Source organism: Erythrobacter longus (assembly GCF_000715015.1).
Lineage (GTDB): Bacteria > Pseudomonadota > Alphaproteobacteria > Sphingomonadales > Sphingomonadaceae > Erythrobacter > Erythrobacter longus.
Window position 1 is genome coordinate 686,752 of sequence record NZ_JMIW01000001.1, and the last position, 112,824, is coordinate 799,575.

At 57.0% G+C, this 112,824-nt stretch carries 117 protein-coding genes, 1 tRNA gene and 2 pseudogenes (2 of these 120 cut by a window edge); 48 read left to right on the top strand and 72 right to left on the bottom strand.

Annotated elements, in window-relative coordinates; translation table 11 throughout:
• Both EH31_RS03320 and EH31_RS03325 read left to right on the top strand, forming a co-directional pair.
• Positions 1-270, top strand: the 3' portion of a protein-coding gene (locus EH31_RS03320) for an FAD-binding oxidoreductase (protein WP_051698896.1). 1,191 nt of this gene lie to the left of the window's left edge; 270 of the gene's 1,461 nt are visible here — the last part of the coding sequence; its start codon lies beyond the left edge, outside the window; it ends in the stop codon at positions 268-270.
• A gap of 129 nt (positions 271-399) precedes the next feature.
• Complete coding sequence (locus EH31_RS03325) at positions 400-1,185, top strand: SapC family protein (RefSeq protein ID WP_034958066.1); 786 nt, start codon at positions 400-402, stop codon at positions 1,183-1,185.
• 315 nt (positions 1,186-1,500) lie between these two features.
• Here the strand turns inward: EH31_RS03325 and EH31_RS03330 are convergent, their stop codons facing one another.
• Complete coding sequence (locus EH31_RS03330; RefSeq protein WP_081853192.1) at positions 1,501-2,547, bottom strand: N-formylglutamate amidohydrolase; 1,047 nt, start codon at positions 2,545-2,547, stop codon at positions 1,501-1,503.
• A gap of 226 nt (positions 2,548-2,773) precedes the next feature.
• Here EH31_RS03330 and cpdR point away from each other — a divergent pair, with 226 nt between their 5' ends.
• The 5 genes and pseudogenes from cpdR to EH31_RS03355 all read left to right on the top strand — a co-directional run bounded on the left by cpdR (position 2,774) and on the right by EH31_RS03355 (position 7,335).
• A complete protein-coding gene (gene cpdR, locus EH31_RS03335) occupies positions 2,774-3,166 on the top strand; it encodes a cell cycle two-component system response regulator CpdR (RefSeq protein ID WP_034958068.1) in 393 nt (130 codons plus the stop codon).
• Positions 3,167-3,264: 98 nt separating this feature from the next.
• Positions 3,265-3,339: transfer RNA gene (locus EH31_RS03340), tRNA-Val, on the top strand.
• Between the two features lie 130 nt (positions 3,340-3,469).
• Positions 3,470-4,030 carry a DUF924 family protein gene (locus tag EH31_RS03345; RefSeq protein ID WP_034958070.1) on the top strand — a complete coding sequence of 187 codons (561 nt, stop codon included), beginning with the start codon at positions 3,470-3,472 and terminating at the stop codon, positions 4,028-4,030.
• A gap of 161 nt (positions 4,031-4,191) precedes the next feature.
• Positions 4,192-5,412 (top strand): NADP-dependent isocitrate dehydrogenase, encoded by a 1,221-nt coding sequence (locus EH31_RS03350; RefSeq protein WP_034958071.1) that lies wholly within the window; start codon positions 4,192-4,194, stop codon positions 5,410-5,412.
• Between the two features lie 157 nt (positions 5,413-5,569).
• A pseudogene (locus EH31_RS03355) lies at positions 5,570-7,335 on the top strand (cation:proton antiporter domain-containing protein).
• Here EH31_RS03355 and EH31_RS03360 read toward each other — a convergent pair.
• The 7 genes from EH31_RS03360 to smpB all read right to left on the bottom strand — a co-directional run bounded on the left by EH31_RS03360 (position 7,336) and on the right by smpB (position 16,684).
• Positions 7,336-7,902 (bottom strand): hypothetical protein, encoded by a 567-nt coding sequence (locus EH31_RS03360; protein WP_152553439.1) that lies wholly within the window; start codon positions 7,900-7,902, stop codon positions 7,336-7,338.
• Positions 7,880-8,398: a hypothetical protein gene (locus EH31_RS03365; protein ID WP_034958073.1), complete on the bottom strand. Its 519-nt coding sequence runs from the start codon at positions 8,396-8,398 to the stop codon at positions 7,880-7,882. Before EH31_RS03365 ends, EH31_RS03360 begins: the two co-directional genes overlap by 23 nt.
• A gap of 95 nt (positions 8,399-8,493) precedes the next feature.
• Positions 8,494-11,154: an alanine--tRNA ligase gene (gene alaS, locus EH31_RS03370; protein WP_034958074.1), complete on the bottom strand. Its 2,661-nt coding sequence runs from the start codon at positions 11,152-11,154 to the stop codon at positions 8,494-8,496.
• 308 nt (positions 11,155-11,462) lie between these two features.
• Complete coding sequence (recA, locus tag EH31_RS03375; RefSeq protein WP_034958075.1) at positions 11,463-12,518, bottom strand: recombinase RecA; 1,056 nt, start codon at positions 12,516-12,518, stop codon at positions 11,463-11,465.
• A 175-nt stretch (positions 12,519-12,693) separates the two neighbouring features.
• The gene (locus EH31_RS03380) at positions 12,694-15,291 is read right to left on the bottom strand and encodes a response regulator (RefSeq protein ID WP_422110910.1); all 2,598 of its coding nucleotides are present in this window, start codon (positions 15,289-15,291) and stop codon (positions 12,694-12,696) included.
• A 103-nt stretch (positions 15,292-15,394) separates the two neighbouring features.
• Positions 15,395-16,018 (bottom strand): DUF2062 domain-containing protein, encoded by a 624-nt coding sequence (locus tag EH31_RS03385; protein ID WP_422110911.1) that lies wholly within the window; start codon positions 16,016-16,018, stop codon positions 15,395-15,397.
• A 183-nt stretch (positions 16,019-16,201) separates the two neighbouring features.
• A complete protein-coding gene (gene smpB / locus EH31_RS03390; RefSeq protein ID WP_034958903.1) occupies positions 16,202-16,684 on the bottom strand; it encodes an SsrA-binding protein SmpB in 483 nt (160 codons plus the stop codon).
• 100 nt (positions 16,685-16,784) lie between these two features.
• Between smpB and EH31_RS03395 the strand changes: the two genes are divergently transcribed.
• Positions 16,785-17,840, top strand: a complete 1,056-nt coding sequence (locus EH31_RS03395) for a succinylglutamate desuccinylase/aspartoacylase family protein (RefSeq protein ID WP_241765813.1) — start codon at positions 16,785-16,787, stop codon at positions 17,838-17,840.
• Here EH31_RS03395 and dapA read toward each other — a convergent pair.
• Positions 17,837-18,718 (bottom strand): 4-hydroxy-tetrahydrodipicolinate synthase, encoded by an 882-nt coding sequence (gene dapA, locus EH31_RS03400; protein WP_034958077.1) that lies wholly within the window; start codon positions 18,716-18,718, stop codon positions 17,837-17,839. The two genes, EH31_RS03395 and dapA, sit on opposite strands and share 4 nt — an antisense overlap.
• 150 nt (positions 18,719-18,868) lie before the next feature.
• Here dapA and EH31_RS17915 point away from each other — a divergent pair, with 150 nt between their 5' ends.
• From EH31_RS17915 to EH31_RS03440, 9 genes are all read left to right on the top strand, one after another.
• Positions 18,869-19,837, top strand: coding sequence for a hypothetical protein (locus EH31_RS17915; protein ID WP_241765814.1), 969 nt, complete (start codon positions 18,869-18,871; stop codon positions 19,835-19,837).
• On the top strand, positions 19,830-20,792 hold the full coding sequence (locus EH31_RS17920) for a lytic transglycosylase domain-containing protein (RefSeq protein ID WP_241765815.1): 963 nt from the start codon (positions 19,830-19,832) through the stop codon (positions 20,790-20,792). Before EH31_RS17915 ends, EH31_RS17920 begins: the two co-directional genes overlap by 8 nt.
• Positions 20,793-20,803: 11 nt before the next feature.
• On the top strand, positions 20,804-21,286 hold the full coding sequence (locus EH31_RS03410) for a GreA/GreB family elongation factor (RefSeq protein ID WP_034958078.1): 483 nt from the start codon (positions 20,804-20,806) through the stop codon (positions 21,284-21,286).
• Entirely contained in the window at positions 21,279-21,776 is a 498-nt protein-coding gene (locus EH31_RS03415) for an invasion associated locus B family protein (protein ID WP_034958079.1), read from the top strand. Before EH31_RS03410 ends, EH31_RS03415 begins: the two co-directional genes overlap by 8 nt.
• Positions 21,777-21,819: 43 nt before the next feature.
• Positions 21,820-23,073 carry a dual-specificity RNA methyltransferase RlmN gene (gene rlmN / locus EH31_RS03420; protein ID WP_034958082.1) on the top strand — a complete coding sequence of 418 codons (1,254 nt, stop codon included), beginning with the start codon at positions 21,820-21,822 and terminating at the stop codon, positions 23,071-23,073.
• Between the two features lie 41 nt (positions 23,074-23,114).
• Positions 23,115-24,008: a hypothetical protein gene (locus EH31_RS03425; RefSeq protein ID WP_152553441.1), complete on the top strand. Its 894-nt coding sequence runs from the start codon at positions 23,115-23,117 to the stop codon at positions 24,006-24,008.
• 9 nt (positions 24,009-24,017) lie between these two features.
• Entirely contained in the window at positions 24,018-24,626 is a 609-nt protein-coding gene (locus tag EH31_RS03430) for a class I SAM-dependent methyltransferase (RefSeq protein WP_034958085.1), read from the top strand.
• On the top strand, positions 24,623-25,285 hold the full coding sequence (locus EH31_RS03435) for an MOSC domain-containing protein (RefSeq protein ID WP_034958086.1): 663 nt from the start codon (positions 24,623-24,625) through the stop codon (positions 25,283-25,285). The genes EH31_RS03430 and EH31_RS03435 overlap by 4 nt, the downstream gene beginning before the upstream one ends.
• 142 nt (positions 25,286-25,427) lie before the next feature.
• Entirely contained in the window at positions 25,428-25,877 is a 450-nt protein-coding gene (locus EH31_RS03440; RefSeq protein ID WP_034958087.1) for a glycine zipper 2TM domain-containing protein, read from the top strand.
• Between the two features lie 49 nt (positions 25,878-25,926).
• Here the strand turns inward: EH31_RS03440 and EH31_RS03445 are convergent, their stop codons facing one another.
• The gene (locus EH31_RS03445) at positions 25,927-26,766 is read right to left on the bottom strand and encodes a PhzF family phenazine biosynthesis protein (protein WP_034958905.1); all 840 of its coding nucleotides are present in this window, start codon (positions 26,764-26,766) and stop codon (positions 25,927-25,929) included.
• A gap of 74 nt (positions 26,767-26,840) precedes the next feature.
• Between EH31_RS03445 and EH31_RS03450 the strand changes: the two genes are divergently transcribed.
• The 3 genes from EH31_RS03450 to EH31_RS03460 are packed head-to-tail and all read left to right on the top strand — an operon-like array spanning position 26,841 to position 29,027.
• Entirely contained in the window at positions 26,841-27,611 is a 771-nt protein-coding gene (locus EH31_RS03450) for an SDR family oxidoreductase (protein WP_034958090.1), read from the top strand.
• Complete coding sequence (locus EH31_RS03455) at positions 27,608-28,285, top strand: cytochrome b/b6 domain-containing protein (RefSeq protein WP_034958092.1); 678 nt, start codon at positions 27,608-27,610, stop codon at positions 28,283-28,285. Before EH31_RS03450 ends, EH31_RS03455 begins: the two co-directional genes overlap by 4 nt.
• Entirely contained in the window at positions 28,278-29,027 is a 750-nt protein-coding gene (locus EH31_RS03460; protein ID WP_034958094.1) for a molybdopterin-dependent oxidoreductase, read from the top strand. The genes EH31_RS03455 and EH31_RS03460 overlap by 8 nt, the downstream gene beginning before the upstream one ends.
• A gap of 6 nt (positions 29,028-29,033) precedes the next feature.
• Here the strand turns inward: EH31_RS03460 and EH31_RS03465 are convergent, their stop codons facing one another.
• Positions 29,034-29,471, bottom strand: coding sequence for a DUF1801 domain-containing protein (locus EH31_RS03465; RefSeq protein ID WP_034958096.1), 438 nt, complete (start codon positions 29,469-29,471; stop codon positions 29,034-29,036).
• A gap of 96 nt (positions 29,472-29,567) precedes the next feature.
• Here EH31_RS03465 and EH31_RS03470 point away from each other — a divergent pair, with 96 nt between their 5' ends.
• A complete protein-coding gene (locus EH31_RS03470) occupies positions 29,568-30,902 on the top strand; it encodes an SAM-dependent methyltransferase (RefSeq protein ID WP_034958098.1) in 1,335 nt (444 codons plus the stop codon).
• 112 nt (positions 30,903-31,014) lie between these two features.
• The gene (locus tag EH31_RS03475) at positions 31,015-32,262 is read left to right on the top strand and encodes an SAM-dependent methyltransferase (RefSeq protein WP_034958100.1); all 1,248 of its coding nucleotides are present in this window, start codon (positions 31,015-31,017) and stop codon (positions 32,260-32,262) included.
• Between the two features lie 234 nt (positions 32,263-32,496).
• Here EH31_RS03475 and EH31_RS03480 read toward each other — a convergent pair whose 3' ends face one another.
• Entirely contained in the window at positions 32,497-33,825 is a 1,329-nt protein-coding gene (locus EH31_RS03480) for an acyltransferase family protein (RefSeq protein WP_206742005.1), read from the bottom strand.
• Between the two features lie 211 nt (positions 33,826-34,036).
• Here EH31_RS03480 and EH31_RS03485 point away from each other — a divergent pair, with 211 nt between their 5' ends.
• On the top strand, positions 34,037-35,251 hold the full coding sequence (locus tag EH31_RS03485) for an argininosuccinate synthase (RefSeq protein ID WP_034958907.1): 1,215 nt from the start codon (positions 34,037-34,039) through the stop codon (positions 35,249-35,251).
• A gap of 1,176 nt (positions 35,252-36,427) precedes the next feature.
• A complete protein-coding gene (locus tag EH31_RS03490; protein ID WP_338390469.1) occupies positions 36,428-36,967 on the top strand; it encodes a septal ring lytic transglycosylase RlpA family protein in 540 nt (179 codons plus the stop codon).
• Between the two features lie 28 nt (positions 36,968-36,995).
• On the opposite strand, the gene EH31_RS03495 is transcribed toward EH31_RS03490, so the two are convergent.
• Positions 36,996-37,382, bottom strand: a complete 387-nt coding sequence (locus EH31_RS03495; protein ID WP_034958103.1) for a hypothetical protein — start codon at positions 37,380-37,382, stop codon at positions 36,996-36,998.
• A gap of 168 nt (positions 37,383-37,550) precedes the next feature.
• Between EH31_RS03495 and EH31_RS16690 the strand changes: the two genes are divergently transcribed.
• Positions 37,551-38,192 carry a hypothetical protein gene (locus EH31_RS16690; protein ID WP_152553442.1) on the top strand — a complete coding sequence of 214 codons (642 nt, stop codon included), beginning with the start codon at positions 37,551-37,553 and terminating at the stop codon, positions 38,190-38,192.
• 88 nt (positions 38,193-38,280) lie between these two features.
• Here EH31_RS16690 and EH31_RS03505 read toward each other — a convergent pair whose 3' ends face one another.
• From EH31_RS03505 to EH31_RS03520, 4 genes are all read right to left on the bottom strand, one after another.
• Positions 38,281-38,883, bottom strand: coding sequence for a hypothetical protein (locus EH31_RS03505; RefSeq protein ID WP_152553443.1), 603 nt, complete (start codon positions 38,881-38,883; stop codon positions 38,281-38,283).
• Positions 38,884-39,388: 505 nt separating this feature from the next.
• Positions 39,389-40,468, bottom strand: coding sequence for a hypothetical protein (locus EH31_RS03510; RefSeq protein ID WP_034958104.1), 1,080 nt, complete (start codon positions 40,466-40,468; stop codon positions 39,389-39,391).
• 239 nt (positions 40,469-40,707) lie between these two features.
• Positions 40,708-43,635, bottom strand: a complete 2,928-nt coding sequence (uvrA, locus tag EH31_RS03515; protein ID WP_034958105.1) for an excinuclease ABC subunit UvrA — start codon at positions 43,633-43,635, stop codon at positions 40,708-40,710.
• A 206-nt stretch (positions 43,636-43,841) separates the two neighbouring features.
• The gene (locus EH31_RS03520; protein ID WP_152553444.1) at positions 43,842-46,178 is read right to left on the bottom strand and encodes a winged helix-turn-helix domain-containing protein; all 2,337 of its coding nucleotides are present in this window, start codon (positions 46,176-46,178) and stop codon (positions 43,842-43,844) included.
• 319 nt (positions 46,179-46,497) lie between these two features.
• Between EH31_RS03520 and EH31_RS03525 the strand changes: the two genes are divergently transcribed.
• On the top strand, positions 46,498-46,842 hold the full coding sequence (locus EH31_RS03525; protein ID WP_034958107.1) for a UrcA family protein: 345 nt from the start codon (positions 46,498-46,500) through the stop codon (positions 46,840-46,842).
• 231 nt (positions 46,843-47,073) lie between these two features.
• Here the strand turns inward: EH31_RS03525 and EH31_RS03530 are convergent, their stop codons facing one another.
• Positions 47,074-49,029: a toll/interleukin-1 receptor domain-containing protein gene (locus tag EH31_RS03530; protein ID WP_034958108.1), complete on the bottom strand. Its 1,956-nt coding sequence runs from the start codon at positions 49,027-49,029 to the stop codon at positions 47,074-47,076.
• 695 nt (positions 49,030-49,724) lie between these two features.
• On the opposite strand from EH31_RS03530, the gene EH31_RS16695 reads away from it, so the two are divergent.
• From EH31_RS16695 to EH31_RS03615, 17 genes are all read left to right on the top strand, one after another.
• Positions 49,725-50,966 carry a cell wall hydrolase gene (locus EH31_RS16695; RefSeq protein ID WP_051698902.1) on the top strand — a complete coding sequence of 414 codons (1,242 nt, stop codon included), beginning with the start codon at positions 49,725-49,727 and terminating at the stop codon, positions 50,964-50,966.
• A 242-nt stretch (positions 50,967-51,208) separates the two neighbouring features.
• Positions 51,209-51,565, top strand: a complete 357-nt coding sequence (locus tag EH31_RS03540; protein WP_051698903.1) for a hypothetical protein — start codon at positions 51,209-51,211, stop codon at positions 51,563-51,565.
• A 92-nt stretch (positions 51,566-51,657) separates the two neighbouring features.
• Positions 51,658-52,599 (top strand): Coq4 family protein, encoded by a 942-nt coding sequence (locus EH31_RS03545; protein WP_051698904.1) that lies wholly within the window; start codon positions 51,658-51,660, stop codon positions 52,597-52,599.
• Between the two features lie 234 nt (positions 52,600-52,833).
• Complete coding sequence (locus EH31_RS03550; RefSeq protein WP_241765816.1) at positions 52,834-54,675, top strand: putative bifunctional diguanylate cyclase/phosphodiesterase; 1,842 nt, start codon at positions 52,834-52,836, stop codon at positions 54,673-54,675.
• Between the two features lie 242 nt (positions 54,676-54,917).
• Entirely contained in the window at positions 54,918-55,880 is a 963-nt protein-coding gene (gene mdh, locus EH31_RS03555) for a malate dehydrogenase (protein ID WP_034958110.1), read from the top strand.
• The gene (locus EH31_RS03560; protein ID WP_034958113.1) at positions 55,880-56,461 is read left to right on the top strand and encodes a hypothetical protein; all 582 of its coding nucleotides are present in this window, start codon (positions 55,880-55,882) and stop codon (positions 56,459-56,461) included. The genes mdh and EH31_RS03560 overlap by 1 nt, the downstream gene beginning before the upstream one ends.
• A 3-nt stretch (positions 56,462-56,464) precedes the next feature.
• On the top strand, positions 56,465-57,355 hold the full coding sequence (sucD, locus tag EH31_RS03565) for a succinate--CoA ligase subunit alpha (protein WP_034958115.1): 891 nt from the start codon (positions 56,465-56,467) through the stop codon (positions 57,353-57,355).
• 63 nt (positions 57,356-57,418) lie between these two features.
• Positions 57,419-60,244, top strand: a complete 2,826-nt coding sequence (locus EH31_RS03570) for a 2-oxoglutarate dehydrogenase E1 component (protein ID WP_034958116.1) — start codon at positions 57,419-57,421, stop codon at positions 60,242-60,244.
• Between the two features lie 33 nt (positions 60,245-60,277).
• Positions 60,278-61,492: a 2-oxoglutarate dehydrogenase complex dihydrolipoyllysine-residue succinyltransferase gene (gene odhB / locus EH31_RS03575; protein WP_034958118.1), complete on the top strand. Its 1,215-nt coding sequence runs from the start codon at positions 60,278-60,280 to the stop codon at positions 61,490-61,492.
• A gap of 31 nt (positions 61,493-61,523) precedes the next feature.
• Complete coding sequence (locus tag EH31_RS03580; RefSeq protein ID WP_034958119.1) at positions 61,524-61,847, top strand: hypothetical protein; 324 nt, start codon at positions 61,524-61,526, stop codon at positions 61,845-61,847.
• A 24-nt stretch (positions 61,848-61,871) separates the two neighbouring features.
• A complete protein-coding gene (locus tag EH31_RS03585) occupies positions 61,872-62,624 on the top strand; it encodes a class I SAM-dependent methyltransferase (RefSeq protein WP_034958120.1) in 753 nt (250 codons plus the stop codon).
• A gap of 99 nt (positions 62,625-62,723) precedes the next feature.
• Positions 62,724-64,142 (top strand): dihydrolipoyl dehydrogenase, encoded by a 1,419-nt coding sequence (gene lpdA, locus EH31_RS03590; RefSeq protein ID WP_034958121.1) that lies wholly within the window; start codon positions 62,724-62,726, stop codon positions 64,140-64,142.
• Between the two features lie 11 nt (positions 64,143-64,153).
• On the top strand, positions 64,154-64,981 hold the full coding sequence (locus tag EH31_RS03595; protein ID WP_034958122.1) for a hypothetical protein: 828 nt from the start codon (positions 64,154-64,156) through the stop codon (positions 64,979-64,981).
• 4 nt (positions 64,982-64,985) lie between these two features.
• Positions 64,986-65,918, top strand: coding sequence for a Rossmann-fold NAD(P)-binding domain-containing protein (locus EH31_RS03600; RefSeq protein ID WP_081853196.1), 933 nt, complete (start codon positions 64,986-64,988; stop codon positions 65,916-65,918).
• Between the two features lie 155 nt (positions 65,919-66,073).
• Positions 66,074-67,147 carry a serine hydrolase domain-containing protein gene (locus EH31_RS03605; RefSeq protein ID WP_051698906.1) on the top strand — a complete coding sequence of 358 codons (1,074 nt, stop codon included), beginning with the start codon at positions 66,074-66,076 and terminating at the stop codon, positions 67,145-67,147.
• A 99-nt stretch (positions 67,148-67,246) separates the two neighbouring features.
• Positions 67,247-68,635: an amidase family protein gene (locus tag EH31_RS03610; RefSeq protein ID WP_051698907.1), complete on the top strand. Its 1,389-nt coding sequence runs from the start codon at positions 67,247-67,249 to the stop codon at positions 68,633-68,635.
• A 26-nt stretch (positions 68,636-68,661) separates the two neighbouring features.
• Positions 68,662-69,426: a trimeric intracellular cation channel family protein gene (locus tag EH31_RS03615; RefSeq protein ID WP_051698908.1), complete on the top strand. Its 765-nt coding sequence runs from the start codon at positions 68,662-68,664 to the stop codon at positions 69,424-69,426.
• On the opposite strand, the gene EH31_RS16700 is transcribed toward EH31_RS03615, so the two are convergent.
• The 13 genes from EH31_RS16700 to EH31_RS03680 all read right to left on the bottom strand — a co-directional run bounded on the left by EH31_RS16700 (position 69,384) and on the right by EH31_RS03680 (position 79,944).
• Complete coding sequence (locus EH31_RS16700) at positions 69,384-70,271, bottom strand: hypothetical protein (protein WP_051698909.1); 888 nt, start codon at positions 70,269-70,271, stop codon at positions 69,384-69,386. The two genes, EH31_RS03615 and EH31_RS16700, sit on opposite strands and share 43 nt — an antisense overlap.
• A gap of 136 nt (positions 70,272-70,407) precedes the next feature.
• Complete coding sequence (locus EH31_RS03625; RefSeq protein WP_034958922.1) at positions 70,408-70,959, bottom strand: hypothetical protein; 552 nt, start codon at positions 70,957-70,959, stop codon at positions 70,408-70,410.
• Between the two features lie 142 nt (positions 70,960-71,101).
• Entirely contained in the window at positions 71,102-72,493 is a 1,392-nt protein-coding gene (locus EH31_RS03630) for a serine hydrolase domain-containing protein (protein ID WP_034958123.1), read from the bottom strand.
• 87 nt (positions 72,494-72,580) lie between these two features.
• The gene (gene rplQ, locus EH31_RS03635; protein ID WP_034958124.1) at positions 72,581-73,009 is read right to left on the bottom strand and encodes a 50S ribosomal protein L17; all 429 of its coding nucleotides are present in this window, start codon (positions 73,007-73,009) and stop codon (positions 72,581-72,583) included.
• A gap of 192 nt (positions 73,010-73,201) precedes the next feature.
• On the bottom strand, positions 73,202-74,257 hold the full coding sequence (locus EH31_RS03640; protein WP_034958125.1) for a DNA-directed RNA polymerase subunit alpha: 1,056 nt from the start codon (positions 74,255-74,257) through the stop codon (positions 73,202-73,204).
• A 138-nt stretch (positions 74,258-74,395) separates the two neighbouring features.
• Positions 74,396-74,785 (bottom strand): 30S ribosomal protein S11, encoded by a 390-nt coding sequence (rpsK, locus tag EH31_RS03645; RefSeq protein ID WP_034958127.1) that lies wholly within the window; start codon positions 74,783-74,785, stop codon positions 74,396-74,398.
• A 55-nt stretch (positions 74,786-74,840) separates the two neighbouring features.
• Complete coding sequence (gene rpsM / locus EH31_RS03650; RefSeq protein WP_034958128.1) at positions 74,841-75,209, bottom strand: 30S ribosomal protein S13; 369 nt, start codon at positions 75,207-75,209, stop codon at positions 74,841-74,843.
• A 299-nt stretch (positions 75,210-75,508) separates the two neighbouring features.
• Positions 75,509-76,309 (bottom strand): SRPBCC family protein, encoded by an 801-nt coding sequence (locus EH31_RS03655; RefSeq protein WP_241765817.1) that lies wholly within the window; start codon positions 76,307-76,309, stop codon positions 75,509-75,511.
• 79 nt (positions 76,310-76,388) lie between these two features.
• Positions 76,389-77,036 carry an adenylate kinase gene (locus EH31_RS03660; RefSeq protein WP_034958130.1) on the bottom strand — a complete coding sequence of 216 codons (648 nt, stop codon included), beginning with the start codon at positions 77,034-77,036 and terminating at the stop codon, positions 76,389-76,391.
• An 82-nt stretch (positions 77,037-77,118) separates the two neighbouring features.
• Positions 77,119-78,483, bottom strand: coding sequence for a preprotein translocase subunit SecY (secY, locus tag EH31_RS03665; RefSeq protein WP_034958131.1), 1,365 nt, complete (start codon positions 78,481-78,483; stop codon positions 77,119-77,121).
• Between the two features lie 171 nt (positions 78,484-78,654).
• Positions 78,655-79,140, bottom strand: coding sequence for a 50S ribosomal protein L15 (rplO, locus tag EH31_RS03670; RefSeq protein WP_034958132.1), 486 nt, complete (start codon positions 79,138-79,140; stop codon positions 78,655-78,657).
• A gap of 245 nt (positions 79,141-79,385) precedes the next feature.
• The gene (locus EH31_RS03675; protein ID WP_051698910.1) at positions 79,386-79,640 is read right to left on the bottom strand and encodes a hypothetical protein; all 255 of its coding nucleotides are present in this window, start codon (positions 79,638-79,640) and stop codon (positions 79,386-79,388) included.
• A gap of 91 nt (positions 79,641-79,731) precedes the next feature.
• Positions 79,732-79,944, bottom strand: a complete 213-nt coding sequence (locus EH31_RS03680; protein WP_034958133.1) for a cold-shock protein — start codon at positions 79,942-79,944, stop codon at positions 79,732-79,734.
• 272 nt (positions 79,945-80,216) lie between these two features.
• Between EH31_RS03680 and EH31_RS18120 the strand changes: the two are divergent.
• Positions 80,217-80,363 (top strand): annotated as a pseudogene (locus EH31_RS18120) (type II toxin-antitoxin system RelE/ParE family toxin); the annotation flags it as partial.
• Positions 80,364-80,396: 33 nt separating this feature from the next.
• Here EH31_RS18120 and EH31_RS03685 read toward each other — a convergent pair.
• The 27 genes from EH31_RS03685 to EH31_RS03815 all read right to left on the bottom strand — a co-directional run bounded on the left by EH31_RS03685 (position 80,397) and on the right by EH31_RS03815 (position 98,348).
• A complete protein-coding gene (locus EH31_RS03685; protein ID WP_034958136.1) occupies positions 80,397-81,173 on the bottom strand; it encodes an AbiJ-NTD4 domain-containing protein in 777 nt (258 codons plus the stop codon).
• A gap of 107 nt (positions 81,174-81,280) precedes the next feature.
• Positions 81,281-81,733 carry a hypothetical protein gene (locus tag EH31_RS16705; protein WP_152553446.1) on the bottom strand — a complete coding sequence of 151 codons (453 nt, stop codon included), beginning with the start codon at positions 81,731-81,733 and terminating at the stop codon, positions 81,281-81,283.
• Positions 81,734-81,977: 244 nt separating this feature from the next.
• Positions 81,978-82,154 (bottom strand): 50S ribosomal protein L30, encoded by a 177-nt coding sequence (gene rpmD / locus EH31_RS03695; RefSeq protein ID WP_034958138.1) that lies wholly within the window; start codon positions 82,152-82,154, stop codon positions 81,978-81,980.
• 6 nt (positions 82,155-82,160) lie between these two features.
• Positions 82,161-82,970, bottom strand: coding sequence for a 30S ribosomal protein S5 (gene rpsE, locus EH31_RS03700; protein WP_081853199.1), 810 nt, complete (start codon positions 82,968-82,970; stop codon positions 82,161-82,163).
• Positions 82,970-83,314: a 50S ribosomal protein L18 gene (gene rplR, locus EH31_RS03705; RefSeq protein WP_034958139.1), complete on the bottom strand. Its 345-nt coding sequence runs from the start codon at positions 83,312-83,314 to the stop codon at positions 82,970-82,972. Before rplR ends, rpsE begins: the two co-directional genes overlap by 1 nt.
• A 1-nt stretch (position 83,315) precedes the next feature.
• On the bottom strand, positions 83,316-83,849 hold the full coding sequence (gene rplF, locus EH31_RS03710) for a 50S ribosomal protein L6 (protein ID WP_034958142.1): 534 nt from the start codon (positions 83,847-83,849) through the stop codon (positions 83,316-83,318).
• On the bottom strand, positions 83,849-84,244 hold the full coding sequence (gene rpsH, locus EH31_RS03715) for a 30S ribosomal protein S8 (RefSeq protein ID WP_034958145.1): 396 nt from the start codon (positions 84,242-84,244) through the stop codon (positions 83,849-83,851). The genes rplF and rpsH overlap by 1 nt, the downstream gene beginning before the upstream one ends.
• 11 nt (positions 84,245-84,255) lie before the next feature.
• Positions 84,256-84,561 carry a 30S ribosomal protein S14 gene (rpsN, locus tag EH31_RS03720; protein WP_034958148.1) on the bottom strand — a complete coding sequence of 102 codons (306 nt, stop codon included), beginning with the start codon at positions 84,559-84,561 and terminating at the stop codon, positions 84,256-84,258.
• Positions 84,562-84,605: 44 nt separating this feature from the next.
• Positions 84,606-85,184, bottom strand: a complete 579-nt coding sequence (gene rplE / locus EH31_RS03725; protein ID WP_034958151.1) for a 50S ribosomal protein L5 — start codon at positions 85,182-85,184, stop codon at positions 84,606-84,608.
• Entirely contained in the window at positions 85,177-85,497 is a 321-nt protein-coding gene (rplX, locus tag EH31_RS03730) for a 50S ribosomal protein L24 (RefSeq protein ID WP_034958152.1), read from the bottom strand. The genes rplE and rplX overlap by 8 nt, the downstream gene beginning before the upstream one ends.
• A 1-nt stretch (position 85,498) precedes the next feature.
• Positions 85,499-85,867: a 50S ribosomal protein L14 gene (gene rplN / locus EH31_RS03735; protein ID WP_034958154.1), complete on the bottom strand. Its 369-nt coding sequence runs from the start codon at positions 85,865-85,867 to the stop codon at positions 85,499-85,501.
• A 101-nt stretch (positions 85,868-85,968) separates the two neighbouring features.
• Positions 85,969-86,259 carry a 30S ribosomal protein S17 gene (rpsQ, locus tag EH31_RS03740; protein WP_034958155.1) on the bottom strand — a complete coding sequence of 97 codons (291 nt, stop codon included), beginning with the start codon at positions 86,257-86,259 and terminating at the stop codon, positions 85,969-85,971.
• Between the two features lie 10 nt (positions 86,260-86,269).
• Positions 86,270-86,497, bottom strand: coding sequence for a 50S ribosomal protein L29 (rpmC, locus tag EH31_RS03745; protein WP_034958157.1), 228 nt, complete (start codon positions 86,495-86,497; stop codon positions 86,270-86,272).
• Entirely contained in the window at positions 86,497-86,934 is a 438-nt protein-coding gene (gene rplP / locus EH31_RS03750; protein WP_034958159.1) for a 50S ribosomal protein L16, read from the bottom strand. Before rplP ends, rpmC begins: the two co-directional genes overlap by 1 nt.
• A 12-nt stretch (positions 86,935-86,946) precedes the next feature.
• The gene (gene rpsC, locus EH31_RS03755; protein WP_034958161.1) at positions 86,947-87,642 is read right to left on the bottom strand and encodes a 30S ribosomal protein S3; all 696 of its coding nucleotides are present in this window, start codon (positions 87,640-87,642) and stop codon (positions 86,947-86,949) included.
• 3 nt (positions 87,643-87,645) lie between these two features.
• Positions 87,646-88,023, bottom strand: a complete 378-nt coding sequence (gene rplV / locus EH31_RS03760) for a 50S ribosomal protein L22 (protein WP_034958163.1) — start codon at positions 88,021-88,023, stop codon at positions 87,646-87,648.
• Positions 88,023-88,298, bottom strand: coding sequence for a 30S ribosomal protein S19 (rpsS, locus tag EH31_RS03765; protein ID WP_034958165.1), 276 nt, complete (start codon positions 88,296-88,298; stop codon positions 88,023-88,025). The genes rplV and rpsS overlap by 1 nt, the downstream gene beginning before the upstream one ends.
• 6 nt (positions 88,299-88,304) lie before the next feature.
• Positions 88,305-89,141: a 50S ribosomal protein L2 gene (gene rplB, locus EH31_RS03770; protein ID WP_034958166.1), complete on the bottom strand. Its 837-nt coding sequence runs from the start codon at positions 89,139-89,141 to the stop codon at positions 88,305-88,307.
• Positions 89,141-89,452: a 50S ribosomal protein L23 gene (locus EH31_RS03775; RefSeq protein WP_034958167.1), complete on the bottom strand. Its 312-nt coding sequence runs from the start codon at positions 89,450-89,452 to the stop codon at positions 89,141-89,143. Before EH31_RS03775 ends, rplB begins: the two co-directional genes overlap by 1 nt.
• On the bottom strand, positions 89,445-90,068 hold the full coding sequence (rplD, locus tag EH31_RS03780) for a 50S ribosomal protein L4 (protein ID WP_034958168.1): 624 nt from the start codon (positions 90,066-90,068) through the stop codon (positions 89,445-89,447). The genes EH31_RS03775 and rplD overlap by 8 nt, the downstream gene beginning before the upstream one ends.
• Before the next feature lie 3 nt (positions 90,069-90,071).
• Positions 90,072-90,842: a 50S ribosomal protein L3 gene (rplC, locus tag EH31_RS03785; protein ID WP_034958170.1), complete on the bottom strand. Its 771-nt coding sequence runs from the start codon at positions 90,840-90,842 to the stop codon at positions 90,072-90,074.
• 248 nt (positions 90,843-91,090) lie between these two features.
• Complete coding sequence (rpsJ, locus tag EH31_RS03790) at positions 91,091-91,402, bottom strand: 30S ribosomal protein S10 (protein WP_006831877.1); 312 nt, start codon at positions 91,400-91,402, stop codon at positions 91,091-91,093.
• Between the two features lie 348 nt (positions 91,403-91,750).
• On the bottom strand, positions 91,751-92,926 hold the full coding sequence (gene tuf / locus EH31_RS03795; RefSeq protein ID WP_034958172.1) for an elongation factor Tu: 1,176 nt from the start codon (positions 92,924-92,926) through the stop codon (positions 91,751-91,753).
• A 93-nt stretch (positions 92,927-93,019) separates the two neighbouring features.
• Positions 93,020-95,149, bottom strand: a complete 2,130-nt coding sequence (fusA, locus tag EH31_RS03800) for an elongation factor G (protein WP_034958175.1) — start codon at positions 95,147-95,149, stop codon at positions 93,020-93,022.
• A gap of 118 nt (positions 95,150-95,267) precedes the next feature.
• Positions 95,268-95,738, bottom strand: a complete 471-nt coding sequence (rpsG, locus tag EH31_RS03805; RefSeq protein ID WP_034958177.1) for a 30S ribosomal protein S7 — start codon at positions 95,736-95,738, stop codon at positions 95,268-95,270.
• Positions 95,739-95,873: 135 nt separating this feature from the next.
• On the bottom strand, positions 95,874-96,245 hold the full coding sequence (rpsL, locus tag EH31_RS03810) for a 30S ribosomal protein S12 (protein WP_034954477.1): 372 nt from the start codon (positions 96,243-96,245) through the stop codon (positions 95,874-95,876).
• Between the two features lie 357 nt (positions 96,246-96,602).
• The gene (locus tag EH31_RS03815; RefSeq protein WP_051698912.1) at positions 96,603-98,348 is read right to left on the bottom strand and encodes an AAA family ATPase; all 1,746 of its coding nucleotides are present in this window, start codon (positions 98,346-98,348) and stop codon (positions 96,603-96,605) included.
• Between the two features lie 722 nt (positions 98,349-99,070).
• On the opposite strand from EH31_RS03815, the gene EH31_RS16710 reads away from it, so the two are divergent.
• The gene (locus EH31_RS16710) at positions 99,071-99,760 is read left to right on the top strand and encodes a hypothetical protein (protein WP_051698913.1); all 690 of its coding nucleotides are present in this window, start codon (positions 99,071-99,073) and stop codon (positions 99,758-99,760) included.
• 34 nt (positions 99,761-99,794) lie between these two features.
• On the opposite strand, the gene EH31_RS03825 is transcribed toward EH31_RS16710, so the two are convergent.
• From EH31_RS03825 to apaG, 4 genes are read right to left on the bottom strand one after another with little or no spacing between them, the layout of a single operon-like run.
• A complete protein-coding gene (locus EH31_RS03825; RefSeq protein WP_051698914.1) occupies positions 99,795-100,262 on the bottom strand; it encodes an acyltransferase in 468 nt (155 codons plus the stop codon).
• A 28-nt stretch (positions 100,263-100,290) separates the two neighbouring features.
• Complete coding sequence (locus EH31_RS03830; RefSeq protein WP_241765818.1) at positions 100,291-100,830, bottom strand: GNAT family N-acetyltransferase; 540 nt, start codon at positions 100,828-100,830, stop codon at positions 100,291-100,293.
• Positions 100,823-101,614 (bottom strand): LysR family transcriptional regulator, encoded by a 792-nt coding sequence (locus EH31_RS03835; protein WP_034958179.1) that lies wholly within the window; start codon positions 101,612-101,614, stop codon positions 100,823-100,825. The genes EH31_RS03830 and EH31_RS03835 overlap by 8 nt, the downstream gene beginning before the upstream one ends.
• Before the next feature lie 52 nt (positions 101,615-101,666).
• A complete protein-coding gene (apaG, locus tag EH31_RS03840) occupies positions 101,667-102,071 on the bottom strand; it encodes a Co2+/Mg2+ efflux protein ApaG (RefSeq protein WP_034958181.1) in 405 nt (134 codons plus the stop codon).
• 91 nt (positions 102,072-102,162) lie between these two features.
• Here apaG and EH31_RS03845 point away from each other — a divergent pair, with 91 nt between their 5' ends.
• Positions 102,163-102,564, top strand: a complete 402-nt coding sequence (locus tag EH31_RS03845) for an ATPase, T2SS/T4P/T4SS family (protein WP_051698915.1) — start codon at positions 102,163-102,165, stop codon at positions 102,562-102,564.
• A gap of 11 nt (positions 102,565-102,575) precedes the next feature.
• Positions 102,576-102,950: a TrbC/VirB2 family protein gene (locus EH31_RS16715; protein WP_161782119.1), complete on the top strand. Its 375-nt coding sequence runs from the start codon at positions 102,576-102,578 to the stop codon at positions 102,948-102,950.
• Positions 102,951-103,356: 406 nt separating this feature from the next.
• Here EH31_RS16715 and EH31_RS17840 read toward each other — a convergent pair whose 3' ends face one another.
• The 8 genes from EH31_RS17840 to EH31_RS03890 form a co-directional block, all read right to left on the bottom strand.
• Complete coding sequence (locus EH31_RS17840) at positions 103,357-103,563, bottom strand: hypothetical protein (RefSeq protein ID WP_206742006.1); 207 nt, start codon at positions 103,561-103,563, stop codon at positions 103,357-103,359.
• A 131-nt stretch (positions 103,564-103,694) separates the two neighbouring features.
• Positions 103,695-104,372 carry an RHS repeat-associated core domain-containing protein gene (locus EH31_RS17780; RefSeq protein ID WP_081853201.1) on the bottom strand — a complete coding sequence of 226 codons (678 nt, stop codon included), beginning with the start codon at positions 104,370-104,372 and terminating at the stop codon, positions 103,695-103,697.
• 344 nt (positions 104,373-104,716) lie between these two features.
• Positions 104,717-105,337, bottom strand: a complete 621-nt coding sequence (locus EH31_RS03865) for a 2-hydroxychromene-2-carboxylate isomerase (protein WP_034958187.1) — start codon at positions 105,335-105,337, stop codon at positions 104,717-104,719.
• 28 nt (positions 105,338-105,365) lie between these two features.
• A complete protein-coding gene (locus tag EH31_RS03870; protein ID WP_152553447.1) occupies positions 105,366-106,448 on the bottom strand; it encodes an FkbM family methyltransferase in 1,083 nt (360 codons plus the stop codon).
• Between the two features lie 411 nt (positions 106,449-106,859).
• A complete protein-coding gene (locus tag EH31_RS03875; RefSeq protein WP_034958190.1) occupies positions 106,860-108,374 on the bottom strand; it encodes a SulP family inorganic anion transporter in 1,515 nt (504 codons plus the stop codon).
• A gap of 184 nt (positions 108,375-108,558) precedes the next feature.
• Positions 108,559-109,107 carry a hypothetical protein gene (locus tag EH31_RS03880; RefSeq protein ID WP_152553448.1) on the bottom strand — a complete coding sequence of 183 codons (549 nt, stop codon included), beginning with the start codon at positions 109,105-109,107 and terminating at the stop codon, positions 108,559-108,561.
• Positions 109,104-109,604, bottom strand: a complete 501-nt coding sequence (locus tag EH31_RS03885; protein ID WP_034958191.1) for a hypothetical protein — start codon at positions 109,602-109,604, stop codon at positions 109,104-109,106. Before EH31_RS03885 ends, EH31_RS03880 begins: the two co-directional genes overlap by 4 nt.
• Before the next feature lie 56 nt (positions 109,605-109,660).
• Positions 109,661-110,188, bottom strand: coding sequence for a hypothetical protein (locus EH31_RS03890; RefSeq protein WP_034958192.1), 528 nt, complete (start codon positions 110,186-110,188; stop codon positions 109,661-109,663).
• 100 nt (positions 110,189-110,288) lie between these two features.
• On the opposite strand from EH31_RS03890, the gene EH31_RS03895 reads away from it, so the two are divergent.
• Entirely contained in the window at positions 110,289-111,128 is an 840-nt protein-coding gene (locus tag EH31_RS03895) for a LysR family transcriptional regulator (RefSeq protein ID WP_034958195.1), read from the top strand.
• A gap of 46 nt (positions 111,129-111,174) precedes the next feature.
• Here EH31_RS03895 and EH31_RS03900 read toward each other — a convergent pair whose 3' ends face one another.
• A complete protein-coding gene (locus EH31_RS03900) occupies positions 111,175-112,392 on the bottom strand; it encodes a trans-sulfuration enzyme family protein (RefSeq protein WP_034958196.1) in 1,218 nt (405 codons plus the stop codon).
• Positions 112,393-112,404: 12 nt separating this feature from the next.
• A protein-coding gene (locus EH31_RS03905; protein ID WP_034958197.1) for a TetR/AcrR family transcriptional regulator crosses the window boundary here: on the bottom strand, positions 112,405-112,824 show its 3' portion. It continues 138 nt past the right edge of the window; only the last 420 of its 558 coding nucleotides appear in the window; the start codon falls outside the window, past its right edge — the gene reads right to left on this strand; it ends in the stop codon at positions 112,405-112,407.

A 112,824-nucleotide genomic window follows, 5' to 3' on the forward strand; every position in this document is an offset into this window, starting at 1 on the left:
GTGCACTTCCATATCCTTGCCCCCAAAGGCGCAGTGCCGGGTGAATGGGAAGAAGGGCAAGGCAAGCAAGTGAGCGCGCGGGTATATGATCTGGTGACCCAATGGGGCGGTTCGATCAGCGCCGAACACGGCATCGGTCAGATGAAAGTGGGCGAGCTTGGCCGCCTCGGCGACCCGGTTGCTTTGGCAATCATGCGCGCTGTTAAACAGGCGCTTGACCCGCAAGGATTACTCAATCCGGGTAAGCTTGTGCCAATGGCTGTTGAATAGCGTTGCGTTGCGTGCTTGCCCTTGGGTCGCTGAACGCCTAAAGCGCCCCACAATTATTGCGCGGGGACATTGCTGATGGCACGCGCCGCCCAAAAACAACATTCACTTAAGGGATCTAGGAGACTATCCATGGCGACCGCGCCGCAGCCGCAACTACCGCTTTTTTACAAAGACTTGCTCCCGCTCAACAGCAAAGATCACGCTGACTGGTCAGTAAGCAGCTTTGATGATGCATCCTTCATGGCCGACACGCACGCCATTCCGCTTACGGTTGACGAGTTTGTCGATGCACAGCGCCACTACCCAATCGTTTTCACCGCGAACGATGCACCGCTGCCGATTGCTCTTATGGGCCTTAACGAGGGTGTGAACACTTTCATCGAGGAAAACGGCAAGCTTGAAGCGGGCGTTTATGTCCCCGCCTATATCCGCCGCTATCCCTTCATCCTCGCCAAACTGAACCAGGGCAGCGAAGAAATGTCGCTTTGCTTCGATCCAGAATCCGGCGTCGTTGGCAAAGACAATGAAGGCAACACCTTGTTCGAAGCCGATGGTGATGAGCGCAAGCCAACCCAATACACCAACGACGTGCTCGAATTCTGCCGCCGTTTTGAAACATCGGGGCAGCGCACTAAAGCGTTTCTTGAACAGCTCATCGCTCTTGACCTGATGATGGACGGCGAAATTGCGATCACCCGCAATGACATGCCTGAAAAGCCATTCGTTTATCGCGGCTTCCGCATGGTGAACGAAGAGAAACTGCGTGAGCTTCCTGCTGAAAAAGTTGAGGAACTTAACAAGAGCGGCATGTTGATGCTGATCCACGCGCACCTGTTCTCAATGAACCTGATGCGGATCATTTTTGAGCGTCAAAGCGCGCAAGGCAAGCTGCCTATGCCTGAGAACAAAGCCTAAATTCAAGGCTTTCGAGTTTAAGATTAGCGGACGCGCTTTGCGTCCATAATCGATGTAATTGGGGCGGCCCGCAGCTTGAAAGCGGGTCGCCCCTTTATTATTTGGGTTTTTGGAGCGGTGACCCCCTCATGAGCCGCTCCGGAATGCGCCATCATTGGCGTGATCCTCCCTGAACTTGGCCACCTCGTGCTCCCCCCTTTCGCGCGAGGTGGCATTTTTTTGCTGCCCGTGTGAAAATCCGGGTTTGTTTTGGGTCAGGAAGCCAGTGTGTTTCAACGAAAGGGTTTCACAGAAGGTTCGCTTGATGAGAAGGCCTTACTCGGCGGCCTGGGGAAGCTGACCGCCAGACCCAAGGCCAGCGGTTTCCGCACCCAATACGCGCACCAAACCTGTAAGCATTTGCGCCAGAACCCCAGCGTTTTCGCCGGTTTGGGAAAGGGCACTATCAAGATAAGTGGTGCGACAGACTTCAACCTGGATAGCGTGGATCCCGCGTGCAGGGTTCGCATGGCGATCTAACACATACCCCCCTGAATAGGGTCGATTATGCGCCGTTACACAACCATGGTGCTCAAGATATCTGAAAGCGTGATTGGCAATCGTGCTATCGCATGAAACGCCGAAACGGTCGCCCAGCACAATTTTTGCCGCCAGCCCTTCACCTTCACGCCTGCGCAAGGGTGGCATGGAATGCAGGTCGATCAACAAGGCCGCCCCCCAGGCATCGCGGATGCGGACAAGTTCGCGCGCGAGAAAATCATGATAGGGGCGATGGATTTGCTCCACCCTGCGCGTCATCTCATCGACAGTAATTTTTGAGCGCCATATCTCCCCAAAACCGGGCAATCGCCGGGGCACAAGGCCCAAACCACTGCGAGATCGGGCATTGCCGGAACCAACCGGGCGTCCAGCCCCAATCAGCGTGTCAACCAAAGCGTCCTTATTAAATCCCTTGGGCTTTGTGACCATGCCCCAGTCGATATCATCGGCCGCCCTGTTCAGATCAATCATCGCGCGCGGTGCATGGGCGACCAGAAGGCCCGTTCCCGTTGCCCGGGCAATCTCAACCCCTACAGTGTCGATAAGCCTATCTTCAAGCCGCAATTGGCTGTGTTCAGGATCGCGCATTTGTGCATTTATTTCAGCCGGATAAACCCGGCCAGCATGGGGCACGGCGATGAGTACAGGAAGCGGCATATGACGCGGGGCAACATGGACAAATGCATGCCCCCCCTCGCCCAGCGATACGCCCGCGACAGAGCCGCCCTTGCTGGTCACAAGGTCCTTGTGCACAGCGTTAGACCGGCTGCGCGAAGCGATTTTTGACTGAGACGATGCCCGAGAAGGGGTCAGTGAAGACATGTTATCTCAGTGCTGCCCGGTTTGCTGTTGCGAGTCAAAGACGGAATCACCCGTATTGTTCCACATTTTGGCATGATTTTAGGTACGACAACGTCTGTTCAATCCGACATGATAGGACAAGGTTAATCCGCTTCGGATGCGAAAACGCGCGATTGACCGTTTCAAAGCAGGTCACCCGTGTGAAAGGCATAAGATTTATTAAGCGATTGGTTGTAACACGATGCCCATGACAACACCGCCAAACCCGCGAATCCTTCTTGCCGAAGATGAAGAAGCCATGCGCGCTTATCTTGAGCGCGCTCTTACCAAAGCTGGCTTTGACGTGGTTAGCGTCGACCGCGGAACAGAGGCTGTGCCGCTGCTTGAGCAAGAGAGCTTTGATCTGCTTTTGTCAGATATTGTGATGCCTGAAATGGACGGGATCGAACTGGCCCAGCGCTGCGCCGAGGTTAGCCCGCGTACAAAAGTCATGTTCATCACCGGCTTTGCCGCAGTTTCCTTGCGCGCAAGCCGCGAGCAACCCCATGCAAAGGTTCTGTCAAAGCCATTCCATCTGCGTGACCTTGTGCTTGAGGTGGAACGCGTGTTCGAAGAACAGCAAGAAGCGCGCAGTCAATAAAACTTGCACGCGGCCATCGCGAATCGCTTGCACTTGGCCAAGAGCTTCGCTAACTCGCCGCTTCTCGCAGCCGTAGGTTGTGGGTTTGATGATGGTGCGGGCGTATAGCTCAGGGGTAGAGCACTATGTTGACATCGTAGGGGTCCCAAGTTCAAATCTTGGTACGCCCACCATCATCCAAAACGAGCCTCTCGATCGGACGTCCAAATTGGATCGCCGCTTAAAAGGCGTCGCAGTTGCGGCGCTCTTTGCGTTTGAGAGCCCTTTTTGCGTTTGGCGAGGCGGTGCCCTACCTTTGCAAAAATGAATGCCGCGCAAGATTCTGACTGGGTTGAAGACGTCCTCCACTTTTGGTTTGAGGAATTGGAGGCTAGGGACTGGTTTTCCAAGAACGCAGCCGTCGATGCTGAGATCGAAAAGCGTTTTGGCGCATTGCATGAATATCACTCCGACAAAGATGCTGCAGACTTTCTAGGTTCTTTCAAAGAAGCGTTGGCCGCAATCATCCTGTTTGACCAGTTTTCGCGCAATTTGTTCAGAGGTAACCCACTTAGCTTTGCAAGTGATCCGCTTGGTCTCGCCCTTGCCCGCGCAATGGTAGCCAAAGGCTGGGATGACGACTTGGCGCCAGAGCAGCGAATCTTTGCCTATCTCCCATTAGAGCACAGCGAAGATTTGGCCGACCAGAATACAGCCGTTGGGCTGATCGCGGCGCTGGGTAATGCAGAGTTTACCCGCTATGCGAAGGCTCACCGAAACGTGATTGCCCGGTTTGGCCGTTTCCCGCATAGGAATGAAGTTTTGGGCCGCATATCGACACCCGAAGAACAAGCCTATTTGAGAAAGCCTGGAAGCGGGTTTTAATGCCAGTTGGCCTAGGGAATATGGCCTGATTTAGCCCCTGACCTGCGCCCTCTCTTGCGCAACGCCACTCCTCTGCTAAAGCCGCGTCACAGGGATGGGATCAACATCCGCAAAAGCAAATTTATGACTGTCCCCTGGACGGAAGGAACAGGCGTACGCCCATGCAAAAAATTCAGGTTAAGAACCCCGTTGTCGAACTCGATGGCGATGAGATGACAAAAATCATCTGGCAGTGGATCCGCGAGCGGCTGATCCTGCCATATCTCGATATTGATCTGAAGTATTACGATCTCTCTGTCGAAAAACGTGACGAGACAGACGACCAGATCACAATCGACGCAGCCAATGCTATCAAAGAGCACGGCGTTGGCGTTAAATGCGCAACCATCACCCCTGATGAAGCGCGCGTTGAAGAATTCAACCTCAAGAAAATGTGGAAGTCGCCAAACGGCACTATCCGCAACATCCTTGGCGGTGTGGTTTTCCGTGAGCCTATCGTGATCGATAACGTGCCGCGACTGGTGCCTGGCTGGACCCACCCGATCGTGGTTGGCCGTCATGCTTTTGGTGACCAATACCGCGCGACGGACACGCTGATCCCAGGCCCAGGCAAACTGCGCATGGTCTATCACGGCGATGACGGAACTGAGATTGACCTCAACGTCTTCGACTTCCCAAGCGCTGGCATTGCGATGTCGATGTACAACCTCGACGATTCGATCCGCGATTTCGCGCGCGCTTCGATGAATTATGGCCTCGACCGCGGTTGGCCAGTGTATCTTTCGACCAAGAACACCATCATGAAGGCCTATGACGGGCGCTTCAAAGATCTGTTCCAGGAAGTGTTCGACGCCGAATTTGCGGATAAGTTCAAAGAAGCCGGCATCACTTATGAGCACCGCTTGATCGACGACATGGTCGCATCTGCGCTCAAATGGTCGGGCAAGTTTGTTTGGGCTTGTAAAAACTATGACGGCGACGTTCAGTCTGACACCGTTGCGCAAGGGTTTGGCTCGCTGGGCCTTATGACTTCCGTTTTGATGACGCCCGATGGCAAAACCATCGAAGCAGAAGCCGCCCACGGCACCGTCACCCGCCACTTCCGCCAGCACGAGCAAGGCAAGGCGACATCGACCAACCCGATCGCTTCGATCTTCGCGTGGACGCGCGGGCTGATGTATCGCGGCAAGTTCGACGACACACCTGACGTGGTTCGCTTTGCTGAAACGCTTGAGCGGGTTTGCATTGAGACGGTCGAAAAAGGTCAAATGACCAAGGATTTGGCGCTTCTGATCGGTCCATCGCAAAACTGGCTCACCACTGAGCAGTTCTTCGAAGCGATTGTGCAGAACCTCGAACAAGAAATGAAAAGCTGGGCCTAACCCACCAAGCATATTCAGAATTTGCTGGGGGCGGCTGGTTGGAACAAGCAGTCGCCCTTAGTCGTTTTAACAAGAGTAATCTTCCACACAACGCCGAAGATCGCATCAACGCGGGTGGAAAAAGCCGGCACATTAGGGACACAACACAGAACAAATCATGGCAGGCGAACTAACTCTCTCTCCCGTGATGCAAGACGCCCTTGTGATCCTTGGATCAGCGGGCATTGTTATCCCTGTGTTCGCGCGGTTTCGCATCACGCCGATCATCGGTTTCATCCTTATTGGAGTGGCGGTCGGGCCCTTTGGCCTTGGCGCGCTCGTCAATGAAGTTCCATGGCTGCAATATGTCACCATATCAGAACCGGAACGATTAACCCCCTTTGCCGATTTCGGCATAATTCTGCTGCTGTTTGCAATCGGGTTGGAGTTATCCTTCAACCGTCTGTGGCAATTACGAAAGCTGGTGTTTGGCCTTGGTAGCCTAGAACTGCTCATTATCGGCAGCATATCGGCGGCCTTCTTTGGCCAATATTCAGGCCTCGACACAACCGCAGCGCTCGCCCTTGGTTTTGCCCTCGCCTTTTCCTCCACTGCGATCGTGCTTCCAATATCGGGCACAAAAAGCCCCGTTGGACGCGCCGCGCTCTCGATGCTTTTGTTCGAAGATATCATGATCGTCCCGATCATCTTCATCCTCGGTGCGCTTGCCCCCAATGCCGCAGGAGGCGGTGTTGAGGGGATGACAAACACGCTCATCTACGGCGGGCTCGTTATTCTGGTCCTTCTGGTGGCGGGCCGTTTTCTGCTTCCGAGCCTGTTCAGTCAGGCAGCGCGCACCAAAAGTCCTGAGCTCTTTTTGGCCGCCACTATGTTGGTGGTCATCGGGGCCAGCCTTGCCACTTCTGCAACCGGCCTGTCCCCGATCGTTGGTGCATTGATCGCCGGACTCTTGATCGCCGAGACCGAGTATCACAGCGAAGTTGAAACCATCATGGAGCCTTTCAAGGGCCTCGCGCTGGGTATTTTTCTCATCACCATCGGCATGTCGGTCAATCTCCTTGAGATATGGGCCAATGTGGGCGAAATCGCCGCGGCAGTGGTCGGCGTTCTGGTTTTCAAAGCAATTGTCACAGGCACTCTTTTGAAAATGATGGGCGCACGCCGCAGCACGGCTGCTGAAACCGGCGTCCTCATGGCGAGCCCGTCACAGAAACCAGCCTGATCGTGCTTGCTGCTGCGACAAGCGCTTTGGTCATTGATGCTGAAACCGCCCAATTCTGGCAGATTGTGACCGCAATCGGGCTAACGGTGACACCGCTTCTTGCACGGCTTGGCCGGGTTATCGCTCGCCGGATTGAGGCAACGCCAGAGCTTCCAGAAGATGATGAGGGTGAGGCACGCACAATCATCATCGGTGGTGGGCGGGTTGGACGCCTGATTGCCGATATGCTAACGGAGCATAAACAGCCCTATGTGATCCTAGATTCCGATCCCGACCTGATTGCGGGTGTCAAACGCGCAGGGTACCGTGCGACCTTTGGTGATGCGGTGCGTGGGGATGCGCTCACAAGGCTGGGCATAGAAACTGCGCCTTCGGTCGTACTCACGATGGACGAACCTGTTCTGGCGCAAAGGTTGGTTGCGAAGCTTCGCGCTGAGTACCCTGACCTCTTGATCGTCGCCCGTGCCCGCGATACCGATCACGCAGCCCAGCTTTACCGCGCAGGCGCAAGCCATGCCGTACCCGAAAACCTTGAAAGCTCGCTGCAGCTATCCGAAGCGGTGCTGGTTGATATTGGTGTTCCCATGGGCCCAGTTATCGCCTCCATCCATGAAAAGCGCGACCAGTTCCGCGAGAAGCTGGAGATTGACGGCGGACTTAAAGAGCGCCCGAAGCTGCGTACCTCTCGGCTCGAGAGCTGATTATTCGGGCCATTTGCGCCGAGTCAGTTCAACCTCGAAATCTGAGCTTCCAGCAAAGGTCTTGGTCTCGCCTTCTGCGATTTCAACAGGGAGATTGAGCCACACCATCTCGCTGCGCATCTCTTCGCAGTCGGGCAAACGGTATTTCCAATATGCCTTCAATCGGAACCGGTAACCCTCGACAAGGTCGACCGGCGCGAGGGTCAAAACGAGTGCGCTGTTGCGAGACGATATCCGCCGCTGGTCAAAGCCGCAGGCGGGATTAACGTCTTGAAGATCGGTTTCGAGGCGAGCGCCATTGTATTCAGCAAGGTAGAGCTCGCCGGACCAAAGCACGCGACCACCGCCCTTAACCGACACGAAGAACGCAAAGTCTTGCTGCGCGGTATCGCGCCGCGGCGTATCGGTCAGGACGTGGTAATTGGGTATGGCGCGGGGCTGATCACGGTCGCGTGGAGGCTGTGCGTTCGCGCCTGCATAGGCGGGAACTGCGATCAACAGAGCACAAGCAAGCCCCCGCAAAGGAAAGCTTTGCAGCACCTTCTTATCGGCGCGTAAGCTCGACACGAAGGCCCCCGTCCCCTTCGATCACGCGGGTTTCGCCTTTGTCCAGTTCCACCTGGACCTCAAAGCCAGTGGCGAGCGATCCTTGCTCTGCGCACGATGCGGTTGGCCGCGTCCAATTGGTTTCAACGGTGTATCTCGCGCTATTCCGGCCATACCCCCGGCGAACCTGAAATTCGACCGCATTGCGCCGTTCAGCAAAGCGATCATTCTCTACTGGGCATCCTATGTCGCTGTCCTGCACATCGATACGCACCTGCGCCCGGTTTGATGCCGACATTGCAAGATCGCCTGCCCACAATTCGCGGTTCTGTCCCAAAATGCGGACAGACATGGTGAAAGGCTCAGCTCGCTGTTGGGCCTCAACTACAGGCGCCTCATCAGGTATTTCCAATACACGTGGCGGGGAGATCGGATCTTGCGCCGCTACGGGCCCTGCCAAAGTAAAGCAACACGCCCCCACAAATGCCGATGCATACTTGCGCGTCTTAGTCTTCATCTGGCCCGATCCTTCACTTGCATTGAAACGATTTCAAAGAAGTCGGACAGAAAAGTTGAAAAATCTTGAAATATCGGAGCTTTGTTTAGCCGAGCCTAGGCAATAACGGCTTTTACGGCGGCTATTGCATCCGCCGCTTTTGTGACATCTGGACCACCTCCTTGCGCCATGTCGGGGCGGCCGCCACCACCTTTACCACCAAGCGCCTCAACGCCTGCGCGAACCAGATCGACCGCGCTAAACCGGTCGGTAAGGTCGTCAGTCACTGCCGCTGCGATACTTGCTTTGCCGTCATTTACCGCAACGATTGCGGCGACACCGGAGCCAAGCCGCTGCTTGGTCTCGTCGAGCAATGGCCGCAGCTCTTTGGGATCAAGGCCTTCTAAGACCTGTCCGCTGAAGGCGACGCCACTGATCTCTTCGTCTGCTGGACCAGGGGTCTCGAGCCCTGCTCCACCACCACCGCCCAGCGCTAATGCTTTTTTGGCCTCGGCGAGCTCTTTCTCAAGGCGCTTTCGCTCCTCCATCAAGGCCGTAATCCGACCCGGCACTTCCTCAGGGGTTGCGCGAATCACACTGGCCGCAGACTTCAGCGCTTCTTCGCGCGCGACCAGCCATTTGCGTGCTGCTTCACCCGTGAGCGCTTCAATCCGGCGCACACCAGAAGAAACCGCGCTTTCAGAAATAATGCGAAACAGGCCGATATCGCCGGTCGCTTTCACATGGGTTCCGCCGCACAGTTCAACTGAATAGTTGCGACCTGAACCACCCGTGCGGCCCATCGATAGCACCCGAACTTCATCGCCATACTTCTCGCCAAACAGGGCCAAGGCGCCAGCCTCAACCGCATCATCGGGGCTCATCAACCTCGTGCTGACATCCTCATTGGCGAGAATTTCCGCGTTCACCTCGGCCTCGATTGAGGCGATTTCTTCCGCTGAAAGAGCCTTGGGATGCGAGAAATCAAAGCGCAGGCGATCATCGGCGACCAGTGACCCTTTTTGCGTGACATGATCACCCAGTTGGCCGCGCAATGCGGCATGAACAAGGTGCGTGGCAGAGTGGTTGGCGCGGACCTGATTGCGGCGCGTGATATCCACTTCAAGCTGCACATTGTCACCAACTTTGACCTCTCCTGAGTTCACCTTTGCGTGGTGCGCGTGAAGGCGACCCAACGGTTTGCTCGTATCGGTAACTTGCGCGGTCAGGCCTTCAGGCGTGCTGATAGTGCCGGTATCACCGGTTTGACCGCCGCTTTCACCATAGAAAGGCGTCTGGTTGGTCAGGATGACCACCTCATCGCCTGCCGATGCGCTTTGCACTTCTGCGCCATCCTTGACGATTGCAACTACACTGCCCTCGCCCGAGGTCGCCGTGTAGCCGGTGAATTCGCTAGCCCCTTCGCGATCGGCAATGTCGAACCAGATTTCGTCTGATGCCGCATCGCCTGACCCCTTCCACGCTGCGCGCGCTGCTTCTTTCTGGCGGGTCATTGCCGCGTCAAAGCCTTCCCGGTCAACCGAAATGCCGCGTGCGCGCAGGGCATCTTCGGTAAGGTCATATGGAAAGCCGTACGTGTCGTAGAGCTTGAACGCGGTCTCGCCATCAAGCCGACCGCCCTCGCCCATATCGCCGGTTTCCTCGTCGAGGAGTTTCAAGCCCTTATCGAGCGTCCTGCGGAACTGTGTTTCTTCGCGAAGAAGCACCTCCTCAATCAACGCCTGTCCGCGTCCCAGCTCAGGGTAAGCCTGACCCATTTCGGTGACGAGCGAAGGCACAAGGCGGTGCATCAAAGGCTCGCCCGCACCCAGCAAATGCGCATGACGCATAGCGCGGCGCATAATCCGGCGCAGGACATAGCCGCGCCCTTCGTTAGACGGCAGCACTCCATCCGCCATCAGGAAGGAGGTAGAGCGCAAATGGTCTGCGATGACACGGTGGGATGCTGTTGTGTCGCTAGTGGCTGCAACGCCAGTCAAACCTTCAGATGCAGCGATAAGAGCCTTGAATGTGTCGGTGTCGTAATTGTCGTGAACACCTTGCATAACGGCTGCGATCCGTTCGAGGCCCATGCCGGTGTCAATCGACGGGCGCGGCAATTCCTTTCGCATGCCGTCGGCCGCTTGATCGAATTGCATGAACACGAGGTTCCAGATTTCAATAAAGCGGTCGCCGTCTTCATCAGGGCTACCCGGAGGGCCACCCGGAATGTGATCGCCGTGATCGTAGAAAATCTCTGAACACGGGCCGCATGGTCCCGTCTCGCCCATGGACCAGAAATTGTCATTGGTTGCGATGCGGATGATGCGATCTTCGGGAAGGCCTGCAATCTTGCGCCACAAATCGAAGGCTTCGTCGTCTGTGTGATAGACCGTGACCAACAGTTTCTCGGCCGGAATGCCCCATTCGCGGGTCAAAAGAGTCCAAGCGTGCTGAATTGCCTGCTCTTTGAAATAGTCGCCAAACGAGAAATTGCCGAGCATCTCAAAGAAGGTGTGGTGGCGCGCGGTATAGCCGACATTGTCGAGATCATTGTGCTTACCGCCAGCACGCACACATTTTTGTGAAGATGTTGCACGTGGTCCTGGAGGCGTCTCCAAACCCGTAAACACGTTCTTGAATGGCACCATCCCCGCATTCACGAACATAAGCGTGGGATCATTATAAGGAACGAGCGGCGCACTTGGCACAGCAAGGTGGCCTTCACCTGCAAAGAAGTCGAGAAAGGAGCGACGGATATCGTTTGTTGAAGTCATGCCTATAGCCGAACCACTGAATGTTGTTGGGCGTGCAGGTAAGCCATGCACTCCGCAGCGACAAGGGAAAGCTCACCTGTGATTTGCGATCAGCGTAGCCATGTTGCAGCATGGCACGGTCCTTAAGCGCTGCATGACCCCATAGGCAAGCAACGAAAGACCGGCGCAAACCCTAATTCCGCCAATAAAGGAGGAAGCGATCTGCGCCGGTATTCCATGTTTCCGGGCAGCGACACACTAGGTCTCGCTCTTGTACTGCTCCAAGCCAATCCGAGGCATCAGGAGCGCCCGCTTGAGGATATGAACTCTCAGTCCGCGTCCGGACCGGTCATCATTTCCTCGGCGACCTCATCAGTTTTACCGCGGATAGCGGCTTCCAATTTGTCGCAAACTTCAGGGTTTTCCTTAAGGTAAAGCTTGGAGTTTTCGCGTCCCTGGCCAATTCGCACGCTGTCATAGGAATACCAGCTTCCCGACTTTTCAACGATACCAGCTTTTACCCCAAGATCGAGAATCTCACCGATTTTGGAGATGCCCTCTCCGTACATGATGTCAAATTCGACCTGTTTGAAGGGCGGGGCAACTTTGTTCTTCACCACTTTAACGCGGGTCGAGTTGCCGATCACTTCATCGCGGTCCTTGATCTGACCGGTGCGGCGAATATCAAGGCGAACCGAGGCGTAGAACTTGAGCGCATTACCGCCCGTCGTTGTCTCTGGGTTACCGTACATCACGCCAATTTTCATGCGCAATTGGTTGATAAAGATAACCATGCACTTGGAACGGTTGATCGAGCCGGTGAGCTTGCGCAGCGACTGTGACATCAGACGCGCCTGAAGGCCAACGTGGCTATCGCCCATCTCACCTTCGATTTCTGCGCGCGGCACCAGAGCCGCAACCGAATCGACTACCAAGATATCAACCGCATTCGAGCGCACCAATGTATCGGTAATCTCAAGCGCCTGCTCGCCTGTATCAGGCTGAGAAATGATCAATTCATCAATGTCCACACCAAGTTTTTTGGCATAAACAGGGTCAAGCGCGTGTTCTGCATCAACGAATGCCGCCGTGCCGCCGGCCTTTTGCGCTTCTGCAATGCAGTGCAGCGCAAGCGTTGTTTTACCAGAGCTTTCCGGGCCATACACTTCGACAACGCGGCCCTTTGGAAGGCCGCCGATGCCAAGCGCGATGTCGAGGCCAAGCGAGCCGGTCGAAATCGATTCAACCTGCATCGCCTCTTTCGAGCCGAGCTTCATCGCAGAGCCTTTACCAAAGGCACGATCAATTTGTTGCAGAGCAGCGTCCAGCGCTTTTTGACGGTCCACGTCTTTTTCCTTGTCTACGAGCTTCAGTTGCGTAGCCATCGCATGCACTCCTTCGCTTGCCTAGGCCGGATTACGAACTTTTAACCGGCCTTTTGGGAAAGCACCTTTGCCGCCCCCTGTTGGAAAGCATGTATCGCATTTGTTCTTATGGAACAAGAGGGGAACATAATTTTTTTCTTATGGGCCAGTGGCAGGGGGCCTTTGGGAGGTCGCTTTAGGCGCTCTTGGCCTCGCTCTTGGCTTCCTGTGCTTCAGCCATCACCATGGCGACTTTGTCTGTGATCACCGCAACGCTAAAGGGTTTGGGAAGGAAGTGCATGTGCGGGACATCAATGTCTTTGCGCAACGCCTCTTCGGCGTAGCCTGACATGAACAGAACCGGGATTTGCGGGTTTATCTCACGAATGGCGCGGACCATGGCGGGGCCATCCATACCGGGCATGACCACATCGCTGACGACAATGTCGAACGCGCTGCCTTCCTGAAATGCCTCAAGCCCCTCTTCGCCATCAGCGCAGGCCGTGATTTGATAGCCCGCGCGTGCAAGCGCCCTTTCCGCAACCGCGCGCACCATATCCTCATCTTCCACCAACAGTATCCGTCCACCTGCCGACCAGTTGGAGGATTTTTGGGGGGCTGAGTCCTTACGGCGCTGCGGCGCTTCGCCAGCGTGAACGGGCAGATATATCGTAAAGCGTGCGCCCATCGGACGGTTTGACGAATCCATCACATTATCGGCGAAGATAAAGCCGCCTGTCTGCTTTACGATCCCGTACACGGTCGAAAGGCCAAGCCCTGTGCCCTTGCCCAGCTCCTTGGTTGTAAAGAAAGGTTCGAAGAGTTTAGGCAGAACCTGAGCCGGAATCCCGCCACCGTTATCCTGAACAATCAGGACGGTGTAATCGGCCGCTGGCAAAATCTCTGAGCCAAGCTTTACCACTTCATGCGATTTCACGCTGCGGGTTAGCAGCGAAATGCGCCCCTTCCCATCTTCTTTGCGTGTACGCCCACGTGCACCGTTCGTGTTGATTGCATCGCGCGCGTTCACGGCAAGGTTCATAATCACCTGCTCAAGCTGCTGAGGATCAGCGCGCACTTGACCAAGATTGCGGTCATGCTGGACATGATAGTCGATTTTCTCGCCAAGCAGCCGCTTGATAAGGGGACCCACTTCGCTGACCACATCGGGCAGTTGCAGGATCTCTGGCCGCAAGGTTTGCTGGCGCGAGAAGGCGAGCAATTGGCGGGTCAATGACGCAGCGCGGTTGGAGTTGGCGCGGATCTGCTGGATGTCGTCATAGTCGCTATCGCCCGGCGTATGGCGCAAGAGCATCAGATCGCACGTCCCGATAATTGCGGTGAGCACGTTGTTGAAATCATGCGCCACACCGCCTGCCAATTGCCCCACGGCTTGCATTTTTGTGGCCTGTGCGACCTGGCGTTTAAGCTGAGTTTGTTCCGAACTGTCCGCAAGGCTGAGCAGGACGGCCGCTTCACCAAGGCCGCGCACACCTGCAAGACCAAGCGACACTGGTTCATCGGGTTGGGAGGACAGTCGCACCGCCATATCGCCGCGCGACGCAGGACCCCGGCCATAGCGGCGCACAGCATCGGAAAGCGGTGTTTTATCTTCGCGCACCACAAGGTCGGTCGGGAAAGCCGGCAATTCACCCTCGTCCCTGCCAACTGAGCGAAGGAAGGCTTCATTGCCAAACAGAAACCGCCCATCGCGGTCGGTCATCGCAAGGCCCAGCGGCAATTGCGCAAGAAGCGCCTCTAGCTGAGCGACGCCGGCCTGTGCCGATCCATCCCAGCCGCTACCAACGCCAACGCCGCTATCGACCAGGAGCATCAGGGTCGTGCCCTGCTCTGGTGATGGCGCGGTGCCAGCAAGGGGGGCTTCCGATAATGGAACATCAATCAGCGTTTGAGGGGTTCCGCTGCGCCCTTCGCGGGCAAAGAAGATGCGCTCACGTTCATCAGCGCGAAGGAAGGATACGAGCTCTTGCCCAACCAATGTAGCGGTCGGATCACCAACCGCCCTCTCCGCAAAACCAGCGCCAACGCTGCGAATGGTACCATCGGAACCAGTGATCACAGCTTCAATCCCTGCACGGCTTAAAATACCGCTCAGTGGTCCGGACAGATCAACTTGAAGCGCCTCGCTGGCAGTTAGGACAATCTTGCGCCTAAAGCGCCATATGAGGTGATCGTCCCCTCGCCCTGCACGCGTTGCCTGAACAGCCCACGTGCGCAGCTTGCTGTCACTAAATTCTTCGATCACCGCCTCACCATCGCGCCAAGCATTGCGCGAAGCACGGTTGAGCGCTTCTAGAGCAGGACGCTCGGCATCCAGCATGGGCGGAGAGGCCTCTGTACCAAAGGCGCCAAGAAACACTTTGTTAGCGCAAACCAGCCTGTTTGCCCTGTCGGTGATAGCGATCGCCACAGGGAAGGTATCGTTCTCCGATTCAATCGCAGCGACGGTCACGGACCAATCCGGGGTGGCGATCTCGGCTTGATGAGACGTGCTGGTGAACCGTTCTGCGGCGAACGCCCCCAGCAACAGCACGAGAAGACCTCCGATATAGGCTCCTGTCATGACCGGGCTGGCAGTGACTGCAAAGATGAGCCCGGCACTCACCAAAAGTGCGAGCCCGACGATGATAGTGAGAAGCTTGCCGGGATTGTTATGCTGGACATTTCCAGCAAGGATGCCGCTCACATCTTTTTGGGCAATTGTACCATTTGCCGGAATCGTTACCGGACCCGTTGTTGGCTTGTCATCAATGTGTGCAGATGTGCCAGTCACGCCTTCTCCGGTCACGCTTTTGCCGCTCGCGCTCTAAATTACCATAATCACAAGCAGACACTGACCATTGGCGGTCGGCGTCTATCGTATCTGGCAAAGACTATTACTTCGCGCCGTGCCCCGGGTCGAGGCTTGCCGTCTCAAGATCGAGGCGTTTTGCCCGTTTGCGTGCAATTTTGCGGGCAACAATCACGCGCCAGATACCGCTGGCGGCGAGATAGCCGATGGAGGATGTGACAACTGCCAACACAAGAAAGCCAAGGACGGTAACGCCAGCAACCTGAAAGGCATCGACGATATAAACCCACCAAGTGCTATCGGCCTGCGCCAGGACCATTTCGGTTGCGGTTGAATCGATCCGCAAAATGAAATTGCCGACGCGGTTCGCAACCACTGCCCAAAAAGCAATGGTGAACGGGTTTGTGACGAAGGTTACCGCCGCGGCCAAAGGTACATTGGCGCGTGCTGGCCATGCCAGAAATGCCGCCAGAAAAATCTGACCCACAGGGATAATGAACGCCGCGAACAAACCCAAGGCCACACCGCGGGGAACCGAGCGGCGGGTAAAGCGCCACAGCTCCGGGTTCAGAAAACGGTGACCGATAGGTGCCAAATATCTGTTTTTAGCCATTTCCTCACGGCTTGGCATGGTGCGGCCAAGACGATGCTTCATCCAAATCCACGGATTGGGAAAGAAGCCAGGAGATGATGGTGAATGCGCGCTCATTTACAGAACCGCCTTCCGCAAGCACGCGAGAGCGCTGCAGAGCGATGGCTGAAAAGAGAAGTGTGTTCCACCATGGTCATTCATATGGGTAGCACAGGTCATCTGACCAATGGGTGAATTGGAATAGCGACAAAATTACTTTGTTTTGCGTCAAAATGATGACCGCCCTAGTGGAAAGCGACCCTAAGACCGCTCTCGCATAAGGCGCGCTTTATCGCGTTTCCAATCGCGTTCCTTGACGCTGGCGCGCTTGTCATGGGCCTGCTTACCCTTACCCAGAGCCAGCTCAACCTTCGCCCGGCCTGTCCGATTAAAATAGATTGAAAGCGGCACCAAAGTCATGCCTTTACGCTCGACCGCGCCAAACAGCTTGTTGATCTCGCGCGAATTTAGCAGCAGCTTGCGAGGGCGTTTGGGTTCGTGGTTCAAGCGGTTGCCGTGGCTATATTCGGGGATGTTGGCGTTGATTAGCCAAACCTCGCCATCGCGCACTTCGGCATAGCTTTCGGCAATAGTCGCTTGTCCAGCGCGCAACGCCTTTACCTCTGTCCCTTGAAGAGCAAGCCCTGCCTCAAACTTGTCTTCGATATGATAATCGAACCGCGCACGGCGATTTTCCGCGACGGTTTTGAGTTTATCAAAGGTTTCGGGTTTGGGTCTTGCCATGGTGGTGTGCCAGATAGGCGCACACTTCTCGCTTGCCAAGCGGCGTGATTGAAGCGCAGTGAGTTCCAAGCATTAAATCAATGGCATGAAGGTTCCTCAGTTGACGGATTTTACCATAGGCGGCGAGACGGTTTCGCCGGGCAGTCAGGCCGATATCGGTTTGCCCATCACAACAATGGCAACCGGCTACAGTTCGCAGCTCGCCGTTCGTGTTCTGCATGGCGCAAATCCGGGGCCTGCCGTCTTTGTGAGCGGTGCCATCCATGGCGATGAGATTATCGGGACCGCTATTATCCAGCGCCTTGCGACCTATCTTTCGCCCGAAACACTAGCAGGCACGCTTATGCTGGTGCCGGTTGCCAATATCTTCGGTTTTCTAAGCCACAGCCGCTACTTGCCCGACCGCCGCGATCTCAACCGCTCCTTTCCCGGCAGTGCCAATGGTTCGCTCGCAGGTCAGGTCGCCAATGTGTTTTTCAACGAAGTGGTCGCCCGCGCATCTCTTGGTATTGATATTCATTCTGCCGCGATCCACCGCTACAACCTCCCGCAAATCCGCATTGCTGCCGATAACAAGAGGCTGGTCGAACTTGCCATGGTTTTTGGCGCGCCTGTGATTATCGAGAGTCCTTTGCGCGATGGGTCAATGCGTTCGCTTGCGGCGAATGAAGGCGTCGACATGCTCTTGATGGAAACGGGCGAGGCGCTTCGCTTTGACCGTTTCTCAATCGATGCTGGTGTATCGGGCATCACGCGCGTGCTTGCCCATCTGGGAATGATCGAGCCAGACGAAACCCTTGCCCAAATGAAAGCGCCTGCCCGGTCGAAAAAGACCCAATGGGTTCGTTCACCGCGAGGCGGGGTTTCGCACCGTATGCGCAAATCGGGCGATGCGGTGAAGAAAGGCGATCTGTTGGCAGCGGTATCGGGACTATTCGGCGAAGAGCCTGCAGAAATCCTTAGCCCGATTGACGGGATTGTCATCGGGCATGCGACGCTGCCGGTGGTGCATCAAGGTGATGCGATGTTCCATATCGCCCATGTCGACCACCCTGAGCGCGTGGGTGCACGGATCGAATCCTTGAGCGATGCGATCTATGCCAGCGAACCGGAAGGCTTTGCTGAGACGCTTCTCGATGAAGACGAAGTGCTTTAGACGAGCCCGGCATGCTCTAACGCTGCATCCACCGCCCTGCGCGATTCTTCGGAAGCCTCCACAATCGGCAGGCGCACGCTGGGCGAAAACCAGTCGTGCACGCGGCTTAGCGCATATTTAACAGGCGCAGGGCTCGCGTCTGAGAACATTGCATAATGCAGCGGGAAGAGGCGGTCATTCAGCTCGCGCGCGCGCTTCAATTCATTATTGTTGATCGCCTCCTGGAACTCCGCACACAGAGCCGGCGCAACATTGGCAGTCACCGAAATCGCGCCCCTGCCCCCTGCAGCATTGTGCGGCAGCCAGAGTTCATCATTGCCCGACAGCTGACAAAAATCGCGGCCAATTCCCATGCGGTGGTCAGCCACACGGCTCAAATCGCCGCTGGCATCTTTGATCGCCACGATCTGTTCGGGATACTTCTTGACGAGCTCCACCACAGTTTCGTCTTCGATGTCGGTCACCGTGCGCGAGGGGACATTGTAAAGGACGATGGGAAGGTCGCTTGTTTCTGCCAGATAGCTGAAATGCGCGATCAGACCTTTTTGGCTGGGGCGATTGTAATACGGTGCAACGCACAGCCCTGCTGCTGCGCCTGCTTTCTTTGCAAAGTTCATATGCAAGGCAGCATTGCGGGTGTCGTTTGACCCGCAACCGGCAATCACCGGCACGCGCCCTGCAGCTTGTTCGATGCACACCTCAATCACGCGGTGATGCTCAGCATTCGACAAGGTCGAAGCCTCACCAGTCGTCCCGCATGGGACAAGCGCCGAGCTGCCATTTTCGATTTGCCAATCAACGAGTTTGCGAAAAGCGCTCTCATCAAACGATCCGTCCCGAAAAGGAGTCGCTAGAGCGGGAATGGAGCCGCTGAACATTGCTAATTTCCTGTATTGATCAATAGATGCAAAATTGGTTGAAAGGGGCATCAACCGCCCTCTCGTTCAGCGCCTACTAAGGAGCCCAGCGGCATTATGTCCAGCATGGTCAGAAAATTGCTTACATCACCGCCAGTTCTCACAAGCGCTATGGCAGCTCTTGCCGCCTGTTCTTTGGGAGCGATTTCAACTGCGTCTTTTGCGCAGACGGGCACACAATCCCCGCGCGGCAACATGGTCGCTGGCCAGCCGCAATTTGCAGGTGCCGCGATTGCGCGATGGGAACAATTGCAGGGTGACGCGACGTACACCTTCTCAACCTATGCGGGCTTTGCGCTCAAATATCCCGATTTTCCGCGGATGGAGATCATTCGCAGCAAGGCCGAAAGCCGCCTTGACGAAGAAGCGCCTTCGCAAGCTGAAATCCTTGCGTTCTTTGATGCCAATCCGCCGCTCACGAATGCAGGGCGTGCGCGTTACGCCTTGTCGCTTGCGGCGGCTCAGCGCGGCGATGCCTTTGAGGTTGCGCGCGAAGCATGGCGCGGCGGCGAAATGTCTGGCCCTACAGAAGCCTATTTGACTGGCCTTTATGGATCACGCTTTACGCCAGAAGATCACGCGGCGCGTGTCGATGCGTTGCTGTGGCAGAGTGATGCTGAAGCGGTTGAGCGCAATCTGATCAATCTTGCCCCCGGTGAGCGCGATCTGGCGCTTGCAAGGCTTGCGCTGGTTCGCGGTTCTTCGCCTTCTGCGGCGGGTCTGGCAACACCTGCTGGTGCCATGAACGATGCGGGTTACGTGTATAATCTTGCGAGCTATCACCTTAAACGCGGGGATCGCAGCGCTGCGATCAACCTTTTGAAGAACCGTCCTCAACTCGCCTCGCCTGCCTTTGATGCAGAAGGGCTTGTGGGTGTCATGCTGACAAGCGCTGAGGCGGCCAGTGTTTCAGACACGGTCAGGATCGCGAGCAAGGTTGATGATCTTTTTGCGCCGGAAACTGACATTTCCAAAGGCTCTTTCCGGCTGCGCGACCGCTATACCGATCTTATGTGGAAGGGGGGGCACGAATGCCCTCTGGCGCCTTGGCGATGGCGCAACCGCTGCGCCTATGTTTGACCGCTATGGTGATGCAGCGCGCACACCTTTGACCAAGTCCAAAGGATATTTCTGGGCAGGTCGCGCGGCACGTCAAGCCGGTATGCAAACGGATGCCGCCCGCTATTTTGAGAAGGCGGCGGAATATCCACATTACTATTACGGACAACTTGCGCTTGGCGCTCTGGGCCGTCCGATGCCTACATTTGCTGAACTTCCAACGGTCACGATGGACGAGGCCACGCGCGCTGAATTCGAAGCACGTCCGCTTGTACAGGCCATCCGCTCCATCGCGAGCAACCGTCAAAAATGGCAGACCGAACGCCGTTTCTTCCAAGCCATCGGCGCAAGTGCAAAGACACCAGAAGATGTCGCAATGTACGCGCAGCTTGCCGAACAAACGGCTCTGCCTGAAATGGCAGTGGTGCTTGGCATGGAAGCAGGCGCCAATGGCATTAAGGGCGTTGAGCGTGCAGGCTTCCCCATCGTTCCAACCCCGCGTGTCAACGATTGGACCATGGTCCATGCTATCGCCCGGCAGGAAAGCGAATTTGACCGCACTCGGCAAAGCCACGCGAACGCGATTGGCATGATGCAACTTTTGCGCAGCACCGCGCGCGAGGAAGCGGGTATTCTTGGCATCCAATATATGAGCGCTTCACTGACAGAAGACCCGCTCTACAACATCACTTTGGGCGATGCTCACTTCTCACGACGGATGAACCTTTATGGCGGCGCTTATCCGCTTGCGATTGCGTCTTACAACGCAGGTCCTGGGCGTGTGCGTCAATGGGTTCGTCTCAACGGCGACCCACGCAATGGCGGCATCGATTGGGTCGAGTGGATCGAGAAGATCCCGGCCAATTTCGAAACCCGTTATTACGTCATGCGAGTCATCGGCAATGCGGTCACATATTCGCATATGTACCCGAACGAAGCTGGCCTGCCGCGTACTGTCGATCGCTTCCTGCCCTAAGGCCAGCATCCATGGCGAGTAAGCCGGGCCCACCCATCACGCCAAAAGGCATGGCGGCGCTAAAGGCGCGATATGACCATTTGCTCGGCAAGGAACGACCCGAGATCGTCGAGATCGTCAGTTGGGCCGCAGGAAATGGCGACCGCAGCGAAAACGGCGACTATCTTTATGGTCGAAAGCGTATGCGCGAGATCGACCGCGAGCTTGGCTATCTATCGCGGCGCATGAAGGCGTGCCGCGTCGTTGATCCGTCTGAGCAACCCAACAAGGCCCGCGTGTTCTTTGGCGCCCGGGTAGAGCTTGCCGATGAAGATGATGAACGCATGACGGTTCAAATCGTGGGCGATGATGAACAGGACGCTGGCACAGGTAGAGTTGGGTGGTCCTCTCCCATCGCCAAAGCGATCAAAGGCGCATCAATCGGGGATTTGCGCACAGTCAGGCTTCCCGGCGGCCTTAAAGAATGGGAAGTGATGGCGGTGCATTATGATTAAAGCTGCCCCTACGCTCACCGCCCTTATCGCAGTTTGCGCATTTGTTGTGCCCGCACAGGCGCGTGATAGCCTTGGCGTCTATTCCAATTGGGCGGCCTTTCGCGATGACAGTCCTTCGCGCTGCTATGCCATTGCTAAGCCGCGTTCTGGTTCACCCGGCCCGTATGCCAGCGTAGCCACTTGGCCGGACAAGGGCCTTCGCGGGCAAGTCTATTTTCGCCTCTCGCGCGACGCGGGAGAGGACACCGGCGCAACCCTCACCATCGGTGACAGGAAATTCGAACTTGTCACTCAAGGCCGCAACGCTTGGGCGACAAACGCCTCGGTGGATGCAGGGGTCATTGCCGCGATGCGCTCTGCCACGCGCATGACCGTCACCGCCCGCAGGGCCAATGGCGCGCGCTTCTCCGACCGCTACAGCCTGGCGGGGGCCGCCACTGCGATGGACGCAAGCGTCGTCGGCTGCGCCAACAATCGCTCGAGAGGTTAGAGGCTGACAAACTGCGCGCGCACGCATATATGCGCGAGGCATCATGGCAGATACGAACCTAATGACTATTCCCGGACAAGTTGATCCGGTTCCCGTCGCGCGTGACATCACGCCGCGCGAAGATGGCCGTCTTGACCTTATGGGCGTTTCTCGTGCGCGCATCTGTGAGATTTTTGTAGAAGCGGGCCTTGATCCGCGTCAGGCAAAGCTGCGGTCCAAACAGGTCTATCACTGGATTTATCACCGCGGCGTCACCGACTTTGACGCTATGACTGATATTTCCAAGACAATGCGCCCGTGGCTCAGCGAACGGTTTGTGATCGGCAGGCCCCATGTGGTTGAGGCGCAGCATTCATCGGATGGCACCCGCAAATGGCTGCTTCAGACCGATGACGGCCATGATTTTGAAATGGTGTTTATTCCCGACGCAGATCGCGGGACGCTGTGCGTATCCTCTCAAGTGGGCTGCACGTTGAATTGCACCTTCTGTCACACCGGCACCATGCGTCTTGTTCGCAATCTCACCCCGGGGGAGATTGTCGGACAGGTGATGCTGGCCCGTGATGCCCTTGGCGAGTGGCCCAAAGGCGTCATGGACGGCCTCGATGAGGCGGAGGATGCCGGTGACTACACATCTGATGGCCGCCTGCTCACCAACATCGTCATGATGGGCATGGGCGAGCCGCTCTACAACTTCGACTATGTTCGCGACGCGTTGAAGCTGGTGATGGATGGCGAAGGTCTTGCCCTGTCAAAGCGCCGGATAACCCTGTCCACCAGCGGCGTCATCCCAGCGATGGAGCGTTGCGGTGAGGAAATCGGCGTCAATCTCGCGGTGTCGCTCCATGCCGTTAACAAGGAAGTGCGCGACGAGATCGTGCCCTTGAACAAGAAATACGGGATCGAAGACCTGCTACAGGCATGTGCCGACTATCCCGGCGCCTCCAACGCGCGGCGGATTACGTTTGAATATGTGATGCTCAAAGACAAGAACGACTCAGATGAAGACGCGCATGAGCTTGTCCGTCTTCTCAAAAAGTTCAATTTGCCTGCCAAGGTGAACCTTATCCCCTTCAACCCGTGGCCAGGCGCAGAATATGAATGCTCGACGCCTGAACGGATCAGGGCATTCAGCAACATCGTATTCGAAGGCGGCATCAGCGCGCCGGTTCGCACCCCTCGTGGCCGCGATATCGATGCAGCATGCGGGCAATTGAAGACGGCGGCGCAGAAAAAGAGCCGGGCGCAAAGAGATCGTGAAGAGCTCGACCGAGAGGCGGCAGCACAAACAGGTTAGTCAGGAAGGACCCTTGAATGACGAGTGATCTTGACAAGGCAATGGCCATTATCGGGCAGTCTCAGCAGACAATAAATGCGCAGCTGGTTGAAGAATTTGGCGAAGAGGACGACTTCGGTGAATTCGATCCCTCTAGCCTTCCACGCACCGGGTGGTTTATCGACAATGACCACCCGCAACTGCGTGCTTCCCACCTTGGAGATGTGCTGGCGCTTGACTATTACGGTCCTGATTATGGACCAGGATGGGATGCGTTGCTCAAGACCCTTTGTGAGCCGGAAGTCGCCAGAACCCTGGGCAGTTTGCGCATCGGTGGGCCAGATCAAGGCGCAAATGGCTCGCGCATCTACATGTTCGAGGATGTCATCAGCAGCGATGTAACATTCCCGAATTTGAGTACCCTGTGGATTAGACCAACCGACCCGGGCGATCACAACTGCAGCTATCTTGAGGATGGCGAACTAGAGGCAATGCTATCACAAATGCCTAGTCTGCAGTTGGTTACATTGCCTCAACCACTTGATCTTACCAAGCTGAAAACGCGGTTGGAGAAGCTTGAGTATCTCGAATGCGCATCAACTTACAGGCATTATCATTTCATCACAGGGCTTGCCGAAAGCGACCTTTTTCCAGCCCTCACTTTCCTGGATTTTGGCGACTCTTGGGGAGCATGGAATTCACTTCAAGAGCTCGCTCAAGGCGATGTCGCGGCGACTTCCTTTGCCGACTATGAGAAACTTGCGCGATCCGTGGTCGGCGAGCGCATGCGAGGCCTAAGGCTGCGAAACGCCCGGCTCAGCAAGGCAGAGTATCAGAAGCTGCAGGCGATCAGGCCAGACTGGCAGTTCAGTGTCGTTCTCGCCCCGCCTCACGTCTATGTGTCGCATTGGGATAAGACGGATTTCCCTTACGAGCACCTTTTGGTCGAGAAATAGCATCATCCAATGCCAGAAATCGATCCGGCCACTTTTGACTTCTACCAGTCTCAGGCTCCGCATTTCTCATTGAGCAGCGCCGCCGCGCATTCGCGCCATTTGGATGGGTTTCTTGATCGCCTACCCGAGGGCGCTCGTGTGTTAGAGCTTGGATGTGGAGCAGGCCGCGATGCTGCGCGCATCAAAGAGCGTGGCTTTGACCTAGATGCAACCGACGGCATTCCGGCAATGGTTGCCAAGGCCAATGAACGCCATGACGTTAATGCGCGTTTGTTGCCTTTCGATCAACTGGAGGCACACGGAGAATATAATGCAGTCTGGGCGCACGCCTGCCTGCTTCATTGCCCGCGCGCAGAGCTACCCCACGTCCTTGCCCGCATTCACCGCGCCCTGCGGCCCGGAGGATATCATTATGCGAGCTACAAATTGGGCGATGGAGAGGCCAAAAGTGACGGACGCGACTTGCTGGGCCGATTGCACAATTTCCCCTCGTCCGATTGGTTGATCCAAACCTATGATGAAGCCGCGTTTGAGCGCGTTGACAGCGAAGTCTTTGCAGGCAAAGCCAGCGATGGAACACAGCGCGACTGGTTGGCCGTCACGGTGAGGAAGATTTGAAACGCACGCTCGAAGCAATCTGCACCGGCACCGCCCGCCCCTTTAATGGCGCGGAACTGAGCGCATTTTTAAAACGCCCGCGCGAGGGCGTGGTGCAAATCCTTGAAGAAGGCCTCGCACCCGACGAACAGGCCGACCGCAAGAACCACGGCGGGCCGGATATGGCGGTGCATCTTTATCCGCTTGCACACCATGATTTCTGGCGCGAGAAAATCGGCGCGATTGATCTGCTCGATGAACCGGGCGCATTTGGTTCTAACCTTGCCATAAGCGACCTTGTGGAAACGCAGGTTCACATTGGCGACCGCTTCAGACTTGGCACCGCGCTGCTGGAGGTCAGCCAGCCGCGCAAACCATGTTGGAAGATCGAACACCGTTTTGGCGCAGCTTTAGGCGACCCGGACACATCAAAAGGCATGGTCGCAACCATCGTTAAAACCGCGCGGTGCGGATGGTACTTTCGCGTCCTCGAAATTGGCGAGGCCGAGGCGGGCGATGTTCTGGAACGCGTGGAAACTGGCAACCAGGACTGGACCATTGCGCGCGCCTCTTTCGCCTTGCACGCTGGGAAGGGTTCACAGCAAGACTACGCTGAGCTTGCAGCAATAGAAGCCTTGTCACCTAAAGAGCGCTCAAGGGCACGCGCGAAACTTGCGTAAAAACGAACGCACGCACCATTTGGTCGCAGGCGGCAATCGCTTCGTCTCTAAACACGGATTCCAACGCGTCGTTCATCTGGCGTTCGCCTTTGATGAACGAAATACCGATTCACGCCCATGAGGGGCTTGAAAGGAAACGCCGATGAAAACTGTTGCTATGATTGCCATGACAGGCTCACTCGCCGCTTTGAGCGTGCCCGCACAGGCCGCCGAGATTGCCCCTGCATCAACCGCTCCACTGATCGATATGAGCCTGACATCCCACTATGCGGATGATGACTGGGATGATGATGATCGAGATTATCGTCGGGGTCGCGGCTACTATAATGACCGGGTCTATGACCGGGACGGACGTTATCGCGAACCGCGCCGCCTTCGCAGCCGTGATCGCGTCTGGAGAGGCCGCGATGGCCGTTATTATTGCAAACGCGATAATGGAACGACCGGTCTTGTCATCGGCGCAGGCGTTGGAGCGCTTCTTGGACGCACGATCGATACACGCGGCGACCGTACCGTGGGCACACTGCTTGGCGGTGCACTAGGAGCGGTTCTGGGCCGGGAGCTCGACCGCGGCGATGTTCGCTGCCGCTAAACGCTGCTAAACATGACAAAAAGGGACGTACGTTCAGGCGCTAAGGCGCTCAGGCGAGCGTCCCTTTTTTGCTGACGATCTGGCACCGTCCTCCAATCCAGACATCGCCGTTTGCATCCTGCTCACACAAGACCAGTCCGTTCGCGCCGATCTTTCGCCCCTGCCCTGCACGGTATGAACCTGTTGCGAGGCCGGTGCCAAACAAATGGATCGCGACGCCTGCGTTAAAGCTACCCGTCACAGGGTCTTCGGTCAGGCGTTCGTGGGTATCGGCAAAGAATGCTCGCAATTCCCAATCGCGTTCAAATCCGGCCTCATGCGGGCCAGCGACTCCAATATCAGTGCCAAGCGGAGCCTTGGAAGCAGGCGTGGCTGCAAGCACATCTTCGGCGGATTTCAGGCGCAAAAGCTGCCATTTGGGGCCATTCACCACATGCACCGCCTCGACAAGTGACGCTTCGTCAATGCCCGTCGTGGCAATCGCAAAAGCACGCTCATCATCGGTTAGCGGTTCGTATTTCAGAAGCTCTGGCGCTTTGAAGGCAAGGTTGTTGCCGTCCACGCGCACTTCGACAAGGCCGATCCCGCATTCCTGCACCACGGTTCCTTCGCGCGCCGGTTTCCCGCCAGCGGCAAGCCACGAATGGCACGATCCCAAGGTCGGATGCCCCGCAAAAGGAAGCTCACCGCCGGGATAGAAAATGCGCACACGGTAGTCCGCCCCGGGCGCCGTGGGTGGCAGCAGAAAAGTTGTCTCCGAAAAGCCTAGCCAATTGGTGAAGGCCTGCATTTCCTCCGGTGACAGATTGTCGCCGCCATGGACCACGCCCAAAGGGTTGCCCGACAAAGGGCCATCACAAAACACATCGACCAGATCGCAGGTTGGCAACTTTCTCTCCTCTTCTTCGTATTGCCTCATGTGGCACCGAAGCACAGCTAGGCAAGACGAGAATTTTCTGCTCCATGACATCCATGCAAAAGCCAGCCGTTCTGATCACCGGAAGCGCCACGCGCATTGGCGCCGAAATCGCGAAAGGGTTCGCGGCGTCGGGCTGGCATGTGGTGATCCATCACCTTACCTCGCATGATGAGGCAGAGGCTTTGGCCGCCTCCTTGCCTTCGGCTGAAACTGTTTCCTGTGATCTCAGCGACGAGACGGCATCGACCGGGATGATCGAAGACCTCGCCGCGTGTCTTCCCGGATTTCGCTGCCTTGTGAACTCGGCGTCGATTTTTCACTATGACAGTGCAACCAAACCCGACGCCGATACGAACCGGCAAGCAATGCAAGTGAACGCGCTGACCCCTGCCCTGATGACGCGGGCCTTTCTCGACATCGCGAAAGGTGATGCGCCTTTGTGCGCGATCCAGGTGACCGATATGAAGATCGAGAACCCCAATCCTGATTTCTTCAGCTACACCATGTCGAAACACGCGCTTGCTTCAACGATCGAGATGTTTGCGATGGAAGCAGGCGACACAGCGCGCGTCTATGGCATTGCTCCCGGAGCAATCCTGGCAAGCCATGATCAGACCGAGGATGAGACCGAAACTTCGCACCGCCTTAACTTGCTAGGACGCAAGACGGGCGCGGATGAGATTGTGGATGCAGCGCTGTTCCTGAGCACAGGTACGCTTAAAAGCGGCTCCACACTCTTCATCGACAGCGGTCAGCACCTGCTATCCCAGCCGCGCGATGTGATTTATCTGGCGCGTGAGCGGCAGCAGGCATGAAGCGTCACGCCCTCACGACCCGGCTTTGGCATTGGGTGAATGCGATCGCCTTCATCGTGCTATTTATGTCGGGCCTCAATATCTCCAACGCGCACCGGTTTTTATACTGGGGCGATTATGGCTTTGATCCCGCAGACGCATGGCTGGTGGTTCAACGCTTCCCTGCATGGATGACCATCCCTCAGCGCTATGACCTTGCCGAAAGCCGCGATTGGCATAATTTGTCTGCTTGGGTGTTTGCGCTGGGTCTATTCGTCATGTGGGTGATGAGCCTTATCAACCGGCATTTTGCCCGCGATATTGCGACCACGAAGAGCGATTGGAGTCCTCGCAATTGGCTCACCGCGATTAAGGAACATGCGCGCCCAGGTGCACATGGTGACCGCTCGTACAACGCGGTTCAGAAGATCGCTTACGGTCTTGTCCTTGGCGTGGGGCTCCCGATGATGATCGCAACCGGCCTTGCGATTAGCCCGGGCTTTGAAGTCATTGCCCCATGGCTGGTCGATGTTCTGGGCGGCCGTCAAAGCGCGCGGTCGCTGCACTTCCTGTTTGCCTGGGGTCTTGCGGGATTTGTCCTTATCCATCTTGTGATGGTTCTGTGGTCGGGGCCGCTCACGCAGATCACCCGAATGATCACCGGCGGGAAACGCTCAGGAGAGATCAATGCCTGATATTAGACGTCGCTCTTTGCTTGCCGGGATTGCCGCACTGCCTGCCGCAGGTTGCACGCAATTGGCAGAAAGCGAACCGGTGAGCGACCTGTTCGATGCCGCCGAAGATTGGCACCGCAAAGCCCATCGTACCCTCGCTTCTCGCCAAGCGCTCGCGCCCGAATATCCGCCCGATGAACGATCACCCGACATCAAGGGCAACGGCACGGTGCGGATCGATGATGCGAGCTACCGCGAGCAATTTGCGCAAGGCTTCCCCGATTGGCAGCTTCAGGTTCGCGGATTGGTCGAAAACCCACTCGCGCTTTCGATGGCTGACCTCAAAGCCCTGCCCCAACGCACGCAGATCACCCGCCATGACTGCGTCGAAGGATGGAGCGCGATTGCGGAGTGGAAAGGTCCCGTGCTCTCTGACCTGCTTGATGCGGCGAAGGTGAGCGAAAAGGCAAACTTCATCGTCTTTCGCTGCGCAGATGTGCTGTATGGTCGCGACTATTACGAGAGCGTCGATATGGTCGATGCCTATCACCCGCAAACCATCATCGCGCATGAGCTGAACGGAGAGCCCCTGCCCGAGAAAAACGGCGCGCCGCTGCGGGTGCGGATTGAACGGCAATTGGGGTACAAACACGCCAAATATCTGACCGCGATTGAGGCGGTGGAAAGCTTTGACGAGATCTACGGCGGCAAAGGCGGCTTTTGGGAAGATATCGGCGATTATCAGTGGTATGCGGGGATATGATTGCGCTTACTCGGGATATTTCCGGTTCATTGCGCCCCAGCACTCGCCGATAATCTCTTCTAAAATAGCCAGATCAATATCGGCAAGCTTATTCACATACACACATGACGCGCCTGTCTTGTGCTTTCCCATTCTCTCAAGCAGCCCATCGACCTTCTTGCCCGTCGCTTCGTCGCAATACCGGCCCATGAGATAGAGCGAATGCTTGGCTTTGCGCGGGCTAAAGCCGGAGCGGCACATATCGCCCTCGCGCCCACTTTCGTATTTGTAGTGATAACAACCATATCCAATGATCGTAGGGCCCCACATCTGTGGCTCCTCGCCCGTCACCTTACGAAAGAGCGCATCAAGCAGCTTGGCATCTTCGCGTTTTGATTGAGGCTCCACAGCCTCAATGAATTCGTCAACCGACATCGTTTTCGGAAGCGTTTTGGCCTCTCCCATGCTCTGCCCTCCCCATCCAAATCCCATTCTAGAATTGACAGGGTAACACATCGCACTGCAGACTTCGACAAAATGCAGAAGGGGACTGCGCGGGATATGTGGCTACTCGACAAATTCTTGGGCAAAGCGATCAAGCACGGAAAGCTGATCGTCACGGATTACCACGGGACAGAGCATTCCTATGGCCCCGGAGGAGAGTACGACCCGCTTGTCGGCGGGCGCGCCGGGCCAATCCGGATCACGCTGACAAACAAGAAGGCCGCCAATCACATTGTGCGCTATCCGCAAATGGGCGCAGGCGAGGCTTTTATGTGGGGCTGGCTGGTCGTCGAAGAGCCGCACGATATCCGCGACATGATCCTGTTCGTCACCATGAATGCAAAGCGTTTGGGCGACAATTCTCTCAAAGCCAAAGGCCCGCTGCGCAAGGCCTTGCAGAAGATGAAGGCGGCAGTTGATGGTATAAATTTGCGCGGTTCAGCCAGAGCCAATGCCGAACACACATACAACCTCACCCGCGAATTGTACGAACGCTTCCTCGATGAAGATCGCCAGTACACCATGGCCTATTACCGCGAGGATGATCCCACCAAAACGAGCCTCGAACAGGCGCAGATGGACAAGAAGGCGCATCTTGCCGCCAAGATGTTCCTGAAGCGGCCAGAGGACAATGGCGGCAAGCCTATGCGCGTGCTCGACATTGGCTGCGGCTGGGGCGGTTTCGCGCTTTACCTCAATAAGATGTATGATTGCGAAGTCCTTGGCGTGGCGCTGGCGCCTGACCAGATCGCCTTCTCGAACGAGCGCGCGAAGGAACTTGGCGTCGATGACAAGGTCAAGTTTGAGCTGTGCGATTACCGCGATGTTGAAGGGCAGTTTGACCGTATCTCGTCCGTTGGCCTGCTCGAACATGTTGGCACTATCCACTACCCGCAATTCTTTGAGCATACGAACAGATTGCTCAAGAACGACGGCGTGATGATTTCACACTGCTGCGGCCGCAGCGGCGCGCCGGGTTATACCGATGCCTGGACCCGCAAGTATATTTTCCCCGGCGGCTATATCCCTGCCCTTTCCGAGCTTGTCACCGAAAGCGAGAAGAACGGTTGGCAGGTGATGGACGTGGAAGCGATGCGCTATCACTACAGCCACACGCTTCAAGAATGGTACAATCGCACGGTCATGCATCGGCAAGAGATCACCGAGATGTATGACGAGGTCTTCTACCGCATGTGGCTGTTCTATCTTGCCGGGGCTGAGCAATCATTCCGCAACGGCACTATGGTCAATTGGCAGCTGCAATATGTGAAAGATCGCAGCGCCATCCCGATGACGCGCGAGTATCTCGAAGAGGAAAGCGCCAAACTGCGGGCACGCGGCGACATCCCCAGCTGGCGGTTTGATCCCGAGATTAAGGAAGCCGCAGAGTAACCGCTTGCCGCAAGCTATCTGTCGCTGGTCCGACATAGCCTTCGCAAAGCTTGCTTGATGCCACCAATGCTCTCACGGTAACCTTTCAGAAGAGGGAGCCGAATGGGAGACCATGAGCAAGAGACTTTTCGAAACCTTTCTGAAAAAGGGCATTAAGCATGGTAAGCTTGGTGTAGTGTACGCCGATGGCAGCTGCGCTGTGCACGGCGAGCCTGCTGACGGCTTTCCAGAGATCGTCGTGCGAATGGCAGACGATAGGGTGCCGCGCGACATCATCATGGACCCGCGCATTGGTGCCGCAGAAGCCTTCATGGACGGACGCCTTATCATCGAAGAAGGCGATGTGATGGGGCTCATCACATTGCTGCGGGCGAACAGCAAGTGGGAAAAAGGCGGAAATATCTCGCGGCCAAAGCTTTCGCGCAAACTCGTCAACAAAGCCGCCTTCGCCTTTGAGCAGGTCAACAGTGCGATCCGTTCAAAAGACAATGTTGCGCACCATTATGACATCGGGAACGATCTCTATGCCTTGATGCTGGATGATGAGCATTGGCAGTATTCCTGCGCCTACTGGCCAAATGACGATATGACCCTGGGCGAAGCACAGACAGCGAAGCTGGCGCATATTGCGGCCAAACTGGCGCTCGAACCGGGGCAAAAAGTCCTCGACATCGGGTGCGGCTGGGGCGGCATGACGATTTTCCTTGCCAAGCACCATGATGTCCACGTGACCGGCATAACCCTGTCAGAAGAACAAGCCACCCTCGCCCGCGAACGGGTTGAGGATGCGAGCGTTGGGGAAAAGGTCTCGATCGAACTCGTTGACTACCGCGACTTTGCAAAAGCTGGCCGCAAATTCGACCGCATCGTCTCTGTCGGCATGTTCGAACATGTCGGCAAAGCTCAGTTTGAAACCTTCTTCCAGGCGTGCGCCAACCTGCTTACCGACCAAGGCGTGATGCTGCTGCACACGATTGGCCGTATGGGTACACCGGGGATGACCGATGCCTTCACGCGCAAATACATCTTCCCCGGCGGCTATATCCCCTCGCTTTCCGAGACGATGATGGCGAGCGAGAAATATCGATTGATGGCAACCGACATCGAGATTTTGCGCATCCACTATGCCAAGACCATCCGCCAATGGTACGCCAACTGCATGGCGCACCGCGACGCGATCATCGACATGTATGATGAGCGCTTCTTCAAAATGTGGACCTTCTATCTTGCAGGCGCCGCGACCGTGTTTGAGTACGGCGGAATGTGCAATTTCCAGATCCAATACACACGTGACCGGCACGCCCTCCCGCTCACACGGGACTATATTGGCGAAACAGAAAAGACCCTTCTGGGCGGTTGAAAGTAGCTAGGCTCAGGACCTATTAATCCCACCTTCGAGGTTTGAAGCAAAATGGCCTTGTGCAAGGAGTAAAGAGGACCTATTAATCCCACCTTCGAGGTTTGAAGCAAAATGGCCTTGTGCAAGGAGTAAAGGCGCAGGAGTACCGGCGGTCTTTCAAACCTTTATGACGCAGCACGGGGCCATTTTGGTCAAATCCCTACGGGACGACGGAGGGATTAATAGGTCCTGAGCCTAGGCCGCCTTCTCCCGCCGCCGCGCGATGAATTCATAGACCGGACCAAACCCGAGCAGCGCTGCGCCCACAAATGGGGCGGCCACCACCCATATGCGCAGGCCTGTGATCCCTTCCGGGCTCGCAATGGTGATGCCCGCTGTGCAGCCGAGCCCGATACAGATCAGCAGCACGCCTGCGACAACCCGCGCGCGCGGAACAGTGCGGCCACCTCTGATCGGCCTGAATGTGCGCTCATGCTTTGCAAAGACCGCGATGAAGGGAAGCAACGCCGCAATGTAAATGCCAAGCCAAAGCGGGCGCGATGACCACCATTCACCGGTGCCCGGAACGCTGTCCAACCCGATCCCGCCAAGCGCGATCCACACGAATGTCATCACCAGCACAAAGGCGGTGAGGTGCCACAAGAACACCGTCATAATCATTCCGTTCATCAACACTGTCGCGGTCCAAACACCGACTTTGTCCAGCATCCGGCGGCCCGCAGGCTCAAGCGCGAGCACCAGCCCCACCTGCACCACACCCAGCGCCAGAAGCGCGAAGGTCGGTGGCAGCGAGTTGGAGAACCCGTCGGGCGCTGACACCATTGAAACCGGATAGAACCCGTAAACGGTGACAGAAATCAGAACACCAAGACCAATCGCAAACCACGCGATGGCGGACAGGCGGCTATCGAACTTCCCGTCCCTCCACGCAAAACCCAGCTGGTGGATCGCAAGGAACACCCACAGGAAATTGGTGAAACTGATGTAAGGCACGCTGTGCTCAAACCTCAGCCAATCGACCATAGCCGTGACAGGAACAAGAACCGCAAAGCTGAGCCAGCCGAACCGCTTCCACGCCTTCATGGCAAGCGGCGTGCAGGCCGTGACCAACAGGTAAACCGCCAGGAACCACACTGGGATAAGCGCCGCTTCTGTCGCCATGCGGATTTGATCACGGGGAAAGGCCACTTGTGTGAGCACCACGGCGATAACCGCCCAGACCAACAAAACCGGAAAAGTTGGCGCAATCAGCCGCTGTACGCGCGCAGCCAGCCAATCGCGGTAAACGCCTGTCTGTCCGGGCTCAGCTTTTCGCAAGGTCCCCTCCCAGCTCACCGAATTGGAATAGCCGCCAACGAGGAAAAACACGGGCATCACTTGGAAACCCCATGTCAGCCAATGCGTCCATTGCGATGTTTCGATCAGATCGCCGCGTTGCAGCGCGCCGGCGTCATCAACGTAAAGCCCCGCCATCAACCAATGGCCGAAAACCACAGCAAGAATGGATACCGCCCGGAGAAAATCGACCCAGCGATTGCGCTCTGGCGGCGTCATTTGCGCCATCTCGCGCGCTTTGTTCCACATAGCTAACACTAAGGTCTCTCCGATCCCGCTCTTCTATACCGCTCGTCTATCCCAATCGCCTATCAAAGCGTGCAGAAAATATTGGTGGCGCGCGGCCCCCTTGCAAGTTTAAGGGGCATCTGAACTGTGCAATAAGAGCCTGCTTCCCCTAAGAAATCGCTCTTGAATATTGATGAACAAAGGCTCCCAAATGTCCGATATTAAACGCGTTGTGCTTGCATACTCTGGCGGTCTCGACACGTCTGTCATCGCCAAATGGCTTAGCACCGAACGCGGGCTTGAGGTCGTGACCTTCACCGCCGACCTTGGCCAGGGCGAAGAGATCGAGCCTGCGCGCGACAAGGCCCGCGCCATGGGCATTCCTGATGAGCACATCTTTATCGAGGACTTGCGCGAGGAATTTGTTCGCGATTTCGTCTTCCCGATGATGCGCGCCAATGCCCGCTATGAAGGCGACTATCTGCTGGGCACGTCCATCGCGCGCCCGCTGATTTCAAAGCGTTTGGTCGAAATCGCCCATGAGACGGGCGCTGATGCCATCGCCCACGGCGCGACCGGCAAAGGCAATGATCAGGTCCGCTTTGAGCTGTCGGCCTATGCTCTTGACCCTAGCATCCAGGTGATCGCCCCGTGGCGCGAATGGGACCTTACCTCGCGCACCGCTTTGATCGCTTGGGCGGAGGCACACCAGATCGCTGTGCCAAAAGACAAGCGCGGCGAAGCGCCCTTCTCTACCGACGCGAACCTTCTGCACACCTCGTCAGAGGGCAAAGTGCTCGAAGACCCGTGGGAAGAGACACCGGATTACGTCTATTCGCGCACGGACCACCCGGAAAACGCGCCTGATACGCCGGAATATATCGAGATCGGTTTTGAGCGCGGTGACGGCGTTTCACTGAACGGCACAGCGATGTCGCCCGCCACATTGCTAACCGCGCTTAACGAACTTGGCCGCAAGCATGGTATTGGGCGCCTCGATCTGGTTGAAAACCGCTTTGTCGGCATGAAAAGCCGCGGAATGTATGAAACACCGGGCGGTGAGATTTATGCGGTTGCTCACCGCGGGATTGAACAGATCACCCTCGACCGGGGTGCGGCACACCTCAAAGACGAGCTGATGCCGAAGTATGCAGAGCTCATCTACAACGGCTTCTGGTTCGCGCCCGAACGCGAGATGTTGCAGGCTGCCATCGACCTTTCCCAAGAGAAAGTGAGCGGCACCGTGCGCGTGCGGCTCTATAAAGGTCTTGCAAGCGTCGTTGGCCGCAAATCACCCCACTCTTTGTATTCAGAGGCGCATGTGACCTTTGAAGATGATGCGGGCGCATATGATCAGCACGATGCAGAAGGCTTCATCAAGCTCAACGCGCTGCGCTTGAAGCTGCTTGCTGGCCGCGACCGGTAAACCGATTTGAGCATATCGACTCCGATTCGGACGAACTTTTGCGAGTCGTTTTAGGCTATTTCTCGGGCTAGTAATTTCGTTTAAGCCGAACTTTCCGAATAGAACCAAGCCGGAATCCTATCAGAGCCAATAGTTCCCGCTTTGACCAAGTAAATGCGACAAGGCGTTGAGTTGTCCACCGATGTCCACAAGTGATCTGGGCAAAAGTGGATAAGTCGCTCTTGCGCGGCTTGCGAAAAGCCGAATTCGGGCCCAATTTCAAATTGTCTTCGGGACGAGAAAGACTTCGAAAAAGGAACCGCAAGGCTCTGATTTCAGGAAGGTTTTTTCGAAACAAGGACACGGTTGTTGCTGTCCACGCAACTCTTGAGAAAAGACATGCATAAGACCTCGGTCAAGTGCGAGTCCGATCATTGAAAGAGAGGCGAAGCAAAACAATCGTTCAAGGCCGAAATAATGGCTGGCAATAGCTGATGGGTAAGAGCCTTTAGGGGCGACCACTTACCAGTGCTTGACTTGCCAACACCAGAATTGCGGTCTCGGCTATGCCAAGCGGCAGGTCCAAACAAGGGAAAGGCTTCGGCCAGACCTGAGGACGGGCAGGCAATGCGAAGCAAAGTCGGATGCCGGCGCGAGCGTCGGTGAGGAACCCGCGAAGCAAGGCGGCGATGGAAGGCGAAAGCTCGCAAGAGCAGAAACTGAAAGACGCAGCTGGACGCGGATTATACACCGATTGCCAAGTGTGCATCGGGACATGCGAGAGGCGAGGCTTGCCGAACCAAACGCAAGAAACGAAGCGCCCACGCGCAGGTGAGAGTGGGGTCGGCAGCAATGCCGGCCCCATTTGCATTGGGCCCCAGGTTGGCGTTCGGGTCCATGTGCCCGAACCCCTCACCCGAATCCCTCACCCGAATCCTTACCCGAATCCTTACCGTCGGCTCCTTGTTTCTGGACCTTGCTCTTTCCTACATCAGCTCAATCTGATTGAGTTCTTTGCGCTGGAATGAAAGCTGAAAACGGCCAGCAGAGCTCAGCGCAATAGTAATTTATGCTGCATTTGTGTATCGATTGGCCGCAATGGGAGAGAGATCGAACCTTTCGCGGGCACCAGCCCGGCCCTTTGCAAAAGGGCGCGGCCGTATCCGCATAGCGCAGTCTTTGACGCTTGCAGGTTGCTTGCTTCTAGCGCCGCTCAGCGCCTCATCGGCGCAAACGACCGACCTCTCCGCGCAATTCACAGCCACAACCGAGCCGGGTCTTTCAGCGACTGAAACCGATGCTTTTGCGCAGCCATTCGAAGACGCATTTGCCCCTCTCGAACAAGAGCTCATCGACGTTGACCTTGCTCTTCCGAACACAGCAGTGGACCTTGGAACTTTCGAGGCACCGCTTGAAGAGGAGCCTGATGAAAACGTTGGGTTGGACCTCGGAACGGGGGTTGCCTCTTACTACGGGCGCAAATTTCACGGGCGGCGCACAGCAAATGGTGAACGCTTCGACATGAACGCCATGACCGCCGCTCACAAGACGCTTCCCTTTGGAACGCGTGTCAGGGTCACAAACCAGCGCAATGGCCGCTCCGTAACGGTCCGCATCAACGACCGCGGACCATTCATCCGTGGGCGCACCATAGATCTCTCGCGCGCAGCAGCTGAGGAACTGGGTATGATTTCAAGCGGTCACGCTCAGGTCGAGCTCGACGTCTTAGCCCGCTAGAGTCAGAAGCGAACCGGATTTCGCTGCTTCAACTCCCCCAATCTGACGAACCGCCGCTTTCCTCGCCCCACCCATTGTCGCCCGCAAGTGAACTGTCGCTGCCTTGCGCATTCCAGACGGCCTCCGCCTCATATGCCGATACGACGGGCGCCATGCACTGATCATAGAACGCTTCCGCCTCGCTTTCGCGAAGCTCGAACTCACCACGCGCCTCAAGCGTTGCGCGCCCCTGGCGGTACATGCATTTGCACCCCGAACGGCTTTTGTGTGAGGGCAATCCTGCTTTCGCCAGTTCGTTTGTGCAAAAGGTGACGTACTCGCTCTCGCTCTTGAAACGCTGGTCCGGTCCGCCCGCTGCCATAATGCCGACAACGCCCACAACCACCAGCCCGATCGCGCCCCAATACCCGTTCACTGTCAATCCCCTCTTTCCAGACCTCACAAAGCTACGATCAGGGCATTGCGTTTGGGTTAACCCAGCCGTGTCACCCTGCCCACGCCCGGCACCACCGCTTGACAAGCCAAGCGCGGAGAGGAACGCTATTGCCCGTCGCTCGTACATTCAGCGAAAAGGGGCAAAAGCTTGGAAGGCTTCAACTTTCTACTAGAGGCGTTCATCCTCCTCATGGGCCTTGCCATGGCGCAGGTTCTGGGCGGCTTTGCCCGCGTCCTCAAGCTCAGAACCCGCAGGCGAGCCAGGAATCTCAGGGGCATCGACGACACCAACGCAGTGCGCATCGGCCTTCTCACCCCGCTGCTTGGTCTGTTCGTCATCGTCGACCAATCGACCTTTTTCCTCCACATGTTCAGCTTTCGCGAGGTCATGCCCTTCAACGGCGGCACGGTGATGGGCATCCTCCTGACCATCGGCTGGTACTATCTGATCGCAGCGATGACCTTCCCGGACGAGCCCGGCCTCTGGCCCGATTTCGACGAGTGGTTCTGGCAGCAGAAACGCTTTGTCGTAGGCGGCGTTATCGGAGTGAACGTGCTCAGCACCGCGGCCCAGTTCGCTTTCATCACGTCGGAGCAGAACGCCAAGGCCATTGAATCGATGACCCCGCTAACCGGCGTGGCGCAGCTGTTTGCCTTTGCCGCCCTGCCCATGATGATCTGGCTGTTCTTCAGCAAGAGCGCCCGCGTGTGCCAGTTCCTGCTGATCGGCATATTGCTGTGCACCGGCATTTTCGGCGCTCTCACTTTCACCACACAGCAACCCGGTTAAGCTCCTGAAAACCCGCGATTAACACCAAGTTTTGACACACTTGACACACTGTCCAGGGCCAAAAAAGTCGCACCCCCCGCACGCCCCCCTATTCCGTCGCCAATTCGCCGCGCTCCGGTGCCCATTCACCGCGCTCCGGCGCATCACCCAGCACCTCCAGCTGCTGGTCAAAGCCATAGGTCGCCTCCACCACCCGCCGGTCCTGCTCCAGCCGGTCCAGCCGCCCCAAGTGTGCCAGCAGCAGGCGCGAATCGTACCGCGTGCGCGTCGCCACCTCTTCGCCGTGATAAAAGACGGTCTCCTGCGTCCCGTTAAGCGCGCGGTCGGCCAGCACCTCTTCGACCTGCGGGCGCGCGCACAAAAGCGCTGCATCCCACAATTCGGAGAACAACAGGCACTCGCGCCGCATCCGGTACGCGGCCGAGCGCGACACCCCCACCGCCCGAGCCGCCTCCCGCACATTCCCCCACTGCGCCAGCACCCGCAAAAACTGCGCCTGAAGCTTGCGGGGAAAGCCCTTGCTCGTGGGAAGCTGCTCGCGGGCTTGCGCAAGGACGGGGGAGAAGTTTTGTGCGCGGTCGGACGTTTGAGGCATGGGGGCGGCTCCGGCTGGGGATTTGGGAGCCGGGGTATTTACGCGCAAAGCGCGGTGTAGGAAAACTCGAAGGTCGAGCGCCGTCCAAGTGCCCAACCCCTCCCGCTTGCGGGAGGGGAGCGAGACTTACTGAGCCGAAGGCGAAGCTAGTCGCAGCGGGGTGGGCCGCCATCCTGCCCCCTCGTCCGTCATCCTGAACGCCCCCACCGTCATCCTGAACGCACCCACCGTCATCCTGAACTTGTTTCAGGATAACCCACCACCGTCATTGCGAGGAGCAAAGCGACGCTGCAATCCAGAGCTGTGGCGTGCGCCGCCCTGGATTGCTTCGCTCCGCTCGCAATGACGAAAATGCCCAAACCGTCACCCCGGCCCCCGAGCCGGGGTCCAGAGCCACAAAGCACCGAGCCCAGCCGCCCTAGACCCCAGCCCCAGAGATTTCAGGCGCTGGGGTGACGAGGTTGTGTTTTGTGGAAACAGACCACCAAGCCAAGCCCACCCCCAACCCCTCCCGCTTGCGGGAGGGGAACGAGACTTCGCGAGCCGCTAGGCAAGCGCTCATCACAGCGGGGTGAGAAGGTTCCGACCACGCCCTAGATGGTCACGTAATGTCAACAGTCTGGCACCACCTTAGAACTCGTGACAAACCCCGATTGAAAACTTCGGGTGCCAAGTCTTCAAGTGGCACGGCTCCGCTCTTTGTTATCCATTTCGGACGTCGTCCGTGTGCAGCATCCCCGCGAGCAATCCAGATAGCTCGCAGCTGCTCAAAAGTTTCTGGTTCTTCATCCCTTAAGTTTCTTCCAAACAAAGTACCCAATCCAATTGAAAGGTGCTTTAGCAAGTCAGTTTCTGAAGTATTGAAGTCTGATTTCTTCTTGCCTGCTTTGTCGAGAATTTGATCGCGCAAACTCTCGATTGCGCCGCACCCAAGGACACAACTTCCGAAGTAATCTCGAGAAGCAAAGTTATGGTAGGCCTGAAGCTCCAATGTGCGCCATGAACTAGATTGCTTGAAGCCGATATAATTCGATGCCTTCTTCCAAAGCGCTGCGTCGAGAGGTACTAAATCATCACTCGCAGTTCTGACTCCGCAGATCGGAATGGCCGAGCCTTCTAAGGTGCTTTCCGCATTTACGGGGATGATAAAATGAAGCGCGCCGGTCACTGCTTCATAAGACCGTCCCCCCCACCACTGACCAGTTAGGTTGCGAACTCCGTCAAGCAGCGGTTCAACAACGTATTTTGGCACCTTCTCGTAGAAGTCGGTCAGATCATTTGTAAATACCCGAACTCTAAGCGAGTCTGCCGGGAGAACCTTGGCTTCATCCGCAAGCTGATCACCTTCTCCGTAACCGCCATAGAATTGAATTGAGGCACTTGCATCAGCGTTAGTTTCCGGTTGCGCAGCTACTTGAAGTGGGAACTGCATATCAAAATCTGGCATGAACTTGTTTGCATTGACCAGATTGAATTGAGGATTTGCACGAAAACTCGGGTGCGAAAGCCTAAATGGCTGGCCGACAATTATTTTTGTCCCGTCCAAATCAAGCTCAAGTTCTGGAAGCTCTTCGTTGATTAAGAGGACGCCACTAAAGCTAAAGAACAACTCAAAATACTCTGCATTATTCCTTGCTATGGTTGGACTCTTGGATGTCACGAATTTTTCGATATCAAACATGAGAAGCGGCCTCGTATGACATAGTTTTTCGCACCTTCGACCATAGGCGGAGTGCAAGCACGACACCGCATCCGGCAGCGCCCGTAGTATCAGTTTCAATGCTCGGACTCAGCAGTCTTATGCGGCCCCTCAAACTTCGTCACCCTGAACTTGTTTCAGGGTCCATTCCAGGCTCAGAGCTCAGTTTTCGCGATGGATGCTGAAACAAGTTCAGCATGACGGGGTGGTCACCCCACCCCCTACTTGCCCCGCTCCAACATCGGCGCCAGATACTGCCCGGTAAAGCTGCGCGGCTCTTTTGCGACCACCTCGGGCGTGCCAGCGGCTACGATCTCGCCGCCGCGCACGCCGCCTTCGGGGCCCAGGTCCAGGATCCAGTCGGCGGTTTTGATCACGTCGAGATTGTGCTCGATCACCACCACGCTATTGCCCTGCTCGACCAGGCGGTGGAGCACTTCGAGAAGCTTGCGCACATCCTCAAAGTGAAGGCCGGTCGTCGGTTCATCTAGGATATACAAGGTCTTGCCGGTCGAACGCTTGGCCAGTTCCTTGGCGAGCTTCACCCGCTGCGCCTCTCCGCCTGATAGCGTGGTCGCCTGCTGGCCGACCTTTACATAGCCGAGCCCCACCTCGCACAGCATCGCCATCTTGTCGCGGATGGGGGGGACGGCTTTGAAGAATTCGGCCGCGTCCTCAACCGTCATATCGAGCACATCGGCGATGGAGAGGCCTTTGAACTTCACCTCCAAAGTCTCACGATTGTAACGCTTTCCGCCGCATTCCTCGCAGGTGACGTAAACGTCGGGGAGGAAGTGCATCTCGATCTTGCGCACGCCGTCGCCCTGGCACGCCTCGCAGCGCCCGCCTTTGACGTTGAAGGAGAAGCGGCCCGGTTTGTACCCGCGCGCTTTGGATTCGGGCAGGCCAGCAAACCAGTCGCGGATCTGGGTGAAGGCGCCGGTGTAGGTGGCGGGGTTGGAGCGCGGGGTGCGGCCGATGGGGGATTGGTCGATCTCGATCACCTTGTCGCAGTGGTCGAGGCCTGTGACCTTGTCATGTTTGCCAGCGATGATGCGCGCGCCGTTGAGGGTCCGTGCAGCAGCCGCGTAGAGCGTGTCGATGGTGAAGGACGATTTGCCCGAGCCTGACACGCCGGTGATGCAGGTAAAGGTGCCAAGCGGGATGCTGGCGGTCACGTCTTGCAGATTGTTGGCGCTCGCCCCGTGGACGGTGATGGAGAGGCCATTGCCCTTGCGCCGCTCTTTAGGAACAGCGATTTCACGCTTTCCGGTCAGATAGTCGGCGGTTAACGAGCCCTTGGCTCTCATGATCTGTTTGAGCGTACCTTGCGCAACGATCTCGCCGCCGCGAACGCCAGCGCCAGGGCCAATGTCGACGATATGGTCGGCGGTGCGGATGGCGTCTTCGTCATGCTCGACCACGATGACGGTGTTGCCGAGGTCACGCAGGCGTTTGAGGGTTTCGAGGAGCCGGTCATTGTCGCGTTGGTGGAGGCCGATGGAGGGCTCGTCCAGCACGTAGAGTACGCCGCTAAGCCCGCTGCCAATCTGGCTGGCGAGGCGGATGCGCTGGCTCTCCCCGCCCGAAAGCGTACCGCTAGTGCGGTCGAGGTTGAGGTAGTCGAGGCCGACGTTGTCGAGGAAACCCAGCCGCTCGTTGATCTCCTTGAGGATCGGCTTGGCGATCTGGCTTTGTTGATCGGACAGGTGATTGTCGAGGTCGAGGAACCACGCTTTGGCATCCGAGACGCTCATGCGCACAGGTTCGGCGATATCGGTCGGGCCATTGGCACTTGGGATGCGCACAGCGAGCGATTTTTCATTGAGGCGTTTGCCACCGCAAGCCTCACACGGCTGCGCGGTCTGGAACTTCGACAGCTCCTCCTGCATCCACGCGCTTTCGGTCTGGGCCAGACGCCGGTTGAGATTGCCGATCACGCCCTCGAACGCCTTGTTGACGGTGTATTCCTTGCGCCCGTCCTTGAACGTCAGAGGCACCGGCATTCCGCCTGTGCCGTGCAGGATGATAAGCTTTTGATCCGGCTCCAGATCGCGCCACGGGGTGGTGATGGTGAAGTCATACGCCTTCGCAAGACTGGTCAGCACCTGCATATAATAAGGCGACGGCGGGTTAGACTTTGCCCAAGGAGCAACCGCCCCCTGTTTCAAGGTCAGCCCCTCATTGGGGATGACGAGTTGCGGGTCGAACAGCTGCTTTTCACCGATGCCATCACAGGTCGGGCATGCGCCTTGGGGCGAGTTGAACGAGAACAGGCGCGGTTCGATTTCTTCGATGGTAAAGCCGCTTACGGGACATGCGAATTTCTCTGAAAAGACGATGCGGTTGGCAGGGATGCCCGCCCCCTTCATCGCTCCCCCAGAGACGTCCTCATCCTCGCGCCCTGGTACCACGCCGTCGGCAAGGTCGAAATACGCCAGCCCGTCGGCAAGCTTGAGCGCCGTTTCAAAAGAATCCGCCAACCGCGTTTGCAAGCTGCCATCGCCCTTGTGCTTCACCGCGATCCGGTCAACCACCACCTCAATGTCATGCTTGAACTTCTTGTCGAGCGCGGGCGCTTCCTCAATCGGGTACAGCTCGCCATCGATGCGCACACGGGTAAAGCCCGCCTTCTGCCATTCGGCCAGCTCGCGGCGATATTCGCCCTTGCGGCCCCGCACCACTGGCGCAAGCAGATAGGCACGCGTCCCCTCGGGCAATTCCATCACCCGGTCGACCATCTGGCTGACTGACTGTGCAGAGATCGGCTTTCCGGTAGCAGGCGAATAGGGCACCCCCACCCTCGCCCACAAGAGCCGCATATAGTCATAAATCTCGGTCACCGTAGCGACGGTCGAGCGCGGGTTGCGGCTGGTGGTCTTTTGCTCAATCGAGATCGCAGGCGAAAGCCCGTCGATATGCTCAACATCGGGCTTTTGCATCATCTCCAGGAACTGGCGCGCATAGGCGCTCAGGCTCTCGACATAACGCCGCTGTCCCTCGGCATAGATCGTATCGAAGGCGAGGCTAGACTTTCCCGAGCCCGACAACCCCGTCACCACGATCAGCGCATCGCGCGGCAGGTCAATATCGATACCTTTAAGGTTGTGCTCACGCGCACCGCGGACAGAAATTTTGGTTAGAGACATGAAAGAGCGTGTTCCGCAAATGTTCTGATTGGTCAAGAGGAGGACAACCGCAAACGGTCCCTCATCCCCCACTTGGTCTTTAGGATGTCCGAATGCAACGCGCGGGCGGGCGGTTGGTTGCGCACTTTTTGGGGGTAGCGAGACTTCAAAGCAAAGTGGAACAGGCCATCGTCCATCTCGCAAGCCATCAGGCGACCTTAGACTTCCTATCCCAAGCCCAGCGCCAGCACCTCTGCCCGCTCGCGTACCAGCACCGCCTCAATCGGGTCCAACACTTCGCGCACCTCCGGCAATTGGCGGATATCGTTATACAGCGGATTGCCTGTGACCAGCCCGACCGAGGCGGTGTCGATATGCCCCATCGTGTACGGCCAGCCATATTCGGGCAATTTGCGAACAGCGGCGATGGCGCGAGGCCCGTCACCTTTCACAGCGGCAAGCTGCAGGTCCCACAAAACCGGTTTTATCCAGCCCGTGTCCGCCGTTTGCCATTTCGCCAGATGCTCTTCCGCCAAGCGCAGGTGCTGCATGGCTTCCTTTTCGCGCCCGGCCTTGCGCATGATGTGCGCGATGTAGGGCGAAAGCGCGGGGATGATCTCGGACGAATAACGCGTCTCATTCGCCATCGCCACATATGCTGCATGATCGGCAAACGCCGCATCATAAAGCGCACGCAACTCAGCCTCGCGGCCCGACTTTAGATAGAGCGGTAAAGAAGGCATCAGAAGGGTCGGTGATTGCCACAGCCTTTGAGGCGTCATCCCTTCTGCCTCCATCTGCTCGCGCGTGGGCAACTCTCCGCTCAAAACCATGCGGACCAGTTCCAATGGGGCCTCGCGCGGATTGATTTCCTCGCCCTCAACCGGAAAGCCAAGCAGGACGCGGATCATCCGGTTTTGGAGTATGACCCCGAACCGTCGCTCGCCTGCGCTTTGTGTCGCTGCAGCTCTGCTGCTGAGCACCATGAACCTCGAGAAATCCCCCTGAATGCGGGCAATGCGGGCCTCGGCAAGCAGTCGCTGCGACGGGGTAACGGCCGCAGAAAGGATGTCATCTTCGATCTGGTAAGCGGCCTTAAGGTCGCCAAATTCCGCAGCAAGGTCGGACGTTCGCCAGCTTGCTGGCCACAGCGGGTCGATCTTCACCATTCGCATGGCCGGCTCAAGGGGGTCCTCACCGCTCAGCTGCAGAAGAAATTCGTGCCGCGTTATGCCAAGCCAATGCCACGCTTCTGAATCGCCCGGATCAAGCTGTGTCGCCCGGTCGAGCATCGCGAGCCGTTCGGCCGGATCATCGTCCAGCATGCCTGCAACCTTGAGCGCATCGACCGAATTGGGATCGAGTGATAACGCGCGGCGCGCAAGTTCGCGAGCGCTGTCCATATTGGCCATCCGCTCGGATTGATCCGCCACGGGGTAAAGAAAGGTGGCTTTCGCAAATCCTGCCCAGCCATCGGCGAATTGCGGGTTCTTCTTGGTGACTTCATCAAGGATCGAATAGGCGGCTTTGCGTTCCTCAAGGCCTCTGGTCCGCAACAGGCCGCTTGCGGTAAGGTAGAGGTTAAAGTCGCCGGCCGAGACTTCGGCACGCGGTATGCGGCCCGAGACGGGACGGCCAAGCGAGGTGACAATGGCGCGCGCCGATCTCAGGGGCAGATATTGGGCGTCATCAGGGGCGCTTGTGAACTCTTCGCGAAAAGTGGTCTCTTTGGTCGCGGACTCGATCAGACTTGTGCGAAGGCTAACCCTGTCTGCCCCAACGCTCAAACTGCCGATCCAGGCGTAGTCCGCGCCAAGGCGCTCGCATATTTCTGCCGCGCTAAGGCCCTCTTCAAAAAGCTGGCGTGCGGTGTCAGAATTGGAGACTTCCATCTGGCCGACCCGGGCAAGTTGCCCACGAAGCTCAGCTTCAAGCCCTCTTGCATAGAGTGGGTCCACATCTTCGTCGAAATTGAGCGGGAGCATGGCCACGCGAATGGGCGGCAGGGCTGCATTGCCAGACGGCTGCAGCGCAATAACTGCGACCACCAAAGCAATAACCGCGAGCACGCCGCCTGCTGCCCATCCATAGATGCGCCGGCGTGATTTTGCGGGTTCGTTTGCGGGTTCGGGTGAGGGCTTTGTTTCGCTCTCTAGTGTGCCTGGCTCAGGTGATGCAGGCTGCGACACCATCAATCGATACCCAACCTTGGGCACATTTTCGACCACCGCATCTTCACCAGCCACCGCCTTAAGGCCGCTGCGCAAAAGAGAGATAACCCGGTTGGTCGAAGTATCGCCAACTATGCGCCCTTCCCAGCATCTCTCGATCAAATCATCGCGCGACAAAATAATGCCTTGGCGCGCAACCACCACCGATCCCAGCGCGACCAGAACCTGCATGACCTTGGGCTCGAGCATCGCTTCGCCAAGGGGGCCTGTGATTTTTCGCAAAGACGGCTGAACCTGAAGATCCCCGATGGAAAAATCCGGCTCATGCGCAAGGTCAATACGCCGTGCGCGCGCATCAATCTCTTTATCCGTGCCAAAAACAGGCTCGTTCACGTTGCACTCCCAATCGGTCTTCACGCTTCCGTTCAAGCGCCGACCACCCACAAAGAGTAGTGCATCAAATCGCGCGCCTGTCACCCAATTTTCCGCAATATAAGCTTTCCATAAGCGCAAAATCACTGGAATCACAGCGTTTGTGTGCAGCGCGATAAGAGCGCGTTCGGCATTCTCCAACTCGTTCAGCAGGCACCGGCACAGTCCGGTCAAGCCCGCCAAACACGACACACACGACGATCAACGTCCGCCAGTTTTACACGCCTTCTATCCTTCATGGGGGAAGGATGAAGGGCGGTCACACCAAAGGAGAATATCAATGAACACTCTTATCAAAACCGCCGCCACTATTGCTCTTGGTACTGCTGCAGCTTTCGCAAGCCCGGCCGCTGCTGGGGGCGCGCCGCAGGTTTCTGTCAGCTATGCCGATCTGAACCTGTCCAATGAAAGCGGCGTCCAAATCCTTGATCGCCGGATCGACAAGGCAATTTCGAACGTATGCGGCGGCATGGCTCCGCGCGATGTGAGCCGCAACCTGCAATTCAAGGCGTGCGTCAAAGAGACCGCAGCCCTGGTTCAGCCCAAGCGCGATCTTGCCGTGAGCGATTACCGCGAAGGACGCCTTGCCATGCGTGAACGCGTCATCCGCTTCGCCGCGCAATAATCCAGGCTTTCAAGAATTCGCCTCTCACCTGTTCTCCCTCTCCGGTCAGAACTCGTGAGGGGCGGACCCTTTGCCCGGCCCCAAATACCCGGCCCCAAATACTCGGCCCCTAATACCCGGCCCCTATTACCCAGATGTGCGAGATTTCTCTGTCTTGGCGCATCACAACCTCGAAAGCCCCGGATGCCAGGTCATCCGGGGCGTTTTTTGTATTGGGTGACGCGGCTGGCTTTAAAGCCCGACCATTTCGTAGAATTTTTCGACCAGTTTCTCAGCGATCTCGGTCAGTCGTTTATTCTCAGGCGTTGATCGAAGCGTGGCCAAGGACGCAAGAACCGTAAGCGTCTTCAATCCGAACCCGCCGACATATCGAAGGAAGCTTTTGCGGGCGGCGTCCGGCTTCTCGTTTGCATTAAGCGCGCCCGCTTCAATCGCGAACTCTCGTCCCTGTTTTACAAGATTGCGTGCCTCGATGTCATATTTGTCCGTGCTCGCATCGCCCTCACGCGCTTTTTCCTGCAATTCTTTGAGATTGTCGATCAGGCTCTCAATCGCGTCAGGGCTGTCATCCTTCACAGGAACATTGGCAAGCTCACGGGTTTGCTCATCTGCTGACGCAAGCGCATCAAAGCACTCGCCATGCGCTGCGATAAGCTGTTCCAACGCTGCCTTTTCTTCGCGCATGGTGGCGGACGAAAGGTCCGCAGCCCCTTCGCCAAGCACTTTGATGTATCGATCAAGCCCGCGCCAGCTGGAATCGCGACCATACTGCGTGAAATGATCATCATAGAGCCTGAGCGAGCTTTGCATCATGCTCGACAAATTGCGCTCGTTCAGGCGAGCGAGATCAAGCATCATTCGAAGCGCATCCATGGCGCTTGCAAGCTCTGAGGGAAGCTCGGCAGCGTTGAGAACAGCATCGGGCGCAGTATCAAGCTTCCCGTCCGCGCTCGCAATAACGCCGGGGTCGAGATGCGTGGTCAGCGTTTGTTCGACATTTTCGCGGGTGAGCGCACGCGGCTTCCACTCGATCCACTTGGCCATGGCCTGTTTGCGCCGGTCAGGCAGCAACCGTGTGAGATCGCAAAAACTCAAACCATTCATCAAGGGCTTGAGATCAGCCCGGTCCAGCCGGAAGGCGAGCATACGTTGTTCCGCAGTGCTCGCATCAAGGTAATAGGAATGCATCCACTCGTCCGCGCATTCGTCCGATTGAACATAGCCATCGGAGTAGAGGGCAATCACTCGGTCGGCGCGTTCGATTGCCTTGTAAGATTGCCCCTTGGTGCCGCCGCGTTGGGGGAGGATGTAGGTCTTGCCCATCAGATCCAGAACGGTGATCAAGTCGTTGAGCGTGGCCGTGTCGCCTTGGGCATGGCTGATGAAGAAGTCGGCCCGCGCTTCCGGTCGTTCTATGGGCGTGCGAAGGCTGTCGACTTTGGCCTTGATATCCGCATTGACCTCAGCAGGTTCGCGGGACCACCAGTCGTTGTCTTGTTCGATTATCCAGCGGTAGAATGCCTCATCGGCTGCATCGTCGAAATCGGCGAAAGCGTGCGGCAGTCCTTCGATCCGGCCGTAATACCACTCGCGCCAGATTTCGAAACCTTGCCTTGAAGCGGAGAGCTCACGAGCAGCCCTGCCCCATGTTTTTTGAAACCAATCGGGTTTTTCTTTCCAGAGCGGGGTGGCGGCTATTTTCTCCGGAGCGTCCGTCTCCTTTAACGCGCGACATTCGATGCCTAGTTGTTCCCAGATAGTATCACCAGCATCTGTGACGGAGGCAGCTTTTGCGACCGCGTAGGCAGCAGTTCGGGCGGCATCGACTTTAGTGCGCATAGCAAGGGTGACGGCGGCGCCAGAAGCACTTTGGGCACAGGCGATGACTTCTGTGACTTCAGAGTTGAAAGACCGTTCGTAGGAAGCCGTAAAAAAGGCAGCCAAATCTGCAGCCTTGCGGACATTATAGTCGACCGGAATCTCAGTTGCAGCCGATGATACTAATAATGATCGCAGGACCTTTACGGTCAATTCAGGGAGCCTTCTGGATCGCTCCCAGTTCCACGGGTCAGCCACATGCGGAAACACTCTCAAGGCGGCGCGCAAGGAAAGCACCTGCGCCCACTCGTCGGGCCTGAACTCAAGCCACTCTTCAAGCTCTTTACGTGATCCAATCTCTACCGCCATCCCACGACTATCCCGGCTGCGAAACCTGTTGGCAAGGGTCTATCTTTGCGCATCGCTTGACCGGTTCACGCATCGACTCGAATGCCCCGTCAATCGCCCGCCAAAACCTCAATTACAGCCCTTTAATTGGCCCTGAGGCCCCTATTGCCGTAGCGACAGCACAGCACCTTCGGATAAGACCCTTCTAGCCAAGCCACTGGAAACACTGCACTTTCTCGCCATTTAGGGGGTACAGAAAATATGAAGTGTCGCGTTTTTACATTTTCGTCGATGCTTAACGCCTCTTTTGCACAACCTTGCCAGGCGCTCTTCGGGTCGCAACGTGAAGGCGCGGGGTAAACCTGTTAAAGAGATGCGGCGCTCCTAACCCGCCGCGCTGGGCTGGTGTGTCATTGCTCGTAAGAAGGTTCGTCGCTGCACCCGGCGCCCCTTTCTTGCCTTCAAAGCATGACGCATCAGTCCGGCAACCATCCTGAAAAGGTGTGAAATAGGCAACGTCGGCTTCGGCCCCTAATCACGCCTCTTTCATGATTGTGCTGCCCTTTAAGGAATTGTGTCTGGATGTGCGCGGATGGGACATGCCCGCTCATGTCCCTCGCCAATGTGGTCCCCTCCCGATACGCGCACATTGCGCAATGACTAACACTCGCTCCTTTACCTTTGGCCATAAGCCAATCTTTAGGTCCGCCTCCAGGGTGGCCTCACCGCCTGCGGTGATCTATCTGGGCGATGCTAGCCAGGATGCTAGCCAGGACGCCAATAGGGGCGCTAGTGGACGACGCGCAACCAGTGATAGGACGCAAACGACAAGCGAACCTGCCCAAAACACGCAAAACTGGTCCCTCAAACGCCGTATCGCAGCGCTTTTGGCGGTGATCGCAGTGCCCGCAATGGCGGCTCCTTCCGATTTTGGCGCGCTGCCCGGCGGCGCTCCGACAGAGGCGCAATTGGTCAGCGAGCGCCTGCAGGAAAGCCTTGCGAAAAACCCTGCAATGCCGTTTGAGCGTCCAGGAATGAGCTTTCCGGGCTCGGCCTTCTTCTTCCTCGCAGACCCGCCGTCCGATGCGCTGATCGCGTTGCCGACGACTGATGCGCTTTCGCAAGAAATTGGCGAGGCTGGCCGCGAAGTGGGCGCCTTGATTGACGCAGGGCCAGGCGCAAGCCCGTTCTTTGGGACAGGCGGCACTGATCTGGCGCGCGCGCAAGACTGCTTGGCTCAAGCCATCTGGTACGAAGCGGCAAGCGAGAGCGAAGCAGGCCAGCGCGCCGTTGCGCAAGTGGTGCTGAACCGCGTCAAACACCCCAACTGGCCCAGCAGCGTTTGCGGCGTCGTCTACCAAGGGTCAAGCCGCAGGACCGGGTGCCAGTTCACCTTCACCTGCGATGGCAGTTTGCGGCGCAAAGCCAGCGGCAGCACGTGGGCGCGCGCGCAAAACATCGCCAGCGAAGCCTTGTCTGGCCGCGTCTATGAACCCATCGGGCACGCAACCCATTACCACACGCTTTGGGTGAACCCTTACTGGGCCTCCAGCCTCGACCACGTCGGGACAATCGGCGCCCACCGGTTTTATCGCAATCGCGGGTCTGGCGGGCGCAAAGATGCCTTCACACAAAGCTATGCCGGAAAAGAACCGGGCGCTGGCGAGCGCGTGATCGCTGCGCCGCGAATTGAAATGCCGGACTTCATCCAGAATTCTTCTGTGGTTGCGCCTGCAAATGGCGGTAATTCCACAAGGATTCCGGCGCCAGCGGCCGGACAGCGAGGGCGATCATCGACCTCTGCAGACGAGATCAACACGGTCATCATCAGACCCGAGGTCGCAGGCGCAGGGCAAGTGCGCGACGATTATGCCAGCGCTGGCCAATGGAAAAGCGATGCTGCAAGAGCCGCCTTACAAGCGGAACAACGCCGCCTCGCCGAAGAAGGGCCTAAGTAGGCCAAGCAGGCGCCCAACCCAAGCCAAGCGCCCACCCAAAGCCCCCCGGTCCTATTGCACCGGAACTCCTGCACGCAGCGTCAGCAGGGTTAACGCTCCCTAAACCTTAGCTTCACACTAAGCCTTAGGTAGACCGCGTCTATATCCTCAATCGACGATACACCCCACCCTCTCCGGCAAGCCGCGTTCAATTGCGAATGTGAGCACCCGGGCGGCGACCCTAGATTGGACAAAGACGCCCCATGTCGATCCATTTTGCTGCTGCAAAACCTGCTGGTTTGACCGCGACCAGTTCGCCCGGTGCAAAAATTCTTGTGGCGCGCGCACAAAAACGGGTTGCCAATGATAATGCCGATTTTGCCGAAAGATCGCAGAATAATGACCGCGTCATGCGCGCCGCATTGCGCCATTTTGCCACTCACGGCATGGGCGCTGCCAAGGTCGCGCGCGAGCAGGCGGAAAAGGCATTTTTTAAAGGCGACCGAGACACTTACGATTGGTGGGTGGATATCACCCGGACCCTCGATCGGCGCGTTGCGGCAAGCGTGTCAGGTCAAACCGAACCCTTAAGCAGCACGCCAGGCCCAGGCGCACGCTGAACCAGGGTGCCATCCCGCTCACAAAGGCGGCGCTTCCACTCTATGGTTAACGGGAGTTGACAATTTTTTAACCCTGTTCCAGCGATGGGGGCATGGGCAACGCAATTGATGATAAGCGTCCGCACGACCTGTCGCTCGAACAGGCAAAGGGACAAACCGGGTCAGCACCTTCGTTTCTTTTGAAAGAGGCGGGCGGCACAGAGGGCGATACCATCTCGCCCGGCCTCCTCCTTCGTACAACGCCCGATGGTGTCGAACACGTCCCCATTGTTCACCCCGATCGCCAGCCTGCGCAATTCCAGTTCGGCAAAGCGTGGCAGCATTTTCAGAATTTTCGCAAAGACAAAGAACAAACCGATGAGATCATCGCTGTTCTGGATGCTCTTCCGTGGCGCGGGATGGCAGATGCTGCAGCGGCATTTTTATCGACCAAGCGCGGCCGCGAAATTTTCAATTCAGAGCCCTATCTTCCCGATTTTCTTGACGATCACGCCGCTCTTCGCAAAACACCAAAAGGCAGCTTTGCCCATGCCTATTGCGATTTCATGGAGCGTGAACAGCTAACCGCAGCCGGAATGGTCGAGGCCAGCAATGCCGCGCGCAAAGAAGACGTGGTGCGCTTCGATGACGGGGTGGACTGGTACAACGACAGGCTCCGCGATTTTCACGATATTTTGCACATCGTCACTGGCTATGGTCGCGACCTTTTGGGTGAACAGTGCGTCTTTGCCTATATGTATCATCAACGGCCCAGCCCGGGACATTTGCTGACTGCGTGGCTTGGCACTTTAATGATGAAATCCAAGATCAAGACCGATGCACCCATCATCGGAGCATTGCTTGAAGCGCGCCGGAATGGGAAATCGTGCCCACGTATCGTCGAACAGCCCATTAAGGAGCTGTTTGCATTACCGCTTGAGGAAGTAAGGGCCCGTTTTAACACGCCCCACCCCCATGTTTATCATAAGGTTTTGGAGACTTACCGCTCTGAAGGGATCAACCCCCACGCTTTCATGGCGGCAGAAGCAGCCTAAGCGCCGAGGCTTTTTACACTTATACAAAGGCTTAAACGGAGCGCCGTCCGATAGTCGTTTGTGTCAGGCTGATGTTAACCACTCTGTGACCTCTTTGCCCTAGTTTTTATGCAAAGAATAACGAGGAACTCAGTCATAAAAAGCGTTCGCGCCTTTTTCTCCCGCTCAAAAGCGGACAATGCAGTCGATGCCCAGATCCGAGGGACGCTGGTCGATTCACTGTATTCAAGCCCATTGAATTTGGCCATCGGCGCGATAACTGGCCTCGTCATCGCTTTCTACACCGCCTACAGCATCGACGATGTTGCGTTGCAATCAGTGGCCTATGCTCTTGCCGCGGTCGTAGCATTTCGTTTCTCAATCATCGTTGCGCACCGATTTAGCAATGGCGAGGATTCTCGCACTCTTGAGCTGTTGTTCGAAATCGGTGCGTTTGCCTATGCTCTTGCGGTTGGGGCAATGGCGACCCTCGCGATTGTCGAAGGGGTAGATCCGCTCGCTCAGATGGTGCTGACAGTTTACGCGGTTGGATATGCGACTGCGATTGCACCGAGAAATGCAGGTCGCCCTGTGATCGCTTTGGTGCAAATGTTGCTTATATTGGGGCCGATTTCCGTTGGTCTTTTGTTAAGCGAGGCCTCTCTTGCACACGCCTTGGGAATTGTTGCCCTGCTGCATATTCCATCCGTCACCACGATCACCTTGAAGGTGTACAGGTCGCTTCGGAACTCTATCATTTCCGCTCAGGCAAATGCCGAATTGGCAAATGAAATGCGCGAATTGGCGCGGACTGATGTCGTGACGGGGCTCGCCAACCGCGCGGGTCTTGACCATGCTGTCGCAGAAACGATTGAACATAGTGAAGAGGGCGCGAGCCTTGCTTTGATCTGGATCGACCTTGATCGTTTTAAAGAAGTCAACGACGTGCTTGGACACCCGGTGGGCGACAAGGTTCTCAGAGGCGTTGCAAATCGGTTGATTGATGTATCGCCTGACGGCAGCACGGTGGCACGTTTCGGTGGCGATGAATTCATTGTGTTCTGCCCGGTAGATAACTTGAAGCACGCCGAACTTATCGCAAGCGAGATCCATTTCGAGATCATGTGTCCGTTGCGTGTCGACGGTGAATTGCTGGAAATCCGCGCATCCTTGGGCGTTGCCATTATCCCGGACAATGCAGTGGATGCTGACCAGCTGATGCAGCGTGCAGACTTGGCCTTGTACCACGCGAAAGTGGGCGGCCGGGCGCAAACGTGTTTCTATGACCCCTCAATGAGCCGCGATCTTGTGCGCCGCCGCGAAATCGAAGCCGAGCTGCGCATAGCCATTCAGCGCGATGAGCTTTCCATTTTCTTCCAGCCGATTGTCGATCTGGAAACAGGCCGGATCAGGTGCTTCGAAGCGCTTGTGCGCTGGTTCCACCCGGAAAAGGGAGAGCTTAGCCCCGGCGAATTTATTCCTGTTGCGGAAGAAACCGGCGTCATCGTCACCCTTGGCAATTGGATCACGGTTCAGGCTGCGCGCATTGCTGCAACCTGGCCCGAGGATGTCACCTTGGCAGTGAACCTGTCGCCACTGCAAATCCGTGCGCCGGGCGCGGCGCTTGGCATCAAGAATGCGCTGCGAGAAGCAGGGCTTGATCCCCACAGGCTAGAGCTTGAGGTGACAGAGAGCCTGTTTATCGAAGACAACCATTCCACATCTGCCTTTATCGAAGAGCTTTCAGCGCTCGGCGTTCGCTTTGCGCTCGATGACTTTGGCACCGGTTACTCCTCGCTTGGCTACATCAACAAATTCCCCTTCTCCAAGATCAAGGTAGATCGCAGCTTTGTCTCGGGTTCGGAGGCTGGACAAAAGAGCGATGCCATCATTCGGGCCGTTGCCAAAATGGGTGCCACCTTGGGCATGGATATTGTGGCCGAAGGGCTTGAAACACCAGAACAGGTGAAGACGGTGCGCGACGCAGGCTGCAATCTGGGTCAAGGGTACCACTTCAGCCGCGCCGTGCCCGATTATCTGGCCGCGATGCTATTGGCTCAGGAACGCGAAAACACCGCTTTCCGGGCGATCGCCTGAGGCCTTTCAACTACAACACAGGGTAAAGCGGCGGCCAAGGACTTTCCCTTAGCGCCTTATTGCAATTGCAAACTGTTTGCAAAGATAACCGCCGCATAAGACCTTTTGCTGGTTGCAATCGCTTCTAACCATGCTTAATCCCACGGCCAACACGGGAAGATGGCGAGTTGGGACGGTCGCCTCTAACACTTTCCAAGGTTCCAATTCTCCGTCCTGAACGTTCTGGGAAGGATCACCCCTCTATGGCCCGCAAGAAAATCGCGCTTATCGGCTCCGGCATGATTGGCGGCACGCTCGCTCACCTCGCCGCAAAGAAAGAGCTTGGCGACATCGTCCTGTTCGACATCGCTGAGGGCATGCCTCAGGGTAAAGCGCTCGACCTGTCGCAGTGTGGCCCGGTTGAGGGGTTTGACGCGAAGATCACCGGCTCCAATGACTATGCCGATATTGCGGGCGCAGATGTGGTGATCGTCACCGCTGGTGTTCCGCGCAAACCCGGCATGAGCCGCGATGACCTTCTCGGCATCAACCTGTCCGTCATGAAGTCCGTTGGCGAAGGCATCAAGAACAATGCGCCCGACGCTTTCGTCATCTGCATCACCAATCCGCTGGACGCGATGGTTTGGGCTCTGCGTGAGTTCTCTGGCCTTCCGCACAATAAAGTCGTCGGCATGGCCGGCGTCCTCGACAGCGCGCGTTTTGCAACCTTCCTCGCTTGGGAGTTCGATTGCAGCGTTAAAGACGTCAACGCCTTCGTTCTTGGCGGCCACGGCGACACTATGGTTCCGGTGAAGAGCTACACCACGATCAACGGCATTCCGGTAGACGACTACGCCCAGATCAAGGGCGTTTCGGCGGACCGCATCGACGAAATCGTAGACCGCACCCGCAAAGGCGGCGGCGAGATCGTTGGCCTTCTCGGCAATGGTTCAGCTTACTACGCACCGGCAACTTCGGCGATTGCGATGGCTGAAGCCTACATCGGCGACCAAAAACGCATCCTGCCATGCGCAAGCTATGTCCAAGGCAAATACGGCCTCGACGGGCTTTACGTTGGCGTCCCCACAGTGATCGGCGCAGGCGGCACCGAAGAAGTGGTCGAAATCGAACTCAGCGACGAAGAGAAAGCCAACCTCAAAGTCTCAACCGACGCGGTCGAAGAGCTGCTTGAGGCGTGTAAGGCGCTGGATAGCTCGCTGGCGTGATGCCCTTCACCGCCGCTCTCTCAATTCTTGTTGCTTTGGCAAGTCCGCAGATGGACTCCGACACGGAAACCCGCCTGCGGGCAGCGCCGATTATGGTCGCGCACACTCATTGTAGCGGTGAGCCCGGTAGTGAGTGGGTTCGTGTCGAGGGCGATGATCCATACGTGACCAGCGTGCGTGACTATTGGGATGCCGCACGGAAAAACTCTCGAACTAAATACCAGCAGGAGTTCTTTCGCGGGGTCGATGGCAATGGCGAACCTAACGGTGCCTACCTGCAACACGCCATGCTTGGCACTGCCAAATCAGGCCAACATAGCTGCATCATCCACTTCCTTGACCGCGCGCCTGAGGGTGTAGGTAAAACGGAAATGGAACTTTTCTCTCAGGGATCAGCCAGGGACGAGATGATCCGGCTTCTGTGGAATGAAACCACTTGGGAGGTCACGCTCTCGCCCGGTCTTGGGTACGATTTTTTCTCGATTTCAACTTTCACGGACGGTGAGAAGCCCAATACTTCGATACCCAACCATCCTTTCCGCGGTACGCAATATCGCTTTTTAAAGCTCGGAGCTTTTTGATCAATGTCCATCCTCATCAACAAAGACACCAAGGTCATCACCCAAGGGATGACCGGCAACACCGGCACCTTCCACACCCAGCAGGCGCTCGATTATGGGACCCAGATGGTTGCGGGTGTCACGCCCGGCAAAGGCGGAACCGAGCACATCGGCGTGCCGCAATTCAACACCGTGCGCGAAGCCAAGGCGGCGACCGGTGCGACCGCAAGCTGCATCTACGTCCCCCCACCCTTCGCAGCAGACGCGATTTGCGAGGCGATCGATGCAGAAGTTGAGCTCATCATCTGCATCACCGAAGGCATCCCCGTGCTCGACATGGTGCGCGCCAAGGCTGCTCTTAAAGGCTCCAAATCGCGCCTCATCGGCCCGAACTGCCCCGGCGTTCTGACGCCAGATGAGTGCAAGATTGGCATTATGCCGGGCTCGATCTTCAAGAAGGGCTCTGTTGGCGTGGTCTCGCGCTCCGGCACGCTCACTTATGAAGCGGTGCACCAGACCACTATGGTTGGCCTCGGCCAGACCACGGCGGTCGGCATTGGCGGAGATCCGGTCAACGGCACCAACTTCATCGACGTGCTTGACCTGTTCCTCGACGATCCTGAGACCAAGTCGATGATCATGATCGGCGAGATCGGTGGCTCGGCGGAAGAAGAAGCCGCAGCCTTCCTCAAGCAAGAAGCCGCCAAGGGCCGCTCCAAGCCAACGGTCGGCTTTATCGCAGGCCGCACAGCGCCTCCGGGTCGCCGTATGGGTCACGCAGGCGCGATTGTGTCAGGCGGCAAAGGCGGCGCGGAAGACAAGATCGCGGCGATGGAAGACGCCGGCATCCGTGTATCGCCCTCACCATCAGAGCTGGGCACGACGCTCGACGCCATGCTCAAAGAAATGGCCTAAAGCTGAAGGGCGCTTTGCCGATGATGGCAGAGCGCCCCGCTCCTCCTCCCCGGGACAACGCACATGAACAAAGAAACCGCCAATTTCATCCCTGAAATGACCGATCAGGAAGGCCCGCAGCCCGGTCCTTCATGGGCCAACCCCAAATGGATGGCAGAGGTTGCCGACGCGGGCGCTGACCTAAACGCGGCAATGGACTCCACGCAAATGCGCATAGTGGTCGAAGAGGCGGTTAAGTCTGCATCCAAAGCGGCGGGCAAACCCACCGATGAAGAGGCGCTTCGTTACGCATCGGATTTGTCCAACAAGGCAATGACGCTGGTGCGGCTTTACCGTGTGCGCGGGCATTTGGCGGCTGATCTTGATCCGCTGGGCCTGTCCCAAAAACGCGATCCAGCCGACCTTACTCTCGCCTTTCACGAGCTCGACGGCAAGGAGAACGAAGAGGTCTATGTCGGCGGCATTCTGGGCATGGAATGGACCACCGTTGGCGCGCTCTACAATCGCCTGCGCGAAGTGTATTGCGGCAATGTCGGCCTTGAATATATGCACATCGCCGACACGGAAGAGCGGCGTTTCCTGCAAGACAAGTTCGAAAGCCCCGGCGACACAATCGAGTTTACGCCAGAGGGAAAAAAGGCGATCCTCGCTGCCGTCCTTCGCGGCGAAGGTTACGAGGAATTCCTCGGCAAGAAATACGTCGGGACCAAGCGTTTCGGCCTTGATGGCGGGGAATCGATGATCCCGGCACTTGAGGCCGTCATCAAGCACGGCGGATCGTCCGGCGTTCGCGAGATTATCTATGGCATGGCGCACCGGGGCCGTTTGAACGTCCTCGCCAATGTGATGGCCAAGCCATACAAAGTCATCTTCCACGAATTTTCCGGCGGCACCGCCAACCCCGAAGACGTGGGCGGTTCGGGCGATGTGAAATATCACCTTGGCACAAGCACCGACCGCGAATTTGACGGCATTTCGGTGCATATGTCGCTGACCCCCAACCCCTCTCACCTTGAGACGGTGAACCCGGTTGTTCTGGGCAAAGCGCGCGCGCAGCAGGCGATCCGCGATGATCTGACCAAGAAGCAGCAAGTGCTTCCCGTCCTTATCCACGGCGATGCGGCCTTTGCGGGACAAGGCGTTGTTTGGGAAAGCCTCTCGCTCTCAGGCGTGAATGGCTATGACACGGGCGGCTGCATCCACTTTATCATCAACAACCAGATTGGCTTTACCACTTCGCCAAAGTTTGCGCGCAATTCGCCTTACCCAAGCGATGTGGCGAAAGGCGTGATGGCACCGATCCTGCACGTCAACGGCGATGACCCCGAAGCGGTGACTTTCGCATGCAAGCTTGCAGTGGAGTATCGCCAGACCTTCCACCGCGATGTTGTGATCGACATGTGGTGCTATCGCCGCTTTGGTCACAACGAAGGCGACGAGCCCAAGTTCACCCAGCCATTGATGTATGACGTCATCAAAAATCACCCCAAGGTCAGCCGAGTTTACGAAGAGCGCCTGATCGCAGAAGGCGTGATCGACGAAGGCCACCGCGAAACCGTCGCACAGGAATTTGTCGACCTTCTCGAAGAAGAGTTCGAAGCGGCGAAAAGCTATTCAGCCAATGAAGCAGACTGGTTTGGCGGGCGCTGGGCCGGGTTGAACAAGCCAGCCGATGACGAAACCGCGCGCCGCAGTATTGAAACCGCGCTTGAGCGAAAGACGTTTGATGCGCTTGGCCGCACTCTGACCGAAGTTCCAGAAGGCGTGAACATTCACAAGACCTTGGGCCGCGTGCTGAATGCGAAATCTGAGATGTTCAGCTCTGGCGAAGGCTTTGACTGGGCCACCGCAGAAGCGCTCGCCTTCGGCAGTCTTGTGATGGAAGGCTACAACGTGCGCCTGTCCGGTCAGGATAGCGGGCGCGGCACTTTCTCGCAGCGTCACGCCGTCTGGGTCGACCAGAAAACCGAAGACAAATACATTCCCCTGACCACCCTGCCCCACGGCAAGTTTGAGGTCTATGACAGCACTTTGTCGGAATACGGTGTGCTTGGGTTTGAGTATGGCTTTGCCATGGCAGACCCGAAAAGCCTCGTGCTGTGGGAAGCGCAATTTGGCGACTTTGCCAATGGCGCGCAGATCATGATCGACCAGTATATCGCCAGCGGCGAGGCCAAGTGGCTTCGTGCAAACGGTCTGGTGATGCTGCTGCCCCACGGGTTTGAAGGGCAAGGTCCAGAGCACTCCTCCGCCCGGCTTGAACGCTTCCTTCAGCTGTGTGCGAGCGACAACATTCAGGTCTGCAACATCACCACGCCTGCCAACTACTTCCACGTTTTGCGCCGTCAGATGCTGCGGTCGTTCCGCAAGCCGCTCGTGATTATGACGCCAAAGTCGCTTTTGCGTCACCCGATGGCGAAATCTCCGCGCGAGGAGTTCATTGGTGACTGGCAGTTCAAGCGGATCAAGTCCGACCCATCCATGGAGCCGGGTACCCCTGCTGATGAGAAGATCAAGCGTGTCGTCCTGTGCTCAGGCAAGGTCGCCTATGACCTGATTGAGAAGCGCGATGCAGAAGGCATTGACGACATCACGATCATTCGCATCGAACAGCTTTACCCCTTCCCGGGGGACCCACTGGGCAAGCGCTTCAGCCGCATGAAAAACCTGAAAGAGGTGATCTGGTGCCAGGAAGAGCCCAAGAACAACGGCGCTTGGTTCTTTGTTGAAAGCCGCATTGAAAAGTCGCTCGAACTGGGCGGACATTTCGGCATGCGGCCGTTTTATGTCGGGCGCGAGGCCTCTGCTTCGCCAGCGACAGGTCTTGCCAAACGCCACGCCGAGCAACAAGCGACACTCGTCGCCGAAGCTCTTGGTCTTGCTGAATAATTCAAGCACATTTGCATTTAGGGAATACGAACAATGGCCACTGAAATCACAGTCCCGGTCCTTGGTGAATCGGTCACAGAAGGCTCCATCGGTGAATGGCTGAAACAGCCCGGCGACGCGGTCGCGGTCGATGAACCGATCTGTTCGCTTGAGACCGACAAGGTCGCGGTTGACGTGCCCTCGCCCGTTGCTGGCATCTTGAGCGAGCACCGCGCTGCAGAAGGCGACACCGTCGAAGTGGGCGCGGTTATCGCGGTGATCGAAGAGGGTGCCTCTGCCGGTACGCCTGCTCCTGCTGCCAAGGCCGATCCGGCTCCTGCGACAAGCGCGCCTGCTGATACAGGTGCAGCGCAAACGCTGTCCCCCGCCGTGCGCCGCGCGGTTCTGGAACACGGCGTTGACCCCAGCACAATCAAGGGCACGGGCAAAGACGGACGCCTTACCAAGGAAGACGTGATCGCCGCTGCCAAAGCGAAGGGCGATCCGGCTCCGGCCCCATCGCCAGCGGCAAGCTCTGCGCCCGCAGAATCATCGTCGCCGGTCACCGGCCGCCGCGAAGAGCGCGTCAAAATGACCCGTATGCGCCAGACCATCGCCAAGCGTTTGAAAGGCGCTCAGGAAGAGGCGGCGCTGCTCACCACATTCAACGATGTGGACATGAGCGCGGTCATCGAGGCGCGCACCAAATACAAAGACATGTTCGCAAAGAAGCATGATATCCGTCTGGGTTTCATGGGCTTTTTCGCGAAAGCGGCGTGTCTGGCATTGAAAGACGTGCCGAGCGTCAACGCCTATATCGAGGGCGACGAAATCGTTTATCACGACTATGTCGATATCTCGGTCGCAGTCTCGGCGCCTAACGGCCTCGTGGTCCCTGTGATCCGCGATTGTCAGGACAAGGGTTTTGCCCGGATCGAGAAAGACATCGCCGACTTCGGCAAGCGCGCCAAGGACGGCACGCTCACCATGGCGGATATGACCGGCGGCACTTTCACCATCTCCAATGGCGGCGTGTTCGGCAGCCTTATGTCGACCCCGATCATCAACCCACCGCAGTCCGCAGTGCTGGGTCTCCACCGCATTGAGGACCGCCCGGTTGCGATCAATGGCGAGGTCGTGATCCGCCCGATGATGTACATCGCGCTTTCCTACGACCACCGCCTGATCGATGGCCGCGAAGCTGTGACCGCACTGAAAATCATCAAGGAAGCAATCGAAGATCCGACCCGGATGCTAATCGACCTCTGATCCCTCTATCCAACGACTAGGACCTACGCCCATGCGCGCAAACTCACTCATCCCTCTCGCTCTGGCAGCCCTGTCATTGACAGCCTGTGAGGCAGCGACCGAAATGGCAGGCGATGCCATCAAGGAGCAAATCCGCACCGAATTTGTCGCGCAATGCGAACAAATCGCGCAGGATAATGGCTTCGCCTCGGAAAAGGTTGGTCCAGCGTGCAATTGCGTCGCTGATAATCTTGCAGCGGATGCCGCCGATGGTTCGCTTGAGGTAGACACGCAGAAGGTCGAGGAGCTGCTTCGCACTTGCGGTGCAGAAACCGGTGAGACCGGTGAGAGTGCTCCTGTGGCGGATGCTGCGTAAGCTGCCTGTGCGTTCCTGCGACAGTTGAACACCCGAGCCGCCTTCGACGAGCGCCGCTACACACATTCTGTCACCAACACCCTGCCCCAATTCTGGGCGCGGTTTGGTGGGTTGCCTGATGTGGCGGGCAAGCATGTGCTCGACTTTGGCTGCGCGCGTGGGGCGATGGTGCACACTGTGCTCGAAGCGGGAGCCGAGAGCGCTGCGGGGATTGATATCAACCCTGACTATATCTCCTTTGCGACCGCCAAGCATGCGGACCAATGGAGCGGCAAAGCCCAGTTCATCTACGGCGATATTCGCGAAGAGACGCTCGAACCTGCCGACATCATCACCTCGTGCAACGTGATGGAGCATGTGATGGCTCTGCCCGAGACGCTCGCGGCCCTCGTCCAATGCGCGAAGCCGGGCGGCGAGCTTTTCATAGGGTTCTCGCCCTTGTGGCACTCACCCTTTGGCCATCACCGCCTGATGGAAACACGCCTCCCCTGGGCGCACCTTCCCCGCAAGAACCGCGCCTTTCTCGACCGGCTTATCGACGACGAAGGCAACTCGCCCGAGAGCATCCAAGAGCTTGGCTTCAACGGCGCGACGCCAGCCGACTTTCGCGCGGCCCTAAAAGGCCTCCCCGTCGAGATCATCTCCGCGCGGCGCAACGTTGCCACGCACCCGCTCAAGCAGCTCGCGATGAAGGCAATGCTCGCACCTTCCCTCATCCCAGCACTAGAAAAATACGTCACAATCGGCATTTACTGGCATTTACGACGCACAAAATGACAAGTCGTAGGGCAAAAGTAGCAATGGCCAACGCGCGCCAAAGTGCCTAAATGAACACCGGATCTTATTTCATGCCATCAAAACGGGATCATACGAACCATGGCTGACACTGCTTACGACTTCGATTGCCTTATCATTGGCGCTGGCCCCGGCGGCTATGTCGCTGCTATTCGCGCGGCGCAATTGGGCCTTAAGACGGCCTGTGTGGAAAGCCGCGAGACGCTGGGGGGCACCTGCCTCAATGTGGGCTGTATCCCGTCAAAAGCGCTGCTCCACGCGTCTGAACTCTTCGAAGAGGCAGAGGGCGGTCACTTCGCCACCTGGGGCATTGATGCCAAGGCGACCTTCGACCTGTCGAAAATGATGGGCGAGAAATCAAACGCCGTGGGCGATCTCACGGGGGGAATCGAATTTCTGTTCAAGAAGAACAAGGTCACATGGCTAAAAGGCCTTGGCTCTTTCGTGGATGCGCACACCGTCAAAGTTGGCGATGAAACCTTCACCGCAAAAGACATCGTCATTGCAACCGGCTCTTCCGTCACCCCCCTCCCCGGTGTCGAGGTCGACAACGCAGGCGGGCGCATTGTGGATTCCACTGGCGCGCTTGAGCTTTCCGAAGTGCCAGAGCACCTTGTCGTCATCGGCGGCGGTGTCATCGGACTTGAGCTTGGCAGCGTCTGGCGTCGCCTTGGCGCGAAGGTCACTGTGGTCGAATTCCTGCCGCAAATCCTCCCCGGCATGGATGAGGAAGTGCGCAAGGAAGCGAACAAGATCTTCAAGAAACAGGGCCTCAACTGGATGCTCGGCCACAAGGTCACGGGTGCGCAGGTCAAGGGTAAGAAAGTCGCTCTCACCATCGAGAAATCGGACGGAGGCGATGAGCAAACGCTTGAGGCAAGCCACGTGCTGGTTTCCATCGGGCGTCGTCCAAACACCGAAGGGCTGGCGCTCGACAAGGCGGGCCTTCAGGTCAACAACCGCGGCCAGATTGAAATCGACCACGAATTTCGCACCGGCGTCGAAGGCATCTGGGCAATCGGCGACGTTGTGCCCGGCCCCATGCTCGCCCACAAGGCCGAGGATGAAGGCATTGCGGTCGCTGAAAACATCGCTGGCGAAACGGGCATTGTGAACCACGATGTGATCCCGAACGTCGTCTACACCACCCCGGAAATCGCAGGCGTTGGCCTCACGCAAGAGCAAGCCATCGAGGCAGCGGGCGGCGACAAGTCCAAGGTCAAAATCGGCAAATTCCCGATGATGGCGAACAGCCGCGCCAAGGCAAACCGCGACACCGATGGCTTTGTAAAAGTCATTGCGGACGCAGAAACCGACCGCGTTCTGGGCGTGTGGATGATCAACAGCCTTGCTGGCACGATGATCGCACAGGCAGCCCAAGCGATGGAATTTGGCGCAACGAGCGAAGACATCGCCTACACCTGCCACGCGCACCCCACCCATGCTGAGGCCTTCAAGGAAGCGGCGATGGCGGTCCAGGGTAAGCCTATCCATATGTGAGGGTAGACCAATTGGAAACGAGGCAGGACCATTCGGGGATCATCGCAAGATGGCACGCTGGCCTGCCTCTTATGCTTCCTGCCCTTGCTGGCATAGCCTATCTTGTCGCGGCGGGCGCTCCCGGCTCCTTTGCGATTGTGAACGCAGGCGCTCTTGCGGTCGGGCTTGCTTTGATCGCATTGGTGCGGTTCCCCGCCTCCAGCCGCGCACGGATTGTGGTTCTCTTCGCGCTTTGCTCAATCCTAGCAATCCCGCTCACCTTCGGGCCATGGATCGACGGCATCTCTCGCTGGATCGCGGTGGGAGGTTTCACGCTCCACACCGGCTTTCTCGCCGCGCCTTTGCTGGTGCGCATTGCAGCTGGTGAGATCGGGTCCGGACCTTGGTTTCTGCTTGCCGCCATCCTGCTGGCATTTGCGCAGCCTGATTTTGCGACTTGCCTTGCCCTGTCCTGCGGCGCGCTGACAATCGCGATCTCCAATCGGAATGGTACGATGCTGGCTGTCACCGTACTCGGATTTGCCGCGAGCATTGGCGCGAGTTTTGCTGCGCCCCTTCCACCGCAAACATTCGTCGAGAGGATATTGCCAGAACTCTGGGTCTCATCACCCCTGGCTGCAAGCGCGCTGGCCTTGTCACTGATCGCAGCTGCGGGCGCGCTTCTGGCGACCGCGCGCATTGCCCTGCCCCAACGTTTGGCGCTGCTGGGCTGCATGACAGGCTTCGTGATAGCGGCGTTCCTTGGCGATTATCCCTATCCCTTAATCGGGTATGGAGCGGCATCGCTTTTGGGGTTCGCTATTGCGCTGATCACGCCGCGTCCCGCTGCTAGGAGCTAAATCATTGGCCCGTTCAGTTGCAATCATCGGAGCGGGCCAGATTGGCTATGCGGCGTATCATGCTTTCAGCAGCTCGGGCTTTGAGTGCATACTGTTTGCCCGCACCGAGCCAGAGTGGATCGGCGGCTGGAAGGGTGAATTCAGACCATATGTGCTTGGCGAAGATACGGCTCCCGAAGCTGACATCGTACTGGATACTATTGCATTCGATCATGGCGATGTTGCCCGCTACGATCCGGACAAAGTCGGCCGCTACATCGCGATCTCTTCTGCCAGTGTCTATTGCGACGACGAAGGTCGCACACTCGATGAAGGGCCAGTCAATGGCTATCCCCGTTTTCCGGACAGCATTGCCGAGGATCAGTCCATTGTCTCACCCGGGCCGGAGACATACTCGACCCGTAAGGTCCGTATGGAAAACAAGGCACGGGAGATGTTTGGCGAACGCGCGACCATATTGCGACCCTGTGCCATATACGGAGCCGAAAGCCGCCATCCGCGCGAACTGTGGTTTGTCAAGCGGTTCCTTGATGGACGCAGGCGCGTGCCGCTGATTTATGAAGGGCAATCGCAGTTCCAGACAACCGATGCGTGGTGGCTCGGCGACATGGCCGTTGCTGCGGCGGAAAAAGAGCTTGGGGGCATATTCAATGTAGCTGACCAAACAGCGCCGACGGTCACCCAAATCGGCCAAGCCATCGCGCAACATATGGGCACGGTGATCGAGATCGAGCCTATTGAAGGGACGGGTCCGGGATTTGTCGGAAGAACACCATGGTCGCTACCTTTGCCTATGCGGGTCGATGCATCGAAAGCGGTGGAAGCTATCGGCGAGCCTGCGACGAACTACATCTCACAGGTGAAAATGGCCGTGGATTGGCTCACCGAGATGAACCCGACCGACTGGCGCGCGGCCTTTCCTCAGCTCGCCGCATAACCTTGGGATCTGTTCGATTACGAGGCCGAAGATCGTTTTCTTGCCTCGCTCTGACTGAGAGTTACCAGGCACCGCTTGTATCTTTCAGCTTGTGCTGAACTCATATCACTGTATGTGTATTGGTGATGTCATACACCAATACAGGATGTCTCCTCATGTTGATCTCTCGCACCTTGCTTCGCTCGACGCTTCCAATTGCCCTGGCGTTGACCCCGTTTGCGGTGCAGGCACAAAGCACCGAGGAACTCACCGAGATGGTCGAGGTTGAAGCTGCCAGCGGCGCTTACATGGGCTCTGTCCTTGTCGCGAGGGGCGATGAAGTTCTGCTCGACCAGGCGTGGGGATCGGCAAATCTGGAGTGGGATATCGCCAATACCAGCGACACGCGCTTCCGGATCGGCTCTGTCACCAAGCAGTTTACAGCCGTTTCTATCCTGCTTTTGCAAGAGCGCGGATTGATCAATATCGAAGATCCGATCAGCAAATACATCGAGGATGCGCCGGAGAGTTGGGCCAAGATCACCGTGCGCGACCTGCTGCAACACACATCAGGCATACCCAATCTGACGTCGCTGGACAGCTTCGGCACGCAAAAATTCCTGCCCACCTCACAAGATGAATTGATCGCGACGTTCTCAGGGCTGCCGCTGGAATTCGAACCGAACTCTGAGTGGCGCTATTCCAATTCAAATTTCGTTCTCCTTTCGCGGATGGTCGAGACGGCCAGCAAAATGAGCTATCAAGACTTCGTCAAAACGAACCTGTTTGATCCGCTTGGGATGAAATCGACCGGCATTGATCGAAGCGCAGAAATCCTGCCAAAGCGTGCGGCGGGATACTCTCCTTCAGATGACGGGATTATCAACGCCGAATACGTGAATATGGCCATCCCCACCGGGGCAGGGGCGCTATATTCATCCACCGGCGACCTGTTGAAATGGCAGCGCGGCCTTTTTGGAGGTAAGGTGCTCTCCGAAGCCAGCATGACCCAGCTGACAACGCCCAGCGAGTTTGAGGCTGTCGCAGGCGCAAAATATGCGTTGGGCTTGTTGGTGACCGACACGCCTGAGGGGCGCTCGATCTGGCATGGCGGCGGGATCGAAGGCTTCAACGCATTTCTCGGCTACGATCCAGACACAAAAGTGACTGTTGTTGTGCTTGCAAACTTAAACGGCGGATCGGCGTCGAAGCTGGGAATGGGCTTGCTCGAGGCCACCCGGGAAAAGTGAGCTTGCCTGTGTTCAGCACAGAAAGATTGCACACGGGCCAACACTCTAATTGATCCCATCCCTTCTGGTCCTTAGAACCGGACGTGAGGGGATGATAATTTGGCCTATCCGAAACTGACCGATAAACCCGGCGCGCTTGAAACTGCCGCTGCGATCCGTGCTGGCAAACTGTCTGTTGCCGAGGCGGTGGACGCAGCGATCACACGGATCGAGCAGCTCGATGCCGAAATTGACGCGCTGGCTGTGCCCGATTTTGAGCGCGCGGCGAAGACCGCCAAGGCGATGGATGAGCAAGGCCCGCAAGGCCCGCAAGGCCCGCAAGGCGACCAGCCGTTGTTCGGTGTGCCAATGACGGTCAAGGAAAGCTTTGATGTGGCTGGCCTGCAAAGCTGTTGGGGGCACAAGAGCCTCACCGATTATGTGCCCACCAAAGACAGTGAGCTTGTGCGGCGTTTGAAAGCAGCAGGCGCGGTGATCGTTGGCAAGACCAATGTGCCGGTCGACCTTACCGATTGGCAGAGCTTTAACCCGGTCTATGGCCGCACGAACAATCCGCACAACACGGCCCGCTCTCCGGGAGGTTCCTCAGGCGGCAGCGCGGCAGCGGTCGCCTCTGGCATGGTGCCTTGTGAGTTTGGGACAGACATCGGCGGATCGGTGCGGGTCCCTGCGCATTTTTGCGGGGTGTGGGCGCACAAACCTACTTGGGGCCTTGTTTCAAAACGCGGGCATGACCACCCGCAAATGGCGAGTGCCAAGGGATTTGTGACAGCGCACGATGGCGTTCTATCGGTGGCGGGGCCATTTGCCCGCAATGCGCAAGATTTGAACCTGATGATGCAAATCGCGGCACAATATCCCCTCGCCAGCAAGGGCAAACCGCTCAAGGATTGCCGCGTCTTGGCAATCACCGAATATCCCGGTGCGCCCGTAGACGCTAGCGTTGCAGAGCCGACTGAGGCCGCGATTGAGGCTTTGATCAAAGCGGGCGTGACAGTGGATCGCAGCCCTGACGTGTCGTGCGATCTCATCCCGGACCTCGCCAAGCAACAGGCCGACTATATGCTCATGCTCAATGTGGCGATGGCGCGCGGGGCGCCCTCTCCCACTGGATCACGGGCAAGTGCGACCGACTGGTTCGATCTGCTCGATGCGCAGGCGGTGAACCAGGCGCAGTGGGCAGCGCTGTTTGAAACCTACGATTTCGTGCTCGCGCCCCCTGCCCCCGTGCTTGCCATCCCTCACAGCGACAAGCGCGCGTTCGATCAGCCCATGCGCATCAATGGACAGGATGTGCCGGGCGCTAATGGCCTTGCATGGTCAGGCATCGCAACTTTCCCCTGCCTTCCTTCAACAGTGCTCCCCATCGGCTCGGGCACGTATGAGGGCGCTGAGCTTCCTTGCGGAATGCAGGTGATGGGGCCACTGATGAGCGATCTCGACTGCATCGACGCAGCGCAGGCCATCGGGAATATCTTGCACAGTTGACCCCTCCACGCCATGGGCGCTGAGACATGAACGACGCGATCCTCACCCCTATTCTCGACTGGCTTGATGTAGCCGGGATTGCGGTTTTTGCGCTGTCTGGTGCGCTGGTGGCCGCGCGTGAGCGGCAGACATTTGTGACGATGGGTTTTTTTGCGCTCGTCACCGGTGTTGGCGGAGGTACGATCCGCGATCTTTTGATCGAAGCGCCGGTGTTCTGGATGCACGATCCATGGGTGGCTGCGGTGTGCCTTGGGACAGCGCTTATCGTGTGGTTTACCCCGGTCAGATGGTGGGATGGCAAGCTGCTCGATTATGCCGATGCGCTTGGCCTTGCCGCCTATGCTGTGCTGGGAAGCGCAAAGGCACTTGCCTACGGTATTCCCCCTGTTCCAGCCGCGCTCATGGGAGTGATCACCGGCTGTGTCGGGGGCGTGATCCGCGATGTTGTCGCAGGGCGCCCGTCGATCATTATGCAGCCTGAGCTTTATGTCACCGCCGCAGCGTTAAGCGCAGGGATCACGGTTGCAGCGATGCAGATTGCAGGCACGACCGAAATCGGCGACTGGGCGATTTGGATTGCCGCTTTCATCGCAGGCTTTGTGCTTCGCGCAGCAGCGATCCGGTTCGAATGGGGTCTGCCAAGCTATGGCCGGGCCAGTTACGGTGTCCAAGAGAACAGGGGCCAAGAATATGGGGCCCAAAAGAATGGGGAAGAGCCTGCGCCCTCCCCCAACACTTCACATGAAGATCACTCAGACCCTTCTTCACCCGGCAGGGGACCACCCGGATAGGCGGGGAGCCGCTCGTCATTAGGGTCAATCGCAAGGTCAGGCCGCGTGGTGCCGCCAACATCAGCGCGCGCGCTGGCGTAGCGATCATCGGACAATTGTCCTTCAGCGCGGGCCCTATCGACGCGGGCCCCATCGACGCTGGCAAGACGCTGTGTGGTTGGAAGCGATGAGCTTCTCACACCGCGCCCATAATCAACGCCAGAGATCTGGCCGGAATTGTCAATCTCACATGAAAAGCCCGAACCATCAAAGAGCGAGCCGGTCACAATCCAGCCAGAGCCAACCCGGCTTGCGCCATCGACGCTGTCGACACGGATGTTCTGTTCAATTTCGTTGAGGCACATGGAAACCGCATTGTCGATGCCAGAGCCGCCCGAGGTCGAGCGGGTTGTTGTCCGGCGATTCTCTGGACGGTAATCATAGTCGCGGTCGCGCACACGATCACGCTCAACCACCACGACTTCGCGGTCACGGCGGCGGTTGTTGTTCGCAGCGCTTGCAATCGCGGCAATCCCGCCAAGCACGAGAACGCCAGCAAGAATGTCACCACCGCGCACACCGCGCCGGTGGCCACGCCATCCGCGGCGACCACGCCAGCCCCAGCGTCCCCATTCCTGCGCGGTATCAGCGCCGGGAACCGAAGGAGCGCCAAGCGTGCCTAGCGGGTTTGCAATGCCGTTATTGGCTGTTGTGCTGGCGATAAAGCCGGTGGCGTATCCTGCCGTACCGGTCGGCGCAATTTCAGCCGCCTGAGCCTGCGCTGGTGTAAATGCGAGGCTGGCGGCGGCGATAAGGCCGGAAATGCCTGCCAAGCGTGATTGGGCGATCCGTGAGTGTTGAGCCATGAAGCTCCCTCCTGTTTTTATTCAATTGGAGGGGCACCCACCAACGCCCCTGATGGTCACAATAGCTAGGCGGCCCAGGCTTACGCAAGCCTGAACCGCCCGGTGGTGGAGAGTTAGAAGGTATTGATTGGGTTCTTCAAAGACCGCGAATGCCTCTGAAGTCGACTTGTGGACGCCCTCTGCCGTCGACGAAGCAGGTGAAACGGCCTCGATCAAAGTTCTGACCCCGGAAGCCACGGTTGCCCTGGACTTCCATCCGGCCCTTGATGCGCCAGCCATAACGGGTGCGGTCAACATCGCGGATCTGTGTCACATCGGCAAAGCGATAGCCTCCAAAACGGCGGGCCTGACGTTCGGCGACGCGGATACAGCGTTCAATCGCACGCTCGCCGCCGCCCCGACCCCGGAAGTTCCCGCGGAAATTGTTGTCAAAGCCGCGATCATAGCCCCGGAAGCGCGTGTCACGGTGGCGGCGATCCCTGTAACGGTCGCGGTCGCCATCAAAGGCCCCGGCAAGCGCGGCAATACCGCCAATAATGACAGCGCCAGCGATCACATCGCCTGCATCAATGCCGCGATCACGGTGGCGATCATTTGCCATGGCAGGACTTGCCGATGCGAGAGCCATTGCGCCAGCCGCGACAGTCCCGAGCGTGGCTCTGGTGAGAGTCTTGTTAAGATCAGTCATTGAGTTCATCCTCGGGTTCTTAGTGGAAGGGATCATTCCCGTTCACTGTGGAACCCTTTTAGATGAACAAACCTGAGGTGATTCTGAGCAAGCCTTACAGCCGGTGTTCAGATAAGTACGCACTTACCTGAATGCGCTGAGTTCACTCCTCCAACGCCGCGAGTACGTCGCGGGTGAAGGCTGCGATATCAAAGCGGGTCCCCACCATATCCTCACCCCGCCGCACGATCACGACATCGCGTGAGGGAACAACAACGACATATTGCCCCCGGTTGCCCCGCGCAGCAAAAGCGTCATCAGGAATGCCCTCGAATGCGTTGCCCTCAGGCCGGCGGAACGTCCACCACCCCGCGCCATAGCCCCATTGCGTGCCTTCAGGCTGAGGGCCGCTGGGGTCGGAGACGTATTCTACCCAGCCTTCCGGGAGGATTCGCGTGCCGTCGGGCAGAACGCCGTCATCGAGGTAGAGTTGGCCAAGCTTGGCCAGATCGCGAGCGGTGGTCCACGCCTGGCTCGACATGATATACTGACCGCGCCAATCAATCTCCGCGACCGTATGCGTCATGCCCAATTTGGCGAACAATTCGGAAGGCGGATGATCGTCAAACGTGCCCGCAATCGCCTGAACAGCGGCGAGCGTATCATTGTTCGCGTAGCGATAAACCGTTCCGGGCTTATAGACCAACGGCCAACCCAATGCCGTCTCCAATACGCTTGCCCCGCCCCAATAGAGCGGATCAGTACGGTTTCCCGGTGTGTCGGAATAACGTCCCGAAGCCATCCGCAACGCGTGGTCAATTGTTATCTCCTCGCGCGGTTCGCCGCGCTTGAAGCCCAAACCAGCAGAGCTCTCGACCGTGGCATCACCGCGTTGGACCGCCGCCCCTATGACAGTTGCAGCAATGCTCTTTGCTACCGACCACGTGCGCTGAGGCGTGCCGTAATCGAATTCTTTGATATAACGCTCGCCCACGGTTTTGCCTTTATAGCGAACCAGGACCACAGTGGTTCTTGCTCCCTCTCCGTATGCGCCTGAGAACGCCCCTTCAAAAGAAGGCCGAAGTGTTCTGGGTGCTTCATTAATGGGTGGAGGGACACGCAAACGACTTTGAACTGGGTTTGCCGGGCGACCGTAATAATGGCCCGGCCCCATAATCGGATTAAGAGCGCAGCCGCGGTCATTGTCCAAGTGGATCGCGGCTCGAGGCTGAGAATCTTCGGCCCAATCGACCTTGACCCGTTCGACTGTCCCGTTGTCATGTCGCAAAATCTCAAATGGTAATTCCCGCACTATCTGATCGAGCGGTGCCTGAATGCCGGTGAGTTCCCACTGCATCACGCTTTCTGGTGAACGGGACGCACCATTTGCCTCGGCATGAGAAATCGCACTGCACAAGAAGAGCGCTTTATAGCCCGCTGCAAGCGCGCGGTTGTATCGCTCATCGAGGCGCTCTTGGGCGCTTTGGGCGACGCTTGGTGATGTTGCAGATGTTGTGAGAGCTAGAGCCGTTGCGGCGAGGATCAGTTTCTTCATGGGCGCAGACACTACCCGTACCCGCACAAAAGAAAAGGGGCCGGTGGATCGCTCCACCAGCCCCTTATTGTCTCTTGGAAAAAACGCTTACGCTTCAGCTTCGGCGTATTCACCAACTTCGGCCATGTTCGGGCCTGAATCCTGGCCGCGCGCGTCTTCGTCGCGGTCGACCAGTTCGATCACTGCCATTTGCGCGCTGTCGCTGGCGCGTGGGCCCATCTTGATGACGCGGGTGTAGCCACCGTCGCGGTCCTTGTAACGCTCCGCCAGAACTTCAAACAGCTTCTTAAGCTGGGTTTCGTCCTGGAGGCGGGTCATCGCAAGGCGACGGTTTGAAAGGCCACCGTGCTTTGCAAGCGTGATGAGTTTCTCGATGTACGGACGCAGTTCTTTCGCCTTTGGCGCAGTCGTGACGATCTGTTCGTGCTTGATGAGAGCGGCCGACATATTGCGGAAAAGAGCCTTGCGGTGGCCCGATTTACGCGAAAGCTTACGCTGTGAAATTCCGTGACGCATTGTATTTTCCTTTGTTCGATAAGGGCCCGTATCAGGTAGCCCAAAGCTGGTCGGTTATGGGGCCAACCTTTCCCCTTTCGTCATCCCAGACTTGATCTGGGATCTAGAGCTTCAAGCGCGGAGCCTGCCGCCCGAGACCCCAGCGTTGGATCGAAGATCCGTCTTCGACTCCGCTGGGGTGACGGTGGTTACTTAACCAAGCAGCTCTTGTTCAAGCTTCTTAGCCATTTCTTCGATGTTCTCAGGCGGCCATCCGGGGATGTCCATTCCGAGGCGCAGACCCATGGATGACAGCACTTCCTTGATCTCGTTCAAGGACTTGCGGCCAAAGTTCGGGGTACGCAGCATCTCGGCTTCGGTCTTTTGAACCAGATCGCCGATGTAGATGATGTTGTCGTTCTTGAGGCAGTTTGCCGAACGCACAGACAGTTCCAGCTCGTCCACCTTCTTGAGAAGGTAGCGGTTGAGTTGGTTGGCATCGTCCTCTTGCGGGGTCGCTGCCTGACCGATCATTTGCGATTGTGGCTGTGGAATGCCGTCTTCGAAGTGTACGAAGAGCGTCAGTTGGTCCTGCAAAATGCGGGCAGCATATGCAACCGCATCTTCAGGAGTGACCGTGCCATCGGTTTCAACGGTGAGGCTGAGCTTGTCATAGTCAAGCTCTTGACCAACACGTGCGTTCTCGACCTTGTAGCTCACCTGACGAACAGGAGAGTAGAGCGAGTCCACAGGAATGAGGCCAATTGGCGCATCAGCCGGACGGTTTTGTACCGCAGGCGAATACCCTTTACCCACGTCAGCGGTCAGCTCCATGTTGAGCGTTGCGCCTTCGTCGAGGTGACACAGGACAAGGTCCTTGTTCATCACTTCGATGTCACCGGTGACAGCAATGTCGCCAGCTTTAACGGTCGCAGGCCCAGTTACGGAAAGTTGAAGACGCTTTGGTCCCTCGCCTTCCATCTTGAGAGCGATCTGCTTGACGTTGAGCACCATATCGGTGATGTCTTCGCGCACACCTGCGAGCGATGAGAATTCGTGCAGTACGTTCTCAATTTTGATCGAGGTAATTGCCGCGCCCTGAAGCGATGAAAGAAGCACACGGCGCAAAGCGTTACCAAGCGTCAGACCAAAGCCGCGCTCAAGCGGTTCGGCGACGAAGGTGGTTTTGCGCTTTTGGTCGCTGCCTTCTTTAATTTCGAGAGCGTTGGGTTTCTTCAGTTCCTGCCAGTTCTTCATATTGACGGACATGGATTTCCCCTAATTCGCTTACGTTAGCGGTTCGATTTCAGAATTCGGGTCCAGAGCGCTCGTCAGCAGCATATGAACCCGTTGGAGAGGTTGGGCCGCATTAGGCAGCCCGCCCTCCTCAATCGGATCAGCGTCGGATTAGACCCGGCGCCGTTTAGAAGGACGCACACCATTGTGCGGGATCGGCGTCACATCGCGGATGGAGGTGATGTTAAAGCCCACTGCTGCAAGACCGCGAAGCGCGCTCTCACGGCCAGAACCTGGGCCTTTGACTTCGACTTCCAGCGTGCGAACGCCGTGTTCAGCAGCCTTCTTGCCTGCATCGTCCGCTGCAACCTGTGCGGCGTACGGGGTAGATTTACGACTGCCTTTAAAGCCCATCGCTCCTGCCGAAGACCAGCTGATCGCATTGCCTTGTGCATCGGTGATGGTGATCATCGTGTTGTTAAAGCTCGCATTGATGTGAGCAACACCACTGGTGATGTTCTTTCTGTCGCGCTTCCTGACTTTTCCGGGTTCGCGTGCCATTACATATATTCCTTTAACTCGTCCGAAGGAAAAGCTTTGAGCCTAAGCCCGAAGCTTACTTCTTCTTGCCGGCGATCGGCTTGGCCTTGCCCTTGCGGGTGCGGGCATTGGTGTGAGTGCGCTGACCGCGAACAGGCAGGCCATTACGGTGACGAAGACCACGATAGGAACGCAGGTCCATCAAACGCTTGATGTTCATCGCGGTGTCACGGCGAAGGTCGCCTTCCACCTGATGATCAGCATCAATCGTCTCACGAATGCGAAGAACTTCCTCATCGGTAAGATCTTGCACGCGTGCAGAATGTGCAATGCCAAGCTTGTCAGCGATTTGGACAGCCGTTGTGCGGCCAATCCCGTGAATATAGGTGAGCGCGATAATAACACGCTTGTTGGTGGGGATGTTTACCCCGGCAATACGAGCCACTTAATTCTCCATGCTCCACAAAGGTTTGAGTGAACGGTCACCGACCTTTATCTCGACGCTAAAAATATTCGCGATTTCGAAAACCCGCCAAGACGGCAAAAGTCCGGGTTGCACTACAGTGAGGCAGCGCTTGCCAGAAAAGAATCGAAATATCGAATAGAGGCGCGCTTACGGACTTTGAGAAAGCTCGTCAACCGCAAGACGCACAAATCCGAGCGAGCCGCCTAAATGGGCAGCCGCCGGTGGATTGCAAGACCTTGATACACGAACAGTGAGAGCGGGTCAAAACAGGCTGAAACTCAGCCCTGATCCCCGCTCAGATCACCAAACGCCTCGTCGACGCTTGGACCTTCAGGTCCCTCGCCCGAATCCTCGACCGCAGCGCCATCCTCCTGCGCTTCACCATCATCCAAAACCTCTTGCGCTTCGATGGTCGCAGCGCCCTCCTCTTCGGAAAGTTCAGCTGACGCACTTTCTTCGGCAGGAGCCTCCTCCACATCTTCCTCAGAACCGGGCAGCTCAACAGGCCCGAGAAGCTCGGCAAGGCGTGTCAGCTGGAGCGTCATCACCCCATCGACCGCATTTGAAATAACGGGCACAGGGTAACGCATCTTACCGCCAACATTGTATTCCCAGACAATCTTGGTCCGGGCCTCGCCATCTTCGCCCGCATCCGCCTCACTCAGCGCAATGGTGAGGATGCCGGTCACAGGCTCGCTTTGCAGCGGGCCAAGCGCGCCGGACATGCGCAGGGCAACCTCGGGATAGGCCTGGATCACCCGCATATGTTCAACACTGCCCTGCAATGTGAAACGGCCAGGCTCGTCAACTTCGGGGATGGTTTCGCAGAAACAGCCGCCCGCTTGCGGGGTGAGCTTCAGATTGGCGGCGTCTGCCGACCATGTGTGCTCGCTCGACCACCATCCCGCAGGGCTGATGAGCGCAAGCCACGTCTCTTTGGCGCTTGCATCCACTACCGCCTCGGTGCGGGTGATGAAGTGGTCGTCACGCGCCTCGACCACTTCGGCCATGGCGGGCGATGCCACAATCGCAACCGTGCCCAAAGTGAGCCCGACAAGTGAACGGTGAAAACGATGCAAAACGGATCTCCTCCCAGAAGCTGCAGGGTTAGGAGATCGCGCGCGCCCTGAAAACCCCGCTTGGGGCCAGAGCCGCAAGTTACCCGGCGAGGATCGCGTCGATGTCTTTTGCAACAGCGTCAATATCGGCCATGCCATCGACGCGCTTGACGATACCGCGCGCTTCATAGCCCGGCAGGATCGGCGCGGTCTTCTCGCGGTATTCATTGTTACGAGTGCGCACGGTCTCTTCATTGTCGTCAGGGCGACGTTTGAACTCAGTCGATCCGCAATTGTCGCAAACGCCTTCTTTCGAAGGGGTGTTGGCCGTGTCGTGGTAAAGTGCGCCGCAGTTTGCGCAGGAGAACCGTCCGGTGATGCGTTCAACCAGTGCGTCAATATCAACGCCAAGTTCAATCACGTGGTCGAGCTTGCGGCCATGCTTTGCCAGAAGCGCATCGAGCTGTTCGCCCTGCGCCGCAGTGCGCGGATAGCCATCGAAGATCGCGCCTTGATCGGCTGGCATTGAGCCCAAGTTTTCGTCGATCAGGTTCGAGACGATTTCGTCTGAAACAAGCTCACCCCGGTCCATCACGGCTTTGGCTTCGAGGCCGACAGGCGTTCCGGCCTTGACCGCAGCGCGAAGCATATCGCCGGTCGACAGTTGCTTCATGCCATGACGTTCGACGAGGCCGGCACTTTGCGTACCCTTACCAGCGCCCGGAGGACCAAGAAGAATGATGTTCACGAAACGCCCCTAATTTTCCCCCGCGCAGCTATCCAAAGCGAACGCGGCATATTCGATTATCGTTCCTGCCCGCGCCAGCTGCTTAACGCATCCGGCCTTTGAGCTTCGCCTTCTTGATAAGGTCACCATATTGGTGCGCCAAGAGGTGCGACTGCACTTGGCTGATCGTATCCACGGTCACGTTCACCACAATCAGCAAGCTCGTACCGCCAAGGAACAACGGAATGCCGGTTTGCGCGATCATGTACTCGGGCACAACACAGACAAAAGTCAGATAGGCCGCGCCCACAACCGTGATCCGGGTAAGCACATATTCAAGATATTCAGCCGTCCGCTTGCCGGGGCGAATACCCGGAATAAAGCCGCCGTTCTTCTTGAGGTTCTCCGCGTGCTCTTCCGGGTCGAAAACAACCGCGGTGTAGAAGAAACAGAAGAAGATAATGCCAACCGCATACAGCAGCATGTAGATCGGCTCACCATGAGCGAGATATTGGTTGAGCGTCACAATCGCGCTGCCAAAACCGCTCGTGGTGTCCACTGAGTTACCAGCAAACGAGCTGATCGTCAGAGGCAAAAGCAAAAGCGAGCTTGCAAAGATCGGCGGGATAACGCCGGCTGTGTTCAGCTTCAAAGGCATGTGCGACCGGTCCGCCTGCATCATGCCGCGCTGTGTCGCACGCTTTGGATATTGGATGAGGAGCCGCCGCTGTGCGCGCTCTACCCATGAGATCAGCAGGATCAGGCCCACGACCATCACAAGGAAGGCGATGATGATGCCAGGTGCGATCGACCCAGTGCGGCCACCTTCGAACATGTTCATGGCGAACACGGGGAACTGGGCAACGATACCGGCCATAATAATAAGGCTGACGCCATTACCAATGCCACGCGAGGTGATCTGCTCACCCAGCCACAAAAGGAACATGGTGCCGCCCACAAGGCTGATCACCGCGCCGATACGAAACATATATCCAGGTTCAACCACAGCCGCGATTCCCTGTTGCCCGGCATAGCTTTCAAGGCCAGTGGCAAGGAAATACCCTTGGATAGCGCACAGGAAGACCGTGCCGTATCGCGTATATTGGTTGAGTTTTTGGCGCCCGCTCGCGCCTTCTTTCTTGAGAGCGGCAAGCGTGGGGTGCAGCGCTGATGCCATCTGCACCACAATCGAGGCCGTAATGTAAGGCATCACGCCAAGCGCAATAAGGCTCATATTCGCCAGCGCGCCGCCTGTGAACATGTTGAACATATCAAGGATAGTGCCCTGATTTTGTTCAGCCAATTGGTCCAATGCCAGCGGGTTAATCCCGGGCAAAGGCACAAAGCTCAAGAAGCGGAACACGATCAGCGCACCAATGGTGAACCAGATGCGTTGGCGCAATTCGGTCGCTTGAGCAAAGTTGCCCAGATTTAAATTGCTGGCGATATTATCGGCGCGTGAAGCCATTTTTGGTGTCGATCCTATGGATGTCTCTCGGCCTGTCCCAATGCGGGTGCCGAGTACCAAGACAAGTGTGAGAGCCTAGATAGGAACCACTGGGCGACTTGTCGAACCCTGCGGTGCACTTTTCATCATCCCGAAGCGCTCAAAAGAGGCTTCGGGAGGATAAAATGCGGCTTACTCAGCGTCTTCTGTCACTTTCGCAGGCGCGGTCACTTCGACGCTGCCGCCAGCTTTTTCAACGGCTGCAATCGCGCCTTTGGTCGCGCCGGTGACGACGAATTTGGCTTTTGCCTTAAGCTCGCCCTTACCAAGAAGACGCACACCGTCTTTGCCGCCGCGCGCCAAACCGGTTTCACGAAGAACTTCTTCGGTGATGTCTTTTTTGGCGTCGATCTTCTTAGCATCGACCCATTTTTGGACCATGCCGATGTTCACTTCGGCAAAGTCCTTGCCAAATGGGTTGTTAAAGCCACGCTTTGGAAGACGCATGTGAAGCGGCATCTGACCACCGCCAAAGCCCTTGATCGCGACGCCAGAACGGGATTTTTGACCCTTCTGACCGCGGGCTGCGGTTTTGCCTTTGCCTGAACCGATACCACGGCCCACACGCATACGTCCCTTGCGGGCACCATCATTGTCACGGATGTCGTTGAGTTTCATCGTTGCACTCGCTTTCGCTTTCAGTACGGCCCCACCATGGGGCAACGCGCTATGGAAGCGGGCCCACTAGCGGAGTGTTAGCGGTGGTGCAAGTGGAAAGAGGGAGGGATGGCGCTACCTTGCCCTGCCTTACCCTGCCCTGACTTGCCCTGCCTCGAACGCACCTAGGTCAGGACCTATCGGCGCTGGCAAAGACCGAACAAAATCACAATTGCGGATCAAAATCCAGCAATCCGGGTTCGGCCTCAGGTATGCTCAGCTTCTGTACCAGCATGTTGCTGGGCCTCAGCCTGTGCCAATTCTTCTGCTTCGCGCCGCGCTGCCCGTTCGCTTTCCAGTTTCGCGCGGTCGAGTGCTGCACTGCGCGATTGTTCCGCCAACCCGCGCCAAGTCCTCTCAGCGCGCAAGTTTCGCTCCCTCACATTGTCGAGCGTCGCTTCTTTTGCCGCCGTGGCAGCTTCGGTTGCTCTTGCATCATAAAACTCAAATGTCGCGTTCATGACACGCCTCGCAATGCTGGTAGGAGTGGGAGAAAGTGGAAATCTCCCGCCCACTGTTCGACACAGGGGCGGGAGATGACCGTGTTTTTGGTTAGTCAGCAGCCGACAGGTTGACGGCGCTTTCTTTGCCGTTCTTGCCAGCTTCAACTTCGTAGTTGAGGCGCTGCTCTTTATCGAGCGTCTGCATGCCAGCGGCTTGTACAGCGCTGATGTGTACGAAGCTGTCGTTTGATCCGTCGTCAGGCTGGATAAAACCATAGCCTTTGTCGGCGTTGAAGAATTTTACTGTTCCGGTCTTGCTCATAATGGTTCCTTTCAAGAACACATGAAGATTGCCACAAGGCGATATGCCCAGTGGTCGTGCGTCAAATCGTGAATTGAAAGGAAGTCGTCGTCTTCTGCGCCAGTGGTACTGAAACCACGTGGCGGTCGTCAAAAATTCGAAGTCCGTCGCAAATTTCGACGTCGGCAGAAAGCCCTATAGCAGACCGCAAGTCATACACCTAATGAATAAACTTGAGAGGAAATTGCATTTCTGGCTGATCGCCACTCCTCCTTGCCGCTTGCACCAACCCGCACCTAGGCCGCAGCGCCGAGGAGCTCACGCCGGGGCTTCGCCGGATTAGGCGGCAGGCGCATGTTGTTTTCTATCTGCTGACAGCGGAGGAAATCCTGATCGCCCGCGTGCTGCACCACCGCGTGGATTATGAGCGGCATTTGTAAATCATGACCCTCGGTGCCACGCCCGACCAACGATCACTTGCTAGTGTCAGCAAGATAACGACAATAGGCGCTCGAAAGATGGACGATTAACTGTGCTTGTTGCGGTGTCGGTTGATTTGTCGGACTGACGTGCCGACCAGAATTGGAAGCGAAACCCCACATTTTTTCCAATGCCTGATCCAGTGGTTTTGGAAGACCAATTTGTGACGCAAGTTTTGCAAGTCCGTCGTTGCTACCAGTGATGTAACGGGCAGTCGCTTCAAGTGCCCCAAGGGCGTGATGTACCGCGCCCGTCAAATCTGGATCTGGACGCCTGGAAAGATCACCAAGGGCTTCTTTGATCTCTTTGGCTGCGACATCATATCCTGTCTGCAACAAAGAATCGCGCGAAGATGCGACAGCTTCTTCAAAATCACCATCTCCCCGGATAATGATACCGTCCCCGGCAACGAACTGCCAACCAGCGCCAGTGTCAGAGAATATCATGTTGACGCGATCCGCGAACCCCTCGGTTGCAGCGTAACCTATCGTTCCTTCGATGAAGACCACTAGGCCTTCAATCACGTCATAGACCTGATACCATTCGACCCCCTGAATGATGTCTTCAACCTCATCTCTAATATTTGGAATTTCACTCCAATTGCCTTGGTTCGGCACCAAATAGAGGGTCCGACATATCGAAGTGCGGATTTGGCTGTAAGAGAGGTGTTCATATGCCGCTTGAATGACAGCGTGACGCAATCCACCCGGTGCATCATGTCGAAATTGTATAGGTGGTACTGTCGCAAACCCATGTCGCTTAGAGAACATAATTGAGGACCTTATCTCTTACTTTAGATGGCAATTTGACAGTCAACGAAGTCGGCTGCAAGGAATAGCAAACTTCTCCAAATCAGTCGCGCGCCATTACGCCCCAATCACTCCTGATACACCCCAATCCCATAGCGACACGGTTCCAAATCACACCGGATCATCTTCACCCGAAACACCGCCAAGCCGTCCTCCTCAGGCGCAAGCTCTAGGATCGGGATCGCATCCTCTTGGCGGTCGCTGGCGATCTCGTTGCCGCTTTCATCGTAGACGCCAAGGTCAATGTCCTTGCATTGCTTATCGCACAGGCCAATCGCGATGGTTCGTTCGCCGCCTTTGAGGGTGTAGCGAAGCTCTCCTGTCTGACGCTCATCAAGAACGCCGCCGTTGAATACTTGCGAGCCTGCATAGCCACGCCCCCGCGCAATGGCCCTCGCCTCGCGCCCGAGGTCGTTCACGCCTTGTGCGGATGTCTTGGGCGAAGCTGTGCTGACACAGCCCATAAGGCTGATGCTCACCGCCACACAGGCCAGCGTCTCAAACGTCCCCGAATAGCTCAAATTTTCAGTCCCTCAACCGCTTCACGGTGAAACCGCAGCGTAGCACTGCGTCGATCCTTGAACCACCCTCGTGATCTCCTGCGAAAGCAGGAGCCCATCCTCGAAGTCCGGATTTGGGCTCCTGCTTTCGCAGGAGATCACAACCCCCGTCCCAGGCCCCCAAACGCAAGCGGGCCCGCCATGCGGATTTCGCATGACGGGCCCGTCTTGAATGTCAGTGCCGACTAAAGCCTAATTGGCCCTATTAGTCGATAACGGTCACCAGATGCGGGATCTTTGCGATCGCGCCGCGCACTTCAGGGGTGTCCTGACGTGTCACGACTTTGTGCATCTTGTTGAGGCCAAGACCGATAAGGATCTTACGCTGGCTCTCTGGGCGACGGATCGGCGAACCGATCTGTTTGATAGTGATAGTAGCCATTATGGATTACTCCGCAATTGCAGCAGCATCGACCGCTGCTTCTGCTTCACTTGCACCGCCGCGACCCAGAAGGTCTGCAACCTTTTTACCGCGACGCTGAGCCACAGACTTCGGCGAAGTCTGATCGCTGAGCGCATCGAAGGTTGCGCGGATCATGTTGTAAGGGTTCGACGTCCCAACCGATTTGGTCACAACGTCAGCAACGCCAAGGCTCTCGAACACAGCACGCATTGGACCACCGGCGATGATGCCAGTACCCGGAGGCGCTGTACGAACGGTCACCTTGCCAGCGCCAAAACGGCCATTGCCGTCATGGTGAAGCGTGCGGCCTTCTTTCAAAGGAACGCGGATCATCTTCTTGCGAGCAGCTGCTGTTGCCTTGGTGATCGCCTCTGGAACTTCGCGGGCTTTACCGTGACCAAAGCCAACGCGGCCCTGACCATCGCCAACCACTACGAGAGCGGCAAAGCCGAAGCGCTTACCGCCCTTAACCGTCTTGGAAACACGGTTGATGTGCACGAGCTTTTCGATGATCCCATCGTCTTCTTCTTCGCGCTTGTTGTCGCGGCCACGGCCACGACCACGTCCACGACCACCGCGATCATTGCCGCCATCACGGTTGTTACCACCGCGACCACGACCGCCCCGATCATTGGCACGGCCACGTTGCTCTTCAGCAGGAGCCGCCGGAGCTGCCTCAGCTGGGGCCGCTTCCGCAGCAGCAGGTGCTGCTTCGGCAGGAGCCGCCTCTGGTGCAGCGGTTGCTTCAGCCGGAGCGCCTTCGGTTTCAGGTGTTTTGTTTTCGTCAGCCATCATCAGAACTCCAGCCCGCCTTCACGAGCGGCATCGGCAAGCGCTTTCACGCGGCCATGAAACAGGAACCCACCGCGATCAAACACCACAGTGGTCACGCCAGCCTTCTTGGCAGCTGCTGCGATGTCCTTACCCACTTGGGTAGCGGCATCGACATTCGCGCCAGATGTCTTCGCACCAAGAGTTGATGCCGCAGCAACGGTCTTGCCGGCTGTGTCATCAATGACCTGAGCGTAGATGTGGCGACCTGTGCGGTGCACCGAAAGACGAGGCTTGCCACCTGAGCGCGAACGCAAAGCGGTGCGGACACGGCGACGGCGACGTTCAAAGAGAGAAAGTTTTGCCATCTTACTTCTTCTTCCCTTCCTTGCGGAAGATATACTCGCCGCGATACTTGATACCCTTGCCCTTGTAAGGCTCAGGTTTACGCCACTTGCGGATTTCGGCGGCAAACTGGCCAACGGCCTGCTTGTCGATACCGGAAACCTCAACAGTGGTTTGATCGGGCGTGTTAACGGTGAGACCTTCTGGCACATCAAGGTCGACATCGTGACTGAAACCCAGTTCCAGCTTCAACGTCTTGCCTTGCGCCTTAGCACGGTAACCAACGCCGGTGATCTCCAAAGTCTTGGAGAAACCGTCGGTAACGCCTTCAACCAGGTTCGAAACCAGCGTGCGCTGCAGGCCCCAGAACGAGCGTGCTAGCTTGGTGTCGTTGGCCGGGTTGACCTGGATTTCACCGTCTTCAACTTTATAGCTGATAAGGTCAGACATACCCATCGAAAGCGAACCCTTGGGGCCCTTTACGGTGAGTGTGCCATTGTCGATTGTGGCCGTAACCCCACCAGGGATCGGAACAGCCCTTTTACCAATGCGGCTCATCAGAAGACCTCCGCAAGCACTTCGCCGCCGACCTTGTTTTCGCGCGCTTCGTTGTCCGAAAGAACACCGCGAGGGGTCGAGACGATGGTGATGCCAAGGCCGTTGCGAACAGTCGGAAGTTCTTGTGAACCCGAATAGACGCGCCGGCCCGGCTTGGATACGCGAGCAACGTGCTTGATAGCAGGCTCGCCTTCGAAATACTTCAGCTCAATACGAAGCTGCGGGTGCTTGCCCGAAGTGTCATCGGAATAGCCACGGATGTAGCCTTCACGGGTAAGCACTTCGAGAACGTTCGCACGCAGCTTGGAAGCAGGAGAGACAACGCTGTCCTTCTTCGCACGCTGGCCGTTGCGGATGCGGGTGAGCATATCACCCAGTGGATCGGTCATAGCCATCTGTTAATTCCTCACCAGCTCGACTTGGTCAGACCCGGGATCATGCCCCGGTTGCCGAGATTCCGCAGTTCAATACGGTTAATACCGAACTTGCGATAATAGCCGCGTGGGCGGCCGGTGGTGGCGCAGCGGTTGCGCACGCGAGTGGGATTCCCGTTGCGGGGAATCTCAGCCATTTTCAGGCGGGCCATAAGGCGCTCACCCTCATCAAGGCTCTCGTCATTCGCGATTGCCTTCAGCTTCTCGTACTTTGCTGCGTACTTCTCAACGAGCTTCTTACGCTTCTCGTTTTTGTTGATCGAACTCAGTTTCGCCATAGGACTTAAGCTCTCTTCCTAAAATTGATTGTCATGAGAACAGCTTACGCTGCCTCTTTCTGATCGCCCGCTTCACCTTGGAAAGGGAAGCCGAACAAACGCAGAAGCTCACGAGCCTCTTCGTCGGTCTTAGCGGTGGTGGTCACGATGATGTCCATACCCCGGACCTTCTCGATCTTATCGTAGGAGATCTCTGGGAAGATGATCTGCTCTTTGATACCCATGGCATAATTGCCACGGCCGTCGAAGGAATTGGGGTTGAGACCACGAAAGTCACGAATACGTGGCATCGCGATGGTCACAAGACGATCAAGAAATTCATACATGCGCGTGCGGCGAAGGTTCACCTTGCAACCGATTGGCATGCCATCACGCAGCTTGAACTGCGCGATAGATTTCTTGGCTTTGGTGATAACCGGCTTTTGACCAGCAATCAGAGCCATTTCTTCAGCAGCTGTCTGGATCTTTTTCTTATCCTGACTTGCTTCGCCCACACCCATGTTGAGCGTGATTTTCTCAATCTGAGGGACCTGAAGGCGGTTGGTGTAACCGAACTTTTCAGTCATCGCCTTGACGATTTCTTCCTCAAACTTGGTTTTGAGGCGTGGTGTATAATCAGCCATCGATCGTTTCCCCACTCTTTACAGCCACACGCACCTTCTTGCCGTCCTTTTCTTCGAAACGGACGCGGGTGGGCTTGCCATCCTTGGGATCAGCCACAGCAACCTTGGAGATGTCCATTGGCGCTGGAAAACGCTCAATGCCACCTTGCGGGTTTGCCTGGCTTGGCTTGCGGTGACGGGTTGCGACATTCACGCCTTCGACGATGACCTTGCCATCTTTCGGCATGACTTGCTGGACAGTGCCCTTGCGGCCCTTGTCCTTGCCCGACAATACGACGACTTCGTCGCCCTTCTTGATCTTAGCAGCACCCATCTTAGAGCACCTCCGGAGCAAGCGAGATAATTTTCATAAAGCCGCGGCCACGAAGTTCACGAACCACTGGGCCAAAGATACGAGTGCCGATCGGCTCTTCGCTCTTGTTGACCAGAACAGCAGCATTGCTGTCAAAGCGGATCACGCTGCCGTCTTTACGACGAACGTCCTTCTTGGTGCGCACGATGACGGCGCGGTGTACGTCGCCTTTTTTCACCTTTGCGCGCGGCTGGGCCTCTTTAACCGAGACCACGATCACGTCGCCCACGGAGGCAAACCGGCGCTTAGACCCGCCCAGCACTTTAATGCACTGGACGCGCTTTGCGCCGCTGTTGTCCGCGACGTCGAGATTGGATTGCATCTGGATCATGGATCCGTTTCCTTCTCTTGGCTTGCTGGGACACCCGACTGTGACCGGGGCTCAGCAGTTCCGTCGTTGATTGTCCCTGCAAGAACGCAGGAACGCGTCAATTAGTTACCAGCTGCCTCGACATCGAGATCAGCTTCAATCGCTTGCACTCCGCCAGCCACAACACGGTCTTTTACAACCCATGTCTTGGTCTTGGAGATCGGCTTGGTCTCTTCGATCCGCACAACATCGCCAATGGTGTACTCATTGGTTTCGTCATGCGCGTGATACTTCTTCGAACGACGGATGATCTTCCCATAAAGAGGGTGTTTCACCTTACGCTCAACCAGAACGGTCACGGTTTTGTCGGTTTTATCAGAGCTGACAGTTCCGATAAGAATACGCTTCGGCATAGTCTGCTCCTTACGCTTTCGCTGCCGCTGATTTCTCAGATGCACGCTCGTTTTGGAGCGTTTTGATCTGAGCGATCGTGCGGCGAACTTCTTTGATGCGAGATGGTTTCTCAAGCTGGTTGGTCGCAGCCTGGAAGCGCAGGTTATACTGCTCACGCTTAAGCTCTGTCAGGTCAGCAGAAAGCTGATCGTCGGTCTTAGCGCGCAGGTCTTCGGTGCTGAGTGTGGTCTTCGCCATTACTTGTCACCTCCCAAGTGCGAGGTGTCGCCAAAACGGGCAACAACCTTGGTTTTGATCGGCAGCTTCATCGCAGCACGCTCAAACGCGAGCGCAGCAACTGGACCGGGCACACCGTCAAGCTCGAACATGATGCGGCCTGGTTTCACGCGGGCAGCCCAGTATTCAACTGAGCCCTTACCCTTACCCTGACGCACTTCAGCAGGCTTCTTTGAAACCGGCACGTCTGGGAATACGCGGATCCACAGGCGGCCCTGACGCTTCATTGCACGGGTAATCGCACGGCGAGCCGCTTCGATCTGACGTGCAGTGATACGGTCAGGCTCAAGCGCCTTGAGGCCATACGAACCGAAGTTCAAAGTCGTGCCGCCTTTGGCGTCGCCCTTGATCCTGCCTTTAAAGGCCTTGCGGTATTTGGTTTTCTTTGGTTGCAGCATTTTTCAATTACCTCAACGAGCAGGACGCACGCCGGAAGTCTGAGCTTCCATCATGAGACGATCCTGCGCAGTTGGATCATGGGCCAAAATCTCGCCCTTGAAGATCCAAACCTTGATGCCGATGATGCCGTAAGCGGTAAGCGCTTCGGTTTCAGCGTAATCAATGTTTGCACGCAGAGTGTGGAGCGGAACGCGGCCTTCGCGGTACCATTCAACGCGGGCGATTTCAGCACCGCCCAAACGGCCACCACATACGATCTTGATGCCTTCAGCACCCAGACGCAGAGCCGACTGAACAGCGCGTTTCATGGCACGGCGGAAAGCCACACGGCGGATAAGCTGGTCTGCAATGCCTTGAGCAACAAGCTTCGCGTCGATTTCCGGCTTGCGGATTTCAACGATGTTCAGCTTCACTTCGCTCGAAGTCATGGTCGACAGCTTCGTGCGCAGCTTTTCGATGTCTGCGCCCTTCTTGCCGATGATCACACCAGGACGAGCCGCATAGATTGAAACACGGCAAAGTTTCGCCGGACGCTCAATCACAACCTTGGAGATCGCTGCTTGTGGCAGGTTCTTCAAGATGTACTTACGGATCGCGATGTCTTCCTTGAGAAGGTTCGCATAGTCACGCCCTTCGGCGTACCAGCGGCTATCCCAAGTGCGGTTGATCTGAAGACGCAGACCAATTGGATTACTCTTCTGACCCATGGTTTATGCCTCTTCCTGCTCGCGAACAACGATGCGCAGCTTGCTGAATGGCTTGAGAATGCGGGTAGACTTACCACGACCGCGCGTATGGAAACGCTTCATCGTGATCGACTTACCAACACTCGCCTCAGCAACGACAAGCGCGTCGACGTCGAGATCATGGTTGTTTTCTGCGTTGGCCACTGCCGATGCGAGCACTTTGCTTGCATCGCGCGCCATTGCTTTCTTCGAGAAGCTGAGGATGTTCAGAGCTTCCTCAACTTTTTTGCCGCGAATGAGCTCTGCAACGAGATTGAGCTTCTGAGCAGAACCGCGAATTTGCGTGCCTACTGCGAGCGCCTCATTGTCAGCTACGCGCCGGGGAGACTTTGCCTTACCCATTATCGCTTGCCCTTCTTGTCAGCCGCGTGGCCGGGGAAGCTGCGCGTAGGCGCAAATTCACCGAGCTTGTGACCAACCATTTCTTCCGAAACGGCAACAGGAATAAATTTCTGGCCGTTATATACGTTGAATGTGAGCCCAACGAACTGCGGGAGAATTGTCGAACGACGCGACCAGGTTTTGATCGGCTTCGAGTTTCCAGCGTCCTGTGCGACTTCTGCTTTCTTAAGCAGACTGAGCTCGACAAACGGACCTTTCCAGACGGAACGTGCCATCGTGTCTTACCTCTTCTTCTTGGCGTGACGCGAACGGATAATCATCTTGTCCGTCTGCTTGTTCTTACGAGTGCGAGCACCCTTGGTCGGCTTGCCCCATGGCGTCACTGGGTGACGGCCACCGGATGTCCGGCCTTCACCACCACCGTGGGGGTGATCAACCGGGTTCTTGGCAACACCACGAGTAAGAGGACGACGCCCCTTCCACCGGGTGCGGCCAGCTTTACCAAAGTTCTGGTTCTGGTTGTCGGGGTTAGAAACCGCGCCAACCGTGCCCATGCAATCGCTGCGAAGGTAACGCTGCTCACCTGAGTTCAGGCGAACAATGACCATACCGCGGTCACGACCAACAATCTGGACGTAAGTACCGGCAGAACGGGCAATCTGACCGCCCTTGCCTGGCTTCATTTCCACATTGTGGCAGATCGTGCCAACCGGCATTTGACCAAGAAGCATGGCGTTACCAGGCTTGGTATCGACCTTTTCACCTGCAATCACGCTGTCACCAACGGCGAGGCGTTGTGGTGCAATGATGTAAGCAAGCGTTTCGTCTTCATACTTCAGAAGAGCGATAAAGGCAGTGCGGTTTGGATCGTATTCGATCCGCTCTACCGTTGCTGCCATATCCCACTTGCGACGTTTGAAGTCGATGATGCGATACTTCTGCTTGTGACCACCCGCGATACCGCGTGAGGTGACATGGCCTTTATTGTTACGGCCACCGGTCTTGCGCTTACCTTCGCTGAGCGCCTTGACCGGGCCACCTTTGTGGAGGCCGGTTTTGTCGATCAGAATAAGACCACGGCGCGCCGGGCTTGTCGGGTTGTAATTCTTAAGTGCCATTAGCCGACCTGCTCAGTGATATCGATCATCTCACCTTCGGCGAGACGGACCACTGCTTTCTTGAAATCGGAACGCTTGTAGGGCTTGCCCTTCCAGCGCTTGGTTTTGCCTTTGGTAAGGATGGTGTTCACCGAGACGACTTTCGTCGAATAGATGGCCTCCACCGCTTCCTTGATCTGCGGCTTGGTCGCGTCATTGGCCACCTTGAACACCACAGCGTTAGCTTCAGAAGCCATTGTGGACTTCTCAGTGATGTGAGGGGCAACGATCACGTCATAGTGCCGCGCGTCGATGCTATCTTTCTTAGCCATTGAAGCGCGCCTCCAGCTTAGCAACCGCGTCCTTGGTAAGGACCAGCGTGTCGTGGTTGAGAATGTCGTACACGTTCGCACCAGCAGCCGGCATCACATTGATGCCAACCAGGTTGTTCGCTGCACGAGCAAAACCTGCATCCACCGCTTCGCCGTCGATCACGAGGACCTTGCCAGCAAAACCGTGCTTGTCGAGGTGACCTTTAAGAGCCTGTGTCTTGGCTTCTTTAAGTTCAAGGCTGTCGATAACAACGAGGCCGTCCTTAGCCTTGGTAGAAAGAGCCATCTTCAAACCAAGCGCACGAACTTTCTTGTTGAGCGACTGGTTGAAGTCACGCTTGCGAGCACCGTGCGCCTTACCACCACCGATAAAGATCGGAGCAGAGCGAGCACCGTGACGAGCACCGCCGGAACCCTTTTGGGCGCCGAACTTCTTACCGGTACGAGCAACATCGGAACGCTCACGCGTTGGACGTGCAGTCGCGCGGCGGTTTTCAAGCTGCCACGTTACAACGCGGTGCAAGATGTCTGCGCGAGGCTCAACGCCGAACACATCATCGTTAAGCTCGATGTCACCGGACGCTTTACCGTCGAGTTTTTGGACCTTCACCTTCATGGTTTAGCCCTCCTTATTTTCGTCAGCTGCAGCTGCGTCAGCGGCGGGCGCTTCAGCTTCTGGAGCAGGTGCGGCAGCTTCAGTGACCGGAGCTTTGGTCTCGACAACAGCACCCGGGAACGGGAGGTCGTCAGAGTGCTTGAGCTTCACAGCGTCACGTACGAGGAGCCAGCCATTCTTCGATCCGGGTACAGAACCCTTGATGAAAAGAAGGCCACGATCAGCGTCGGTGCGAACCACTTCGAGGTTCTGCTGTGTGCGCTGACGGTCGCCCATGTGACCAGCCATCTTCTTGCCTTTAAACACGCGGCCCGGATCCTGACGGTTACCCGTCGAACCGTGCGAACGGTGAGAAAGCGAAACACCGTGGGTTGCGCGAAGACCGCCGAAACCCCAGCGCTTCATCGCACCGGCAAAACCCTTACCTTGGGTATGCCCGGTGATGTCGACTTTCTGGCCATCCACAAAGTGCTCAGCGCTGATGAGAGCGCCGACCGGTACAAGACCGTCTTCGCCTTCAACACGGAACTCAGCCATGCGTGCTTTGAGACCAACGCCGGCTTTCGCGAAATGCTCGCGCTGCGGCTTGTTTACATTCTTTTGTTTTGCTTCGCCTGCACCAAGCTGAACAGCAAAGTAGCCGTCCGTATCTTGTGTGCGGTGGGAAACGACCTGGCAATCTTCCAGCGAAAGAACAGTCACAGGCACGTGCTGTCCATCCTCCTGGAAGAGGCGGGTCATCCCAACCTTTTTCGCGATCACGCCAGTGCGCATCGTCTTGTACTCCTTACAGAGGCACCCAGAGGACCATCCCCAAGGTGCGTGCCAACCCAAATTTTTAACTGAGCCCCGCCTGGGCTGATGCCCTCCAGACCAATTGGCCTGTTGAGCGAGACGGAGGACTCAGCCCGAGCATGCTCGGCGGTATCCATATGTCTTGCCGATCTTTCAATCAGCGGGGCCAATGGCGGCCCAAATTCGCAAGAGTGTTTAGCGTCCCCCTGAAGGACGAAGAGATCGACTTACGCCAGCTTGATCTCAACATTTACGCCAGCAGCAAGGTCGAGCTTCATAAGCGCGTCCACCGTCTGGGCGTTCGGCTGAACAATGTCCAGCAAACGTTTGTATGTGCGCACCTCGAACTGCTCGCGCGACTTTTTGTCGATGTGCGGGCCGCGGTTCACGGTGAACTTCTCGATACGCGTTGGCATAGGAATGGGACCACGAATAAGAGCACCCGTACGACGTGCAGTATCAGCGATTTCGCCAGTAGCCTGGTCGAGTACGCGGTGGTCGAACGCCTTAAGGCGAATACGGATATTCTGTGCTTCCATTACCTATTACCAATGCGAAAGAGCCAAGGAACAAATCCGAAGGCGGACCGCTCCCAAAAAGTAAAAGGCCCGCCCTGCCCCGCCCCATCAAAAAGATGAATGGTCCGGAATCGGAGGCCCCATGAATTTCGTTTCATCAGCAACTGAATCGCTGACGTGATGGCGCGCGTATATCGAGGGAGTAGGATTCTGGCAAGCCAGAAATTCCCAAGATTGCACCCTAACCAACAAAGCCTTCATTCCGCGCGGTCAAACCGGCAGGAAATTGGGCCTACATAATAAGAGGCCCGGCGCACTTTCGTGGGCCGGGCCTCGTTATTTCGTATCAGCCGCAAGGCTGATGGTCGATTAGGCAGTGATCTTAGCCACAACGCCTGAACCAACGGTACGGCCGCCTTCACGGATAGCGAAACGCAGACCTTCGTCCATAGCGATCGGTGCGATCAGCTTGACGTTGATGGTCACGTTGTCGCCAGGCATAACCATTTCCGTGCCTTCAGGAAGGATCACTTCGCCGGTTACGTCAGTCGTACGGAAGTAGAACTGCGGACGGTAGTTTGCGAAGAATGGCGTGTGACGGCCACCTTCGTCCTTTGAAAGGACGTAAACTTCTGCCGAAAACTCTGTGTGCGGGCTAACCGAACCAGGCTTACAAAGAACTTGGCCACGCTCAATGTCGTCACGAGCAACACCACGAACCAGAGCGCCGATGTTGTCGCCAGCTTCACCGCGATCAAGCAGCTTGCGGAACATTTCAACGCCGGTAACGGTCGTTTTTGCAGTGTCTTTGATGCCAACGATTTCAACTTCGTCGCCAACGTTAACAACACCGGTCTCAACACGGCCGGTAACAACTGTACCACGACCAGAGATCGAGAACACGTCTTCGATTGGCATGAGGAAGTCTTTGTCAATCGGACGGTCGGGCTGTGGGATGTAAGTGTCGACAGCGTCCATCAGAGCCCTGATCGAAGTCTCACCGATTTCAGGATCACGGTCTTCAAGAGCAGCAAGAGCCGAACCCTTGATGATTGGAATATCGTCGCCGTCAAAGCCGTACTCGCTGAGGAGTTCGCGAACTTCGAGTTCAACCAGCTCGAGGATTTCTTCGTCGTCGACCTGATCGACCTTGTTCATGTAAACAACAAGCTGCGGAACGCCGACCTGACGAGCAAGCAGGATGTGCTCACGCGTTTGTGGCATTGGACCGTCAGCTGCGTTCACAACCAAGATAGCGCCGTCCATCTGAGCCGCGCCGGTGATCATGTTCTTAACATAGTCAGCGTGACCTGGGCAGTCGACGTGTGCGTAGTGACGTGCGTCTGTTTCATACTCAACGTGTGCCGTTGAGATGGTGATGCCGCGCTCACGCTCTTCTGGAGCTTTGTCGATGTTTGCGAAATCGACAGCCGAACCCATAACCTTGGTGATTGCCGCGGTCAGAGTGGTTTTGCCGTGGTCAACGTGACCAATGGTGCCGACGTTCACGTGCGGCTTATTACGCTCAAACTTTTCCTTCGCCATGTCTCTAATAACCTTCTTATTGAATTTGAATTTAGCGGGGAGAATGGGGGCGCCCGCATCAATGTGGCGCCGCCCATAGATTGTGTTGCTCGCTTACGCAAGCTTCTCCTTAACCTCTTGAGCAACACTCGCAGGCACTTCGTCATAGTGTGAGAACTGCATGGAGTATTGTGCACGGCCTTGCGTGAATGAGCGAAGCTCGTTCACATAACCAAACATATTGGCCAGTGGGACCATGGCTTCGACGACCTGGGCGTTGCCCCGGCTGTCTGTACCCTGGATTTGACCACGGCGGCTGTTGAGGTCGCCGATCACATCGCCCAGATAATCTTCTGGCGTCACCACTTCAACCTTCATAACAGGCTCAAGCAGCTTGATGCCGCCACGTTCAGCCGCCTCACGCATTGCACCTTTACCACAGATTTCGAACGCCACGGTGGACGAGTCGACGTCGTGGTAGGCGCCGTCTGTAAGGTGGATGGTGAAGTCGATGATCGGGAAGCCGATGAGATAGCCGCTGTCGGCTTGCTCACGGATACCTTTTTCGAGGCTCGGGATGTATTCCTTCGGAATGTTACCGCCTTTGATGCTGTCTTCAAAGACGATGCCCTGACCACGCTCACCCGGCGTGAAGGTCGCTTTGGCCCGGGCAAACTGACCCGTACCACCCGATTGCTTCTTGTGGGTGTAATCGACGTCGATCGTGCGGCCCAGCGATTCGCGGTATGCCACCTGCGGCGCACCAACGTTTGCTTCAACCTTGAACTCACGACGCATCCGGTCGACCAGAATGTCGAGGTGAAGCTCGCCCATCCCCTTGATGATCGTCTGACCGCTTTCGTGGTCAGTCGTCACGCGGAAGCTGGGGTCTTCAGCAGCCAAGCGATTGAGCGCAACGCCCATCTTTTCCTGGTCAGCTTTGGTCTTAGGTTCAACCGACAGTTCGATCACGGGATCCGGGAATTCCATCCGCTCAAGAATGATCGGGTTCGCCGGATCACACAGCGTGTCACCGGTGGTGGTCGCCTTCATCCCTGCCAATGCAACGATATCGCCCGCAAACGCCTCTTCAATGTCCTTACGGTCGTTGGAGTGCATTTCGAGGATACGGCCGATCTTTTCCTTCTTGCCCTTTACTGAGTTCAAGACGGTACCCTTGGTCAGTTCACCGGAATAGACGCGGGTAAAGGTAAGCGAGCCCACGAACGGATCGTTCATGACCTTAAATGCCAACGCCGCAAACGGCGCAGCATCGTCGGATGCACGCGTATCTTCGACGTCGCTGTCAGGTTTAACACCCTTAATCGCAGGAACATCAAGTGGGCTCGGCATATAGTCGACAACGGCGTCAAGCAGAGGCTGAACGCCCTTGTTCTTAAACGCAGAACCGCAAAGCACAGGAACAAAGCTCTGGTTGAGCGTACCTTTGCGGATGAGACCTTTGAGCGTTGCCGCGTCAGGCTCGTTACCTTCAAGGTATGCTTCCATCACATCATCGTCTTGCTCAACAGCAAGTTCGATCAGCTTCTCACGATATTCCGCCGCTTCATCAGCCATATCCGCAGGGATATCGCCGTAAACGTACTCAGCACCTAGATCTTCGTTCTTCCAGGTGATCGAACGCTGGTTCACAAGGTCAACAAGACCCGAGAGGCTGCTTTCGATACCGATCGGGAGATACAAAACAGCAGGCGTTGCACCAAGGCGCTCGATGATCGAGTTGACGCAGTATTTGAAGTCTGCGCCGGTACGGTCGAGCTTGTTGATGAAGCACATGCGGGGGACTTTGTACTTGTCCGCCTGGCGCCATACGGTTTCGGACTGGGGCTCAACCCCTGCCACACCGTCAAAACATGCAACCGCGCCGTCGAGCACACGGAGCGAACGCTCGACTTCAATGGTGAAGTCAACGTGGCCAGGCGTGTCGATGATGTTGATGCGGTGTTGCGGTGTCTTGCGCAGCTCTTTTGGATCGCCCTTTGGATCCATCGTCGGATCTTCCGGGTTCCAGAAACAGGTCGTTGCAGCAGACGTGATCGTGATCCCGCGCTCCTGCTCTTGCTCCATCCAGTCCATCGTCGCAGCGCCATCGTGCACTTCGCCGATCTTGTAGGATTTACCGGTGTAATAAAGGATACGCTCGGTCGTGGTGGTTTTACCAGCATCGATGTGCGCCATGATGCCGATATTACGATAACGCTCCAGCGGATATTCGCGGGCCATATCTAATTCCTTGGGTTTAACGAGAGGCGGGTTTGTCCGCGCCCCATATAGTTACAATTGTGACAACCCCAAGACTTTTGCCTGGGGCTGTCCACAATGATTAGGTTACCAGCGCCAGTTACCACCGGTAGTGCGAGAACGCGCGGTTGGCGTCTGCCATGCGGTGCGTGTCTTCACGCTTCTTCACAGCATTGCCGCGGTTGTTCGCTGCATCCATCAGCTCGCCCGAAAGGCGCGCGCTCATGGTTGTCTCAGGACGCGAACGCGCCGCACTGATCAACCAGCGGATAGCAAGCGCCTGAGCACGCTCTTCACGCACCTCAACCGGCACCTGATAGGTTGCACCACCCACACGGCGCGAGCGAACCTCGACCTGAGGCTTCACATTGCCCAGCGCATCATGGAACAATTGCACCGGATCGGTCTTGGCCTTCGCCTCAACCGCATCAAGAGCTGTGTACACGATACCTTCTGCAACGGCTTTCTTACCGTCGAGCATAAGGTTGTTCATGAATTTCGACAGAACCTGATCACCAAACTTGGGATCCGGCAAGATTACCCGCTTTTCGGGCCTACGACGACGTGACATATTTCTAAACTCCTTCGGAGTGGCCGTTCACATCCGTGAACGTCCTTGCTGCGCCGGCCCTCTCCCCCGCCCTTCCACCCGGAAATTATCCTTATGGGTAGAAGGGCGGGGGAGAGGCCCGTCACAGCGCCTCAATTACTTCGGACGCTTGGCGCCGTACTTCGAGCGGGATTGCTTGCGGTCCTTGACCCCTTGCGTATCGAGAACGCCGCGAAGGACGTGGTAACGAACGCCGGGAAGGTCGCGAACACGGCCACCGCGGATCAGCACAACAGAGTGCTCTTGCAGGTTGTGGCCTTCGCCCGGAATGTAAGAGATGACCTCACGGCTGTTGGTGAGGCGAACCTTGGCCACTTTACGCAAAGCGGAGTTCGGCTTCTTCGGGGTCGTCGTATAGACGCGTGTGCAAACGCCGCGCTTTTGCGGGTTCTGCTCCATAGCAGGGACCTTGGATTTGGCCTTCTGCGGAGTGCGGCCCTTGCGGACCAGCTGGTTGATAGTTGGCATATGTACTCTTCACCTAAATTGGCGCCGATGATTTTCGATGAAGAGAAAAAGGGTCGTGCAAAAGAACCGTTCGTCCTGAGCGTGTCGAAGGGCGAACCTTCAGCCAAGGACCGGCTTGCACGAGCCTGAAACGCTCCACCCAAAGCCAAAAGCCCCGGATTACTTTGCCGGTCGCCCTCGCTCCGTCGTCATCCTGAACTTGTTTCAGGATAACACTGGAAGAATGCACAACCGCCAATGTTCAGCTCATTTTTGAGATCAGGGAGCGTCGCGAAACGAGCCCTGCCCTCAAGATTGGGCGCGCTTAGGGGGAATTTGGGGCGGGGTCAAGAGGCTTTAGAGCCAGCTCAAGGAGCACTAGCCAGCATTCGCATCCTCTATGTTCCGCGTCAATTCTCGTAAACGTGAACTCAGATCGAGGACATCAATGTCTGGCTCTAGTTCAGCGATGAAATTGGCCACCTTAACCTTATTGGCGTCCTTGAAAATCTCTCTTCGCTTTCCTTCGAGCCTGTAGAAATAGAATGCGTGATCGAACTGGGCCGCATCAATTGGCTCATGGAAAACCTGTGGGTGACAGGACCTTAGAGCAGCGTGCATTTGAGACTGTGGTAGATAATTCTCAATTTCTCGCCCCTTTGTCACCCAAACCATCCCACCATGTTTCTCAAATTCATCTCGGATTCGCCGTTTGGTGGAATTTATTCTGGCGGTCTTCGATGGCCTATCACTATCCATGATGAGTGCGGAGTTTCTGTTCAGTGATCGCAGCTTTATGAAATCACCGACATCGTCATCCCCTGCCGACAGATGTGATAACAGCCCTCCCCCGTAGAACATTATTGTGTAGTGAATTCCTTCGACAAGATGTGCTGCAACTTCTTGAAGCCAGTGATTTAGGTAGATTCTCTCTGATGGCCCCTCAACCCAGATAACAAAATTCGACTGAATTATGTCGGATGCTCGATAGCCGAGTTCAGCGCAGATGCGGTGACGATCTGCGTCCAATGTAGCTCGGCTAATGTGAGTTGCATTGTCTCGAAGCCTAACATGAAACAGGCTTGCATCAGGGGTGTCAATCAATTGCGCCGAATGGGTCGCGACGAAGTATGTGTTTGATGTCGATTCATTTAGGTAAGATACTAGCTTACGCTGCAAGACTGGATGCAGGTGTATCTCTGGCTCTTCGATACAAATGACCTCATTCTCGATAAGCGTGCAGAATGCCGCAATCACGACGATCTCGTGAATACCTGTACCGAGTGAGGCAAGAGGCAACGTCCGACCGTTCATGTGCACGAGGATGTACTCTCGTGTGCTTGGCACTTCAATTTGAGCGTTGCACTCACCTACAACAGTTTGCAGGAACCGATTAATTCTCTCAAACTTTCGAACATCTGCGCGACGCTCCAAGACCGGATTTTGGATCTCCGCAAGCCGCTTGATCAAGCCATTGCCACTCAAGTCGCCACCATCAAAGTCTACTTCACCCTGCGAGATCTTTCTGATCGCTGGGATCAGATGGGTATTCGTCGAAAAAGAAGGAGCGAAGCGATTGACGACCTCCAAAGAGTGCTCAACCCACGCTTTGGGACCTCCACCAGAGTACGGTGTTGCCTTGACCATAAACTGATCAAACGGTCTGGCCTTGCTGGAATCTGAGGTGTATTCATCAACTTTTGGAAACCGAAGTCGAGGCGCAGCTCGCGACTGAAGATCATAATCCCACCAAACATAACCCGTAGGATCCGCCAATTTGGCCACAACTGCGGTTATCACGGACTCCCACTGCGCGTCATTTTCACGAGTTACACCGTCCAATATCTTTTCAGCGACCCTTTCTAGCCGAAATCCGAGGCCAACGCGTGGGCTCCCGCCTGTTTGCTGATTTCGATCCAATTCAACAAAGCTGTTCTTGAATGTTGTCTGTGACCGGTCTTTTGATGCAGGAAAATAATGGCTGATTAATCGGAGAATAGTAGACTTTCCCGCGTTGTTTGGACCAATGAAAAAGTTCATCTTCGCGATCTGAGAAACCAATTGTGGGCTTCCACCAATCCCGCGAAAATTCCGTACTTCTAAGGCATCTACATCAAAGGTCATATGCTATTACTCTGGAGCTGCGAACCGGGCCAACAATCACTACTGAGAGATTAGGTCTCTTGACCGCCTTAGTAGCCGCTGAGCAAATGAAATCCAATTTTCCTACACGCCAATAATCTGCAATATCCCCCGGTCCTTGCCCTTAGTCGCCAAAGGACCGCCCGATGCAGAGTCTATTTGTTGCGCCCTCAAGCGCCGGGCGCGACGCATCCGCGTCGCTTGGCTACGGCCTAACGGCCGACGCGCTTGCAGGTGGCCTACGGCCGTCTGCGCCTTCGGCTTCGACTCCGCGCTTGCGGTCGGCTAGTCGCCGACCGTTCCACCTTACCCTCGTAAGGTCACGAAACAGCCCACCCCCAGCCCCTCCCGCACGCGGGAGGGGAGCTATGTTACGCCCTTCTTCACCCCTCCCGCTTGCGGGAGGGGCAGTGAGACTTGGGAGCTTGCTTCCTAGTCGCAGCGGGGTGGGCCCTGCTCCGGTCGGCCCAGCGCTTCGCGCGCCCACCGCGTCTGCCTCGCCCACCCAATCCCCCTCCCGCAAGCGGGAGGGGGATTGGGTTGCACCAGAACGGGCCGTAGGCTCGCAAGGGCGGAGTCGAAGCGAAGCGCAGACGGCCGTAGGCCACCTGCAAGGCCGCCCGCAGCGGGGCCGCAGCGTAGCGAAGGCCGTCTAGCGAGGACGCTCGCCCGGATGGGCGAGCATGAAACAAGGAATCCCACCAATGCCCCGCCCCGAAGACCCATTTGACGAGCCCTTTGACCCCGCCGACCTGCCCGAGCCTTTTGCCGATTACCTCGAAGAACACCGAGAGCGCTGCGGCCCCGCGTGCGGCCCCTCATATGCCCCCGCGCACGACCCCGCTCATGGCCCTGCACACGGCCCTACAGCGGGCGACCCCACCATCTGCTTGAGGGCGACCGAGCGGCAAGCGACCTCGGCAGTTGCGCATATTGGCTTGCCGCCCGACCCTGACGATCCGCTGCTCCAGTTCAAACCCTATCGCCACAAACAGCCGCGCGCGAACTCGATTACGCCTGATCTTCAGCGCGCTTTTGTTGCGCATTTGGCCGCGACGGGGATTGTGACCTCCGCCGCGCTGGCCATCGGGAAATCGATGGAGGCGCTGTATAAGCTGCGCAAAATGCCGGGGGCTGAGGGGTTTGCCGAGGCCTGGGATGAGGCGGCGCAGTGGGGTATCTTGCGGCTGGAGGATTGCGCGATTGAACGCGCAATGGCGCAAGGGCTGTACAACACGCGCGCCAATTCGATGCTGGCCTTTGTCCTGAATTATCGGCGCAGCGAGTGGGTCGATGTGAGCAACCTTGAGGCGGGGCATCCCGTCTATGAAGCTATCCGGCGTGAGGTTTTGGAAGAATTGGGGCGAGAGCCTGATCCGGCCTCAGGGGACTAGGGCGCGGGATTAGAGCGCGGGATTGGAACGCGCGTCAGCTTTCCGCGTCATCCTCAAACACCGCCAGTTCATGCGGCTGGAGGTTGCCCATGATGCCGTATCGCGCGGTCTTGATATTGCTTTTTAGGATCTTGCCCGGATTGCCGGCAACAACGCTGCGCGCAGGGACATCCTGTGTAACCACGGTTCCTGCCGCGATGACGCAGTGGTCTCCGACGGTTACTCCGGGAAGGATGATCGCGCCTGCCCCGAGAAAGCAGTTGGAGCCGATATATGTGCTGACATGTTGGCGTTTGACGAAATCGTGGGTAAAGATGTGAACGCCGGGGGTCACGATGGTGTAATCGCCAATGTGGACGCCCTTGGGGTGGGTGTAGTCGAGATGGGCCTTGCGCGAGATGCGCACGCCCTCACCAATCGTCATCCCCCACACCCGGCGCAGCCACGCGCGGGTGATCCCCTGACGGGCGACGTAAAGCTGGGTGCGGATACGAGCGAGCATTGTTGTGTGGTGACCCCTAACGCAGCGCTCAGTCAGAGCGCAGCTTGCCGTACCAATAGACGTCGCACATGCCAATATGGGTGGCGTCATGTTCGCGAAAATGCGCCTCTCTGGTGAAGCCGAGGCTTTCCAGGAGGCGGACGGACGGCGTGTTGCGGGTGTCGACTTCGGCGGTGAGTTTGCGGGCACCCTCGGTCCAGAGCTGTTCGATGAGAGCTTGCGAGCACTCGCGGGCGACGCCCTGACCTTGCGCGTGCATGGCGACGATATAGCCGATCTCGAACACGGGGCCGTGAGTGTCGTCGGAGCCGTGGCCGGGGGTGGCGACAAAGCGGCCGGCGACCTCTCCATTGGCGTCTTCGGCGATCCATGTGCGGCCATCCCAGTCGGGCGCGGCGAACCAGTCCCACAGCTCCTGTTCGCTCTCGAACTTGGGGCGGGTCAGGTAAAGCGACTGCTGCTCATCGGCCATGGTGGGGAACATCGCGACCTCGTCCCCGCGCCTCAGCGAACGCATGGTGAAACGCGGCGTGGTAAGGGTGGGAACCTCAACCATCACTTCAGGCATCGGTCAGGAACTTGACCAGCGCCTTCACCTTCTTGGAGCGCCACTGCGGCACCGGCGCGACCAGCCAGTATGCGCGCTTGGCCTCCACCGGCTCATCCAATGCGATCAAGCGCCCGTCTTCAAGAGCGCGCTCAACCAATGCGAGCGGGAGTACGGTGCGGCCCATCCCTGCAAGCGCGGAACTCATCGCCTGGCCAGCGCTGCTTGTCTTGACGCACGGCTTTGTGCCCTCTGGCAAACCAGCCTCAGGCCAATCAATCCACGCATCACGCGCATCGGGAGCAGCAACGCTCACCTGCAACGCGGGCGCCAGTTGCACACCCTCAAGCTCTCCCGGCCCAGAGATAAAGCGGATCGCGAGATCAAGGTTCGCCTCGGTAAAGTCGGAGGCTTCATCAGGGGCCAAGATATATTGCACCCCCGGCGTGCTCACTTGAAACGGAGCAATCCGGGGAGCCAGCCACGAGGCATAAAACTCGCGCGGGGCGGCAATGGTGTAGCGATCACTCGCCTGCCCTGCCTGCATCGCCGCGACGCTTTCTTCAAACCGCAGAAACCCTTCGCGCAAGGGATCGAGCCCAGCCTCACCCTCAGGTGTCAGCTCCAACCCTTTGGACGTGCGGCGAAAGAGCACCACGCCAAGGTGATCTTCAAGCGCGCGGATCTGCTGACCCACAGCCGCCGGGGTCACGGCCAGCTCATCAGCGGCCCGCGTAAAGGACAAATGCCGCGCAGCAGCGTCATAGACGCGCAAGGCGTTTAAAGGGAGGTGCGTACGTTTCACGTGCGCCGACTTAGGTTGCCGAGCCGCTCACCGCAAGCATGCAAACAATGGTTTAGTGCCGGTCGGCTGTCTCTGGCGCGGCGAGAGGGAAAAACGGGATGCGCACTTCCATCTGCGATCCATCGGCTTTTGCAAAGGTGTAGAACCCTTCCATCGAGCCATGCGTCGTCGTCAAAGGACAGCCCGACACATAATCGTGGCTTTCACCCGGCAACAATAGCGGCTGTTCGCCAACAACGCCTTCGCCATCGACATGGTTCACCATGCCGCGCGCGTCCGTGATGCGCCAATGACGGGTGAGCAGCTTCGCCTCTTCGTGAGAACCGTTTTCGATCCGGATATGATAGACCCAGAACCACTTACCCGCCTCTGGGTGCGATTGTTCAGGCAGGAAATTGACCGCGACGCGCACGGTGATGCCGTCGGTAGTGGCTGCGTGTTGGAAGAGCTCTTTCATATCATGTCCCAAGGTAGCGAGCGCTTGTTCGCCTCACAAGGGTATCAATGCAGATAATCCCCTTAGTATCCCATGAATGCGAGAATTCGTTATGCTGGAGCACACGGCCGGACTGCATCTTGCGCATGAGAACGCTGTGGGTCTGATCGCAGCACGTGGTGAGCTGAGCGAGGCGCAGATTACGGCGGAGGATTTGCTGATCGCGGCGCTGCGGATGCGGCCTGACCGGATTATTCTGGGAGAGCTGCGCGGGGTGGAGGCCTTCACCTTCCTGCGTGCAGTTAACACCGGGCATCCCGGCTCCATGACCACCATCCACGCCGACACGCCTGCCAGAGCCATTGAGCAGCTTGCCCTGCTGGTGCTGCAAGCGGGCTCCAAACTCAGCCGCGAAGACGTGCGGCACTATGTGCGGCAAAGCGTTGATGTGTTCGTGCAATTGGAGAGACGCGGCGGCAAGCGGCGGGTGGCGCAAGTGTTGGCGGCGGTTTGATGGAGAGCGTGATGTTGAAGCTGCTGGCCGTGCAGCCGAGCTTGTTTGAGCCGAGCGGTACCTCGCCTTTGCAGGGCGCTGCGGGTTGGATCAGTGAGCTTATGCAAGGGCCACTGGTGGTGACGCTGTGCGTGATTGCGGTGGCGCTTGTGGGGTTTGCGGCGTTGGGTGGGCGGTTGCCTGTGCGCATGGGCGCAAGAGCGGTTCTCGGGTGCTTTGTGGTGCTGGGCGCGCCGGTGATCGCCTCTGCGCTTCTGTGGGGGGGGGAAGAGCCTTCGTCCCAAGTGGTTTACCAAGCTGAAAATGTGGCAAGCGAGCCCGCAAGGCCCGAGCTGCCACCTGCGGACTATGATCCTTATTCTGGGGCTTCATTGCGGCGGGAGTGAAGAGGTGATGAGAGTGTTTTGGCGGAGGCTCGGCTCCCGCTTGTTGGAAGTTTGGCACACTTGGCACACTGTTCAAGGAGAGAAATCCACTTGATCTAAAAGAAGCGCTTTGATCGGAGAAGGCGATTGAAGGTCTTTGGGTGGACAAGGACGCGTTGCGGGGCATTTGCGGAGGTTAGCGATGTGGAGCGGAGTAGGAAAACCCGGCTCTGCTAAGTGTAATTTCGGTGGCATTTGCGGGATTTGTTACGCTGGGTGGGCGCTTGCCTGTGCGCATGGGCGCAAGAGCGGTGCTGGGATGCTTTGTAGTGCTGGGCGCGCCAGTGATTGCTGTTGTCAATAAAGCAAATCTCTCAGTTTTCGGAACAAAAAGCTCGCCGATCGAGTCTCCAGAGCCATTTCTTCCCTACTTTCTCCAACCAGGGTAGACGGCGGTCACTACGCATTGGTCATCAAACTCGACAATTATCTGGCTGATTATACCTTCAGGAATGAAGTATGCCTGCCCTATTTCGCTACAGCGCTCGATCAAATCTTCTTCATCGCTTGGGTATGTTAGAAGGTGCCCTTGTTCCTTGAGTTCTTTGGTCACAGCAATAGCGTTGTCGCCCACGTAGTGACCGTACGAGAACCACCAAAATGAAGCGCATAGCAATCCAAGCACAGAGAGGCCGACCAGGTACTTTCGTAATTTCATGCGTGAAGTACTTCTCTCAGAGGAACGTACATGGCTTTCCGCAAGCCTTAATTTTTCAGTCTTGTCGCATAGAACTTTCTATTCTGGCTAGCATTATTAAATCTCTCTGATGCTCTGCGTTCCGCTGGGGTTCTAACTAGAGGGTCAAGCCGACTTCTGGATGCACGGCCAGGCGCAGCCTGCGCATTCGCAGGCGCTGGATGCCCCCGTCCACCCTCTGCTTGCACCGATTCGTCTGCAATAATTCCGGCAGCGCAGTTGCTGTTACAACTATTGCTTTGAGTCCAAGGATAAGGAACGTAGTCAATGTCATTGATTGTCAAAGCTTCATTGTATGCGTTACCGACAGCAAGGACAGTTTCATCAGACGCATTTATCCGGTTTCCTGGTACGCTGGTTGGATCTTCGAGAAATTTTTTGAAATAGGCTTCATCATTCTTGTACGTACCATCCTTGACGTTCGGGTCTGATGGACGCAGCGCGCCGTCTTCGCCCCAATCGAATGAGAAAATGACAGGGTCTTTGCCGGGTTCCTTCACCGCAACAAATGCGTGATCGAGGAAAAAGCCGTCAAAATAAACCGGACGACTGATGTAATATGCTTCCAGTCCACTAGGATCCACCCCATTAATCGGATCATTTCCGACATAGGCATAGAGGTTGTACTGGTCCTCATACCCGATGGGGTCGGTCTGGAGGAAGCGTCCGAGCGTTGGCGAGTAGATGCGGGCCCTTCGGCTGCCTGCAAAGGCAGGCGCTCAGGACGAAGCTTTGTAGTAATAGCGCAGGCGACGGCAGCGCCGGGGGCGCTGCCCCAAGCCGAGCCCCAGCTCTGGCAGCCACATCTGCGCTTGCTTCTCGAAGTGCCCCCGGCACTTGCTGCGTGGCGCGCGATACCTAAACCGCCCCTTGGTCGCGATGTCATTGCCGCTGGCGGCGAAGGTGAGAGGCTTGCACCGGGATCACCTACCGGCAAATCCGGGTACGCATCGTTATCCTGAAATGAATTCAGGATGACGAAGGTGTTTGAGGCAATGTCGACACATTGGGTACAGCGCCGTGCCTCCCCTCACCCCTTCGCCAATTCCTCTTCGATCTGTCCCAAGCGTTCCTTGCCAAAGAACATTTCGGTGTCGCCGCCTTTTTGTCGTACGAACATCGTAGGGATACCAAAGCCGCCGCGCTCCACCGCGTGGCTGGTGTTGGCAACAAGGCCGTCTTTGACCTCTTGGCTTTGGCTGCGCTCGAACAGGTCCTTTGCATCAAATCCCGCATCGGCGACCGCTGCGCCAAGGCTTTGCGGGTCAAGCACGTCGACGCCTTCTTCCCAGATCGCAGGAAGCATCATGTCGACAAATTGCACCCCGCGCCCGTCTTGATCGGCTGCATAAAGCATGCGCTGCAAGGTGATGGAATTGAACGGAAACTGCGGGTGCATTTTGAACTTGGCCAGGTTGTGTCGGGCGATGAAACGGTTCATCTCAAGCATGTCGTATTCAACCTTGCCCTTCACATCCTTGTTGCGGATCCTCGGGGGCGCATTGCCGGTCAGCTTGTGCATTCCTCCAAGGAAAACCGGCGTTACATCAAGCTCTGCCCCGGTGCGCCGGACCACTTCGCGCAACGGCCCCCAGATCAGATAGGCATTGGGACTAACGAAATCGAAGATGAGCTCGACGCGGTTTGCCATGAAGTGTCCTCTCTCACCACAAATGGGTTCATTTCGGTTCACCAAGCAGATCGGAATGTCCCGAAGACGCCAGTTCATCGAACGTGATAGGCCGGGTTGTTGCACCCCGTTCGATCCGGCGCAAGTCATAGCCAAGCTCATCCACCAACAGAGCCCACAGCTTTCGCATGGTTTCAGGCTGCGTCTCGTGGAAAGAGGGAAGCCATTCGAGAATCAAGCGGGGCCGGTGTTTTTTGATCGATTGCCTCGCCCCCAAAAGAGCTGCATATTCATAGCCTTCGACATCAATTTTCATCAAATCAATGCGCGAAACATTGTTCTGCGCGATGATTGTATCAAGCGTGCTGCATTCGACCTCGCGCGTGGTCACAGTCTCACCGTAATTGGCCTGCGCCGCCTCAGCGACGGAAGCGACAGCCGAATTGCCGCCGCGCCGGGTTGAAAACTCATAGAAAGTAATCGTGCCCGGTTCATCACCCACAGCGCATTGGGCAACCGTGGTGCGCGGGGCAAACCCGTTCATGACGACATTTTCGAACAATAAGGTGCCAATTTCCGGCACGGCTTCGACGGCAATCACCTGCCCTGTTTCGCCCACAGCGCCTGCGCCGATCAATGTGTAGGTGCCAAAGTTCGCACCCACATCAATAAAGGTCATGCCCGGCGCCAGAAGGCTCAGGATGAAATCGGTCAGATCACGGTCAAACCAACCGTCCCGGATAAGGTGGGGCACGATCGATGTGTCCGCGCCATCCACAAGCATCAAGTGACCGAACGCCGTTTCCAGCAGGACGTGCCCTTCCCCAACATAGCTTGCCGGCATACGCGGCCGCTGCTCGGCCTCAGGCTCAATGCGGGCCAGCGCTTTAAGGGCACCAGTCAACAACGCATCGCGCCCCGCAAAGTGCGGATTGTCATCGCCAAGCTGTTCGCCTTCGCGCGTCAGCACCACGAACACTTCGTTCGCAAAGGTCGGCGTGAAATCATCCAGCGCGCTTACCAGAACGTCGCCCGGCACCTCTTCCAATCGCCCTTTGTGAAGAACAAGGCCTGCGACTGTGGCGGTGCCCGGCGGTCCAGCGGACGAAGACACAGCGCACCCGGGCAGCACGGCTGCAAACCCCTTGGGAGCAAGCACGGTGTGCGGGTCGAGGTTAAGGGAATGGAGGTGTTCGGCAGCAGCCTGCCAGAACGGATCTTGCGTATCAGATATGCTGCTGAATTCGCACTATACCAAAAGTATAGCAAGCAAGTAATCCAACAAAATGGGCCGATCCATCATACTAAAATTCCCGTTAAGGCCGTTCTTCTTCAATTCTTTAGGATCATTTTGTAAAATGGTCCCACGTACCGCCAATGGGGGTACAGGCTGATGGCCAAAAGAAATGTCGTTCCGGCCGCCCGCAATGGTCCTTCCGATGGGTCATACCGATTGGGGCGGATGTGCTTAGGAGCCGGGGTGCTGCGCCGATGCGTAGAACCTCGGCTCTTTGCGTTTGAGGCGCGATACGCCGAAGCGCGATCAATGCGGCGCAAGACCAAGCTCAAGGCCAGTACGATCTTCCAGCGCATATTTGTCAAACAAATCGGCACTTGCCTTATTAAGCCCGACAACGCGCGTATGGCGGCCATTGCGGCGCATGCGTTCGACCACTTTTTCGAGCGCGCCGATGGCCGAAATGTCCCAGAAATGCGCTTTGGAGACGTCAACCACGACATTGTGCGCGGCGTCTTCATATTGGCTTTCCGGGCCAAGCATGTCCTGAAACTTCTCAACGCTGGCAAAGAATATCTCGCCAGTGACGATGTAGACCGCACTGTGGGGACGGCGCACGCGTTCGACGGTGAAGAGGTTCTTGACCTTCTGCGCAAAGAAAATGCCCGAAAGCAGCACTCCAACCAGCACGCCCATAGCAAGGTCGTGGGTCCACACCACCACCACCACAGTGGCCAGCATCACAATCGAGCTGCTCGCCGGGTGACGGCGAAGGTTGGGGATCGAATTCCAGCTGAATGTCCCGATGCTGACCATAATCATGACCGCAACCAGCGCTGGCATCGGCACTTGTCCCACATAGGGGCCAAGCACGGTCAGCAGGAACAAGAGGAATGCGCCCGCGGTAAAGGTCGACAAACGCCCGCGCCCGCCAGAGGCCACGTTAATCACAGACTGACCGATCATCGCGCACCCGCCCATGCCGCCAAAGAAGGCTGCCACAATATTGGCGATGCCCTGGCCTGCGCCTTCGCGCTGTTTGTTGCTGTCGGTGTGGGTCATATCATCGACGATCTGCGCGGTAAGGAAACTTTCAAGCAGACCCACCGCCGCCATGGTCGCCGAATAAGGCGCGATGATCTTCAAGGTTTCCCACGTCAGCGGTACATCTGGGATGGCGAAACTTGGAAGGCCGCTGGGAAGCTCGCCCGCGCCCGCCACATTGTTTACCGGAAGGCCCCAATAAATGGCCGCAGCCGTAAGCAGAACGATCGCCACCAGCGGACTTGGCACAACTTTGGTGATGCGCGGGAAACCGTAAATAATGCCAAGACCAAGCGCGACCATCGCCCAGGTCCACGGGCCCACGCCTTCATTACCGGGCAAAAGCTGGGGCAGCTGCGCCATGAAAATCAGGATCGCGAGCGCATTGACAAAGCCAGTGATCACGCTGCGCGAGACAAATTGCATCAACAGGTTGAGCCGCAAGATCGCTGCAATCCCCTGGAAAATCCCCATAAGGATGGTCGCGGCAAACAGGTATTCCACGCCGTGATCGCGCACCAAGGGGATCACCACAACAGCGACAGCCGCCGTCGCAGCCGAAATCATACCCGGACGCCCGCCCGTAAAGGCGATCACCATCGCAATTGCGACACTGGCATAAAGGCCAACGCTCGGATCAACGCCTGCGATCAGGGCAAAGCCGATAGCCTCGGGGATCAGCGCAAGCGCAACAACAATCCCCGCAAGGATATCAGCGCGCGGCTGAGCCAGCCAATCACGGCGAAAAGTATCCGCGAACGTAGCGGTTTGGGTCATTGAGGCGGTGTCCTGATGTCTTTCGTGACATCGAAGGGAATGCCACGTGAGGTGAAGCGAGCCTCTAGGCGTTTACGCTGCAATGCACAAGAACGGCTGTCAGCGCGCGGCCTCATGTTATTGATGGACCCTCGGCAGACCGTGCTTTCACCTTAACCCGGCAAAAATCGGGTCCCGACCATCTCTAAGGATTTGAAGCTTCCATCCCCAGCACGTCGCGCGCGGTTTCAACGCTTGCCTCTTCGGGCGTTTCACATGCCTGCCCGGCCAGATACCCCTTGAGGAAGCTTCGCCGCGCCACGCCAGCAAAAATGGCCGCTTCCCAGCGTTTCCTTTCAGCCCTTGCACCAGACAGGCGGCGAACAATGCTGCGAAAAGGGATCATTCCTCCCAAAACATCGCCGCCCACTTGAAGCCCGCGATTTACCAATCCGCGCCGTTCTGCCGGTTCATTTGCGTCCGGGCCAAGGACCGCATCAAGCCGTGCAATCTCTGTGCGCACAGCGTCGCATCCCGCGACCTCTGTGAGGTTGTATGGCTCCTCTTGTGCCAGAGTGAGGATCAGCGGGATCTCTTTGCTGCGAAGGTTGAGATCGCTTAGCGGCTGCGTCACAGCATCGACCGCATCCTCACCAATGCTATCCTCTTTTGCACCGCTTTGTGCATGGGCGGTGCCGGGGGAAAGCAAGGATAGGGTTAGGCTCATGGCTATCAGGAAAGTGTATCGCGTCACGCCGGTTGCTCCTTCTTTTCGGCGTTTTGCATATTCGCGGCATCAGCTTTCAACAATTGCAGCTCGCGTTTAAGTTCTGCTTTGTCGGTCAGTCGCGCTAGACCGCTGTTGGTTAGCCCTGCTAATGCGATCCCGCCGTGCACGATGAGCGGGATCATCGCGCCTTGCTGAATGAGATTTGCGGCAAGGCCGGACAAGCCGACCAGCAGCAGAAATTCGGCTGAGAATATCGTCAGAACCCGAATTCTGAAAAGACCGCCGATGAACAGCAAACTACCGAAAACGGCCCATTGGATTGCAATGATCTGCGCCGCGACCCCGCCTTCAAAACCGGTCATCGGATTGACGAGCAAAGGAACGAATATCTGCGTAAAGCCCAGACCTGCGACAAACATTGCTGTCACCGCCGCGATATGATCGACCGCGCCGCCTTGCTTCACCGGCTTTGGTGCCGGAGCTGGCACGAATGGCGCTGCTTGGTTGGTGTTTACGGACATATCTTCTCTCCTCGTCATCGCTTCTTGCAACAAGCATGGCCTCGCAGGTCAGGACCTTAGATGCGTGCCTGTCGCCTGCTAGCACGCTCAGCTTCGGCTTTCAGCGCGCGCCCTTCCTCGATCTTGGCCTCGGCCTTTTGAACTGCGTCCTGTGCATCATTTTGCCGATCTTGCGCTTTCTCAAGATCGCGGGCGCCCTTTTCGCTGCGCTCGGAAAACTTTTCCCAGTCAGAAGAGAGGCGTTCCGCTTGCTTAGCCCAGTCGCGCGCTTCCTCGGCATCGCCAACGAAGGGGCGTGCAGCAAGGCTTTGAAAAGCGGCTTGCGCGTTTTCAGCCCGGCTGAGCGACGTATCGCGCAAATCCTGAGCGTTCACGACCGCAGCGCTGTGTTTCACAAGATCGCGCTGTGCCTTTTGAAGATCGCTTAGGCCCTCCGCTTCAAGCTGATTGCCGCGATCCCAGTTTTTCTGGAATTCACCCGACACGATGATGCCAGCAGAGCCCTGCTGGTCTTGAGCAAAAGCGACCTGAGGTGCTGCAAGCGAGGCAAGAGCAAGTCCGGTGGCAATCATAAACGTTTTCATCAGTTATTTCCTTCGATCTGTTGGAGAGGCGTCTAAACGCCATTTTATATTTTGAAAAACGCGATTGTCTGAATTTTGTTTTTGGATTATCCGAATTGAAATGGATATTACCGCCTTTCAAACCTTCCTCGCTGCAGCTGCTACGGGTAGCTTTTCGGGCGCTTCACAGAGGGTCAATGCCAGCCCGTCGAGCGTGACAGAACGGATCAAACAGCTTGAACATCGCCTCGGCACTAAGCTGTTCATTCGCGACAAACGCGGGTGCCAACTGACCCCTGCTGGGGAGAAATTCATGGGCCCTGCGCGTCAGGCGGTGCGAGCATGGGAGGTGGCGCGCTACGAGGTTTCCTTGCCTGAACGCTTTGAACGCTCGCTCTCATTTGGCGGCCAGTATTTCTTGTGGGATCGCTTGCTTCTGGGCTGGCTTGATGATGTGCGCGAGGCTGCACCTGATTTGGCGCTGCGTGTGACCGCCGGGGCATGGGCAAGGCTCAACCGTGACTTGGCAGAGGGTATTTTGGATATGATCGTTGTCCACGACCCCATTTTCCGCCGCGATATCAGCGCTGAGCGGTTATTTGAGGATCAATTGATCCTGGTAACGGCAGGCGATCCGGCAAGATGGAGAGAGGACTTTGTGCGGGTCGACTGGGGGCGCTCGCTTGGCCTTGAAATTGCTGCTCGCCTTGGCTTGAGGCCAGAGTCCGGGCTGGTGCTCGACCTTGGGCAGCGTTCTGCCAGATGGCTGATTACTAATGGAAAATCCGGCTATATGCCCGAATATCTGGTCAAGCCGCTGTTGGAAAGCGGGAAGCTCACCACGATCGAAAACGCGCCAAGTTTCGAATTTCCCGCCTATGTTTGCTGGCGTGAAGATGTAGATCCAGACCTTGCAAAAGAGGTTGTCGAGAGCCTTAAGCGAAGATCGCCAGCCCCCTGAAAGAGCCGCCTGAAAGAGCCGCCTGAACCAGACCCCTGAAAACGTGTCAGATGCCCGCAGCGGCGAGCGCCTGATCCATGTCTTCGATGATGTCTTGGATATCCTCAAGGCCCACATTGATCCGCAAAAGCCCTTCGGTGACGCCCATTTCAGCGCGGCCTTCCTCGCCCATATTGGCGTGAGTGGTGCTGGCCGGATGGCACATCAAGCTGCGCGCATCGCCGATGTTGTTGGAGATGTCGATCAGTTCCAACGCATTGAGAATTTCAAACGCCCGCTCTCGTGTCTGCACATCAAATGCGAAGATCGGCCCTGTTGCGTCCATCTGCGTCATCGCCAGATCATGGCGCGGGTGGCTGGGAAGGCCGGGATGCTGCATCAGGCCGCCCGCTTCTGTGACGCGCGGCTCCATAAATTCGCCCAATTGAACCGCATTTCGGCTTTGCTGATGAGCCCGCAACGACAGCGTCTCCAGCCCCTTGTGCACCACCCATGCGTTGAAGGGCGCAATATTGGGTCCGGTGTTGCGCTGAAACGGGAGGAGCACCTCATTGATCCATTCCTCGGTTCCACAAACCGCGCCCGCCAGCACGCGGCCTTGTCCATCCATAAGCTTGGTCGCGCTGTAGGCGACGACATCTGCGCCAAACTCCATCGGGCGTTGCAGCACAGGCGAGGCAAATGCGTTGTCCACCACCGTTGTGATCCCGTGCGCCCGCGCCAGGTCGCAAACGAATTGCAGGTCAACAATGTCGAGCGTGGGGTTCGCAGGGCTTTCGAAGAAGAACACGCGTGTATTGGGCCGGATCGCAGCTTCCCAAGCGGCATTGTCCGCGCTGTCGATCACGCTCGTCTCGACCCCAAAGCGGGGCAACAGGTGATCAACCAGCCAGCGGCAAGAGCCAAAGGCGGCGCGCGCCGCTACCACATGGTCACCTGCTGACACCTGACACAAAAGCGCCGCTGTCATCGCTGCCATGCCGGATGCCTGAGCACGGCAGGCCTCGGCCCCTTCCATCAAGGCAATCCGTTCTTCCAGCATCGCAACGGTCGGATTTTGCAAGCGCGAATAGGTCATACCTTGCGCCTCGCCTGCAAAGCGATCTGCCACGGTTTGGGCATCGTCATAGGTATAGCCCGAGGTGAGGAAGAGCGCCTCACTCGTCTCGCCATGCTCGCTGCGCCATGTACCGCCGCGCACAGCTTGTGTTTGCGGTCGCCATTTGCGCGTTACCGCGCGGTCCATTCCGGTGGTCTTCTTCATATCGAGCGCGGCTTAATCGCCCTTAGGCTCGCCTGCAAGCGAACTGGCGAGCGAGCTGGCAAGCAGTCCTTCTAGCGCGGTCTGCTTGTGACCGACCGTCCCAAGCATCAAAGTGCCCTCAAGAAGCGTCAACAAATAGCGCGCCCCGCCCTCTGGATCAGGGTCATCTGCAGGCATTTGGGATTGCAGCCATTCAAGCTGTTTTGTGATCATCTCCCCGGCCGCCTCACCATATCCAGGAAGGCCGCGCGCAGACCCTGCGACAATCTCCCACCACAAGACCATAAAGGGCTGCATCGCGGGTTGGCGCCCTTGTGCAAGGACGCGCTCAAAGCACTCTTTGCGCGTCTTCGGCCTGCTATCGCCCAGCGCCATGTCGAGCGCCGTCGAATACACCTCGGCAATATAGGCGAGCAGTTCGCGGATCAGCGC

Excerpts from the sequence above, each read along its gene's own strand:
- cpdR (WP_034958068.1), top strand. The coding sequence starts at position 2,774 with ATGACAACACCGCCAAACCCGCGAATCCTTCTTGCCGAAGATGAAGAA.
- EH31_RS03485 (WP_034958907.1), top strand. The coding sequence starts at position 34,037 with ATGTCCGATATTAAACGCGTTGTGCTTGCATACTCTGGCGGTCTCGAC.
- tuf (WP_034958172.1), bottom strand. The coding sequence starts at position 92,926 with ATGGCGAAGGAAAAGTTTGAGCGTAATAAGCCGCACGTGAACGTCGGC.
- rplD (WP_034958168.1), bottom strand. The coding sequence starts at position 90,068 with ATGAAGGTGAAGGTCCAAAAACTCGACGGTAAAGCGTCCGGTGACATC.
- rpsG (WP_034958177.1), bottom strand. The coding sequence starts at position 95,738 with ATGTCACGTCGTCGTAGGCCCGAAAAGCGGGTAATCTTGCCGGATCCC.
- EH31_RS03345 (WP_034958070.1), top strand. The coding sequence starts at position 3,470 with ATGAATGCCGCGCAAGATTCTGACTGGGTTGAAGACGTCCTCCACTTT.
- EH31_RS03865 (WP_034958187.1), bottom strand. The coding sequence starts at position 105,337 with ATGGCAAACCGCGTCGAGCTCATCTTCGATTTCGTTAGTCCCAATGCC.
- rplV (WP_034958163.1), bottom strand. The coding sequence starts at position 88,023 with ATGGGTAAGGCAAAGTCTCCCCGGCGCGTAGCTGACAATGAGGCGCTC.
- EH31_RS03815 (WP_051698912.1), bottom strand. The coding sequence starts at position 98,348 with ATGACCTTTGATGTAGATGCCTTAGAAGTACGGAATTTTCGCGGGATT.
- EH31_RS03625 (WP_034958922.1), bottom strand. The coding sequence starts at position 70,959 with ATGACTGATCTTAACAAGACTCTCACCAGAGCCACGCTCGGGACTGTC.
- secY (WP_034958131.1), bottom strand. The coding sequence starts at position 78,483 with ATGGCTTCACGCGCCGATAATATCGCCAGCAATTTAAATCTGGGCAAC.
- EH31_RS03470 (WP_034958098.1), top strand. The coding sequence starts at position 29,568 with ATGTGGCTACTCGACAAATTCTTGGGCAAAGCGATCAAGCACGGAAAG.
- EH31_RS03680 (WP_034958133.1), bottom strand. The coding sequence starts at position 79,944 with ATGAGCAAGACCGGAACAGTAAAATTCTTCAACGCCGACAAAGGCTAT.
- alaS (WP_034958074.1), bottom strand. The coding sequence starts at position 11,154 with ATGACTTCAACAAACGATATCCGTCGCTCCTTTCTCGACTTCTTTGCA.
- EH31_RS03895 (WP_034958195.1), top strand. The coding sequence starts at position 110,289 with ATGGATATTACCGCCTTTCAAACCTTCCTCGCTGCAGCTGCTACGGGT.
- EH31_RS03450 (WP_034958090.1), top strand. The coding sequence starts at position 26,841 with ATGACATCCATGCAAAAGCCAGCCGTTCTGATCACCGGAAGCGCCACG.
- EH31_RS03350 (WP_034958071.1), top strand. The coding sequence starts at position 4,192 with ATGCAAAAAATTCAGGTTAAGAACCCCGTTGTCGAACTCGATGGCGAT.
- EH31_RS03530 (WP_034958108.1), bottom strand. The coding sequence starts at position 49,029 with ATGGCGGTAGAGATTGGATCACGTAAAGAGCTTGAAGAGTGGCTTGAG.
- rplF (WP_034958142.1), bottom strand. The coding sequence starts at position 83,849 with ATGAGCCGCATTGGTAAAAGGGCTGTTCCGATCCCTGGTGGGGTTACG.
- EH31_RS16710 (WP_051698913.1), top strand. The coding sequence starts at position 99,071 with ATGCCCCGCCCCGAAGACCCATTTGACGAGCCCTTTGACCCCGCCGAC.
- EH31_RS16715 (WP_161782119.1), top strand. The coding sequence starts at position 102,576 with ATGTTGAAGCTGCTGGCCGTGCAGCCGAGCTTGTTTGAGCCGAGCGGT.
- rpsE (WP_081853199.1), bottom strand. The coding sequence starts at position 82,970 with ATGATGGCTGACGAAAACAAAACACCTGAAACCGAAGGCGCTCCGGCT.
- EH31_RS17915 (WP_241765814.1), top strand. The coding sequence starts at position 18,869 with ATGGCAGCTCTTGCCGCCTGTTCTTTGGGAGCGATTTCAACTGCGTCT.
- rplC (WP_034958170.1), bottom strand. The coding sequence starts at position 90,842 with ATGCGCACTGGCGTGATCGCGAAAAAGGTTGGGATGACCCGCCTCTTC.
- rpsN (WP_034958148.1), bottom strand. The coding sequence starts at position 84,561 with ATGGCGAAACTGAGTTCGATCAACAAAAACGAGAAGCGTAAGAAGCTC.
- EH31_RS03365 (WP_034958073.1), bottom strand. The coding sequence starts at position 8,398 with ATGAAGACTAAGACGCGCAAGTATGCATCGGCATTTGTGGGGGCGTGT.
- EH31_RS03410 (WP_034958078.1), top strand. The coding sequence starts at position 20,804 with ATGGCGAGTAAGCCGGGCCCACCCATCACGCCAAAAGGCATGGCGGCG.
- apaG (WP_034958181.1), bottom strand. The coding sequence starts at position 102,071 with ATGAAAGAGCTCTTCCAACACGCAGCCACTACCGACGGCATCACCGTG.
- mdh (WP_034958110.1), top strand. The coding sequence starts at position 54,918 with ATGGCCCGCAAGAAAATCGCGCTTATCGGCTCCGGCATGATTGGCGGC.
- rplO (WP_034958132.1), bottom strand. The coding sequence starts at position 79,140 with ATGAAACTCAACGACATCCGTGACAATGATGGTGCCCGCAAGGGACGT.
- rpmC (WP_034958157.1), bottom strand. The coding sequence starts at position 86,497 with ATGGCGAAGACCACACTCAGCACCGAAGACCTGCGCGCTAAGACCGAC.
- rpsS (WP_034958165.1), bottom strand. The coding sequence starts at position 88,298 with ATGGCACGTTCCGTCTGGAAAGGTCCGTTTGTCGAGCTCAGTCTGCTT.
- EH31_RS03440 (WP_034958087.1), top strand. The coding sequence starts at position 25,428 with ATGAAAACTGTTGCTATGATTGCCATGACAGGCTCACTCGCCGCTTTG.
- rpsH (WP_034958145.1), bottom strand. The coding sequence starts at position 84,244 with ATGGCTATGACCGATCCACTGGGTGATATGCTCACCCGCATCCGCAAC.
- rplX (WP_034958152.1), bottom strand. The coding sequence starts at position 85,497 with ATGGGTGCTGCTAAGATCAAGAAGGGCGACGAAGTCGTCGTATTGTCG.
- EH31_RS03900 (WP_034958196.1), bottom strand. The coding sequence starts at position 112,392 with ATGAAGAAGACCACCGGAATGGACCGCGCGGTAACGCGCAAATGGCGA.
- EH31_RS03615 (WP_051698908.1), top strand. The coding sequence starts at position 68,662 with ATGAACGACGCGATCCTCACCCCTATTCTCGACTGGCTTGATGTAGCC.
- EH31_RS03890 (WP_034958192.1), bottom strand. The coding sequence starts at position 110,188 with ATGAAAACGTTTATGATTGCCACCGGACTTGCTCTTGCCTCGCTTGCA.
- EH31_RS03845 (WP_051698915.1), top strand. The coding sequence starts at position 102,163 with ATGCTGGAGCACACGGCCGGACTGCATCTTGCGCATGAGAACGCTGTG.
- EH31_RS03570 (WP_034958116.1), top strand. The coding sequence starts at position 57,419 with ATGAACAAAGAAACCGCCAATTTCATCCCTGAAATGACCGATCAGGAA.
- EH31_RS03430 (WP_034958085.1), top strand. The coding sequence starts at position 24,018 with ATGCCAGAAATCGATCCGGCCACTTTTGACTTCTACCAGTCTCAGGCT.
- rlmN (WP_034958082.1), top strand. The coding sequence starts at position 21,820 with ATGGCAGATACGAACCTAATGACTATTCCCGGACAAGTTGATCCGGTT.
- EH31_RS03885 (WP_034958191.1), bottom strand. The coding sequence starts at position 109,604 with ATGTCCGTAAACACCAACCAAGCAGCGCCATTCGTGCCAGCTCCGGCA.
- EH31_RS03525 (WP_034958107.1), top strand. The coding sequence starts at position 46,498 with ATGAACACTCTTATCAAAACCGCCGCCACTATTGCTCTTGGTACTGCT.
- smpB (WP_034958903.1), bottom strand. The coding sequence starts at position 16,684 with ATGGCAAGACCCAAACCCGAAACCTTTGATAAACTCAAAACCGTCGCG.
- uvrA (WP_034958105.1), bottom strand. The coding sequence starts at position 43,635 with ATGTCTCTAACCAAAATTTCTGTCCGCGGTGCGCGTGAGCACAACCTT.
- EH31_RS03425 (WP_152553441.1), top strand. The coding sequence starts at position 23,115 with ATGGCCATTATCGGGCAGTCTCAGCAGACAATAAATGCGCAGCTGGTT.
- EH31_RS03775 (WP_034958167.1), bottom strand. The coding sequence starts at position 89,452 with ATGGCTAAGAAAGATAGCATCGACGCGCGGCACTATGACGTGATCGTT.
- EH31_RS03330 (WP_081853192.1), bottom strand. The coding sequence starts at position 2,547 with ATGTCTTCACTGACCCCTTCTCGGGCATCGTCTCAGTCAAAAATCGCT.
- EH31_RS03875 (WP_034958190.1), bottom strand. The coding sequence starts at position 108,374 with ATGACCCAAACCGCTACGTTCGCGGATACTTTTCGCCGTGATTGGCTG.
- EH31_RS03830 (WP_241765818.1), bottom strand. The coding sequence starts at position 100,830 with ATGCCTGAAGTGATGGTTGAGGTTCCCACCCTTACCACGCCGCGTTTC.
- rpsC (WP_034958161.1), bottom strand. The coding sequence starts at position 87,642 with ATGGGTCAGAAGAGTAATCCAATTGGTCTGCGTCTTCAGATCAACCGC.
- rpmD (WP_034958138.1), bottom strand. The coding sequence starts at position 82,154 with ATGGCTACTATCACTATCAAACAGATCGGTTCGCCGATCCGTCGCCCA.
- EH31_RS03540 (WP_051698903.1), top strand. The coding sequence starts at position 51,209 with ATGTCGATCCATTTTGCTGCTGCAAAACCTGCTGGTTTGACCGCGACC.
- rplN (WP_034958154.1), bottom strand. The coding sequence starts at position 85,867 with ATGATCCAGATGCAATCCAATCTCGACGTCGCGGACAACAGCGGCGCA.
- rplR (WP_034958139.1), bottom strand. The coding sequence starts at position 83,314 with ATGGCAAAACTTTCTCTCTTTGAACGTCGCCGTCGCCGTGTCCGCACC.
- EH31_RS03480 (WP_206742005.1), bottom strand. The coding sequence starts at position 33,825 with ATGGCGCAAATGACGCCGCCAGAGCGCAATCGCTGGGTCGATTTTCTC.
- rpsK (WP_034958127.1), bottom strand. The coding sequence starts at position 74,785 with ATGGCACGCGAACCCGGAAAAGTCAGGAAGCGCGACAGAAAGAACATC.
- EH31_RS03325 (WP_034958066.1), top strand. The coding sequence starts at position 400 with ATGGCGACCGCGCCGCAGCCGCAACTACCGCTTTTTTACAAAGACTTG.
- EH31_RS03475 (WP_034958100.1), top strand. The coding sequence starts at position 31,015 with ATGAGCAAGAGACTTTTCGAAACCTTTCTGAAAAAGGGCATTAAGCAT.
- EH31_RS03560 (WP_034958113.1), top strand. The coding sequence starts at position 55,880 with ATGCCCTTCACCGCCGCTCTCTCAATTCTTGTTGCTTTGGCAAGTCCG.
- rplE (WP_034958151.1), bottom strand. The coding sequence starts at position 85,184 with ATGGCTGATTATACACCACGCCTCAAAACCAAGTTTGAGGAAGAAATC.
- EH31_RS03415 (WP_034958079.1), top strand. The coding sequence starts at position 21,279 with ATGATTAAAGCTGCCCCTACGCTCACCGCCCTTATCGCAGTTTGCGCA.
- rpsL (WP_034954477.1), bottom strand. The coding sequence starts at position 96,245 with ATGCCAACTATCAACCAGCTGGTCCGCAAGGGCCGCACTCCGCAGAAG.
- rplP (WP_034958159.1), bottom strand. The coding sequence starts at position 86,934 with ATGCTGCAACCAAAGAAAACCAAATACCGCAAGGCCTTTAAAGGCAGG.
- EH31_RS03455 (WP_034958092.1), top strand. The coding sequence starts at position 27,608 with ATGAAGCGTCACGCCCTCACGACCCGGCTTTGGCATTGGGTGAATGCG.
- EH31_RS03825 (WP_051698914.1), bottom strand. The coding sequence starts at position 100,262 with ATGCTCGCTCGTATCCGCACCCAGCTTTACGTCGCCCGTCAGGGGATC.
- rplQ (WP_034958124.1), bottom strand. The coding sequence starts at position 73,009 with ATGCGTCACGGAATTTCACAGCGTAAGCTTTCGCGTAAATCGGGCCAC.
- EH31_RS16700 (WP_051698909.1), bottom strand. The coding sequence starts at position 70,271 with ATGGCTCAACACTCACGGATCGCCCAATCACGCTTGGCAGGCATTTCC.
- rplB (WP_034958166.1), bottom strand. The coding sequence starts at position 89,141 with ATGGCACTTAAGAATTACAACCCGACAAGCCCGGCGCGCCGTGGTCTT.
- rpsQ (WP_034958155.1), bottom strand. The coding sequence starts at position 86,259 with ATGCCGAAGCGTATTCTTATCGGAACTGTCAGCTCTGATAAAACCGAC.
- EH31_RS03580 (WP_034958119.1), top strand. The coding sequence starts at position 61,524 with ATGCGCGCAAACTCACTCATCCCTCTCGCTCTGGCAGCCCTGTCATTG.
- EH31_RS03460 (WP_034958094.1), top strand. The coding sequence starts at position 28,278 with ATGCCTGATATTAGACGTCGCTCTTTGCTTGCCGGGATTGCCGCACTG.
- odhB (WP_034958118.1), top strand. The coding sequence starts at position 60,278 with ATGGCCACTGAAATCACAGTCCCGGTCCTTGGTGAATCGGTCACAGAA.
- dapA (WP_034958077.1), bottom strand. The coding sequence starts at position 18,718 with ATGTTCAGCGGCTCCATTCCCGCTCTAGCGACTCCTTTTCGGGACGGA.
- EH31_RS03675 (WP_051698910.1), bottom strand. The coding sequence starts at position 79,640 with ATGAACGCGACATTTGAGTTTTATGATGCAAGAGCAACCGAAGCTGCC.
- lpdA (WP_034958121.1), top strand. The coding sequence starts at position 62,724 with ATGGCTGACACTGCTTACGACTTCGATTGCCTTATCATTGGCGCTGGC.
- EH31_RS03685 (WP_034958136.1), bottom strand. The coding sequence starts at position 81,173 with ATGTTCTCTAAGCGACATGGGTTTGCGACAGTACCACCTATACAATTT.
- EH31_RS03640 (WP_034958125.1), bottom strand. The coding sequence starts at position 74,257 with ATGTCCGTCAATATGAAGAACTGGCAGGAACTGAAGAAACCCAACGCT.
- EH31_RS03385 (WP_422110911.1), bottom strand. The coding sequence starts at position 16,018 with ATGAGCGCGCATTCACCATCATCTCCTGGCTTCTTTCCCAATCCGTGG.
- recA (WP_034958075.1), bottom strand. The coding sequence starts at position 12,518 with ATGGCTACGCAACTGAAGCTCGTAGACAAGGAAAAAGACGTGGACCGT.
- EH31_RS03465 (WP_034958096.1), bottom strand. The coding sequence starts at position 29,471 with ATGGGAGAGGCCAAAACGCTTCCGAAAACGATGTCGGTTGACGAATTC.
- sucD (WP_034958115.1), top strand. The coding sequence starts at position 56,465 with ATGTCCATCCTCATCAACAAAGACACCAAGGTCATCACCCAAGGGATG.
- EH31_RS03605 (WP_051698906.1), top strand. The coding sequence starts at position 66,074 with ATGTTGATCTCTCGCACCTTGCTTCGCTCGACGCTTCCAATTGCCCTG.
- EH31_RS17920 (WP_241765815.1), top strand. The coding sequence starts at position 19,830 with ATGTTTGACCGCTATGGTGATGCAGCGCGCACACCTTTGACCAAGTCC.
- EH31_RS03545 (WP_051698904.1), top strand. The coding sequence starts at position 51,658 with ATGGGCAACGCAATTGATGATAAGCGTCCGCACGACCTGTCGCTCGAA.
- fusA (WP_034958175.1), bottom strand. The coding sequence starts at position 95,149 with ATGGCCCGCGAATATCCGCTGGAGCGTTATCGTAATATCGGCATCATG.
- EH31_RS03630 (WP_034958123.1), bottom strand. The coding sequence starts at position 72,493 with ATGAAGAAACTGATCCTCGCCGCAACGGCTCTAGCTCTCACAACATCT.
- EH31_RS03510 (WP_034958104.1), bottom strand. The coding sequence starts at position 40,468 with ATGTTTGATATCGAAAAATTCGTGACATCCAAGAGTCCAACCATAGCA.
- rpsJ (WP_006831877.1), bottom strand. The coding sequence starts at position 91,402 with ATGGAAGCACAGAATATCCGTATTCGCCTTAAGGCGTTCGACCACCGC.